General features: G+C 71.0%; 102 protein-coding genes, 2 pseudogenes and 2 riboswitches (2 of these 106 cut by a window edge). Of the genes and pseudogenes, 38 read left to right on the top strand and 66 right to left on the bottom strand.

Going from position 1 to position 115343, the window contains the following annotated elements:
* From ACF07B_RS04810 to ACF07B_RS04790, 5 genes are all read left to right on the top strand, one after another.
* Window positions 1–1178, top strand: partial view of a DUF2252 domain-containing protein gene (locus ACF07B_RS04810; protein WP_328453457.1) — the 3' portion only. It extends 151 nt beyond the left edge of the window; 1178 of the gene's 1329 nt are visible here — the last part of the coding sequence; its start codon lies beyond the left edge, outside the window; the stop codon is at window positions 1176–1178.
* Window positions 1179–1297: 119 nt separating this feature from the next.
* On the top strand, window positions 1298–1984 hold the full coding sequence (locus ACF07B_RS04805) for a hypothetical protein (RefSeq protein WP_392177732.1): 687 nt from the start codon (window positions 1298–1300) through the stop codon (window positions 1982–1984).
* A 121-nt stretch (window positions 1985–2105) separates the two neighbouring features.
* Complete coding sequence (locus ACF07B_RS04800) at window positions 2106–2927, top strand: thioredoxin domain-containing protein (RefSeq protein WP_392177965.1); 822 nt, start codon at window positions 2106–2108, stop codon at window positions 2925–2927.
* A 536-nt stretch (window positions 2928–3463) separates the two neighbouring features.
* The gene (locus ACF07B_RS04795; protein ID WP_392177731.1) at window positions 3464–3895 is read left to right on the top strand and encodes a hypothetical protein; all 432 of its coding nucleotides are present in this window, start codon (window positions 3464–3466) and stop codon (window positions 3893–3895) included.
* 125 nt (window positions 3896–4020) lie between these two features.
* The gene (locus ACF07B_RS04790; protein WP_392177730.1) at window positions 4021–5688 is read left to right on the top strand and encodes an alkaline phosphatase D family protein; all 1668 of its coding nucleotides are present in this window, start codon (window positions 4021–4023) and stop codon (window positions 5686–5688) included.
* A 10-nt stretch (window positions 5689–5698) separates the two neighbouring features.
* Here the strand turns inward: ACF07B_RS04790 and ACF07B_RS04785 are convergent, their stop codons facing one another.
* Window positions 5699–6268 (bottom strand): dienelactone hydrolase family protein, encoded by a 570-nt coding sequence (locus tag ACF07B_RS04785; protein ID WP_392177729.1) that lies wholly within the window; start codon window positions 6266–6268, stop codon window positions 5699–5701.
* A gap of 128 nt (window positions 6269–6396) precedes the next feature.
* Between ACF07B_RS04785 and ACF07B_RS04780 the strand changes: the two genes are divergently transcribed.
* Window positions 6397–7539: a mechanosensitive ion channel family protein gene (locus ACF07B_RS04780; RefSeq protein WP_369485227.1), complete on the top strand. Its 1143-nt coding sequence runs from the start codon at window positions 6397–6399 to the stop codon at window positions 7537–7539.
* A gap of 73 nt (window positions 7540–7612) precedes the next feature.
* On the opposite strand, the gene ACF07B_RS04775 is transcribed toward ACF07B_RS04780, so the two are convergent.
* The 5 genes from ACF07B_RS04775 to ACF07B_RS04755 form a co-directional block, all read right to left on the bottom strand.
* Window positions 7613–9199, bottom strand: a complete 1587-nt coding sequence (locus tag ACF07B_RS04775; protein WP_369485226.1) for a Na+/H+ antiporter — start codon at window positions 9197–9199, stop codon at window positions 7613–7615.
* An 80-nt stretch (window positions 9200–9279) separates the two neighbouring features.
* Entirely contained in the window at window positions 9280–9750 is a 471-nt protein-coding gene (locus ACF07B_RS04770) for a GNAT family N-acetyltransferase (protein WP_369485232.1), read from the bottom strand.
* Between the two features lie 38 nt (window positions 9751–9788).
* On the bottom strand, window positions 9789–10733 hold the full coding sequence (locus ACF07B_RS04765; RefSeq protein WP_362401868.1) for an RluA family pseudouridine synthase: 945 nt from the start codon (window positions 10731–10733) through the stop codon (window positions 9789–9791).
* 67 nt (window positions 10734–10800) lie between these two features.
* Window positions 10801–11424 carry a signal peptidase II gene (gene lspA / locus ACF07B_RS04760; RefSeq protein WP_392177728.1) on the bottom strand — a complete coding sequence of 208 codons (624 nt, stop codon included), beginning with the start codon at window positions 11422–11424 and terminating at the stop codon, window positions 10801–10803.
* Window positions 11425–11548: 124 nt separating this feature from the next.
* Window positions 11549–12031, bottom strand: coding sequence for a TraR/DksA family transcriptional regulator (locus ACF07B_RS04755; RefSeq protein WP_392177727.1), 483 nt, complete (start codon window positions 12029–12031; stop codon window positions 11549–11551).
* Window positions 12032–12035: 4 nt separating this feature from the next.
* On the opposite strand from ACF07B_RS04755, the gene ACF07B_RS04750 reads away from it, so the two are divergent.
* Window positions 12036–12572, top strand: coding sequence for a hypothetical protein (locus ACF07B_RS04750; protein WP_392177726.1), 537 nt, complete (start codon window positions 12036–12038; stop codon window positions 12570–12572).
* 422 nt (window positions 12573–12994) lie between these two features.
* Window positions 12995–16138 carry an isoleucine--tRNA ligase gene (ileS, locus tag ACF07B_RS04745; RefSeq protein ID WP_392177725.1) on the top strand — a complete coding sequence of 1048 codons (3144 nt, stop codon included), beginning with the start codon at window positions 12995–12997 and terminating at the stop codon, window positions 16136–16138.
* Window positions 16139–16533: 395 nt separating this feature from the next.
* Here the strand turns inward: ileS and ACF07B_RS04740 are convergent, their stop codons facing one another.
* The 16 genes from ACF07B_RS04740 to rsmH form a co-directional block, all read right to left on the bottom strand.
* Window positions 16534–17838 carry a DivIVA domain-containing protein gene (locus ACF07B_RS04740; protein WP_369485220.1) on the bottom strand — a complete coding sequence of 435 codons (1305 nt, stop codon included), beginning with the start codon at window positions 17836–17838 and terminating at the stop codon, window positions 16534–16536.
* Window positions 17839–17893: 55 nt separating this feature from the next.
* Complete coding sequence (locus ACF07B_RS04735) at window positions 17894–18181, bottom strand: YggT family protein (protein ID WP_326788310.1); 288 nt, start codon at window positions 18179–18181, stop codon at window positions 17894–17896.
* A 52-nt stretch (window positions 18182–18233) separates the two neighbouring features.
* Window positions 18234–18875 carry a cell division protein SepF gene (locus tag ACF07B_RS04730; RefSeq protein ID WP_392177724.1) on the bottom strand — a complete coding sequence of 214 codons (642 nt, stop codon included), beginning with the start codon at window positions 18873–18875 and terminating at the stop codon, window positions 18234–18236.
* A 129-nt stretch (window positions 18876–19004) separates the two neighbouring features.
* On the bottom strand, window positions 19005–19724 hold the full coding sequence (locus ACF07B_RS04725) for a YggS family pyridoxal phosphate-dependent enzyme (protein WP_369485216.1): 720 nt from the start codon (window positions 19722–19724) through the stop codon (window positions 19005–19007).
* Between the two features lie 6 nt (window positions 19725–19730).
* Window positions 19731–20468: a peptidoglycan editing factor PgeF gene (gene pgeF / locus ACF07B_RS04720; protein WP_392177723.1), complete on the bottom strand. Its 738-nt coding sequence runs from the start codon at window positions 20466–20468 to the stop codon at window positions 19731–19733.
* Complete coding sequence (gene ftsZ, locus ACF07B_RS04715; protein WP_362401890.1) at window positions 20465–21658, bottom strand: cell division protein FtsZ; 1194 nt, start codon at window positions 21656–21658, stop codon at window positions 20465–20467. Before ftsZ ends, pgeF begins: the two co-directional genes overlap by 4 nt.
* Before the next feature lie 275 nt (window positions 21659–21933).
* Complete coding sequence (locus ACF07B_RS04710; protein ID WP_392177722.1) at window positions 21934–22719, bottom strand: cell division protein FtsQ/DivIB; 786 nt, start codon at window positions 22717–22719, stop codon at window positions 21934–21936.
* Window positions 22720–22744: 25 nt separating this feature from the next.
* The gene (gene murG / locus ACF07B_RS04705) at window positions 22745–23836 is read right to left on the bottom strand and encodes an undecaprenyldiphospho-muramoylpentapeptide beta-N-acetylglucosaminyltransferase (RefSeq protein ID WP_392177721.1); all 1092 of its coding nucleotides are present in this window, start codon (window positions 23834–23836) and stop codon (window positions 22745–22747) included.
* A 6-nt stretch (window positions 23837–23842) separates the two neighbouring features.
* A complete protein-coding gene (ftsW, locus tag ACF07B_RS04700; RefSeq protein WP_369485210.1) occupies window positions 23843–25201 on the bottom strand; it encodes a putative lipid II flippase FtsW in 1359 nt (452 codons plus the stop codon).
* Between the two features lie 68 nt (window positions 25202–25269).
* Complete coding sequence (gene murD / locus ACF07B_RS04695) at window positions 25270–26697, bottom strand: UDP-N-acetylmuramoyl-L-alanine--D-glutamate ligase (protein WP_392177720.1); 1428 nt, start codon at window positions 26695–26697, stop codon at window positions 25270–25272.
* Complete coding sequence (mraY, locus tag ACF07B_RS04690) at window positions 26679–27749, bottom strand: phospho-N-acetylmuramoyl-pentapeptide-transferase (protein WP_362402037.1); 1071 nt, start codon at window positions 27747–27749, stop codon at window positions 26679–26681. Before mraY ends, murD begins: the two co-directional genes overlap by 19 nt.
* A complete protein-coding gene (murF, locus tag ACF07B_RS04685) occupies window positions 27749–29155 on the bottom strand; it encodes a UDP-N-acetylmuramoyl-tripeptide--D-alanyl-D-alanine ligase (RefSeq protein ID WP_369485206.1) in 1407 nt (468 codons plus the stop codon). Before murF ends, mraY begins: the two co-directional genes overlap by 1 nt.
* Before the next feature lie 4 nt (window positions 29156–29159).
* Window positions 29160–30827 carry a UDP-N-acetylmuramoyl-L-alanyl-D-glutamate--2,6-diaminopimelate ligase gene (locus ACF07B_RS04680; RefSeq protein ID WP_392177719.1) on the bottom strand — a complete coding sequence of 556 codons (1668 nt, stop codon included), beginning with the start codon at window positions 30825–30827 and terminating at the stop codon, window positions 29160–29162.
* Window positions 30828–30884: 57 nt separating this feature from the next.
* Window positions 30885–32837 (bottom strand): peptidoglycan D,D-transpeptidase FtsI family protein, encoded by a 1953-nt coding sequence (locus tag ACF07B_RS04675; protein ID WP_392177718.1) that lies wholly within the window; start codon window positions 32835–32837, stop codon window positions 30885–30887.
* A 5-nt stretch (window positions 32838–32842) separates the two neighbouring features.
* Window positions 32843–33355, bottom strand: a complete 513-nt coding sequence (locus tag ACF07B_RS04670; protein WP_369483883.1) for a septum formation initiator family protein — start codon at window positions 33353–33355, stop codon at window positions 32843–32845.
* A 215-nt stretch (window positions 33356–33570) separates the two neighbouring features.
* Window positions 33571–34578: a 16S rRNA (cytosine(1402)-N(4))-methyltransferase RsmH gene (gene rsmH, locus ACF07B_RS04665; RefSeq protein WP_362401917.1), complete on the bottom strand. Its 1008-nt coding sequence runs from the start codon at window positions 34576–34578 to the stop codon at window positions 33571–33573.
* Between the two features lie 426 nt (window positions 34579–35004).
* Between rsmH and ACF07B_RS04660 the strand changes: the two genes are divergently transcribed.
* From ACF07B_RS04660 to ACF07B_RS04645, 4 genes are all read left to right on the top strand, one after another.
* Window positions 35005–35553, top strand: a complete 549-nt coding sequence (locus ACF07B_RS04660) for a beta-class carbonic anhydrase (RefSeq protein ID WP_369483882.1) — start codon at window positions 35005–35007, stop codon at window positions 35551–35553.
* A gap of 262 nt (window positions 35554–35815) precedes the next feature.
* Window positions 35816–36850: a MoxR family ATPase gene (locus ACF07B_RS04655; RefSeq protein WP_362401922.1), complete on the top strand. Its 1035-nt coding sequence runs from the start codon at window positions 35816–35818 to the stop codon at window positions 36848–36850.
* Window positions 36850–38211 carry a DUF58 domain-containing protein gene (locus tag ACF07B_RS04650; protein ID WP_392177717.1) on the top strand — a complete coding sequence of 454 codons (1362 nt, stop codon included), beginning with the start codon at window positions 36850–36852 and terminating at the stop codon, window positions 38209–38211. The genes ACF07B_RS04655 and ACF07B_RS04650 overlap by 1 nt, the downstream gene beginning before the upstream one ends.
* A complete protein-coding gene (locus ACF07B_RS04645) occupies window positions 38208–40598 on the top strand; it encodes a DUF3488 and DUF4129 domain-containing transglutaminase family protein (protein ID WP_392177716.1) in 2391 nt (796 codons plus the stop codon). Before ACF07B_RS04650 ends, ACF07B_RS04645 begins: the two co-directional genes overlap by 4 nt.
* A gap of 452 nt (window positions 40599–41050) precedes the next feature.
* Here ACF07B_RS04645 and ACF07B_RS04640 read toward each other — a convergent pair whose 3' ends face one another.
* The 3 genes and pseudogenes from ACF07B_RS04640 to ACF07B_RS04630 form a co-directional block, all read right to left on the bottom strand.
* Window positions 41051–41449, bottom strand: coding sequence for a DUF3040 domain-containing protein (locus ACF07B_RS04640; protein WP_392177715.1), 399 nt, complete (start codon window positions 41447–41449; stop codon window positions 41051–41053).
* A 272-nt stretch (window positions 41450–41721) separates the two neighbouring features.
* Complete coding sequence (locus ACF07B_RS04635; RefSeq protein ID WP_392177714.1) at window positions 41722–42492, bottom strand: class I SAM-dependent methyltransferase; 771 nt, start codon at window positions 42490–42492, stop codon at window positions 41722–41724.
* A gap of 326 nt (window positions 42493–42818) precedes the next feature.
* Window positions 42819–43382, bottom strand: a pseudogene (locus tag ACF07B_RS04630) (SAV_6107 family HEPN domain-containing protein); the annotation flags it as partial.
* A 175-nt stretch (window positions 43383–43557) separates the two neighbouring features.
* Between ACF07B_RS04630 and ACF07B_RS04625 the strand changes: the two are divergent.
* From ACF07B_RS04625 to ACF07B_RS04605, 5 genes are all read left to right on the top strand, one after another.
* Entirely contained in the window at window positions 43558–44529 is a 972-nt protein-coding gene (locus ACF07B_RS04625) for an ATP-binding cassette domain-containing protein (protein WP_392177713.1), read from the top strand.
* Window positions 44516–46600, top strand: a complete 2085-nt coding sequence (locus ACF07B_RS04620; protein WP_392177712.1) for a YhgE/Pip family protein — start codon at window positions 44516–44518, stop codon at window positions 46598–46600. Before ACF07B_RS04625 ends, ACF07B_RS04620 begins: the two co-directional genes overlap by 14 nt.
* 35 nt (window positions 46601–46635) lie before the next feature.
* The gene (locus tag ACF07B_RS04615; RefSeq protein ID WP_369483874.1) at window positions 46636–47265 is read left to right on the top strand and encodes a TetR/AcrR family transcriptional regulator; all 630 of its coding nucleotides are present in this window, start codon (window positions 46636–46638) and stop codon (window positions 47263–47265) included.
* A gap of 403 nt (window positions 47266–47668) precedes the next feature.
* Window positions 47669–48307 (top strand): DUF4126 domain-containing protein, encoded by a 639-nt coding sequence (locus tag ACF07B_RS04610; protein ID WP_392177711.1) that lies wholly within the window; start codon window positions 47669–47671, stop codon window positions 48305–48307.
* A 35-nt stretch (window positions 48308–48342) separates the two neighbouring features.
* Entirely contained in the window at window positions 48343–49866 is a 1524-nt protein-coding gene (locus ACF07B_RS04605) for a phytoene desaturase family protein (protein WP_392177710.1), read from the top strand.
* A gap of 49 nt (window positions 49867–49915) precedes the next feature.
* On the opposite strand, the gene ACF07B_RS04600 is transcribed toward ACF07B_RS04605, so the two are convergent.
* The 6 genes from ACF07B_RS04600 to ACF07B_RS04575 form a co-directional block, all read right to left on the bottom strand.
* Window positions 49916–50929 carry a hypothetical protein gene (locus ACF07B_RS04600; protein WP_392177709.1) on the bottom strand — a complete coding sequence of 338 codons (1014 nt, stop codon included), beginning with the start codon at window positions 50927–50929 and terminating at the stop codon, window positions 49916–49918.
* A 56-nt stretch (window positions 50930–50985) separates the two neighbouring features.
* The gene (metF, locus tag ACF07B_RS04595; protein ID WP_369483870.1) at window positions 50986–51909 is read right to left on the bottom strand and encodes a methylenetetrahydrofolate reductase [NAD(P)H]; all 924 of its coding nucleotides are present in this window, start codon (window positions 51907–51909) and stop codon (window positions 50986–50988) included.
* A 138-nt stretch (window positions 51910–52047) separates the two neighbouring features.
* A complete protein-coding gene (thiE, locus tag ACF07B_RS04590; RefSeq protein ID WP_392177708.1) occupies window positions 52048–52707 on the bottom strand; it encodes a thiamine phosphate synthase in 660 nt (219 codons plus the stop codon).
* Between the two features lie 93 nt (window positions 52708–52800).
* Window positions 52801–53172 (bottom strand): Rv2175c family DNA-binding protein, encoded by a 372-nt coding sequence (locus ACF07B_RS04585; protein WP_329299189.1) that lies wholly within the window; start codon window positions 53170–53172, stop codon window positions 52801–52803.
* 64 nt (window positions 53173–53236) lie between these two features.
* Window positions 53237–54475: an NAD(P)/FAD-dependent oxidoreductase gene (locus tag ACF07B_RS04580; RefSeq protein ID WP_392177707.1), complete on the bottom strand. Its 1239-nt coding sequence runs from the start codon at window positions 54473–54475 to the stop codon at window positions 53237–53239.
* A gap of 32 nt (window positions 54476–54507) precedes the next feature.
* Window positions 54508–54885 carry a hypothetical protein gene (locus ACF07B_RS04575; protein WP_392177706.1) on the bottom strand — a complete coding sequence of 126 codons (378 nt, stop codon included), beginning with the start codon at window positions 54883–54885 and terminating at the stop codon, window positions 54508–54510.
* A 52-nt stretch (window positions 54886–54937) separates the two neighbouring features.
* Window positions 54938–55050: riboswitch (TPP riboswitch) on the top strand.
* Here ACF07B_RS04575 and thiO point away from each other — a divergent pair.
* The 6 genes from thiO (at window position 55048) to ACF07B_RS04545 (ending at window position 61105) form a co-directional block, all read left to right on the top strand.
* The gene (gene thiO / locus ACF07B_RS04570) at window positions 55048–56214 is read left to right on the top strand and encodes a glycine oxidase ThiO (RefSeq protein ID WP_362401965.1); all 1167 of its coding nucleotides are present in this window, start codon (window positions 55048–55050) and stop codon (window positions 56212–56214) included. (Overlaps the previous riboswitch by 3 nt.)
* A complete protein-coding gene (gene thiS, locus ACF07B_RS04565; RefSeq protein WP_369483866.1) occupies window positions 56211–56411 on the top strand; it encodes a sulfur carrier protein ThiS in 201 nt (66 codons plus the stop codon). Before thiO ends, thiS begins: the two co-directional genes overlap by 4 nt.
* A 3-nt stretch (window positions 56412–56414) precedes the next feature.
* Window positions 56415–57209: a thiazole synthase gene (locus tag ACF07B_RS04560; RefSeq protein ID WP_369483865.1), complete on the top strand. Its 795-nt coding sequence runs from the start codon at window positions 56415–56417 to the stop codon at window positions 57207–57209.
* A gap of 291 nt (window positions 57210–57500) precedes the next feature.
* Window positions 57501–59441 (top strand): Stk1 family PASTA domain-containing Ser/Thr kinase, encoded by a 1941-nt coding sequence (gene pknB / locus ACF07B_RS04555; protein WP_392177705.1) that lies wholly within the window; start codon window positions 57501–57503, stop codon window positions 59439–59441.
* Window positions 59442–59606: 165 nt separating this feature from the next.
* Window positions 59607–60476 (top strand): deoxyribonuclease IV, encoded by an 870-nt coding sequence (locus ACF07B_RS04550; protein ID WP_392177704.1) that lies wholly within the window; start codon window positions 59607–59609, stop codon window positions 60474–60476.
* Window positions 60477–60583: 107 nt separating this feature from the next.
* Window positions 60584–61105 carry a DUF4396 domain-containing protein gene (locus ACF07B_RS04545; RefSeq protein ID WP_392177964.1) on the top strand — a complete coding sequence of 174 codons (522 nt, stop codon included), beginning with the start codon at window positions 60584–60586 and terminating at the stop codon, window positions 61103–61105.
* 52 nt (window positions 61106–61157) lie between these two features.
* Here ACF07B_RS04545 and ACF07B_RS04540 read toward each other — a convergent pair whose 3' ends face one another.
* Window positions 61158–61790 (bottom strand): sulfite oxidase-like oxidoreductase, encoded by a 633-nt coding sequence (locus ACF07B_RS04540; protein WP_362401980.1) that lies wholly within the window; start codon window positions 61788–61790, stop codon window positions 61158–61160.
* Window positions 61791–61944: 154 nt separating this feature from the next.
* Between ACF07B_RS04540 and bfr the strand changes: the two genes are divergently transcribed.
* A complete protein-coding gene (bfr, locus tag ACF07B_RS04535; protein ID WP_351867538.1) occupies window positions 61945–62424 on the top strand; it encodes a bacterioferritin in 480 nt (159 codons plus the stop codon).
* A 30-nt stretch (window positions 62425–62454) separates the two neighbouring features.
* On the opposite strand, the gene ACF07B_RS04530 is transcribed toward bfr, so the two are convergent.
* The 3 genes from ACF07B_RS04530 to ACF07B_RS04520 form a co-directional block, all read right to left on the bottom strand.
* Window positions 62455–62742, bottom strand: coding sequence for a bacterioferritin-associated ferredoxin (locus ACF07B_RS04530; protein ID WP_392177963.1), 288 nt, complete (start codon window positions 62740–62742; stop codon window positions 62455–62457).
* Between the two features lie 159 nt (window positions 62743–62901).
* Window positions 62902–64254: a class II 3-deoxy-7-phosphoheptulonate synthase gene (locus ACF07B_RS04525; RefSeq protein WP_392177703.1), complete on the bottom strand. Its 1353-nt coding sequence runs from the start codon at window positions 64252–64254 to the stop codon at window positions 62902–62904.
* A gap of 136 nt (window positions 64255–64390) precedes the next feature.
* Entirely contained in the window at window positions 64391–65608 is a 1218-nt protein-coding gene (locus tag ACF07B_RS04520) for a glycoside hydrolase domain-containing protein (protein ID WP_392177702.1), read from the bottom strand.
* Here ACF07B_RS04520 and ACF07B_RS04515 point away from each other — a divergent pair.
* Both ACF07B_RS04515 and ACF07B_RS04510 read left to right on the top strand, forming a co-directional pair.
* Complete coding sequence (locus ACF07B_RS04515; protein ID WP_392177701.1) at window positions 65607–65789, top strand: trp operon leader peptide; 183 nt, start codon at window positions 65607–65609, stop codon at window positions 65787–65789. The two genes, ACF07B_RS04520 and ACF07B_RS04515, sit on opposite strands and share 2 nt — an antisense overlap.
* A 110-nt stretch (window positions 65790–65899) precedes the next feature.
* Window positions 65900–67801, top strand: a complete 1902-nt coding sequence (locus ACF07B_RS04510; RefSeq protein WP_392177700.1) for an anthranilate synthase family protein — start codon at window positions 65900–65902, stop codon at window positions 67799–67801.
* Here ACF07B_RS04510 and ACF07B_RS04505 read toward each other — a convergent pair.
* The 5 genes and pseudogenes from ACF07B_RS04505 to ACF07B_RS04485 all read right to left on the bottom strand — a co-directional run.
* A complete protein-coding gene (locus ACF07B_RS04505; RefSeq protein ID WP_369483858.1) occupies window positions 67753–68748 on the bottom strand; it encodes a 2-hydroxyacid dehydrogenase in 996 nt (331 codons plus the stop codon). The two genes, ACF07B_RS04510 and ACF07B_RS04505, sit on opposite strands and share 49 nt — an antisense overlap.
* 79 nt (window positions 68749–68827) lie before the next feature.
* Window positions 68828–69856: a 6-phosphofructokinase gene (locus ACF07B_RS04500; RefSeq protein ID WP_369483857.1), complete on the bottom strand. Its 1029-nt coding sequence runs from the start codon at window positions 69854–69856 to the stop codon at window positions 68828–68830.
* A 141-nt stretch (window positions 69857–69997) separates the two neighbouring features.
* On the bottom strand, window positions 69998–70645 hold the full coding sequence (locus ACF07B_RS04495) for a response regulator (RefSeq protein ID WP_392177962.1): 648 nt from the start codon (window positions 70643–70645) through the stop codon (window positions 69998–70000).
* 73 nt (window positions 70646–70718) lie between these two features.
* Window positions 70719–71942 (bottom strand): MacS family sensor histidine kinase, encoded by a 1224-nt coding sequence (macS, locus tag ACF07B_RS04490; RefSeq protein ID WP_392177699.1) that lies wholly within the window; start codon window positions 71940–71942, stop codon window positions 70719–70721.
* Between the two features lie 234 nt (window positions 71943–72176).
* Window positions 72177–72962, bottom strand: a pseudogene (locus ACF07B_RS04485) (lysophospholipid acyltransferase family protein); the annotation flags it as partial.
* 160 nt (window positions 72963–73122) lie between these two features.
* Between ACF07B_RS04485 and ACF07B_RS04480 the strand changes: the two are divergent.
* Both ACF07B_RS04480 and ACF07B_RS04475 read left to right on the top strand, forming a co-directional pair.
* Window positions 73123–73932 carry an alpha/beta hydrolase gene (locus tag ACF07B_RS04480; protein ID WP_392177698.1) on the top strand — a complete coding sequence of 270 codons (810 nt, stop codon included), beginning with the start codon at window positions 73123–73125 and terminating at the stop codon, window positions 73930–73932.
* 169 nt (window positions 73933–74101) lie between these two features.
* Window positions 74102–74719, top strand: a complete 618-nt coding sequence (locus ACF07B_RS04475) for a hypothetical protein (RefSeq protein ID WP_392177961.1) — start codon at window positions 74102–74104, stop codon at window positions 74717–74719.
* A gap of 69 nt (window positions 74720–74788) precedes the next feature.
* On the opposite strand, the gene ACF07B_RS04470 is transcribed toward ACF07B_RS04475, so the two are convergent.
* The 6 genes from ACF07B_RS04470 to ACF07B_RS04445 form a co-directional block, all read right to left on the bottom strand.
* Window positions 74789–75553, bottom strand: a complete 765-nt coding sequence (locus ACF07B_RS04470; protein WP_369483853.1) for an endonuclease/exonuclease/phosphatase family protein — start codon at window positions 75551–75553, stop codon at window positions 74789–74791.
* Between the two features lie 216 nt (window positions 75554–75769).
* Window positions 75770–76723 (bottom strand): ROK family glucokinase, encoded by a 954-nt coding sequence (locus tag ACF07B_RS04465; RefSeq protein WP_037623263.1) that lies wholly within the window; start codon window positions 76721–76723, stop codon window positions 75770–75772.
* Between the two features lie 54 nt (window positions 76724–76777).
* Window positions 76778–77263, bottom strand: a complete 486-nt coding sequence (locus tag ACF07B_RS04460; protein ID WP_369483852.1) for a DUF5304 domain-containing protein — start codon at window positions 77261–77263, stop codon at window positions 76778–76780.
* A gap of 110 nt (window positions 77264–77373) precedes the next feature.
* Complete coding sequence (locus ACF07B_RS04455) at window positions 77374–78543, bottom strand: ArsA-related P-loop ATPase (RefSeq protein ID WP_362402015.1); 1170 nt, start codon at window positions 78541–78543, stop codon at window positions 77374–77376.
* 383 nt (window positions 78544–78926) lie between these two features.
* Window positions 78927–79367 carry an SRPBCC family protein gene (locus tag ACF07B_RS04450; RefSeq protein ID WP_362402018.1) on the bottom strand — a complete coding sequence of 147 codons (441 nt, stop codon included), beginning with the start codon at window positions 79365–79367 and terminating at the stop codon, window positions 78927–78929.
* Between the two features lie 123 nt (window positions 79368–79490).
* Window positions 79491–80246: a metallophosphoesterase gene (locus tag ACF07B_RS04445; protein ID WP_392177960.1), complete on the bottom strand. Its 756-nt coding sequence runs from the start codon at window positions 80244–80246 to the stop codon at window positions 79491–79493.
* A gap of 338 nt (window positions 80247–80584) precedes the next feature.
* Here ACF07B_RS04445 and ACF07B_RS04440 point away from each other — a divergent pair, with 338 nt between their 5' ends.
* Entirely contained in the window at window positions 80585–82381 is a 1797-nt protein-coding gene (locus ACF07B_RS04440) for an AMP-dependent synthetase/ligase (RefSeq protein ID WP_392177697.1), read from the top strand.
* A gap of 479 nt (window positions 82382–82860) precedes the next feature.
* On the opposite strand, the gene ACF07B_RS04435 is transcribed toward ACF07B_RS04440, so the two are convergent.
* Window positions 82861–84003, bottom strand: a complete 1143-nt coding sequence (locus ACF07B_RS04435; RefSeq protein ID WP_392177696.1) for a glycosyltransferase family 4 protein — start codon at window positions 84001–84003, stop codon at window positions 82861–82863.
* Window positions 84004–84146: 143 nt separating this feature from the next.
* Between ACF07B_RS04435 and ACF07B_RS04430 the strand changes: the two genes are divergently transcribed.
* Entirely contained in the window at window positions 84147–85388 is a 1242-nt protein-coding gene (locus tag ACF07B_RS04430; protein WP_392177695.1) for a glycosyltransferase 87 family protein, read from the top strand.
* Here ACF07B_RS04430 and ACF07B_RS04425 read toward each other — a convergent pair.
* Window positions 85349–86668 (bottom strand): MATE family efflux transporter, encoded by a 1320-nt coding sequence (locus ACF07B_RS04425; RefSeq protein ID WP_392177694.1) that lies wholly within the window; start codon window positions 86666–86668, stop codon window positions 85349–85351. The genes ACF07B_RS04430 and ACF07B_RS04425 overlap by 40 nt on opposite strands.
* A 135-nt stretch (window positions 86669–86803) precedes the next feature.
* Here ACF07B_RS04425 and ACF07B_RS04420 point away from each other — a divergent pair, with 135 nt between their 5' ends.
* Window positions 86804–87328 (top strand): PadR family transcriptional regulator, encoded by a 525-nt coding sequence (locus ACF07B_RS04420; RefSeq protein WP_384235795.1) that lies wholly within the window; start codon window positions 86804–86806, stop codon window positions 87326–87328.
* Between the two features lie 13 nt (window positions 87329–87341).
* Here ACF07B_RS04420 and ACF07B_RS04415 read toward each other — a convergent pair whose 3' ends face one another.
* The 5 genes from ACF07B_RS04415 to ACF07B_RS04395 all read right to left on the bottom strand — a co-directional run bounded on the left by ACF07B_RS04415 (window position 87342) and on the right by ACF07B_RS04395 (window position 93079).
* Entirely contained in the window at window positions 87342–88538 is a 1197-nt protein-coding gene (locus ACF07B_RS04415) for a hypothetical protein (RefSeq protein ID WP_369486631.1), read from the bottom strand.
* A 76-nt stretch (window positions 88539–88614) separates the two neighbouring features.
* Window positions 88615–89637 (bottom strand): NlpC/P60 family protein, encoded by a 1023-nt coding sequence (locus ACF07B_RS04410; RefSeq protein WP_392177693.1) that lies wholly within the window; start codon window positions 89635–89637, stop codon window positions 88615–88617.
* Window positions 89638–89876: 239 nt separating this feature from the next.
* Window positions 89877–90911 (bottom strand): NlpC/P60 family protein, encoded by a 1035-nt coding sequence (locus ACF07B_RS04405; RefSeq protein ID WP_392177692.1) that lies wholly within the window; start codon window positions 90909–90911, stop codon window positions 89877–89879.
* A gap of 543 nt (window positions 90912–91454) precedes the next feature.
* Window positions 91455–92804 carry an NYN domain-containing protein gene (locus ACF07B_RS04400; RefSeq protein WP_369484453.1) on the bottom strand — a complete coding sequence of 450 codons (1350 nt, stop codon included), beginning with the start codon at window positions 92802–92804 and terminating at the stop codon, window positions 91455–91457.
* Between the two features lie 35 nt (window positions 92805–92839).
* Complete coding sequence (locus tag ACF07B_RS04395; protein ID WP_261706939.1) at window positions 92840–93079, bottom strand: hypothetical protein; 240 nt, start codon at window positions 93077–93079, stop codon at window positions 92840–92842.
* 152 nt (window positions 93080–93231) lie between these two features.
* On the opposite strand from ACF07B_RS04395, the gene ACF07B_RS04390 reads away from it, so the two are divergent.
* Both ACF07B_RS04390 and ACF07B_RS04385 read left to right on the top strand, forming a co-directional pair.
* Window positions 93232–93987, top strand: a complete 756-nt coding sequence (locus ACF07B_RS04390; RefSeq protein WP_392177691.1) for a rhomboid family intramembrane serine protease — start codon at window positions 93232–93234, stop codon at window positions 93985–93987.
* A gap of 42 nt (window positions 93988–94029) precedes the next feature.
* Window positions 94030–94311, top strand: coding sequence for an Lrp/AsnC family transcriptional regulator (locus ACF07B_RS04385; RefSeq protein WP_037624013.1), 282 nt, complete (start codon window positions 94030–94032; stop codon window positions 94309–94311).
* 39 nt (window positions 94312–94350) lie between these two features.
* Here ACF07B_RS04385 and ACF07B_RS04380 read toward each other — a convergent pair whose 3' ends face one another.
* The 6 genes from ACF07B_RS04380 to ACF07B_RS04355 all read right to left on the bottom strand — a co-directional run bounded on the left by ACF07B_RS04380 (window position 94351) and on the right by ACF07B_RS04355 (window position 101552).
* A complete protein-coding gene (locus tag ACF07B_RS04380; RefSeq protein ID WP_392177690.1) occupies window positions 94351–95712 on the bottom strand; it encodes an aminotransferase class V-fold PLP-dependent enzyme in 1362 nt (453 codons plus the stop codon).
* A gap of 186 nt (window positions 95713–95898) precedes the next feature.
* A riboswitch (SAM riboswitch) is annotated at window positions 95899–96015 on the bottom strand.
* 85 nt (window positions 96016–96100) lie between these two features.
* Window positions 96101–97165 (bottom strand): anthranilate phosphoribosyltransferase, encoded by a 1065-nt coding sequence (gene trpD / locus ACF07B_RS04375; RefSeq protein WP_392177689.1) that lies wholly within the window; start codon window positions 97163–97165, stop codon window positions 96101–96103.
* 182 nt (window positions 97166–97347) lie between these two features.
* A complete protein-coding gene (locus ACF07B_RS04370; RefSeq protein WP_362404352.1) occupies window positions 97348–98988 on the bottom strand; it encodes a cytochrome bc complex cytochrome b subunit in 1641 nt (546 codons plus the stop codon).
* Window positions 98985–100061: a Rieske 2Fe-2S domain-containing protein gene (locus ACF07B_RS04365; RefSeq protein WP_369484457.1), complete on the bottom strand. Its 1077-nt coding sequence runs from the start codon at window positions 100059–100061 to the stop codon at window positions 98985–98987. The genes ACF07B_RS04370 and ACF07B_RS04365 overlap by 4 nt, the downstream gene beginning before the upstream one ends.
* Window positions 100058–100867, bottom strand: coding sequence for a c-type cytochrome (locus ACF07B_RS04360; RefSeq protein WP_392177688.1), 810 nt, complete (start codon window positions 100865–100867; stop codon window positions 100058–100060). Before ACF07B_RS04360 ends, ACF07B_RS04365 begins: the two co-directional genes overlap by 4 nt.
* A 64-nt stretch (window positions 100868–100931) precedes the next feature.
* On the bottom strand, window positions 100932–101552 hold the full coding sequence (locus ACF07B_RS04355; protein ID WP_328453310.1) for a heme-copper oxidase subunit III: 621 nt from the start codon (window positions 101550–101552) through the stop codon (window positions 100932–100934).
* Between the two features lie 202 nt (window positions 101553–101754).
* On the opposite strand from ACF07B_RS04355, the gene ACF07B_RS04350 reads away from it, so the two are divergent.
* Window positions 101755–102156, top strand: coding sequence for a hypothetical protein (locus ACF07B_RS04350; RefSeq protein ID WP_339128936.1), 402 nt, complete (start codon window positions 101755–101757; stop codon window positions 102154–102156).
* Window positions 102157–102216: 60 nt separating this feature from the next.
* Here the strand turns inward: ACF07B_RS04350 and ACF07B_RS04345 are convergent, their stop codons facing one another.
* The 4 genes from ACF07B_RS04345 to coxB all read right to left on the bottom strand — a co-directional run bounded on the left by ACF07B_RS04345 (window position 102217) and on the right by coxB (window position 106706).
* A complete protein-coding gene (locus ACF07B_RS04345; protein ID WP_392177687.1) occupies window positions 102217–103488 on the bottom strand; it encodes an Ig-like domain-containing protein in 1272 nt (423 codons plus the stop codon).
* 130 nt (window positions 103489–103618) lie between these two features.
* Window positions 103619–104017, bottom strand: a complete 399-nt coding sequence (locus tag ACF07B_RS04340) for a cytochrome c oxidase subunit 4 (protein WP_362404366.1) — start codon at window positions 104015–104017, stop codon at window positions 103619–103621.
* The gene (gene ctaD / locus ACF07B_RS04335; RefSeq protein ID WP_362404368.1) at window positions 104014–105744 is read right to left on the bottom strand and encodes a cytochrome c oxidase subunit I; all 1731 of its coding nucleotides are present in this window, start codon (window positions 105742–105744) and stop codon (window positions 104014–104016) included. The genes ACF07B_RS04340 and ctaD overlap by 4 nt, the downstream gene beginning before the upstream one ends.
* On the bottom strand, window positions 105741–106706 hold the full coding sequence (coxB, locus tag ACF07B_RS04330) for a cytochrome c oxidase subunit II (protein ID WP_369484461.1): 966 nt from the start codon (window positions 106704–106706) through the stop codon (window positions 105741–105743). The genes ctaD and coxB overlap by 4 nt, the downstream gene beginning before the upstream one ends.
* Before the next feature lie 297 nt (window positions 106707–107003).
* Here coxB and ACF07B_RS04325 point away from each other — a divergent pair, with 297 nt between their 5' ends.
* Window positions 107004–108386, top strand: coding sequence for a cysteine desulfurase/sulfurtransferase TusA family protein (locus tag ACF07B_RS04325; RefSeq protein WP_392177686.1), 1383 nt, complete (start codon window positions 107004–107006; stop codon window positions 108384–108386).
* Window positions 108387–108510: 124 nt separating this feature from the next.
* On the opposite strand, the gene ACF07B_RS04320 is transcribed toward ACF07B_RS04325, so the two are convergent.
* Window positions 108511–109485: a carbohydrate kinase family protein gene (locus tag ACF07B_RS04320; protein ID WP_369484463.1), complete on the bottom strand. Its 975-nt coding sequence runs from the start codon at window positions 109483–109485 to the stop codon at window positions 108511–108513.
* A gap of 133 nt (window positions 109486–109618) precedes the next feature.
* Between ACF07B_RS04320 and ACF07B_RS04315 the strand changes: the two genes are divergently transcribed.
* Both ACF07B_RS04315 and ACF07B_RS04310 read left to right on the top strand, forming a co-directional pair.
* Window positions 109619–109840, top strand: a complete 222-nt coding sequence (locus ACF07B_RS04315; protein WP_392177685.1) for a hypothetical protein — start codon at window positions 109619–109621, stop codon at window positions 109838–109840.
* A gap of 209 nt (window positions 109841–110049) precedes the next feature.
* Window positions 110050–112401, top strand: a complete 2352-nt coding sequence (locus tag ACF07B_RS04310) for a hypothetical protein (RefSeq protein WP_392177684.1) — start codon at window positions 110050–110052, stop codon at window positions 112399–112401.
* An 86-nt stretch (window positions 112402–112487) separates the two neighbouring features.
* Here ACF07B_RS04310 and ACF07B_RS04305 read toward each other — a convergent pair whose 3' ends face one another.
* Entirely contained in the window at window positions 112488–112844 is a 357-nt protein-coding gene (locus tag ACF07B_RS04305; protein ID WP_010987443.1) for an iron-sulfur cluster assembly accessory protein, read from the bottom strand.
* A 336-nt stretch (window positions 112845–113180) separates the two neighbouring features.
* Between ACF07B_RS04305 and nadA the strand changes: the two genes are divergently transcribed.
* Window positions 113181–114365: a quinolinate synthase NadA gene (gene nadA / locus ACF07B_RS04300; RefSeq protein ID WP_326788236.1), complete on the top strand. Its 1185-nt coding sequence runs from the start codon at window positions 113181–113183 to the stop codon at window positions 114363–114365.
* Between the two features lie 173 nt (window positions 114366–114538).
* Here the strand turns inward: nadA and ACF07B_RS04295 are convergent, their stop codons facing one another.
* Window positions 114539–115343, bottom strand: the end of a protein-coding gene (locus ACF07B_RS04295; RefSeq protein ID WP_384237178.1) for an efflux RND transporter permease subunit. The gene runs 2333 nt beyond the window's last position; 805 of the gene's 3138 nt are visible here — the last part of the coding sequence; its start codon lies beyond the right edge, outside the window; the stop codon is at window positions 114539–114541.

Below are 115343 nucleotides of genomic sequence, written 5' to 3'. Positions count from 1 at the left end.
GCACCGCGGCGCTCTTCTACCACGACCTCGACCAGGACCGGCGCGGCGGCCCGTACCTGGACGAGCGCACCTCGCGCGTGTGGATCCACGGCGACCTGCACGCCGAGAACTTCGGCACGTACATGGACGCCCAGGGCCGTCTGATCTTCAACGTGAACGACTTCGACGAGGCCTATGTGGGCCCCTTCACCTGGGACCTCAAGCGCTTCGCCGCCTCCGTGGCCCTCATCGGCTACGCGAAGGCGCTCAGCGACGAGCAGATCACCGAGCTGGTGCGGGTGTACGCGGCCGCCTACCGCGAGCGCATCCACGCCCTGGCCACCGGCGCCAAGAGCGACGAGGTGCCGCCCTTCACGCTGGACACCGCCGAGGGCCCGCTCCTGGACGCGCTGCGCGACGCCCGCTCGCTGACCCGCTTCGGGCTCCTGGACTCGATGACCGAGATCCGCGACTTCGAGCGCCGCTTCGCGCCCGGCGGCGGCTCCATCGAGCTGGACGCCGCCACCCGCTACAAGGTCCTCGCGGCCTTCGACGGCTATCTGGAGACGCTCCCCGAGTCCTCGCTGACCCGCCCGGACTCGTACCGCGTGAAGGACGTCGTGGGCCGCCGCGGCATCGGCATCGGCTCGGCCGGCCTGCCCTCGTACAACATCCTTCTGGAGGGCAACAGCGACGCCCTGGAGAACGATGTGGTGATCTACATCAAGCAGGCCCAGACCCCGGCCGTCTCCCGGCACGTCACGGACTCCGCGATCCGTGGCTACTTCCAGCACGAGGGCCACCGCACGGTGATCTCGCAGCGCGCCCTGCAGGCGCACGCCGACCCGTGGCTCGGCTGGACCGAGCTGGACGGCGCGGGCCAGCTCGTCGCCGAGGTCTCGCCGTACGCGGTGGACCTGGACTGGGGCGACATCGACGACCCCGAGGAGATCGCCGCGGTGGTCGCGGACCTCGGCCGCTCCACCGCCACGATGCACGCGGCGGCGGACGACGAGAGCGGCCACTCGGAGCTGGTGCCGTTCTCCACGGAACGGGCCATCGACGCGGCCATCGCGGCCGACGAGGACGGCTTCGCCGACCTCCTGGTGGACTTCGCGCACAGCTACGGCACCCGCGCGCGCGGTGACCACCAGATCTTCGTGGACCTGTTCCGCAACGGACGGATCCCGGGCCTGTAGAGCGCACGGCCGGCCGCGGGGCCGCACGCCCCGCGACCGGCCGCCCCACAACGCTCCCGTAACGCACAGGAACCCTTTAGGGGACGCTTACGGGAGCGCGTGGGAGACTCACCTCCGCTATGGACATATCCGGGACCCAGCTCAGAGCCGCGCGCGCGGCCGTGTTCACGGCTGTCGTCGTGACGCTCTCCGCCGCGTCGCACGTGCTGCTGTCCCAGATGCCGCTGCCGCTGACCACCGTGGCCGCGATCAGCGCCGCCGTCTTCGCCCTCTCCTTCGCGCTCGCGGGCCGTGAGCGGGGCTTCGGCCGCATCGCCGCCCTGCTCGTCCCGCTGGAACTGGCCGCCGACACCGTGTTCACGACGGGCCAGCACGTCTGTTACGGCCGAGCGGGCGGCCCGGTCGCGGGCCCGCTGCGCTCGGTCGGCCTCGACGTGCTGTGCGGCGGCGGCAGCGTGGGGGCCCCGCTGTCCCGGGTGACCGGCGGCGCGCCCGATCGTGCCGCCGCCCTGCTCGCGCACGCCGACCCGGCCGCCGCCTGGCTGCTGCTCGGCGCGCACGTCACCGTCGGCCTGCTCGCGGCCGCGTGGCTGCGCCGGGGCGAGCGCGCCCTGGACCAGCTGCTGCGCGCGGTGGCCGCCTCGACCTTCCGGCCGCTGCTGCTCGCGGTCGCCGCGGTGACCGTACGACGCGCTCCGGCCCGTCCGCTGCCGCGCACCGCGCCCCGGCCGGCCGCCGCCCGCACCCGTCTGTTCGTGCACTCCCTGGGACGCCGCGGACCGCCCCGCCCGGCCGCTTTCGCCTGAGCCGGCCGGCACGGGCGAGCGCGCGGGAACGGACGTTCCCCGAAACAGCCCTGAGCATCAGCAGTCCCCCTTACGTATTCCGCGTACCACGTTGTGCGCGTCCCCGATGGAGAACACCACCATGAGCAAGCGGAACAGCCAGGCCTCGAAGACGGCGGCGCGCGAGAAGCTGCGCCTGGAGCGCGAGCGTCAGGCCAGGCGCGACAAGATCAAGCGCCAGGCGATCGTCGCCGGTTCCCTCGTCGCGGTCCTCGCGATAGCGGGCGGCATCGGCTACGCGGTCGTGCAGAACAACAAGCCCAGCTACTGGGAGAGCCTGAAGGACGCCAAGAACGTCGTGGCGCCCGCCAACACCACGGGCACCAAGGGCACCACCGTCGTCATCGGCAAGGACACCGCCAAGAAGACCCTCAAGCTCTACGAGGACCCGCGCTGCCCGATCTGCGCCTCCTTTGAGCAGACTGTTGGCTCGACGGTCAAGAAGGACCTCGACGACGGCAAGTTCAATATCCAGTACGTAGGCGCCACATTCATCGATAACAACAGCAACGGCGTGGGCTCCAAGAATGCACTGAGCGCTCTCGGTGCCGCATTGAACGTGAGCCAGGACGCCTTCCTCGAGTACAAGACCGCTCTGTACTCGGCGAAGTGGCATCCCGACGAGACGACGGACAAGTTCAAGGACGACTCCTACCTCATCAAGGTCGCCGACACCGTCCCCGTACTGAAGAACAACACCAAGTTCCAGGATGCGGTCAAAAAGGGCACGTACGACGCCTGGGCTATGGCCATGTCGAAGACCTTCGACGACAACAAGGACAGCGTCACCGGCACACCGAGCTTGATCATGGACGGAAAGGCCGTTACGGGCAGCGACGGAAAGAATGCCCCCATGACGGTGGCCGAATTCAACACAGCCATACAAAAAGCCATCACTTCATAGTTATCCGATCTCGCGAATCGTTACGACAAACGGTTCCGTAATCTCACACAGAGCGCCCCGGGCCAACCCAGGCCCGGGGCGCTCGTCCTTTCCCATCAGAGCCAGAGAATCCGCGGATCCAAAGCTGCCGCCGAAGCCGCCCATCAAACCGAGAGCAGACCACGCCCGGGGAGTCCAACAATCCGATTTCAGCCAGATCGTGCGGGCATGGAGGACGACACGACCCGTCATCACTCCGCCGCTCCGCCGCTCTGCTGCTACGCAGTACAGGACCCGATATCGGCCGACACCAAGGAGCAAGACGCTCCCCTCCCCTCGTAGCGGAATTAGTTATTCCCGAAAGGCGAACGGGGCAAATTGTACCTAATGCGACAGAAGGCGCTGGGGCCTTAAACAGCCATAACAGCCACCCCGGCTGGGCAATCCTTGCATCCACTCGATCATCAACCGTAAGATCCATTGCGCCTATCGATACAGAAAGGCGACACAAGCAAAGCGTACGTACCTAAAGACCACAAAACGGGGGGAATGAACCGATGAAGAAATTGGGCAAAAATATACAGCGGGCACTGACAGGAGCCAGCGTTGCGGCCGCCGCTTTCGCACTCAGCGTCACGCCGGCCTTCGCGGGATCTAACCTTCACCTTCAGGCGTACAGCGAAGAATGCACCCTGGGGACTAGCTGCATCGTCATCGAACACGCCGACGGGTATTTCTACTACAACGGTGACAGCTGGAAGGTCTGCGACAATTATCCAGATGGCGACCGCGCCGTATTGCATCTCTTCTGGTCCGACTCCTCGGGAAGCTGGACCAGAACCATTCAAGACACAAACGGATCCGGTAACTCATGCGCCACAGGATCGAAGAACATTGACGAAGGCACGACGGTCTACGTCAGCGTCTGGCACCAGAACGGCGCAGGCGGGACAGCGAAGGACGTCAGGAACGGGACCGGCAAGGCGTAACCGCTGGCACGTCGGCGCCTGGAGTACGTACTGACGCCGAAATCTAAAGCAACGTGCTGCCACAGGGCGGAGAATCTTCAGGATTCTCCGCCCTGTGGCGCTACTAGTCGGTAACCTCATCGCCCGTGACCAGTCGACAGAGATCATCCGACTTCGCGGGAGACATCAACTCCCGCGCCCCGCGCCGCCGTACGGTCGTCAAGGCCGCGGCCGCCACCGCCGTCCTCGCCGCCCCGCTCGCGGCCGCCCTGCCCGCCCGCGCCACCGAGGCGCCCGCGTTCCTGCACGGAGTCGCCTCCGGCGACCCGCTGCCCGACGGCATCCTGCTGTGGACCCGGGTGACGCCCGGCTCCCAGGCGATACCGGGCTCCGGGCTCGGCCCGGACACCGAGGTGAGCTGGACCGTCGCCAAGGACAAGGCCTTCACCACGATCGTCGCCAAGGGTTCCACCATCGCGACGGCCGCCTCCGACCACACCGTCAAGGCGGACATCCGCGGCCTCCAGCCGGCCACCGACTACTGGTTCCGCTTCTCCGCCGGCGGCACGGAATCGCCCGTCGCCCGCACCCGCACCACCCCGGCCGCCGACGCCTCCGTGGCCGGTCTGCGCTTCGGCGTGGTCTCCTGCGCCAACTGGGAGGCCGGCTACTTCTCGGCGTACCGCCATCTCGCGGCCCGGAACGACCTGGACGCCTGGCTGCACCTCGGCGACTACATCTACGAGTACAAGTCGGGCGAGTACGGGACCCGCGGCACCGTCGTACGGCCGCACGCCCCCGCGAACGAGATCCTCACCCTCGCCGACTACCGCACCCGGCACGGCCGTTACAAGACCGACCCCGACCTCCAGGCCCTGCACCACAAGGCACCGGTCGTCGCGATCTGGGACGACCACGAGTTCGCCGACAACTCCTGGTCGGGCGGCGCGGTCAACCACACCGAGGGCGCCGAGGGCGCCTGGTCGGACCGTCAGACAGCGGCCAAGCAGGCCTACTTCGAGTGGATGCCGGTCCGCCCGGCCATCGCCGGCACCACCTACCGCAGGCTGCGCTTCGGCAAGCTCGCCGACCTCGCGCTGCTCGACCTGCGCTCCTTCCGGTCACAGCAGGCGTCCACCGCCAGCGGCTCGGTCGACGACCCGGACCGTACGATCACCGGCCGCGCCCAGCTCGACTGGCTGAAGTCCGGGCTCAAGTCCTCGGACACCACCTGGCGTCTGGTCGGCAACTCGGTGATGATCTCGCCGTTCGCGGTGGGCTCCCTCTCCGCCGACCTGCTGAAGCCGCTCGCCAAGCTGCTCGGACTCCCGCAGGAGGGCATAGCCCTCAACACCGACCAGTGGGACGGCTACACCGACGACCGCCGCGAACTGCTCGCGCACCTGCGCTCCAACGCCATCCGCAACACGGTCTTCCTGACCGGTGACATCCACATGGCCTGGGCCAACGACGTGCCGGTGGACGCCGGTACGTACCCGCTGTCCCCGTCCGCCGCCACGGAGTTCGTGGTCACCTCGATGACCTCCGACAACCTCGACGACATCGTCAAGGTGCCCGAGGGCGTCGTCTCGGCCGTCGCCTCCCCGGTCATCCGCGCGGCCAACCGCCATGTCCACTGGGTCGACACCGACCGGCACGGCTACGGCGTCCTGGACATCACGGCCGACCGCGCGCAGATGGACTACTACGTGCTCTCCGACCGTACGAACCCGAACGCGACCTCGTCCTGGGCCCGTTCGTACCGGACGCGCAGCGGCACGCAGACGGTGGAGCGGACGTACGACCCGGTGTAGTCCCCCCGGGCTACAGCGAATCGAGGAAGCCGAGCGCCACCTTCCAGGTGGCCTCGGCCGCCTCGGCGTCGAAGTCGGGCAGGCCGGGATCGGTGTAGAGGTGCCCCGCGCCGGCGTACCGGTAGATCTCCACGTCCGCCCCGGTTCTCCGCATCTGGAGATACCAGGCGCTCAGCCAGTCGTCCGTCTCGAACTGGTCGGGCTCGGCGACATGCAGCTGGACCGGCAGTTCGTCCACGGACGCGCTCTCGGCGATGTCCGAGGTGCCGTGCAGCAGGAGCAGCCCGCGGGCCTTCTCATCGCCGAGGGCGAGGGTCTGCGCCACGGAGGCGCCGAGGGAGAAGCCCGCGTAGACCAGGCCGCGATCCGAGTAGGGCGCGGCGGCCAGGACAGCGCGCTTGAGCAGTTCGTCCTTGCCGACCGTGTCGCTGAAGGCCATGCCCTCCTCGGCGGTCTCGAAGGTCCGCCCCTCGAAGAGGTCGGGGGTCCACACCTCGTGTCCCGCGGCCCGCAGCCGGTCCGCGGCCGCGCGCACCGCCGGCCGCGGTCCGTAGGTCGAGTGAAAGAGCATGATGTTCATGGACTCCATGGTGCCAGCCGGTACCGGCGGCATCCGTCCGGCCCGTACCCGGCGGCGGCCCCTGGGATACCCCGTTCCGCCCCGAGAACACATGTTCATGACGCCGGTGGCCGGTTAGCTTCTCAGGCATGGAGAACGTACTGCGTCCGGTGATCGTCGTCGGTGGCTCGGTCGTGCTCACCCTGCTCATCGGATGGTCCGTGGACCGTCTGTTGCGCCGGGCTGACGACCGGCACAGCGAGACCTCCCTGTGGGGTCTGCTCCGCCGCGGCCGTGTCCCCTTCCAGCTGGTCCTGTTCGCGGCCCTGCTCAGAGGCTCCTACGGCCAGGTGAGGCTTCTGGTCGAGCACCGGATCGGCATAGGACGGACGCTCACCCTGATCCTCATCGGCGCCGCCGCCTGGCTGGTGGTGAGCATCGCCACGGCGGTCGTCGAGACCTCGTACAGCCGCTACGCGAACGCGCACCGCGATCCGGCCCGGATCCGCCGGGTCCGCACCCAGGTCACGCTGATCCAGCGGGTGGTCACCGCGGTCGTCGGCGTCGTGGCGGCCGCCGCGATGCTGCTCACCTTCCCCGCGATGCGGGCGGCCGGTGCCTCGCTGCTGGCCTCGGCCGGAATCCTCGGCATCGTCGCCGGTGTCGCCGCCCAGTCCACGCTCGCGAACCTCTTCGCCGGTCTCCAGATCGCCTTCGGCGACATGGTACGGCTCGGCGACACCGTGGTCGTCGACGGCGAGTGGGGCACGGTCGAGGAGATCACCCTGACGTTCCTGACGGTACGGACGTGGGACGAGCGCCGGATCACCATGCCGGTCTCGTACTTCACCTCCAAGCCGTTCGAGAACTGGTCGCGCGGCACCCCCCAGATGACCGGCATCGTCTTCCTGCACCTCGACCACTCCGCCCCGGTGGAGGCGATGCGCGGGAAGCTGCGCGACATCCTGCGCGAGTGCCCGGCCTGGGACGGCCGCGACTACGGCCTCGCCGTCACCGACTCGACGCCCAACACCATGCAGGTGCGCGCCCTGGTCACCGCGAAGGACGCGGACGACATCTGGACGGTACGGGTCACGGTCCGCGAGCAGATGATCCGCTGGCTGGCCGAGCAGCACCCCTACGCGCTCCCCCGCGTCAACACCGCCGAGGCGATGCTGCTCCCCGGGCAGAGCCCGCGCACGGGCCGCGCGGAGCCGGACGCGGTGGCGGCCCGCCCGAACCACGCCCGCCACGCCCACGAACCCCCTCGAACCGGTCCCGGCCGCGGCTGAGCCCGGGCAGCCCGTCCTCCGGCGCCGGGTGACCGCACCCGGCGCCGGTGACGCCGGTAAAGGCGCCGAGGCGTCAGCGGAGGCTGCGGACGTCGAGGTGTCTCAGGACGCGGTCCACGATCTCCGGGTCGGCCCCGGGTTCGCTCCGCGCGGACAGCACCTCGTGCCGGGCCGCGCTCATCATCTCCCCCTGGATCCGCCGCATCCGCTTCATCCGCCGGACCCGCTGGAGATGCGCCTCGCGCCGCTCCTCGTCCCCCATGTCGGGACTGATCCGGACACCGATCTCGAAGGCCCGGCGCAGCAGCTGCTCGGAGACCTCCTCCGGCAGCTCCTCCACCTCCTCGATCTCCCGGAGCCTTCGCTTCGCGGCCTTGGCGGCCCGTACCGCGAGCTCCTTCTCGAAGGCCTTCTCGACGTCCTCGTCGGCCCGCACCCCGAGTCTTCTGACCAGCCACGGCAGGGTGAGCCCCTGGAGCACCAGGGTCGCCATGATCACCCCGAAGGCGATGAACACGATCTCGTCCCGGTCGGGAAACGGCGACCCGTCGTCCATCTCCAGCGGAATCGCGAGCGCCAGGGCCACGGAGGCGACCCCGCGCATCCCCGCCCACCACATGACCACGGTCTCCCGCCATGAGGTCGGGATCTCCTCGTCGTAGTCCCGTTTGGCGTGCAGCCGCTTGGTCAGCCAGGTCGCGGGCAGCAGCCAGGCCAGGCGGACGAGCACGACCACCACCACGATCGTGGCGGCCCAGCCGAGCATCTCGCCCCAGCGTCCCGACGCCGTACGGATCGCGTTGTGGAGTTCGAGGCCGATGAGCCCGAAGGCGACGCCGGTGACGAGGGTGTCCACCACGTCCCAGACGGTCGACCCGGCGAGCCGGGTCATGACGTCGTCGGCGTCGGTGGCGTACTCCGCGAGGAACAGGGCGGTGGTGAGCACGGCGAGCACCCCCGAGCCGTGCAGTTCCTCGGCCAGCACGTAGGCGGCGTACGGCACCAGCAGGGTCAGCCCGACCTGGAGGGAGGCGTCGCCGACCAGCGTCATCAGCCTGTTCGCGGCCCACCCGAGGGCCACCCCGATGACGAGCGCGACGACGGCGGAGAGCACGAGGTCGAGCCCGGCCCGCCAGGGCGAGAAGGATCCGCTGACGGCGGCGGCGATCGCGACGTGGTAGAGCACGATCGCCGTCACGTCGTTGAAGAGCCCCTCCCCCTCCAGGATCGACACGAGGCGGCGCGGCAGCCCGAGCTGTCCCGCGACGGCGGTCGCCGCGACGGGGTCGGGCGGTGCCACGAGGGCGCCCAGCGCGAAGGCGGCGGCGAGCGGCAGGCCCGGCACGATGGAACTCGCGACGGCCGCGACCGCCAGCGTGGTGACGAACACCAGGGCCACGGCGAGCAGGAAGATCGGGCGCCTGTTCGCGGCGAACTGTCTCCACGAGGTGCGGCGCACCGCGGCGTACAGCAACGGCGGCAGCAGCGCGGGAAGGATCAGATCCGGCGGGATGTCCACGTTCGGGACGAAGTCCAGCACGGCCAGCACTATGCCGAGCAGAGTCATCAGGACCGGCGCGGGGAGCCCGAACCGCTCTCCGACCGGGACGCTGACCACGGCCCCGAGCAGCAGCACGAACAGCAGGGCCAACTGATCCACGGTCAGCGCTCCGGCGGGGTCTAGACGATCACGGGCGAACCAGACCTCAAGCGTGCCACGCCGCTACGGCGATCCCCGGCTCACAGCGCCTTGCGCATCGCGCGGTGCGGCATTCCCGCGTCCGCGAACTCCGGACCGTAGGCCACGTATCCGAGCCGTTCGTAGAACCCCAGCGCGTGGGTCTGCGCGTGCAGGTCCACTGCGGCGAGGCCACGCGCGCGGGCCGCGGCCTCGATGGCCCCGACGAGCGCGGCGCCGATGCCGAGCCCGCGCGCCTCGCGTGTCACGGCGAGCCGCCCGAGCGAGCCGACGGCCGGATCCCCGCCGACCTTCGCCGCGGCCGCCTCGCCCTCCAGCAGCCGTCCGGTGCCGAGGGCCACGCCGTCCTCGCGGACCGCGAGCACGTGCAGGGCGCCGGGGTCGTACGCGTCGTACTCGATGTCCTGGGGGACGCCCTGTTCCCCGACGAAGACGTCCTTGCGCACCGCGAAGCAGGCCTCGCGGTCGGTGGCGTGCTCGGCGACCCGCACCTCGAAGGCGACGCCCCGCACCGCGGAGGGGAGGCCGGCCGCCCCGTCAGGACCGCCGCTCACGCGTTGCTCTCCTCACGGACCTTGTCCAGCGCCCGCTGGAGGTCTTCGGGGTAGCCGGTCTCGAACTCCACCCACCGGCCGTCCGCGGGGTGCTCGAAGCCGAGCCGCACCGCGTGCAGCCACTGGCGGGTGAGGCCGAGGCGCTTGGCGAGCGTGGGGTCCGCGCCGTAGGTCAGGTCGCCGACGCAGGGGTGGCGGTGGGCGGACATGTGGACGCGGATCTGATGGGTGCGCCCGGTCTCCAGCTTGATGTCGAGCAGGGAGGCCGCACGGAACGCCTCGACCAGGTCGTAGTGCGTGACCGAGGGCTTGCCCTCGGCGGTGACGGCCCACTTGTAGTCGTGGTTCGGGTGGCGTCCGATGGGCGCGTCGATGGTGCCGCTGGTCGGGTCCGGGTGGCCCTGCACGAGCGCGTGGTAGCGCTTGTCGACCGTGCGCTCCTTGAACTGGCGCTTGAGCGAGGTGTACGCGTACTCCGACTTGGCGACCGTCATCAGGCCCGAGGTGCCCACGTCCAGGCGGTGGACGATGCCCTGGCGCTCGGCTGCGCCGGAGGTCGAGATGCGGTAGCCGGCGGCCGCGAGACCGCCGATGACGGTCGGGCCCGACCAGCCGGGGCTGGGGTGCGCGGCCACGCCGACGGGCTTGACGATCACGAGCACGTCGTCGTCGTCGTGGACGATCTCCATGCCCTCGACGGGTTCGGCGACGATCTGCACGGGCGCGGGGGCTCCGGGCATCTCGACCTCGAGCCAGGCGCCGCCGTGCACCCGCTCGGACTTGCCGACCACCGAGCCGTCGACCGTGACCTTCCCCGCCGCGGCGAGCTCTGCGGCTTTGGTACGGGAGAAGCCCAGCATGCGGGAGATGGCGGCGTCGACGCGCTCGCCCTCCAGGCCGTCGGGCACGGGCAGGGTGCGGATCTCGGGAACGGTGCTCACCCGTCGAGTATGCCGGACGGCTCGGACACCGCCGGACCACCGCCCGAACGCCAGTGCCCGGCCGGTCTCAGTCCTTGTGGACGGTGCCGTCCGGGTCCAGGCCCCGGAAGGACAGCAGCACGATCAGGATGCCGCCGCAGACGATCGCCGAGTCGGCGAGGTTGAAGACGGCGAAGTGCTTGGGCGCGATGAAGTCCACGACGGCGCCCTCGAAGACGCCGGGCGAGCGGAAGACGCGGTCGGTCAGGTTGCCGAGCGCACCGCCCAGCAGCAGCCCGAGCGCGATGGCCCACGGCACGCTGTAGAGCTTGCGGGCGAGCCGCGCGATGACGACGATCACCGCCGCCGCGATCACCGTGAAGATGATCGTGAAGGCCTGGCCGAAGCCGAAGGCGGCGCCCGCGTTGCGGATCGCCTCGAACTTCAGCCAGTCCCCGAGGATGTCGATCGAGTCGTGGTGCTCCAGCTTCGCCACCACGATCATCTTGCTGACGAGATCGAGGGCGTACGCGAGGACGGCCACCGTGAAGAGCACGGCGATCCTGCGCTTGCCCCTGGGCCGCTCGGCCGGGGCCGGCGCGTCGGCGCCGGACCGGTCGCCGGACGCCGCGTTCCCGCCGGACTGCTCAGGTTCGGCCCCCGCCGCCCCCGGAATGTCCGGCGTACCGATGATGCGCTCCGCCTCTGCCACGTGAGTGAGTCCCTCGACCTAGGTTCCTGACTGAGGACGAGGGTACGGCACCCGCTCGCGGGCCCAGGCGCTCAGGAGCACTCCCGTCCGCGCGACGGTCGTGCTCCGGCGCGGCGCCCGGGGTTCAGTGCCTGCGTTCCTGCTTCTGCTTGCACTCGACGCACAGGGTGGCGCGCGGAAACGCCTGCATACGGGCCTTTCCGATGGGGTTGCCGCAGTTCTCGCAGAGGCCGTAGGTGCCCGCGTCGAGGCGGTCCAGGGCGTGCTCGGTCTGCTCCAGCGTTTCGCGCGCGTTCGAGTTGAGCGCCATCTCGTGCTCGCGTGTGATGTTTTTCGTACCGGTGTCCGCCTGGTCGTCGCCCGCGCCGTCGCCGGAGTCCCGCATCAGGCCCGCGAGGGCCTCCTCGGACGACGAGATCTCCGTACGCAGCCGCAGCGCCTCCGACTGGAGTTCCGCGCGGGCCGCCCCGACCTCCTCCGGTGTCCAGGGGGCCTCTCCCGGCCGCACCGCGAGCTCTCCGGGCTCCACCGCGGCGAGCCTCGCCTTCGGTACCGCGGTGGCCTTCTTCGCGGCCGTGGCCGCGCCACGGGTCTTCTTCGCAACCACCGTCGTGGCTCCCGTCGTCTTCGCGGCCTCGGCCGCACCCTGGGCCGCCGAAGCGGCCGTCTTCCTGGCCGTACCGGTGCTCTTCCTCGACGTGCCCGTGCTCTTCCTCGCGGCGGAGGCCGCCGATTTCCCGGACGCGGAGCTTCCCGCCGTCGCCGCCTTCCTCGCCGTGCTCTTCCTGCCGGCGGTCTTCTTGGCCGCGGCCTTCGTCGCGGCCGTCTTCGCGGCCGGTGCCTCCGTCCCCGAGGCCGTCCCCACCGGTTTCGCCCCGGATGCCGCGGGGGCCGCCTGCGCGTTCTTCTTCCCGCCCGTCTCCTTGGCCGCCGCATTCGTGGATCTGCCCGACGCCGACTGCTGTACGGCGGTCTTCTTCGCCACCATGGCCGCGGCCCCTTCACATATTGTGATCTTGCTCGCGAATCGTGCTGGGACGATAAATCGACTTCCGGCCCGCGGCAACGGGGCCTCCCCACGATTCGCCCGCCACGCGAGCCCCGCGCGGCGAGTCTGCCTGCGTTGTGCCCAGCTCCCCGCCGGGTAATCCGCCGGGACCGGCGTCCCGGGATCCGGACGCGCGCGCCTCGCCATTCGGGTCACCCCGCGGGCCGCGGCGGCGCACCGGAAAACCGGTCGGCCGCCGTCCCCGGGGCGCCGTACACTGGGCGCAGCGAGAAGCGTGGATGGGGACGAGTAGCGGCGTACGCGGCCAGGAGCGACCCGGGGACGGTGGAAGCCCGGGGGCGAGCGCGACGTGAAGATCACCCCGGAGCCGCCGGCAGAACGCCCCCGAGGGGCCAGTAGACCCGGCATCGCGACCCCAATGAGGGGGCTCACCGACACGAACGGCGCGTCGGAGGGCCAAGGAGGGTGGTACCGCGGGAGCGCGCCGCACACGGCGTCCGTAGCAACACGGCTCTCGTCCCTCCGACGGAAGGCAGAAAGTCCGTTGGAGGAAGCTCGCCGATGACAGCGCCGACGTACCGCCAGGTACCCGCCCAGGTCGACCTGCCCGCCCTCGAGCACGCCGTGCTCGACTTCTGGCGTGAGCAGAAGATCTTCGCCAAGAGCCTCGAGCAGTCCGAGGGCCGGCCGGAGTGGGTGTTCTACGAAGGTCCGCCCACCGCCAACGGCATGCCGGGCGCCCACCACATCGAAGCGCGCGTCTTCAAGGACGTCTTCCCGCGCTTCCGCACCATGCGCGGCTATCACGTGGCCCGCAAGGCCGGCTGGGACTGCCACGGCCTGCCGGTCGAGCTGGCGGTCGAGAAGGAGCTCGGCTTCACCGGCAAGCAGGACATCGAGGCGTTCGGCATCGCCGAGTTCAACGACCGGTGCCGCGAGTCCGTGACCCGTCACACCGACGCGTTCACCGAGCTGACGAACCGCATGGGCTACTGGGTCGACCTGGACGACGCCTACCGGACCATGGACCCCGAGTACATCGAGTCCGTGTGGTGGTCGCTCAAGGAGATCTTCAACAAGGGCCTGCTGGTCCAGGACTACCGCGTGGCGCCCTGGTGCCCGCGCGACGAGACGGGCCTGTCGGACCACGAGCTGGCCCAGGGCTACGAGACGATCGTCGACCCCTCCGTGTACGTCCGTTTCCCGCTCACCTCCGGTCCGCTGGCCGGCCGCGCCGCGCTCCTGGTGTGGACGACCACCCCGTGGACGCTGGTCTCCAACACCGCGGTCGCCGCCCACCCGGGTGTCACCTATGTCGTCGTGACGAACGGCGAGGAGCAGCTCGTCGTCGCGCAGCCGCTCGTGGAGAAGGCGCTCGGCGAGGGCTGGGAGCCCACGGGCGAGTCCTTCACGGGTGCCGAGATGGAGCGCTGGACGTATCAACGTCCGTTCGAGCTCGTCGAGTTCCCCGAGCCCGCCCACTTCGTGGTCAACGCCGAGTACGTGACGACCGAGGACGGTACGGGTCTGGTCCACCAGTCCCCCGCCTTCGGCGAGGACGACCTCAAGGTCTGCCGCTCGTACGGCCTCCCGGTCGTGAACCCGGTCCGTACCGACGGCACCTTCCAGGAGGACGTCCCGCTCGTGGGCGGGGTCTTCTTCAAGAAGGCGGACGAAAAGCTCACCGAGGACCTCCAGAGCCGCGGCCTGCTCTTCAAGCACGTGCCGTACGAGCACAGCTACCCGCACTGCTGGCGCTGCCACACCGCGCTCCTGTACTACGCGCAGCCCTCCTGGTACATCCGCACCACGGCCGTCAAGGACCGTCTCCTGGAGGAGAACGAGGGGACCAACTGGTTCCCGGAGTCCGTCAAGCACGGCCGCTTCGGCGACTGGCTGAACAACAACATCGACTGGGCGCTCTCGCGCAGCCGTTACTGGGGCACCCCGCTGCCGCTGTGGACCTGCGAGGAGGGCCACCTCACCTGTGTCGGCTCGCGCGCGGAACTGTCCGAGCTGACGGGCACCGACCAGTCGGAACTCGACCCGCACCGCCCGTACATCGACGCGGTGACCTTCCCGTGCCCGCAGGACGGCTGCGGTCTGACGGCGACCCGCGTCCCCGAGGTCATCGACGCCTGGTACGACTCCGGTTCGATGCCGTTCGCGCAGTGGGGCTACCCGTACAAGAACAAGGAGATCTTCGAGAGCCGCTACCCGGCGCAGTTCATCTCCGAGGCCATCGACCAGACGCGCGGCTGGTTCTACACGCTGATGGCGGTCGGCACCCTGGTGTTCGACAAGTCCTCGTACGAGAACGTCGTGTGCCTGGGCCACATCCTCGCCGAGGACGGCCGCAAGATGTCCAAGCACCTGGGCAACATCCTCCAGCCGATCCCGCTGATGGACCAGCACGGCGCCGACGCGGTGCGCTGGTTCATGGCGGCCGGCGGCTCCCCGTGGTCGGCCCGGCGCGTGGGCCACGGCACGATCCAGGAGGTCGTCCGCAAGACGCTCCTCACCTACTGGAACACCGTCGCCTTCCAGGCGCTGTACGCCCGCACCAGCGACTGGGCGCCCAGCGCGGCCGATCCGGCCCCGGCGGACCGTCCGGTGCTGGACCGCTGGCTGCTCTCCGAACTCCACGCGCTCACCGACCAGGTGACGCAGGCTCTGGAGGCGTACGACACCCAGCGGGCCGGAAAGCTCCTGTCGGCCTTCGTCGACGACCTCTCCAACTGGTACGTGCGCCGCTCCCGCCGCCGCTTCTGGCAGGGCGACAAGGCCGCGCTGCGCACGCTGCACGAGGTCGTGGAGACCGTCACGCGGCTGATGGCCCCGCTGACCCCGTTCATCACCGAGCGGGTCTGGCAGGACCTGGTCGTCCCGGTCTCCCCGGACGCCCCGGAGTCCGTGCACCTGTCGAGCTGGCCGGAGGCGGACCTGTCCGCCATCGACCCCGAGCTGTCGCGCCAGATGGTGCTCGTGCGCCGTCTCGTCGAGCTCGGCCGGGCCACGCGCGCGGAGTCGGGCGTCAAGACCCGTCAGCCGCTGTCCCGCGCGCTGATCGCGGCGACCGGCTTCGGTGCCCTCGACCCCGAGCTGCACGCGCAGATCACCGAGGAACTGAATGTGAGTTCGCTCGCCTCACTCTCCGAGGTCGGCGGATCACTGGTCGACACCACCGCGAAGGCGAACTTCCGCGCGCTGGGCAAGCGCTTCGGCAAGGGCGTCCAGGATGTGGCGAAGGCCATCGCCCAGACCGACGCCGCGGCCCTGTCCCTCGCCCTGCGCGAGGGCACGGCGTCGGTCGAGGTCGGTGGCGAGACCGTGACCCTGGCCCCGGACGAGGTCATCATCACAGAGACCCCCCGCGAGGGCTGGTCGGTGGCCTCCGACTCCGGCGCGACGGTCGCGCTCGACCTGGAGATCACCGAGGAGCTGCGGCAGGCGGGCCTCGCCCGTGACGCGATCCGGCTGATCCAGGAGGCCCGCAAGAACAGCGGCCTCGACGTCGCCGACCGCATCGCGCTCCGCTGGACCTCCACGGACCCGGCGGTCGTCGCGGCGCTCGGCGAGCACGCCGGTCTCATCGCCGACGAGGTCCTCGCCACGGACTTCGCGCAGGGGGAGAGCGACGACACCTACGGGGCGCCGTTCACCGACGAGGGCCTGTCCCTGGTGTTCCGTCTCCGCAAGGCGTGACGAGTACGCCACACCCGTCACCGAAGGCCCGGGCCGCCAGGAAAACCTGGCGCCCCGGGCCTTCGGCGTGACAGCCGGCCCTCCCGCGCCCCGACCCCGGGCTCCGTCGTCACGGCCGGCCTTCTCACGCCCCGCCCCCGGGGCCTTCGGCGCCACGGCCGCTCCCCCGTCCCGGCCCCGGGCCCTCGGCGTGACGCGCCGGCGGGCCGGGGTGCGTACGCGGCCCGTACGGGGCCGTCCGGAAGTCGTGGGCCCCCGGGTGGGTCAGCGCACCCGGACCGGCGGCTCCTGGACCCGTACAAGCCCTCGGCGGGCACGCAAAAGGGCGGGGCCCCCGGATCTCTCCGGGGGCCCCGCCCTGAATGCTGCCGACGCCTAAAGCGTTCCGGCGGCCGTCAGTTGTCGTCCTCGTCGATGAGGAACCCGCGCATCGGCGAGGGCGCCTGCTGCATCGGCGACGGGCCCTGGGGCCGCACCGGAGCCATCGGCTGGGTCATCGCGGGCGACATCTGCTGCTGCCCGCCGTAGGACGGTCCGCCCTGCGACGGCCCGCCCATGCCCGGGTTGCCTCCGTAGGACGGCGCACCGGCACCCGCGGGAGCCATCGACGGCGCGGAGGCCGCCGGCAGGGACGCGGTGGCCGGGGTGCGCGGCGGAGCGAGCGAGTCGTCCGCCTGCGTCTCCAGCTGGCGCAGCTGCGACTCCAGGTAGGACTTCAGACGCGTACGGTACTCGCGCTCGAAGCCGCGCAGGTCCTCGACCTTGCGCTCCAGCGTGGCGCGGGCGGACTCCAGGGAGCCCATCGCGACGCGGTGCTTCTCCTGCGCGTCCCGCTCCAGGGCGTCGGCCTTGGCACGGGCGTCGCGCTCCAGACCCTCGGCGCGGCTACGGGCCTCACCGACGATCTTGTTGGCCTCGGAACGCGCCTCGGCGATCGCCTGGTCGGCGGTCTGCTGAGCCAGCGAGAGGACACGCGCGGCGCTGTCGCCACCGGGGCCCTGCTGCTGCATCTGCTGACCGGGGCCGCCCATGGGGCCACCCATCGGACCGCCCATGGGACCGCCCATCGGGCCACCCATCTGCTGCATCTGGCCGGGACCGCCCATCGGGCCGCCCATCTGCTGCATCTGGCCGGGACCCTGGCCCATGGGGCCACCCATCTGCTGCATCTGGCCGGGACCCTGGCCCATCGGACCCTGACCCATCGGGCCCTGCCCCATGGGGCCCTGGCCCATCGGACCCTGACCCATGGGGCCGCCCTGGCCCATCGGGCCCTGACCCATGGGGCCCTGGCCCATCGGACCCTGACCCTGCGGGCCGCCCTGGCCACTGGGGCCCGCGGGCAGCGCGGGAGCACCGCTCGGCAGCTGAGGCGGACCGCCCATAGGTCCACCCATGCCCTGCGGCGGACCTGATATTCCGGCGGGCACAGGAGCGCCGGGCCCTCGCATACCCTGCGGCGGGCCCTGCTGGTCCTGCTGCTCGGGCGGCTTGCGCATACCCTGCTGCTGCTGGTTCTGCGCGGCCGCGCGCGTGGCGGCGGCCAGCTTGGCGCGCAGGTCCTCGTTCTCGCGGAGCAGGCGAGTCAGTTCGGCTTCGACCTCGTCGAGGAAGGCATCGACCTCGTCCTCGTCATAGCCTTCTCGGAGGCGGACGGTCGTGAACTGTTTGTTCCGCACGTCCTCGGGGGTCAACGGCATCTCTTCACCTCAACGTAGTCGTCGGCATTCGGCAAGACCGTATCGTTCACATCGCTCACATCACGCTCTGCGCAAGTCTGATCAAGATGAAAACGATGATCATCAGTACGAAGAAGGACAGGTCAAGCGCCACGCCCCCGAGACGCAGCGGCGGAATGAACCGCCGCAGAAGCTTGAGCGGTGGATCGGTGACAGTGTAGGTGGCCTCCAGAACGACCACCATCGGCTTGCCGGGTTGCCATGAGCGGGCGAACTGGAAGACGTAGTCCATGACCAACCGGAAAATCAGCACGATGAGGAAGCACATCAGCGCGATGTAGAAGACCTGCCCGACCACGCTCATGATCCGTGCTTCCCTCTCCCCTGTTTTCCCTACGGTGTTCCGGTCCTGCGTCTCAGCTCTGGTTGAAGAACCCGCCCTCTGCGATGCGGGCCTTGTCCTCCGCCGTGACATCGACGTTAGCAGGCGACAACAGGAACACCTTCTGCGTCACCCGCTCGATGCTGCCGTGGAGACCGAACACCAAACCGGCGGCGAAGTCGACAAGTCGCTTCGCGTCGGTGTCGTCCATCTCCGTCAGGTTCATGATCACCGGAGTGCCTTCGCGGAAGTGTTCCCCGATGGTACGGGCCTCGTTGTAGGTCCGGGGGTGCAGCGTGGTGATCCGGTACGGCTCTCGTTCCGACACGACCTTGGGCATGATCACCGGGGCGTTCTTCTCCAGGCTCTGACGTTCTTGTGTGATGGACGCCACGGGGGCGATGCGCGCCGGACGCCCGGACTCCGCGGCGAACGAGGCGGAATGCGGCACCGGGTCACGAGGCGCCGAGGGCTGTACCACTCGTACCGGTTCGTCCCTTTGGGACGCGTGCACCTGATGTGACTGGTGCGGCGGTTCATGCCGTCGCCGGTCCCGCTCGGGCTCCGGGTCGAGCTCGGGCTCGAAGTCGTCGTCGGGGTCGAATCCTCTGCCGTCGTACCCATCGTCCTCCACGAGGCCGAGGTAGACCGCCATCTTGCGCATCGCGCCGGCCATGCTCTGAGTCCTCCGCTCTGTGGTGGATCGGCTGACGAATTGCCAAGTGCCCGCGATCCACGAGGTCGTTATGCCCGCATTTGGCGGTAATGACCATATTTTCTGCTGTGGTCCGACTTCTTGGCGACGTTACCGGAGGCCGGGTCGGACTCCGAGTACCGCAGTACCGACGCGTACATGTGTCGCTCCGGCTGCCACAGCCTGTTCGAGATCCGAGCTCATCCCTGCCGAGACCATGTTCGCAGCCGGATGGGTCCGGCGCAGGGCAGTCGACAAATCCATCAGCCGCCCGAACGCCTCTTGTTGGCGTCCCGCGTACGCGCCGGTGAGCGGAGCGACGGTCATCAGCCCGTCGAACCGGAGCCCCGGGGAGCGCGCGACGAGGTCGGCCAACTCCTCGACCCCGCCGACACCCACGCCTCCCCGCTCGCCCCGGCCGCTCTCCTGCGCGTCCAGCGCGACCTGGACGAGACATCCCACTTCGCGTTCCGCCGACACCGCTTCCTTCGAGAGAGCCGTGACCAGCCGGGAACGGTCGACGGACTGCACGAAATCCGCGTAACCGACCACAGAACGCACCTTGTTGGTCTGCAATTGACCGACAAAATGCCACAACAGGGGCAGATCCGAGCACTCCGCCTTCTTGGGCGCAGCATCCTGATCCCGGTTCTCCGCCACGTGCCGGACACCCAGTTCCGACAAGATCCGCACATCACTGGCGGGATAGGTCTTGGTGACCACGATCAGGGTCACCTCTTCACGCTTGCGCCCGGCGGCCGTGCACGCCGCCGCGATGCGCTCTTCCACTTTCGCCAGGTTCGCGGCGAGTTGCGCCTTACGGTCCGTCATGCCCTATCAGTCCAGCCAGACATAACCCGCGAGCCGCCCGGTGGTGCGGTCCCGTCGGTACGAGAAGTGGTCCTTCGATTCGAGCGTGCACACCGGTGACTGCTCGCGGTCACGCACTCCGAGCCGTTCGAGCTGAGCGTGCACCCCGGCGGTCACGTCGACCGCGGGAGTCCCCCACCCGGTCTCGGAGTACGCCGCCGGTTCCACGGCGGCGACCTCGGCGCGCATCGCGTCCGGCACCTCGTAGCACCGTCCGCAGACGGCGGGGCCGGTGCGGGCGACGATCCTGGCCGGATCGGCGCCGAGTTCCACCATGGCCCGTACGGCCGCGGGAACCACCCCGGCGACCATGCCGGGCCGTCCCGCGTGCGCGGCGGCCGCCACGCCGGCGACGGGGTCGGCCAGCAGGACGGGCGTGCAGTCGGCGGTGAGGACGGCGAGCGCGAGCCCTCGCCGCGCCGTGACGATCGCGTCGACGGCGGGGATCTCCGAGGTGCCCCAGGGCTCCTCGACGACCGCCACGTCCGGCCCGTGCACCTGGTTCATCCAGACGACCCGGGCCGGGTCGAGCCCGAGCGCCTTGGCGGCCCGTTCCCGGTTGGCGCGTACGGCGTCGGGGTCGTCGCCGACCGCCCCGCCGAGGTTGAGCTCCTCGAACGGAACGGCGCTCACCCCGCCCCACCTGTCGGTGAAGGCGAAGCGGGCGCCGCTCACGGTGCTCGCAGTGGAGCGCTGTCCTATCACTTCAGGAAGTCCGGCACGTCCAGTTCCTCGGCCGCGCTGTCCGAGTAGGAGCGGGACGGCGGGACCGGCGGGGACACCGGCAGCTCGCTGACCGGCTCCGGGGCCGGCTCCGGGGCGGGCTCCTTGGGCGTGACGCTGCCGAGCGACCCGAAGGACGGGCGGCTCTCGGCGGGACGCGACGGGACGGGGTCGTCGCGCCGGGTCGCGGCCGAGCCGAGGACGTTCTCCCGCTTGGCCGGCGGCTGTCCGCCGTCGAAGCCGGCGGCGATGACGGTGACCCGCACCTCGTCGCCGAGGGCGTCGTCGATGACCGCGCCGAAGATGATGTTGGCCTCGGGGTGCGCCGCCTCGCTGACCAGCTGGGCCGCTTCGTTGATCTCGAACAGGCCGAGGTCGGAGCCGCCGGAGATGGACAGCAGGACGCCGCGGGCGCCGTCGATGGACGCTTCGAGCAGCGGCGAGGAGATGGCCATCTCGGCCGCCGCCACCGCGCGGTCGTCGCCGCGGGCCGAGCCGATGCCCATGAGCGCCGAACCGGCCTCGGACATCACGGACTTCACGTCGGCGAAGTCGAGGTTGATCAGGCCGGGCGTGGTGATGAGGTCGGTGATGCCCTGGACGCCGGAGAGCAGGACCTGGTCCGCCGACTTGAAGGCGTCGAGGACCGAGACCTGGCGGTCCGAGATGGACAGCAGCCGGTCGTTCGGGATGACGATGAGGGTGTCGACCTCTTCGCGGAGTTCCGCGATGCCGTCCTCCGCCTGGTTGGCGCGGCGCCGGCCCTCGAAGGTGAACGGGCGGGTGACCACACCGATGGTGAGGGCGCCCAGCGAGCGGGCGATGCTGGCCACGACGGGCGCGCCGCCGGTACCGGTGCCGCCGCCCTCCCCGGCCGTCACGAAGACCATGTCGGCCCCCTTGAGGACCTCCTCGATCTCCTCACGGTGATCCTCGGCGGCCTTGCGGCCGACTGCCGGGTTGGCTCCGGCCCCCAGGCCGCGGGTGAGTTCCCGGCCGACGTCGAGCTTGACGTCGGCGTCGCTCATCAACAGCGCCTGCGCGTCGGTGTTGATGGCGATGAACTCGACGCCCTTGAGACCGACCTCGATCATCCGGTTGATGGCATTGACACCACCGCCGCCGACACCGATGACTTTGATGACTGCGAGGTAGTTCTGCGGTGCTGCCACGTCGAAGGCCTCTCGCCTCGAGTTACGTGTCGTCGCCTCGCACGGTCGCGATCCGACGACTGATGCCGAATGGGACGGTCCGAACGCCGACCCGAACCCTAACGCTGAAGTTTAGGGTTACCAGTGTGTCTGTTCCTTGGACTCTTCCGAACAGGACACTAAGTCGACAAGTGGCGCGCGTTCAACGAACACGCCGAACCTCCCGTTTTTCTTTTCACCCTATGTGATCAGGCTCGACACTGCCCAACCAGGGTGCTGGCCTGCGCCGATGCGAGTCAACTGCCCGATGATGCGGGGGCGGTGGGGGCACTTACGTCGAAGTGCCGGGCCCCGGAATCGGCTTTCATGAGAGCAAGGAGCGTCCTGGCCTTCGCCGGGCCCTTCTCCGCGCTGCCCCACTCGACGGTCCGGCCGCCCCTCAACTCCAGCGAGACGGCGTCGTAGGAACGGACCTTGACGGTACGGGTGTCACGGGCGACTTCGTCCGGGATGTCCCCGGCGATCCGCACCGCCTCGCGCACGAGCCGGTCGACGGGGAAGCGGAGGGGCGCGGCACGGTTCGAGACCGCCAGTTCCAGGACGGGCACGCCCTTCGGGGCGTCGGAAACCGTCGCGAACCGGACGCCCTCGGCGTCCACTTCGACGAATTTCGCGCCTTTTCTGACGATCAGGACCGGAGTCCGTTCGGTCACGCGCAGATCGATTCCGTGCGGCCAGGACCGGACGACCTCGACGGAGTCGATCCGGGGCAATTCCCTGAGCAGCCGCGCCTCGATCGCGTCCGTGTCGACGGAGACCAGCGGGGATCCGACCGGCACCCCGGCCGCCTCCCGCACCTGCGCGGCTGTCAGTACCCGCGTCCCGGAGACGGCCACGCGCTCCGTGCGCAGCCAGGCGGACCCGTAGAGGATCCACACCGCGGCGGCTCCGGCCAACACCACGGCGAGCAAAAGGATGATGAGCCTACGAAGGCGGCGGAGCCGCCCGGTCAGGGGCGGCCGGGGCGGGCCGGACTCCAGCTTCTGCCGTTCACCGCGCTCGGCGGTAGTCGGTCCGGCCACGCTCCCTGCCTTCCCTCATGCGGTCCTAGTGATGGCGTGAGGCGATCGCCTCGTACACCATGCCGACGAGCAGGTCGTCGGCGTCGCGCCGGCCGAACTCGCTGGCGGCGACGGACATCTCGTACAGCCGGTGCGGGTCGGCGAGCACGGGCAGCACGTTCTGCTGCACCCACTGCGGGGTCAGTTCCGCGTCGTCCACCAGCAGTCCGCCGCCGGCCTTGACCAGCGGCTGGGCGTTCAGCCGCTGTTCGCCGTTGCCGATGGGCAGCGGGACGTAGGCGGCGGGCAGTCCGACGGCGGAGAGTTCGGCGACGGTCATCGCGCCCGCGCGGCAGAGCATCATGTCGGCCGCGGCGTACGCGAGATCCATCCGGTCCACGTACGGTACCGGGATGTACGGGGGCATCCCCGGCATCTGGTGCACCTGCGGCAGTTCGTTCTTCGGGCCGACCGCGTGCAGGATCTGGATTCCGGCCTGCTGGAGGTACGGAGCCGCCTGCTGGACCACCTCGTTGAGGCGGCGGGCGCCCTGCGAGCCGCCCGACACGAGCAGCGTCGGCAGGTTGGGGTCGAGCCCGAACGCGGCGCGCGCCTCGGGCCGTACGGCGGCACGGTCGAGGGTGGCGATGGAGCGGCGCAGCGGGATACCGATGTAACGGGCCCCGCGGAGCTTGCTGTCGGGCGTGGAGACGGCCACCTGGGCCGCGTACCGCGATCCGATCTTGTTGGCGAGGCCGGGGCGGGCGTTGGCCTCGTGGACGATGATCGGCACGCCGAGGCGCTTGGCCGCCAGGTAGCCGGGCAGGGCCACATAGCCGCCGAAGCCGACGACCGCGTCCGCCTTGGTCCGCTCCATGATCTGCTCGACGGCCTTGATCGTGCCGCGCAGCCGTCCCGGGACGGTGATCAGTTCGGGGGTGGGCTTGCGCGGCAGCGGTACGGCCGGGATCAGCGCCAGTTCGTAGCCGCGCTCGGGTACGAGCCGGGTCTCGAGTCCGCGTTCCGTGCCCAGGGCCGTGATTCCCACGGTCGGGTCCTGCCTGCGCAGGGCATCCGCGAGGGCGAGCGCGGGCTCGATGTGGCCGGCGGTCCCCCCGCCGGCGAGTACGACATGCACCGAAATTCACCGCTCTCCGGACGAACGCGCCGCAGAGGCACGCCGTCGCATCGTGTTCCATCTCCGGGGCCCCGCGGCCCTTGCGGACTCTCTCACCGCACCCCGCTTTCTGCCAAAGCGGGGTTGCCGCATCGCGAGAGCCGCCCGCGCAGCGGGGTCCTCACGCGCGAAGGCGATCAGCAACCCGATGGCGAACATGGTCGGCAGCAGGGCGGAACCCCCGTAGGAGAACAGCGGGAGCGGGACACCGGCGATCGGCAGCAGACCGAGCACCGCACCGATGTTGATCACGGCCTGGGCCGTGATCCAGGTGGTCACGCCTCCCGCGGCATACCTCACGAAGGGGTCCTCCGTGCGTCCGGCCACGCGGATACCCGCATAGCCTAGAGCCGCGAACAGGGCGAGCACCGACAGCGTCCCCGCGAGGCCCAGTTCCTCCCCGGTGATGGCGAAGATGAAGTCGGTGTGCGCTTCGGGCAGTTGGCCCCATTTCTCCACACTGGCGCCGAGGCCGGAGCCGAAGAGCCCGCCGGAGGCGAGGGCGTAGATGCCGTGCACGGCCTGCCAGCAGGTGTCGTGCGGCCCCGGTTCGGTCGCACCGATGCAGGCCAGCCTGGACATGCGGTTGGGGCTCGTCTTGATGAGGAGGAAGCCGATCGCCAGGGCGACGGACAGTACGCCCACGAACAGCCGGGTGGGCGCCCCGGCCAGCCACAGCAGCCCGAACAGGATGGCCGTGAGGATGATCGCCGTGCCCATGTCGCCGCCCAGCATGATCAGGCCGAGCAGCATGAAGGCGGCGGGCACGAGCGGCACCAGCATGTGCTTCCACTGGGTCAGCAGCCGCTTGTCCTGTTTGCGGGCGAGCAGATCGGCTCCCCAGAGCACGAGCGCCAGCTTGCCGAACTCGCTGGGCTGGATCTGGAACGAGCCGCCCAGCGAGATCCAGTTCTGGTTGCCGTTGACCGAGAGCCCTATCCCGGGCACCTGCACCAGAGCCATCATGAAGACGGCGCCCGCCAGGATCGGGTAGGCCAGCGCCCGGTGCAGTTTCACCGGCATCCGGGAGGCGGCGAACAGCAGCACGCCGCCGATCAGGGCGGCCAGGGCCTGCTTGCGGAAGAAGTACGACCCGGGCAGCGAGAGCTGGAGCGCCGTGATCTGCGAGGCCGAGTAGACCATCACGAGCCCCAGCACGGTGATCAGCAGGCTGCCGCCCAGGATCAGGTAGTACGCGGTCAGCGGCCGGTCCCAGGCCTTGCGCGCACGCAGGTAGAGACGGCGTACGGGGTTGTCCCGCGGCACCCCGGCGGCGGGACGGCCGGCCCGCCGCGCGGGAGGGCGTCCGGTGCGGCTAGTCGGCATCGGAGTCTTTGGTCCACAGCGACGTCACGCGTCCGTCCCTCCCTGGTTCGCCCGGCCAGGCAACCGGGTCAGGCGCCGAGTTCGCGGACCGCCTCCGCGAACGCGTCACCGCGCTTGTTGTAGTTGGCGAACATGTCCATCGACGCACAGGCCGGGGCCAGCAGCACCGTGTCCCCGGGCTCGGCGAGCCTCCTGGCCTCCTGGACAGCCGCGAGCATCGCCCCAGTGTCGGTCCGGTCGAGGTCGACGACCGGTACCTCGGGGGCGTGTCGCGCCAGGGCTTCACGGATCAGCGCGCGGTCCGCGCCGATCAGGACGACGCCGCGCAGCCGCTTCGCCGACCGGGCGACGAGCTCGTCGAAGGCCGCGCCCTTGGCGAGCCCCCCGGCGATCCACACGATCGACTCGTAGGCCGCCAAGGAGGCTTCCGCGGCATGCGTGTTGGTGGCCTTGGAGTCGTCGACGTAGGCGACCCGGTCCACATCGGCCACGTGCGCGATGCGGTGCGCGTCCGGGGTGAAGTCCCGCAGTCCGTCCCGTACGGCCCGGGGAGGCACCCCGAAGGCACGCGCGAGGGCCGCCGCGGCAAGGGCGTTGGCGATGTTGTGCGGGGCGGGCGGAGTGACGTCGGAGACCTCCGCCAGCTCCTGGGCGTTCTTGTGCCGGTTCTCGACGAAGGCGCGGTCGACCAGGATGCCGTCCACGACGCCGAGTTGGGAGGGCCCCGGGGCGCCGAGGGTGAAGCCGACGGCGCGGCAGCCCTCCTCGACGTCCGCGGCGCGCACCAGGTCCTCGGTGGCCTTGTCGGCCACGTTGTAGACGCACGCGACACGATTGCCCTCGTAGATACGGCCCTTGTCGGCGGCGTACGCCTCCATGGAGCCGTGCCAGTCGAGATGGTCGGGCGCGAGGTTCAGCACGGCCCCGGAGTGGGCGCGCAGCGAGGGCGCCCAGTGGAGCTGGTAGCTGGAGAGTTCGACCGCGAGGACGTCGTACCGCTCCTCGCCGAGGACGGCGTCGAGGAGGGAGACGCCGATGTTCCCGACCGCCGCCGTGCGCAGGCCCGCCGCCTTCAGGATGGAGGCGAGCATCTGGACGGTGGTGGTCTTGCCGTTGGTGCCGGTGACCGCGAGCCAGGGGGCCGGCTCCCTGCCGTCCAGCCCCCGCAGCCGCCAGGCGAGTTCGACGTCGCCCCAGACGGGGACGCCCGCCTCGGCGGCCGCGGTGAACAGCGGCTTGTCCGGCTGCCAGCCGGGCGCGGTCACGATGAGTTCGGTGCCCTCGGGCAGGGTCGCGCCGTCACCGAGGCGCACGGTGACGCCGAGCGCCTCCAGGTCCGCGGCCTGCGCGCGGGCCCGTTCGTCGTCGCCGTCGTTGACGACCGTGACGAGCGCCCCGAGGCCGTGCAGGACCTTGGCCGCCGGGATTCCCGATACGCCGAGGCCGGCGACGGTGACGTGCTTCCCCTGCCAGTTGGTCACTTCTTGGCTGCCCATCCCGCGTAGAAGAGGCCGAGTCCGACGATCACGCAGATGCCCTGGATGATCCAGAACCGGACCACCACCAGGACTTCGGACCAGCCCTTGAGTTCGAAGTGGTGCTGAAGCGGGGCCATGCGGAAGACACGCTTCCCGGTCAGCTTGAAGGAGCCGACCTGGATGACCACCGACATGGTGATGAGGACGAACAGGCCGCCCATGATGGCCACCAGCAGCTCGGTGCGGGAGAGGATGGCCAGGCCGGTGAGGACACCGCCGAGGGCGAGCGAACCCGTGTCACCCATGAAGATCTTGGCCGGCGACGTGTTCCACCACAGGAAGCCCAGGCAGGCACCCATCAGGGCGGAGGCCACCACGGCCAGGTCGAGCGGATCGCGCACCTCGTAGCAGGCACCCGGGTTGGTCAGGGTCGTCGCGTTGGCGCACGACTCCTGGAACTGCCAGACCCCGATGAACGTGTAAGCGCCGAAGACGAGGACGGAGGCGCCGGTGGCCAGACCGTCCAGACCGTCGGTCAGGTTCACGCCGTTCGACATCGCGAGGATCATGAACAGCGCCCAGATCACGAACAGCACCGGGCCGATCTTCCAGCCGAAGTCGGTGATGAACGACAGCTTGGTGGAAGCCGGGGTGTTGCCTCGGTTGTCGGGGAACATCAGGGCCAGCACCGCGAAGGAGATGCCGACGATCAGCTGTCCTGCCATCTTCGCCTTGGCCCGCAGACCGAGCGAACGACGCTTGACGATCTTGATGTAGTCGTCCAGGAAGCCGACCATGCCCATGCCGAACATCAGGCCGAGGACCAGCAGACCCGAGTAGGTCGGCGCGTAACCGGTGATGAGCTTGCTCAGGAAGTAGGCGGCGATCGTCGCCAGGATGAAGGCGATACCACCCATGGTCGGCGTACCGCGCTTGCTGGCGTGCTCGCGCGGGCCGTCGTCGCGGATGTACTGGCCGTAGCCCTTCTTGGCCAGCAGCTTGATCAGCAGCGGAGTGCCGGCCAGGGTCAGGAAAAGACCGAGGACTCCCGCGAACAGGATCTGCTTCATCATCGGGCGGAAACCTCACCCTCGGTACCGTCGGCGAGCAGCGCGAGCGCCACCCGTTCCAGCCCGACGGACCTGGACGCCTTCACGAGCACGACGTCCCCTGGGCGCAGCTCGCTGCGCAACAGGTCGACAGCCGCCTGTGCGTCGGACACGTGCACCGACTCCTCACCCCACGAACCCTCGTTATATGCGCCCAGTTGCAGCCAGGACGCTTCCCTGCCCCCGACCGCGACGAGCTTGCCGACATTGAGCCGGACGGCAAGCCGTCCGACCGCGTCGTGCTCGGCGAGCGCCTCGTCCCCGAGCTCGGCCATCTGACCGAGCACCGCCCACGTACGACGTCCCCTGCCCATTGCCGCGAGCGCGCGCAGGGCGGCCCGCATGGACTCGGGGTTCGCGTTGTAGGCGTCGTTGACGACCGTCACGCCGTCCGGGCGCTCGGTGACCTCCATCCGCCAGCGGGAGAGGGAGCCCGCCTCGGAGAGCGCGCGGGCGATCTCGTCTGCGGACAGGCCCAGCTCATGGGCGACGGCGGCCGCGGCGAGCGCGTTCGACACGTGGTGCTCACCGTACAGGCGCATGGTCACATCACTGCACCCGGAGGGTGTGCGAAGACTGAAGGAAGGCTGTCCGCTCTCCGTGAGCCGGACGTTCTCGGCCCGTACGTCCGCTTCGCCGGACTCTCCGAAGAGGATCACGCGCGCCTTCGTGCGCGACGCCATGGCGCGGACGAGGGGATCGTCGGCGTTCAGGATCGCGGCGCCGTCCTCGGGAAGGCTCTCGACGAGCTCGCCCTTTGCTTGCGCGATCTGTTCGCGGCCGCCGAACTCGCCGATGTGGGCGGTGCCGACGTTGAGGACGAGACCGATCCTCGGCGGGGTGAGCTCCGTCAGATAGCGGATGTGGCCGACGCCGCGGGCGCCCATCTCCAGCACGAGGAACTTCGTCTCCTCGGTGGCGCTGAGCGCGGTGAGCGGCAGTCCGATCTCGTTGTTGAGGGAACCGGGGGTGAAGACGGTCGGCGCCTTGCTCCGCAGCACCTGGGCGATCAGGTCCTTGGTGCTGGTCTTGCCCGCGGAGCCGGTGAGGGCCACGAGGGTCGCGCCGAGCCGTTCGACGACATGGCGGGCGAGGGCGCCGAGAGCCGTCTGCACGTCGTCGACGACGATGGCGGGCACGCCGACCGGGCGGGACGCCAGGACAGCCGCCGCGCCGGCCGCGATCACCGCCTCGGCGAAGTCGTGCCCGTCCACGCGTTCGCCGGCGAAGGCGACGAAGAGGCTGCCGGACTCCACTTCACGGGAGTCTCTGACGACCGGTCCGGTGACCTGTAGCTCCGGATCCGGTATGTCGTACGTCTGCCCGCCGACGACTGCTGCGATCTCGGCGAGAGAGAGGGCGATCACAAGTTCATCCCTGGGTCTGCTGGATAGCTTCGCGAAGCACCTGGCGGTCGTCGAAGGGACGCACCACCCCGGCGATGTCCTGGCCCTGCTCGTGGCCCTTGCCCGCGACCAGCACGGTGTCTCCCGGCTTTGCGCGCGCGACGACCGCGGCGATGGCGGCGGCCCGGTCCTCGAAGACCTGGACCTCGCCCCGCTCGTGGGCCGGTACCTCGGCGGCTCCCGCGAGCATGGTGGCGAGGATCGCGAGCGGGTCCTCGGAACGGGGGTTGTCGGAGGTGAGGACGGCGGTGTCGGCGAGCCGGGCCACGGCCGCGCCCATCGGCATCCGCTTGGTTCTGTCACGGTCGCCGCCGCAGCCGAGCACCACGTGCAGTCTGCCCTCGGTCACCTTGCGCAGGGCGCGCAGGACGGATTCGACGGCGTCCGTCTTGTGGGCGTAGTCCACGACGGCGAGATAGGGCTGGCCCTCGTCCACGCGCTCCAGCCGGCCCGGGACCCCCGGGACGGCGGCGATGCCGTCGGCCGCGGTCTGCGGGTCGATCCCGGCGGCCGCGAGGGCGACGATCGCGGCGAGGGCGTTCGCCACGTTGAAGGGGCCGGCGAGCGGCGAGCGGGCGGTGACCCGCTCGCCCTTGGGGCCGACCGCGGTGAACGTCGAGTCCATCGGGCCGACCTCGACCTCCTCGGCGCGCCAGTCGGCGTCCGGGTGGCCCTCGGCGGAGAAGGTGACGACGGGGACGGTGGCCTCCCCGGCGAGCCTGCGGCCGTACTCGTCATCGAGGTTCACGACGCCGAGCCGGCTGCGCCTGGCGGTGAACAGCTGGGCCTTGGCCTGGAAGTAGTCCTCCATGCCCGTGTGGAACTCCATGTGTTCCGGGCTGAGGTTGTTGAAGACGGCGACGTCGAAGACGCAGCCGTCGACGCGGCCGAGGACCAGCGCGTGGCTGGAGACCTCCATCGCCACGGAGTCGACCCCGCGCTCGCGCATGACGGCGAACAGGGCCTGGAGGTCGGTGGCTTCGGGTGTGGTGCGCTCGGACTTGATGCGCTCGTCGCCGATGCGCATCTCGACCGTGCCGATCAGGCCGGTGGAGCGGACCGATTTCAGGCCGCCCTCGACGAGGTAGGCCGTCGTGGTCTTGCCGGAGGTGCCCGTGATGCCGATCTGCAGGAGATCGCGCCCCGGGTGGCCGTAGATGGTGGCCGCCAGCTCTCCCATCGATCCGCGCGGGTTCTCCACGACGAGGACCGGCAGACCGGTGGCCGCGGCGCGGTCGGCGCCGGTCGGGTCGGTGAGCACGGCGACGGCTCCGAGGCCGGCCGCCTGGGTCACGAAGTCGGCTCCGTGCAGACGCGCGCCGGGCAGGGCGGCGTACACGTCGCCGGGCCGCACCGCCCGGGAGTCATGGGTGATGCCCGTGACCCCGGTGTCGCTCGCCGGCCTCTCGGCGCCCAGCTGATCGGCCAGCTCCGCGATGGGGGTGGCGGAGACGTGAACCGGACGCGGCGGCCCCGGATATGTCACAGGGACGCCCTTCTGGGTGGTTTGGGACTGATCAGCTTGTGGCACGGCGGTGAGCGTACCGGGCTCACCCCCGCCGGTGCGAAGCGAGGGCGCGGACGGGGTGCGCGGGGAGGGCTGGTTCCCGGGGTCCGGGGTGATCGTTGTCACGAGTGGTTCCTGGTCCGTTGTGCGTGGGGGCTGATCACGGCGTGCGGTCGGAGGCGGTCACGGCTTGAACTCCACGGGCAGATGGGCGGCGGGCGCGCCGGTGGGCGGGACCTGAAGGGTCTTCAGGGCGAACTCCATCACCTGCTTGAACACGGGTCCGCAGATCTGGCCGCCGTAGTAGCTGCCCTTCGTGGCGTTCTGGATCGCGCAGTAGACGGTGACGCGGGGCTTGTCCGCGGGGGCGAACCCGGCGAAGGAGGAGGTGTAGCCGTGGTACTTCCCGGTGGCCGGATCCACGCGGTTGGCCGTACCCGTCTTGCCCGCGACCCGGTACCCGGGGATGCGCGCCTTGATGCCGGTGCCCTGCTTGTCGTCCACCACGGACTCCAGCATCTGGGCGAGTGTCTTCGCCGTCTTCTCGCTCACGACCCGGTTCTTCCTCGGCTCGGCGGCGGGGGTGAAGCGGCCGTCGGGCCCCTTCGTTCCGCGCACGAGGGTCGGCTCGACGCGGACTCCGCCGTTGGCGATCGTCGAGTAGACGGAGGCCGCCTGCATCGCGTTGATCGACACGCCCTGGCCGAAAGGGATCGTGTACTGCTGCGAGGTCGACCACTTGTCGGCGGGGGCGAGGATGCCCGCCGTCTCGCCCGGGAAACGGAGCCCGGTGGGGCTGCCGATGCCGAACTTGCGCAGATACGAGTAGAGGACCTGGTTGGCCTGTTTCTGGGTCTTCCCGAGCTGGCCGGTCGCCAGGATGGTGCCGATGTTGCTGGACATGGCGAGCACGCCGTTGAGCGTGAGGTTCCAGGTCTTGTGGTCGACGTCGTCCTGGAAGAGCCGGTCGCCGCGGTGCAGCCGGTTGGGCACGACCACATGGGTCCCGGGGGTCGCCGCGTTCTCCTGGAGGACGGCGGCCATCGACATCAGCTTGGCGGTGGAGCCGGGCTCGTACGCGTCCTGGAGGGCCGCGTTGCCCATGGCCGCCGCGTTGGCCTGGGTGAGGTCGTTGGGGTCGAAGCCGGGCGCGTTGGCCATCGCGAGGATCTGGCCGGTCCTCGTGTCCTGCACTATCACGTAGCCGCGGTCCGCCCTGGACTTCTTCACCTGCTCGGAGATGGCGTCCTGCGCGGCCCACTGGATGTCCCGGTCGATGGTGAGCTCCACGTCGGAACCGGCCACCGCCGGTGTCTCGGTGGAACCCACGGTCGGCACCTGACGGCCTCCGGACTGGGCGTAGCGGATCTTGCCGTCCTTGCCGGTGAGTTCCTTGTTCAGCTGCTGCTCGACACCGCCGCCGCCCTTGCCGTCGGCGTTGACCCAGCCCAGTATCCCGGCGGCGAGGTCGCCGTTCGGGTACACGCGCTTGCTGGCCGGTACCGCGAGGACGCCGGCGAGGACGTTGACCGTGCTCCGGTCGGTCTCGGCCTTGGCTCCCAGCGTGCTCTTCAGATCCTTGATCTGCTGCCAGACCTGGGGGGTGCGGCGGTGCGCGAGGAGCGTGTAGCGGGTGTTCCTCGTCCGCAGTTTCCTGGCGACGGTGTCCACGTCCTGGCCGATGATCGGACCGAGGAGGGCGGCTGCCTGTTCGGGGGCGTCCCCCACCTTCGTGGCCTCGCGCGTGAACATCGTCGGGTCCGCGGTGATGTCGTACGCGTCCACGCTCGTCGCCAGTTCGACGCCGTCCCGGTCGGTGATCCCGCCGCGCTCGGCGGCCAGGGTGCGCCCGACGTAGCGGTTCTGTTCGGCCTTGGCGGCGTAGGTGCCCGCGTCCACGGCCTGCACCTGAAGCAGCCGTACGACGAACGCGATCATCACCAGCGTCAGGGCGAGGCTGACCATGCGCAGCCGGGGGCGCGGGCTGCCGAGCCGGATGAGACGTGGGCCGTCGGAGCGGTTCGCGGCCGGGCGGCGTACCGGGCCGGCGCCCGGCCCGGGACGGTTCCGGCCGGCGGGGCGCGCGGGCCTGGCGGGGCCGGGCACCCGGCGGCGCGGCGGTTCCCTGTCGGACACTTCCGTCACCTGCCAGGGGTCGTGGAGGGCTGTGTGGACGCTCCCGCGGAGCGCTGCCGCGCGCCGGTCGCCGGGCCCGTGGCCCGGCTCGGGGTGCGGGCCGGGGCGGGGGCGAGAACCTCGGGCGGGGGGACCATCGGGGCGCGCGCGGCGGAGCCGGCGGCTCCGGGAACGCCCTTGACCTTGCCGTCGGGGCCGAGGAAGGCGGGATCACCGCCGGGGACCATGCCGAGTTCGCGGGCGCGGCGCTGGAGGGCGTCGGGGGCCGAGTAGGCGTCCACGTCCCGCTGGAGTGCCTGCTCCTCGTCGGTCAGGCTCTTGGTCTCCTTCTGGAGGTCGTCGAGGCGGAACGCGCCTTCGCTGAGCGCCGAGTTCAGCACGAGGAGCCCGATGAGGCCGCCGCCGAGGAGCAGGACGACCAGGAGGACGAAGGGGGTGCGGGCGGCCTGCCCGGCCCCGGTCGGAAGGAGCCGGGCGAGCCGGGCGGCCCGCCCCCTGAGTTCGGGTCTGCCGCTCACGCGCCCTCCCTGTGGCTCCGGTGCGCCGCCTTCACGGCCGCTCCATGGGTCCGGTTCCCCTACTCACGAAACCGCCGTGCGTCCGGTTCCCGGACCCGGGGAACCGGCGCCGGTCCGGATGCCCCGTCCCCGCCGTCCGGTGGGTCCGGGAAACGGGCCCACGGCGTGGCACGAGCCCGGGTGTCCGCCTCACGGCCCCTCCTTGTCCCCGCGCCTCACTCGGCGGACTCCTCGCGGATGCGCTCCGCTCCCCGCAGCCGGGCGGGGGCGGCCCGCCGGTTCTCGGCGACCTCTTCCTCGGTGGGAAGTTCGGCACCGCGGGTCAGGAGCTTGAGCCGGGGCTGGTAGCGCTCGGGGACGACCGGCAGTCCGGGCGGCGCGGTGTTGGCGGCGCCGGCCGCGAACACCTGCTTGACCAGGCGGTCCTCCAGCGAGTGGTACGACAGCACGGCGATGCGGCCGCCGACGGCGAGGGACTTCACGGCCGCGGGAATCGCCCTCTCCAGGACGCTCAGTTCGCCGTTGACCTCGATGCGCAGCGCCTGGAAGGTGCGCTTGGCGGGATTGCCGCCGGTGCGCTTGGCCGCCTGGGGCAGCGCGTCACGGATCAGCTCGACGAGCCGCGCGCTGTTGGTGAAGGGCTCCTTCTCGCGTTCGCGCGCGACCGCGGAGACGATCCGCTTGGCCTGCTTCTCCTCGCCGTACGCCCGCAGGATCCGCACCAGTTCGCCCGGCGGGTAGGTGTTGAGCACCTCGGCGGCGCTCATGCCGGTCGTCTGGTCCATGCGCATGTCGAGCGGGGCGTCCTGCGCGTACGCGAACCCCCGGTCGGCCTCGTCGAGTTGCATGGACGAGACACCGAGGTCGAACAGCACGCCCTGGACGCGCGGGATGTCCAGGCGGTCGAGCACGTCGGGCAGTTCGTCGTAGACGGCGTGCACCAGGGCGGCCCGGTCACCGTAGGGGGCGAGCCGCTCTCCGGAGAGGCGCAGCGCCTCCTTGTCACGGTCCAGGGCGACGAGCCGCACTCCGGGGAAGCGGGTGAGCAGTGCCTCGCTGTGACCGCCGAGCCCGAGCGTGCAGTCGACGACCACGGCTCCCGGCTCGGCGAGGGCCGGGGCCAGCATGTCCAGGCACCGCCGGAGCATGACCGGGACGTGTCGGCTCTGTCCCTCCGGTCGCCCGCTGTCACCCTCGTCGGGAAGCGCTTCGCGCCCTTTCATTCCGGGCCCTCTCAGGTCCGGCGCCGCCGTACGCACCGCCGGGTCCCCACCCGCTCGGGAAGGGGAGGCCTGCCGGCGCCGGATGAATGGCGTCAGCCGACCGGGAGCAGGAGGAGGCCGAGCCGTACGTACGCGCCGCGCACGCGGGGAAACTCCGGAAAGTCGCCGGGTCTCCTGGGGAAAACTGTCCAACGGGGAGAGCCTCGCCTCCCGCTTCGCGTCACTTTAGTCCACGGTGTCGCGCGGTCAACCAACTGGCATGCGCGTCGCGGACGGCGCTCGGACCGAAGCCGCGGATCAGGAAGAATCACCCGAACGGGCAGGCCGTCACCGCCCGTGTGGATTACCTCACAACAAGCCGCGATGACATTCTTTGTCCCCTCTCACAACAGGCCCGGCCCATGCGTGACCAGTAACGTCACAGGTATGTCGACTTCCGCATCCGTTCCCGCCGAACCCGAAGACGTCATAGACGGGGAGCCCTCGGTCACCGACCGACTCGTCGACGCCAACGGGAAATACGCCGCCGCCTTCTCCGACCCGGGAATGGACGCCCGCCCCGTGCTGCGCGTCGCCGTGGTCGCGTGTATGGACGCCCGCCTCGACCTGCACGCCGCGCTCGGCCTGCAACTGGGCGACTGCCACACCATCCGCAACGCGGGCGGCGTGGTCACCGACGACGTGATCCGCTCCCTCACCATCAGTCAGCGCGCCCTCGGCACCCGCAGCGTCGCCCTCATCCACCACACCGGCTGCGGCCTGGAGTCCCTCACGGAGGAGTTCCGGCACGACCTGGAGATGGAGGTCGGCCAGCGCCCCGCGTGGGCGGTCGAGGCCTTCCGGGACGTCGAGCAGGACGTACGGCAGTCGATGCAGCGCGTCCGCACGTCCCCTTTTCTCGTGCACACCGACGACGTACGCGGCTTCGTCTTCGACGTCACGACGGGTCTGCTGCGGGAGATCGACCCCTCCTGACGGGTCCCGCAGGAGCCCCCGGTCGCCGGTCCTCCGCAGCTCGTGGGACCCTCTCTGCACCAAAACCCCGGCCGTCCGGTGCCCAAAGAGCCGTAAGAACTGACATATCGCGGCCACTTGTCCACAGGCGGATGACACGAACCGGTAACGGCAACAAGAATGCGGGTGTGGCGTCACGCGGAACCTTTCGCGCGTGGTGCCCGTGTTTCGGGGTGGGCCGGTCCGCACAGGGCGTCGGCCCGAACGGGCCTAGGAGGGCCGGGTGACGACCTATGACGATCGAGCGAGCCTCACGGATCTGACCGCCACTGCGGAGCGTGTCCGCAGTTCGGTGGAAGGAGTGATCGAAGGCAAGCCTGAGGTCGTACGGCTTTCGCTGACCGTGCTGCTCGCCGAGGGCCATCTTCTGATCGAGGATGTCCCCGGCGTCGGCAAGACCATGCTCGCCAAGGCACTGGCGCGTTCCATCGACTGTTCGGTACGGCGCATCCAGTTCACGCCCGACCTGCTGCCCTCGGACATCACGGGTGTGTCGATCTGGGACCAGCAGCGCCGGGACTTCGAGTTCAAGCCGGGCGCGATCTTCGCGCAGATCGTGATCGGCGACGAGATCAACCGCGCCTCGCCCAAGACGCAGTCCGCGCTCCTGGAGTCGATGGAGGAGCGCCAGGTCACCATCGACGGGCAGACCTACGAGCTGCCCAGCCCGTTCATGGTGGTGGCCACCCAGAACCCGGTCGAGATGGAGGGCACCTATCCTCTGCCGGAGGCCCAGCGCGACCGCTTCATGGCCCGTGTCTCCATCGGCTACCCCAGCGCGGAAGCCGAACTGCAGATGCTGGACATCCACGGCGGCGCGAGCCCGCTGGACGACCTCCAGCCGGTCGCCCACGCGCACGACATCGTGAAGCTGATCGACGCGGTCCGCACCGTCCATGTCGCCGACCCGGTGCGCCGCTACGCGGTGGACCTCGTGGCGGCCACGCGCACCCACCCCGACCTGAGACTCGGCGCCTCACCGCGTGCCACGCTGCATCTGCTGCGCGCGGCGAAGGCGTCCGCCGCTCTCAGCGGCCGGGAGTTCGCGCTGCCGGACGACGTGCAGGCGCTCGCCGTCGCGGTCCTGGCCCACCGCCTGCTGCCCACGGCCCAGGCGCAGTTGAACCGCCGCTCGTCCGAACAGGTCGTGCAGGAGATCCTCCAGCGCACCCCGGTGCCCGCCGCTCCCCAGCAGTCCGGTCTCTCGATGGGCCGGGGCGCGCCCACCTACGGACAGCAACCGCCCCGGAGGCTGTGATGACGCAGGCGAGCACGGGGCCCACCGCCGAGGACATGGGCGGGCTGCGCACCACGCTCGCCGGCCTCACCACACGCGGCCGCTCGTTCCTGGCCGCCGGAGTGGCCGCCGCGATCTGCGCGTTCGTCCTGGGGCAGAGCGATCTGCTCCGGGTCGGCCTGCTCCTCGCACTGCTGCCCCTGTTCTGCGCGGCCGTGCTGTACCGCACCCGCTACCGGGTCGCGGGCAGTCGCAGGCTCTCTCCCGCGCGCGTGCCCGCGGGCTCCGAGGCCCGCGTGCATCTGCGGATGGACAACATCTCGCGGCTGCCCACCGGGCTGCTGATGCTCCAGGACAAGGTGCCGTACGTCCTCGGTCCGCGGCCCCGCTTCGTGCTGGACCGGGTGGAGGCGGGCGGTCGCCGCGAGGTGTCCTACCGCGTGCGCTCGGACCTGCGCGGCCGCTATCCGCTGGGCCCGCTGCAACTGCGGCTGACCGACGCGTTCGGCATGTGCGAGCTGACCCGCTCCTTCTCGGCGTACGACACCCTGACCGTCATACCCCGCGTGGAGGCGCTCCCGCCCGTGCGGCTGACCGGTGAGGCGAAGGGGTACGGCGAAGGGCGGCAGCGCTCGCTCGCCCTGGCCGGCGAGGACGACATCATTCCGCGCGGGTACCGCTACGGCGACGACCTGCGCCGTGTGCACTGGCGGCTGACCGCCCGCTACGGCGAGCTGATGGTCCGCCGCGAGGAACAGCCCCAGCGCTCCCGCTGCACCGTGCTGCTGGACACCCGGGGCATCGCCTTCCAGGGCGCGGGACCCGACTCGGCCTTCGAATGGGCGGTCTCGGGAACGGCGTCCACGCTGCTGCACATGCTCGAACGGGGCTTCTCGGTACGCCTTCTGACGGACACCGGCAGTTCGGTGCCCGGCGAGGGCTCCGACGGGTTCGCGGGCACGAGCCAGGAGTCGGCGGACGCGGCGGGCACGATGATGGACACCCTCGCCGTCGTCGACCACTCGGACGGCACGGGCCTGTCCCGGGCGTACGAGGTGCTGCGCGGCGGCAACGAGGGACTGCTGATCGCCTTCCTCGGCGATCTCGACGAGGAGCAGGCGACCGTGCTCGGCAAGATGCGCCAGCGCAGCGGCGGGGCCGTCGCGTTTCTGCTGGACAGTGACTCCTGGGTGCGGGATCCGGCCGCGGTTGCCGGCCCGTCGGACGAGGGCACGGACCCGCTGCGCATGCTGCGCGAGGCGGGCTGGACCGCCGTGAAGGTGCCGCGGGGGGCGTCGCTCGCCGGCCTGTGGCGCGAGGCGGACCATCAGCGCACGCATGTGGCGTCGACGGGGACTACCGCGGGGGATGGTGGCGTATGAGCGGGCGGGCCCGGCTGGCGCTGTGGGCGGCGGCGGCCACACTGATGACGTCCTGCGCGATGCTGCCACTGGTGAGCCCGGCGACGTGGATCTTCCAGGCGGCGTTCCTGCTGACCGTGCAGACCGGTGTCGGGGCGCTGACCCGGCGGGTCCCGCTGGCCCGGCCACTGACCGTGGCGACGCAGGCGCTGGTGACGCTGATGCTGCTGACGCTGGTCTTCGCCCGGCAGGAGGCCCTCGCCGGGATCGTCCCCGGGCCCGAGGCCTTCCAGCACTTCTCGGCACTGCTGCGGGCGGGCGCCGACGACATCGGCAGGTACTCGATCCCGGCTCCGCTGTCGGACGGGATCCGGCTGATGGTGGTCGGCGGCGTCCTGGTGATCGGGCTCGTGGTGGACACCCTCGCGGTGACCTACCGCAGCGCCGCGCCCGCCGGCCTTCCGCTGCTCGCCCTGTACTCGGTCGCCGCGGGCCTCTCCAACGGTGGCGCCGCCGGGCTGTGGTTCCTGCTCGCGGCGGCCGGCTATCTGATGCTGCTGCTGTCCGAGGGCCGGGACCGGCTCTCGCAGTGGGGCCGCGTCTTCGGCGGAGCGGCCCGGACACCCGGCCCCGAGTCCGCGAGCGGTGTCGTCGCGCGCGTCCGCTTCGGGCGGCGGATCGGGGCGGTCGCGGTGCTCGCCGCCCTGTTCGTGCCGTTCGCGCTGCCCGGGATCGACGGCGGCCTGCTGGACGGCGCCGGCCGGGGCATCGGCAACGGCACCGGGGGCGGCGGCACCATCGCCGCGGTCAACCCGCTGGTCTCGCTCCGCGACAGCCTGAACGTGGACGAGGACCGCACGGTCATGACGTACCGCACGGACACCGCGGACACACAGAACCTCTATCTGCGGATCGTCTCGCTGGACGACTTCGACGGCACGGCGTGGAAGCCGGCGCAGCGCCACATCGTGGACGTGCCGAAGACGTTCCCGGCGCCGATCGGTCTGGACGGCCAGGTCAAGCGGGCGACGATCCGGACCCGGATCGCGGCGGCCGACTGGTACGCGCAGGACTGGCTGCCGATGCCGTATCCGGTCAGCACGGTGGACATCAGCGGCAACTGGCGTTACGAACCCGTGGGGCGCACCCTCGTCGGCGACCACGGACAGAACACCCGTGGCGTGCGGTACGAGGTCACGAGCCTGATGGTGGAGCCGACGGCGCAGCAACTGGCGAACGCCCCGGAGGCCTCGCCCGCGATGCGGCGCGAGTACACCAAGGTTCCGAGGTCGCTGCCCGCGGTGGTGTCGAAGACGGCCCGCAAGGTCACCGCGGGCTCGGCCAACCACTACGAGCAGGCGGTCAAGCTCCAGGACTACTTCGCGGTCAGCGGCGACTTCCGGTACAACACCCAGGTGCAGGCCGGCAGCGGCTCCGCCGCGATCGCGAACTTCCTGAAGGAGAAGGAGGGTTTCTGCGTCCACTTCTCCTTCGCGATGGCCTCGATGGCGCGCACCCTCGGGATTCCGGCCCGCGTGGCGGTCGGCTTCACGGCGGGGACCCCGCAGGCGGACGGTTCGATGGCGGTGGGGCTGCGGGACGCGCACGCCTGGCCCGAGCTGTACTTCGAGGGCGTGGGCTGGACCCGTTTCGAGCCGACCCCGAGCCGGGGTTCGGTGCCGTCGTACACCCAGACGAACACGCCGGGCGAGATCGAGTCCGCGGCCCCGAAGCCGACGTTCTCGACGTCCGCGGCGCCCTCGGCCGAGGCGTCGGCGAGCGAGAGCTGCTCGTCCCGGCTGCGGAAGCTGGCGGCCTGCCCGGACCAGTCCGCCGCGGCGGCGCTCGGTCCCGAGGAGGACGACTGGCCCTGGACGATGATCCTCGTCGTGACGCTGGCCGGCCTCCTGATCCCGGGCCTGCTGCTGTCGCCCATGCTGTGGCGGACGCGGGTACGGGCGGTCCGGCTCGGCGGCCACGGCCGCACCGAGGCGGACGTGGCGGCGTACACGCTGGGGGCCTGGTCGGAGGTGACCGATACCGCGTGGGACTACGGGATCGGGCCGACGGAGTCGCAGACACCGAGGAAGGCCGCCGAGCGGATCGTCAGGCTCGGGGAACTGGACCCGGAGACCGAGGCGGCGGTGCACCGGCTGGCCGCGGCCGTGGAGCAGGTTCTCTACGCTCCGCGCCCCCGGCCGGTGGCGGGCCTCGCGAACGACGCGCGCCGCGTCGGGGAGTCCTTCAGGACGTCCGCGAGCCGTCCCGCGCGCCTGCGTGCGCTCTTCCTCCCCCGTTCGGCCGTCCGGGTGATCTGGATGGCCTCGGCCTCCTGGACGGCTCTGGGAACCCGGCTGTCCGCCCGTCGGCAGGCACTGCTCCACCGCCCGTCGCGCCAGAACGGCTGAGGCGGACCGGGCCCGTGCCCCTCTCCAGGCCGGAGCGTTTCCCGGCCTGGCGGGGGCGGCCCTGCCGGGGCGGTCCCGGCGGTTCCGGCAGGGCCGAGGGCGGCCCTGAGTCTCGGTCAGACCTGACCGAGGCCCGGTCCGAGGAGCCGGGCCCCACGACAGCCGGTCCGGCGGACACCAAGGGGCGAAGACCCGACCCTCCGGGGCGGCGCTTCGGGCCGGCCCGGCGGGCTCGCGCCCAGGGGCAGGCCCTTCAAGGGCAGGCGCTTCGAGGCAGGCCCTTCGAGGGTGGTTCTTCGAGGGTGGTGCTTCGAGCGGCCGAAGCCCGGAAGGGCCGGGGCTTCGAGGGGCCGGTCCTTCCGGGCTTCTGCCGTACATACGCGTGAAGGGGCGTCCACCCGGATGCGGGTGGACGCCCCTCACGCGTATGTCTGCGGCGCGAAGCCGGAGGCTCAGTTGCCGCCCTGTTCGTCGCGACGACGCTGCCAGCGCTGTTCGATGCGGTCCATCATGGAGCGGTGTTGCCGGGCCTGCCGACGAGCGGCGGGCGAGCCCGGCACGGTCGGCTGCTCACCGGGCTTGGGAGCCTTGCGCCAACCGGTGACGGCGAGCACCGCACAGCCCAGCATGACGAGGAAGCCCACCACGCTCAGCCAGATCTGAACCGCGACCATTCCAGCCATGAGGAGCGCGATACCAACCAGGAAGCCGACGACCGCCTGGTAGACCCGTCGCCGGGTGTACGTACGCAGCCCGCTTCCCTCAAGCGCTGTCGCGAACTTGGGATCTTCGGCGTACAGCGCTCGCTCCATCTGCTCGAGCATTCGCTGCTCGTGCTCCGAGAGCGGCACGGAGTCCTCCTCATCGTGCAGTCGCCGGGGCGACCGGGGGTCCCCTTCAGGATAGGCAGGGAATCGGCCCCGTGAAACCCGCCCTCTACGCCAATTCGCCGACCGGAACCCTTCACGGCGTCCCGATGCGCTGAGGCGTGCATTCCCCAGCGAACGGCCCGTCATGCCGGACGGTCTCCCCCGATCATACGGCGCCGAGCACTCGATCGGGTGGTCTGTGGCGTACTCCATGTGCCGCCAAGCCCCTGATCAGCGCCGCACCACGGGGGCGCTCAGTCCTCCGTGGCCCCCCGAGCCTCACCGAGCACATGGAGCTGTGTGGCCACGGAGTGGAAGGCGGTGAGCTCGGCCGCCGCGGCCTCCAGTTTCAGCAGGGCCTCCAGGGCACCCGGCTCGGTGTCCACCAGGACCCCCGGCACCAGGTCCGCGAAGACCCGTACGCCGTGCACGGCGGCGACGTGCAGGCCGGCGCCCGCGACCAGGGAGGTGAGCTGCTCGGCGGTGAACCGGTGCGGAACGGGATCACTCTCGCCCCAGCGTCCGTCCGGGTCGTCGAGCGCGTGCCGGGCCTCCTTGAAGTGCCCGGCGAGGGCGCGGGCCAGCACCGCGCCGCCCAAGCCCGCGGCCAGGAGGCTGAGCACGCCCTCGGGGCGCAGCGCGTCCACGACGTTGCGGACGCCCTCGGCCGGGTCGTCCACGTATTCCAGGACGCCGTGGCACAGCACGGCGTCGTAGCGGCCCCGTTCGACCACGTCGAAGAGGCCGTGGGCGTCGCCCTGGACACCCTGCACACGGTCGGCGACGTCGGCCTCGGCGGCACGCCGCTCCAGCGCGAACAGCGCGTTCGGGCTGGGGTCGACGACGGTGACACGGTGGCCGAGGCGGGCCACGGGCACGGCGAAGTTGCCACTGCCGCCGCCCGTGTCGAGTACGTCGAGCGACTCCCGCCCCGCGGCCTTGACCTGACGGTCCAGGGCGTCCTTGAGGACCTCCCAGACCACGGCGGTACGGAGAGAAGCGCGGGGGCGCATCGGGTCCGACACGGCAGTTGACTCCTCGGCGCGGCACCGCCTGTTGAACGGCGGAGCGATCTTCGGGCCTCCCGGCGGGGAGGCAGCAGGCGCCTCCACCCTATTGCCTCCGCCACCGTGACCGGCCCTCCGTCTCACGCGCGCCGGATCACGCGAGGCGCGCGCACCCGATCGCCTCGCGGCCGCCCGGGATTCCCTGCCCGTCAACCCGCGTCCGGAACCCCCCTGTCCGCGCCGTCCACCCGGTCCCGGCTCTGACCCCGGCCCTGGTCCGGGCTCTGGTCCCGGCTCCAGTCCGGACTCTGGTCCCGGCTCCAGTCCGGACTCTGGTCCCGGCTCCAGTCCGGACTCTGGTCCCGGCTCCAGTCCGGGCTCTGGTCCCGGTCTCCGTCCTGGCGCGGCTGGGGCAGCACGGGCTGCAACGCCAGCATCCGCTCGACCAGACGCAGGAACATGGCGACGTCGCGTATCAGGTCGTCGGCGTCGCGGGTCGTGGCCGCTCCCTGGATGCCGGCCTCCGCGCGGGCACGGCGGGTGGCCCCGGAGGCGAACAGCGCGCTCCACTCGGTCAGTTCGGGAGCGATCTCCGGGAGGACCTCCCAGGCGCTGCGGATCCGTGCTCTGCGCCGCGACGCGGGTTCCGGGCGGGCGCGCGCGGCGAGGACGGCGGCGGCGGTGCGCAGCGCGGCCAAGTGGGCCGTCGCGTAACGCTCGTTGGACGTCTCCAGTGCCGTCGCCTCGTCAAGTCCGGCACGGGCCTGGGAGAGCAGGTCGAGGGCGGCGGGCGGGGCCGTGGCCCGGCGGAGCACGGGGTGCACGTCGCCCGCCGGTCCGGTGGTCAGTGAGGGGGCAGGGCCGGGGGCGCGGCGCCGACGGGCGGCGGCTGCGGAAGAGCTGGCCATGACGAACCTCCTGTCGTCGTGTGACGGCACTGTGGCCGTATGTGCCCATCGTGCGGTATGCCACTGACAATCCGTTCTGACCTGCGCTTTTGCTTCGATCGCAAGTTCGGGTTAGTTTTTGCACTGACCAGTCAGTTCAAAAGTAGTTCGATGTGTTCCAGAGGATGGGGGAGCTGTGGACGGTCCGCACGGACTGCGCGTCACGGCCGAGGACTTCGGACTCCAAGGACCCCGCGGGTGGGCTTTCCGCGGGGTCCGTCTCGACGCGGAGCCCGGATCGCTCATCGCGATCGAGGGGCCGTCGGGATCCGGCCGCACCTGCCTGCTGCTCGCCCTCACGGGCCGGATGAAGGCCACCGAGGGGACGGCGGCCGTGGGTTCGGCACGGCTGCCGAGGCAACTGGCGGCGGTGCGCCGGACGAGCGCGCTCGCGCACGTTCCCGGCGTCACGGACCTCGACCCCGCGCTGACCGTCGGGGAGCACCTGCGCGAACGGGCCCTGCTCCAGCGGCGGTTCGGGGGTTCGCTGCGCGCCCTGCTGCGGCCTCGCGGGGAGCGGGCCGGAGAGACCGAGTCGCGGATCGGCGCCGCACTGGCCGCGGCCGGGTTCGACCCGGACACGCTGCCCAAGGGGCCGAGGACCGCCGTCCGCGATCTGGAACGGGTCGAGGCACTGCGGCTGTCCCTCGCGCTGGCCCTGATCAGCCGCCCACGGCTGCTCGGCGTCGACGACACCGACCTCAAGCTCTCGGACGCCGAACGGTCCGAGGTCTGGGCCCTGTTGACGTCCCTCACCGAGTCCGGAACGACGGTCGTGGCGGTGTGCAGCGAGGCTCCCGAGGGCGCCGTCGTCGTGTCCACCACACCGGCCGCCACGGCGAGGACCGCCGACGGAGAGGCCCCCGGCACCATCACGCCCGCCGAAGACGACGCCGACGCCGCCGGCACGGCCACCGCCACGGCCACAAGCACAGACGCGGACGCCGACGTGCAAGCCGACGCTGACGCAGACATCGACGCAAACAAAGACACCGCCACCGCCACCACCGCCGCCGACAGCGACAGCGACAGCGACAGCGACAGCGACAGCGACAGCGACAGCGACAGCGGGAACCCCGACAGGAAGACGGCCGATGCGCTCGCCTGAACTGGCCCTTCTCGAACTCCGCCGCTTCGGCCGGGGCAAGCTCCCGCGCGCCGCCCTGGTCGCGCTCCTGTTGCTGCCCCTGCTCTACGGCGCCCTGTACCTGTGGTCGTTCTGGGACCCGTACGGCCGTCTCGACCGCATCCCCGTGGCGCTGGTGAACGCCGACGAGGGAGCGACGGCCGACGGCCGCAGGGTCGCCGTCGGGGACACCATCACCGAGGGGCTGCGCGACAGCGGCACCTTCGAGTGGCACGAGGTGAGCCCGGCCGAGGCCCGCCGGGGCGTGGAGGACGGCACGTACTACCTGTCGCTGACCATGCCGGGCGACTTCAGCAGGAGGATCGCGTCCAGCTCCGGGACCTCCCCCGAGACGAGCGCGCTCCAGGTGCGGACCAACGACGCGAACAACTACATCGTCGGGCAGATCTCCCGCACCGTGTTCAGCGAGGTACGGACGGCCGCCTCAACGAAGGCCTCGCGTTCGTTCCTCGACAAGATCTTCATCTCGTTCTCGGACATCCACGGGAAGACCGTGCAGGCCGCCGACGGCGCCGACCGGCTCAACAGCGGCATCGGCAAGGCGAAGAAGGGCTCCAAGGATCTCGCCGACGGCCTGAAGGAGGCCAAGAAGGGCAGCGGGAAGCTCTCCGGGGGCCTCAGGAAACTCACCACGGGAGCGGGCGACCTGGAGGACGGTTCGCGGCAGGTCGCGGACGGCACCCGGGCGCTGGCCGACAAGGTCGACGGGGTCGCGGACAAGGTGGGCCCCTTCCTGGAGGACAACGAAAAGTCCATCGGCGACACGGCCCGGCTGGTCGCCGACTCCGCCGCGGGCATCCGCCACAACCTCGACACCCTGGTGAAGACCGCTCCGGCCGCGGCCAAGGGCGCGCGCACCGCTTCCGACGCGCTGAACGCCGTCCACCGCTCCCGGTGCGAGACCCTGCCGGTCCCCGACCCGGCGTGTCCCGAGCTGACGAAGGCCACGGAGGCCGCCGCGGACGTCCTCAAGGTCGCCGACGACGTGAACGCCCTGATCGGCGACCAGGACGGCGACCTCGTCGAACTGGACAAGAACCTGGCGACGCTGGAGAAGCAGGCGCGCGCCCTCGCCGCTCGCTCGCCGCATCTCGCCGAGGACCTCGACGACGCCGTCTCCAAGATCGACAAGCTGAACGAGGGGGCCGCCGCGGTCGCCAGGGGCTCGAAGCGGCTGCACTCCGGTCTCGGCACCGCCAGGACCGGCGCGGCGACCCTCGACAAGGGCGTCGGCCGGCTGAAGTCCGGTGCGGGCGACCTCGACGGCGGCCTGTACAAGCTCGTCGGCGGGTCCGGGAAGCTGGCGGGCGGCCTGCACGACGGCGCCGAGCGGATCCCCGACTACGACAAGCCCGACCGCGACCTGCGGACCGAGGTCATGGCCGACCCGGTGCGCATGGCCTCCAGGGACCTGCACAAGGCGCCCAACTACGGCACCGGTTTCGCCCCCTACTTCATCCCGCTGTCCCTGTGGGTCGGCGCGATGGTGGCGTACATGCTGATCCAGCCGCTGAACCGGCGCGCGCTCGCGGCGGGCGCCTCGGCGTGGCGCATCGCGCTGGCGGGCTGGCTGCCGGTCGTCGTCGTCGGCATCCTTCAGACGGCCGCCCTGATGGCGGTGCTGCACTGGGCGATCGGGCTCCAGATGGTCCGTGCTGCGGGAACGGTCGGCTTCCTGTTCCTGGTGACGGCCTGCTTCGCGGCGATCGTGCAGTGGCTGAACGCCCGTTTCGGAGCCGCGGGCCGGATCCTCGTCCTGGCCTTCCTGATGCTCCAGCTGACCTCGGCGGGCGGCACGTACCCCGTCCAGACCAGTCCGGGCTTCTTCAACGCGATCCACCCCTTCCTGCCGATGAGTTACGTCGTCGAGGCCCTCCGCAGGCTCATCACCGGCGGCGGCCTGGAGCCGGTAGGGACCGCCTGCGCCGTCCTGACGGCCTTCACGGTGGGCGCGCTGGCGCTCACCGCCCTGACGGCCCGCCGCAGGCAGGTGTGGACCCTCGACCGGCTGCATCCGGAGCTGAGCCTGTGACCACGCGCGCGGGTGCTCCTGTGACAATCGGAGCCATGGAAAGCAGCAGCACCACGGCGGCCGGTGGCAGCCGCCGCGAGGCGACCCGGCAGAAGCTCTACGAGGCGGCCGTCACCCTGATCGCCGAACAGGGCTTCTCCGCGACCACGGTGGACGAGATCGCCGAGCGGGCCGGGGTCGCGAAGGGCACGGTCTACTACAACTTCGCGAGCAAATCGGTCCTCTTCGAAGAGCTGCTGCGCCACGGCGTCGGGCTCCTCACCGCCTCGCTGCGGGAGGCGGCGGAGAAGACCGACCGGGACGGCGGCAGCAAGGTCGACGCACTGGACGCGATGATCCGGGCCGGGCTCGTCTTCATCAACCGCTATCCGGCGTTCACCCAGCTCTACGTGGCGGAGCTCTGGCGTACCAACCGGGCCTGGCAGTCCACCCTCATGGTGGTGCGGCAGCAGGCGGTGGCGGTCGTCGAGGACGTCCTGCGCGACGCGGTGGCGGGCGGGGAACTCAGCGACGAGATCGACATTCCGCTGACCGCGGCGGCCCTGGTCGGGATGGTCCTGGTGGCCGCCCTGGACTGGCAGGCCTTCCAGCCGGAGCGCTCCCTGGACGACGTCCACGCGGCACTGTCCCGGCTGCTCCAGGGGCGGGTGAGCGGCCACCGCTGAGACCCCGCGCACGGCCGGCTCCCCGCCGGCCGTGCCGCTTCGTCCCGTACGCGCGAAAGCGCCGGTACGGTCGGCCGCTTCCCCCGCGGGCCGTTCGTACCGGCGCTTTCGTCGTGCTCCCCCGTGCCCCCGTCGGGCCCCCGTTCGGTCGTCCCCCCGGGTTCCCCCGTGTCTCACTCCCGCCGAGCGGGTCGGCGGAAGGAGCGGCCAAGGGCGCGGGGTCCGTTCCGCCGCCCCGTGTCGGCGGTGCCGGAGCCGCGCCCCTTTCCGTGTCTCCACTCTGTCGTTCGCGCAGGTCGGACCCATCCGTGCGCCTACTCATCTCACCCGGTGAGTACGGATACTCAGACCTACGTGCTCAAGCCCAGGACGCCCCCGTCTCCCCCTGGTTACGATCCCCTCCGTGTCCGTACTCCCCCTGGTCTTCACCAGCGGCTGGGCCAGCGGCGTCAACGCGTACGCGGTCGTGCTGCTCCTCGGCCTGTTCGGCGCCACCGGGCTGAGCGACGACGTCCCGGAGGCCCTGCAACGCCCTGAGATCCTGATCACAGTCGGCGTTCTCTTCCTCTGCGAGGCGGTCGCCGACAAGATCCCGTACGTCGACTCGGTGTGGGACTCCGTGCACACCGTGATCCGGCCGGCGGCGGGCGCCTGGGTCGGGGCGCTGCTCGCCGGGCAGAGCGGTTCGGTCTCGGATCTGACGGCGGCCCTGCTCGGCGGTTCGACGGCGCTGGCGAGCCACACGGTCAAGGCCGGGACCCGGATGGCGATCAACACCTCGCCGGAGCCCTTCAGCAACATCGCCGTGAGCACCGTCGAGGATCTCGGGGTCGCGGGCGTCGTCACGCTGGCGGTCTTTCATCCCTGGGCCGCGGCGGTCGTGGCCGGCGTCCTGCTCTTCACCGGGCTCGCGGTGCTCTGCTTCGTCCTCTCGCGCATCAGACGGTTCCTGCGCCGCCGGGCGCAGCGCCGGGAGGAGCGGCGGACGGCGGCGGTGGCGGGGCAGCCGCCCGACGGGGCGCAGCGCGCGGAAGGCGACTGACGGGACTGTCGGCGGGGCCGGATAAAGTCGCCGCCATGGGACGGATTGCGGTGATCGGCGCCGGGATGGGCGCGATGGCGGCCGCCGCCCGGCTGGCCGTCGCGGGCCACCGGGTGGTGGTGTACGAGCGGACGGGGACGTACGGCGGTGCGGTGCGCCGCTTCGAGCGGGACGGCTTCGTCTTCGACACGGGCCCGGGCCTGCTGCCGGTACCCGCGGTCCATCGCGACCTGTTCGTCAAGACCGGGAAGCGGCCCCTGGAGGAGTGCGTCGAGCTGGTGCAGGTCGACCCGTCGGCCGCCCATGTCTTCGCCGACGGCACCCGGGTGTCCCTGCCGAACGCCTCGCGCGCGGGTGTGCTCGCCGCGCTGGACGAAGCGCTCGGCGACGGCGCGGGCGAGCGGTGGGGCGAGTTCCTGGTGCGGGCCCGGGAGGCCTGGGACCGCTCGCGCCGGCCGCTCCTGGAAGAGCCGCTGTGGCCGAACTGGACGGTGCTGGCCGAGCGCGAGCCCTACCCCTCGGTGCCGCACAGGAAGCTGCTGCGCACCCGCCGGGCCGGGACCCTCGCCGAGGTCGCCGCCTGGGAGCTGCGCGACCCGCGTCTGAGGGCCCTCCTGGAGAGCCACGCCCTGGTGTACGGGCTGGATCCGCGCGCGGCCCCGGCGAGCGCCGCCGTGCTGCCGTACATGGACCACGCCTTCGGCACCTGGTACGTGCGCGGTGGCATCCGGGAGCTGGCGCGCGCCGTGTACGAGCGGTGTCTGGAGCGCGGGGTCGAGTTCCGTTTCGGGACCCCCGTCGAGCGGATCGTCGAGAAGGACGGCCGGGTCGTCGGTGTGGAGCTCTCCCGGCACGGCTCCGCCGCCTCCGGATCCGGGGGAGACATGTTCGAGGGGGCCGACTTCGTGGTGGCGGGCGTGGCGCCGGGTGCCCTGGACGGTCTCGTCGACGGGGCGGCGCTCCGCGGCGGTGACGAGGTGCCGCCGCGGCCCGGCATGACCAGCAGACTGACGCTGCTGCTCGCGCTGCGCGGCGGACGGCCCGCCGGGACGGCGCACCGGACGGTGGTCCACTCGGCCGACCGCGACGGTGAGCTGGACCGGCTCTTCGGGGAGCGTCCGGGCGTCCCCGCGGCGCCGACCGTCGTGGTGGCACGTCCTGACGACCCGGCGCTCGTCCCGGACACGGGGCACGAGGCCGTCACGCTGACCGTCACGGTCCCGTCCGGCGCCCAGGTGTCCGGGGAGGATGTGGAGCGGGTTCTCGACGCCGCCGAGCGGGCCCTGCCCGGTCTGCGCGCCCGGCTCCTGTGGCACGAGGTCCGCACCCCGGCCGACATCGCGGAGGCGACCGGTGCGGAGGGCGGCGCGGTTCCGGCCCCGGCGCTCGCCGCGGCGGACGGCCGGCTGCTGCACCCGTCGAACACCACGCGGATACCGGGGCTCTTCGCTGCCGGAGGCTGGGCACACCCCGGCGGCGGTCTGCCGCACGCCGGCATGTCGGGGGCTCTGGTGGCCGGACTGATCGTGGAGGGGCCGGAGTTCCAGGGCTCGCAGTGAGCCTGCCGGCGGGCGGCGGTGCGGGAGGCCCTCGCCGCGGGCCTGCCGGTCAGTAGCGGTACTGCTCGTCGTACCCGGCGCTGCCGTTGCCCTGGTACGGGTACTGCTGCTGCTCAGGCGGGACTTCGCCGCCGTACTCGTCGGTGCGCTGCTGCGGCACCCAGACGCCCCCGGCCGGGGTCTCGCCACCGTACGTGCCGGTGGCGTACTGGTCCTGGGTGTAGTTCTGCTGCTGCGCGTACTGCTGCTGGTCGCCGCCGTTGTTGTAGGCGGTCTGGTCGTACGTGGCGCCCGTGTAGGTCTGCTGACCGGTGTACGGGTCCGTGTAGGTGGCGTACTGCTGCTGGCCGGTGCCGTAGCCGTACTGCTGTTGCTGCTGCTGGTCGTAGCCCGTGTAGCCGTCGTACGCGTAGGCCTGCTGGTTCTGGCCCGTGTCGTAGACCTGCTGGTTCTGGCCCGTCGCGTAGGCCTGCTGATCCTGGGACGGGGACGCGCCGGCGTAGGACTGGTCATTGGCGGCGGCGTAGGCGCCGGAGTCGTAGACACCGTAGGAGCCGGTGTCCTCGGGCAGCGGCTGCGGCTCGTACACCGAGGCCGGCTCGGCGGCAGCGGGCTCGGCCTGCTCCGGGGGCGCGAACCGGTCGGACGGGGCGGGCGTGAAGACGTCGTCCTCGTCGGCGAACTGGTCCTCGCGCCGGTAGGCGGCCACCTCGACCTCTTCGGGGCCGGAGTTCTCCTCCGCCGGGTCCGCCTCCTCCGGCTCGCCACGGCGGCGCTTGCTGAGCTTGCCGGGCTTGTCCTCCACGGCGGGGCCCTTGATGGCCCAGCCCTGCGCGAAGCCCTGGCGGAACGACAGCGTCACATAGGTCTGGCCGACCGTGAAGGCGGCCGCGCCGAGACCGATGACCACGACCGAGTGCATCAGTACGCCGAGGACCACACCGAGGAAGCCGACGAAGGCGAGCAGCCGGAAGCGCAGCCGCGCCTTGTACTGCAGCAGCACTTCGCCGAGCAGCCACAGCGCGACAATGCCGAATGCCAGATAGAGGACCGTCAAGCCCATGTACGCCCCTCTCCCAGTGGCCGCTACGCAGTGTGTCGTACGTGGGTGCGACCGGTCTAGGCCTGCTGCGGGTGATGCAGGCCCAGATTCTCGTAGATTTCCAGCGTCGCCGTGGAGTTGTTGAGCGTGATGAAGTGCAGCCCGGGGACTCCCTCGGTCAGCAGCCTCGCGCAGAACTCCGTCGCGAACTCGATCCCCATGGAGCGTACAGCCGCCGGATCGTCTTTGACTGTGAGGATCCGCTCTTTCAGGGCGTCCGGGAACGAAGCATTCGAGAGTTTGGGCAGACGTTCCAACATCTTCACACTTGTCACGGGCATGACTTCGGGGATGACCGGTGTCGCGCAACCCGCCGCGTCCACACGGTCACGCAGACGGAGGTAGGACTCGGGCTGGAAGAACATCTGCGTGATGGCGTAGTCGGCGCCGGCGCGGCACTTGTCGACGAAGTGGGAGACGTCCAGATCCCACTCCGTGGACCGGGGGTGCATCTCGGGGAAGGCCGCGACCCCGACGCAGAAGTCGCCGGATTCCTTGATGAGGCGCACCAGTTCGGCCGCGTAGGTCAGCCCCTTGGGGTGGGGCACCCAGTCGCCCATGGGGTCGCCGGGCGGGTCGCCGCGCACGGCGAGCATGTTGCGGATGCCCGCGTCCGCGTACTGCCCGATGATGTTGCGCAGTTCCGCGATGGAGTGATTGACCGCGGTGAGGTGCGCGACCGGGGTGAGGGTCGTGTCGAGGACGATCTGCTCGGTCTCCTTGACCGTGCCGGCCCGCGTGGAGCCGCCGGCCCCGTAGGTCACGGAGACGAAGTCGGGAGCCACGGCCTCGACCCGCCGCAGGGCGTTCCACAGGTTCCGCTCGCCCTTCGGAGTCTTCGGCGCCGAGAACTCGAAGGAATAGGTCTGTTTGCCGGTCGCGAGCATGTCGCGCACGGTGCGTGCGTGATCAGTCCTGGTGGAAGCAGATCCAAGGGCCATACTCGCAGGTTAGCCAGAGGGCGTCGGTCACCCAACCGAACCGCTGACTTTTGTCCGATCTGTCGATTTCTTGTCCACCCCTCGGACAGGGGCCTCGCCGGGACTCCCCGGGACCCTCCCCGCGGACGGCCGACGGGTCTACGCCGTGCGCAGCCGCTTCGCGAATTCCGCCGCCGCCCCGCCCGGGTCGTCCGCCTCGGTGATCGCCCGTACGACGACGACGCGGCGGGCGCCCGCTTCGAGCACCTCGTCCAGCCGGCCGAGGTCGATGCCGCCGATCGCGAACCAGGGGCGGTCCGTGCCGAGGGCCGCCGTGCCGCGGACCAGGTCGAGGCCGGGGGCGTGGCGGCCGGGCTTCGTGGGGGTGGGCCAGCAGGGGCCGGTGCAGAAGTAGTCCACGCCCTCCTGGACGGCGGCGGCGCCGGCCTCGGAGGCGGAGTGCGTGGAACGGCCGATGAGCACCTCGTCGCCGAGGATCGCGCGGGCCGCGGGAACCGGGAGGTCTCCCTGGCCCAGGTGCAGGACGTCGGCTCGGGCGGCGTGGGCCACGTCCGCACGGTCGTTGACCGCGAGAAGTCTGCCGTGCCGGGCGCAGGCGTCCGCGAAGACCTGGAGGTGCTCCAGCTCCTCCCCCGCCTCCATGCCCTTGTCGCGCAGCTGCACGATGTCGACGCCGCCCGCCAGGACCGCGTCGAGGAACTCGGCGAGGTCGCCCTGACGCCTGCGGGCGTCGGTGCACAGGTAGACGCGGGCGTCGGCGAGGCGGCTCCGCACGGTCGGGCCGGCGTTCTCGGGCATGTGTGGTTCCCCCCGTTTGTTCGGTGCGCGGGGAGCGCGGCGGCCGGGATGCTCCCGGCGTCGCGCTCCCCGTGCCGGACGGTCGCGTTCAGGTCAGACGGCGAGCGCCTGGGCGCGGCGCTTCACCTCCGTGCCGCGATTCTCGCTCAGAGCCTGCGCGGGGGTGCCGGGCAGGCTCGGGTCGGGGGTGAAGAGCCATTCGAGGGCCTCTTCGTCGGAGAAGCCGTCGTCCCTCAGGAGCGTCAGGGTGCCGGCCAGGCCCTTGACGACCTTCTGTTCGTCCACGTCGATGAAATCGGCGGGGACGTGCAGCGCACGGTTCTCACCACGGCGTACGGCGATCAGCTGGCCGTCCTTGACCAGCTGCCGGACGCGCGTCACCTCGACGCCGAACTGTTCGGCGATGTCGGGGAGGGTGAGCCAGGCGGGGACGAGAGCATCGATCTTTGCGTCAATCTCGGTCACGGGACAAGCGTGCCATCCCGCACCGACAGTCGGAAGCCGAGGGCGTCCGACCTGGGGTGACGGATCAGGTCGCGGCGGCCTTCAGCGGCCTCGACGCGTCCGCGAGCAGCTCCGGATCCATGGTGGCGCCCGCCTCGATCAGCTTGCGGCCCTGGGCGAGGTCCCTCGGGCGGCCCACCGCCAGGAGGGCGACGAGCCGTGTCTCGCGCAGCCAGCACACCGACCAGGAGGCGCCCGAGGGGGCGCCGCGCCAGACCAGGGTGTCGGCGGACGTGTGGTGGCCGGCGTACTGCACGAAACGGCCGAACTGCTCGGACCAGAAGTACGGCACGGGGTCGTAGGCGGCGGGCGTCTCGCCGACGATGTTCAGGGCGACCGTGCGCGGGCCCTGGAGGGCGTTGTCCCAGTGGTGGACGAGGAGGCGTTCCTCGTAGCGTCCGGACGGGAAGGAGGCGCAGTCGCCGACCGCGTAGACGTCCGGCAGGGAGGTGCGCAGGTGGTCGTCGGCGACGATCTCGCGGTGGGCGCCGAGTTCGATGCCGGAGCCGGCGATCCAGGCCGTGGCGGGCCGTGCGCCGATCCCGACCACGACGGCGTCCGCGGGCACCCGGGAGCCGTCGTCCAGGACGACCGCGCCGGGCTCGACGCGCTCCACGCGCGCGCGGGTCCGCAGCGAGGCCCCGCTGTCCGCGTACCAGGCGGCCATCGGCGCGGCCACCTCGGCCGGCAGCGCCTCGGCGAGCGGCCGGTCGGCGGCCTCGACGACCGTGACCGCGCAGCCGGCCTCACGCGCGGCCGTGGCGAACTCGGCGCCGATCCAGCCCGCTCCGACCACCACGATGTCGTGCTGCCGGGCGAGAACCGGGCGCAGCCGGTCGGCGTCGTCCAGGGTGCGCAGCAGATGCACGCCGGGCACGCCTTCGGCGCCGGGGAGCCGGATCGGTTCGGCGCCGGTGGCGACGACCAGGACGTCGTACGGGACGGGCCCCGCGTCCGTGTCCAGTTCGTGGTCGCCGGGGCGCACGCCGAGCGCCTCGCTGCCCAGTCTGAGGTCGATGTCCAGGGCCTCGAAGTCGACGTCGAAGGCGGAGCCCTCGGCCTTGCCGAGCAGGACGGCCTTGGACAGCGGCGGCCGGTCGTACGGCTGATGCGGCTCCGCGCCGATCAGCGTGACGGTGCCGGTGAAGCCCTGTTCGCGCAGGGCGACCGCGGTCTGCACCCCGGCCATGCCCGCGCCCGCCACGACGACCCGTCGTGCCGCGGGCCTCTGCGACGGTGCCTGTGCCTGCGTCTGATCGCTCACCTGATCACCATAGACACCTGACCATTCGTCAGTCAGTGGACGGGCTCGGTGACCTGGTCCACACGACAGGTCCCGCGCGGTTCCTCCACCACGCTCGTCCCGGTGCCCGGCCGGGACTCCCACGTCCAGGTCTCCTCCAGCCGCAGGCGCCCGTCGGGCAGTTCCACGACGAGGGACACGCAGTGGCCGGACGCGGTGGTCCCGTCGCGTCCGAGCTGTACGTACCGGAAGTCGAGGCGGTCGCCCTCGCGGGTGCCGACGAGGTGTCCGCGGACGACGTCGCCGCCCGTGTAGTCGGCCCACACCACGCCGTCCTCCTCGTGGTAGGTGAACCGGGTGCGGGTACCCACCTGGCCCGGCGCCTGGTCGGCGACGGGGGCGAGCAAGAGGCCGTCGAGCGGTCGCGCCATGGGCGGAGGCTCCCTTACTGAGACGGTCGGGGGCGGGCTAGGGTGGCCAACGTAAAGCACTCGCGGGAGCCCGGACGCACCGGGCTGAGAGGGAGGCTGGACGGCCTCCGACCGTACGAACCTGATCCGGGTCATGCCGGCGAAGGGAGGGGCTGGACGCCCATGCCGTCTGCACGTTCGTCGGACGTCCTCGTCGTCGGGGGCGGAATCATCGGTCTGGTGACGGCCTGGCGGGCCGCGCGGCGCGGGTTCACGACCGCCCTCGTGGACCCCGAGCCGGGCGGCGGGGCCGCGCAGGTCGCGGCCGGGATGCTGGCCGCCGTGACCGAGCTGCACTTCGGCGAGGAGACCCTGCTGGGCCTCAACCTCGCCTCGGCGCGCCGCTATCCGGACTTCGCCGCCGAGCTCACCGAGGCCACCGGCCAGGACCTCGGCTACCGGCGGAGCGGCACGCTGGCCGTCGCGCTGGACGCCGACGACCGTGCCCATCTGCGCGAACTGCACGCGCTGCAGGTCCGGTCGGGGCTGGAGTCGGAGTGGCTGAGCGGCCGTGAGTGCCGCAGGCTGGAGCCCATGCTCGCGCCCGGCGTGCGCGGGGGTCTGCGGGTGGACGGCGACCACCAGATCGACCCGCGGCGCCTCGCGGCAGCCCTGGTCACGGCGTGCGAGCGGGCCGGGGTGGTCATGCACCGGACCTGGGCGGAGCGTCTGAGCGTCGTACGGGAGCGGGCCGCCGGGGTCCTCACCGCGGACGGCACCGGACTCGGCGCGGGTCAGGTGGTGCTCGCCGGGGGCAGCCTCAGCGGGCGCCTGGCGGGCGTCCCCGACGACGTCGTACCGCCGGTGCGCCCGGTCAAGGGGCAGGTGCTGCGGCTGACCGTGCCGGGGCGGTACGCGCCCTTCCTCCATCGCACCGTGCGGGCCGTGGTGCGCGGCAGCCACGTCTACCTGGTGCCGCGCGAGAACGGCGAGCTCGTGGTGGGCGCGACCAGCGAGGAGCTGGGCTGGGACACCACGGTGACGGCGGGCGGCGTGTACGAACTGCTGCGCGACGCCCACGAGCTGGTCCCCGGGATCACCGAGCTGCCGCTCACCGAGACCCGCGCGGGGCTGCGCCCCTGCTCGCCCGACAACGCGCCGCTGCTCGGTCCGAGCGCGCTGGACGGGCTGCTGCTGGCCACCGGACACCACCGCAACGGTGTGCTCCTGACGCCGGTGACCGGTGACGTGCTGGCCCACGCCCTTGCCACCGGTGAACTCCCCGCCGAAGCCCGCCCGTTCACCCCCCTGCGCTTCGGCGCCACGGCCCGCACGGAGCTGCACGTATGAACATCGTCGTCAACGGGGAGCGGCGGCGGATCGCCGAGGGAACCGCTCTCGACACGCTCGTCGCGACCCTCACGCCGTCGTCGTCCGGGGTGGCCGCGGCCCTCAACGAAACCGTCGTCCCGCGCGCGCAGTGGCCGTCCACCTCGCTCGCCGAGGGCGACCGCGTCGAAGTCCTCACCGCCGTCCAAGGAGGCTGACCCATGGCAGACGACCCCTTCGTCCTCGGCGGTACGACCTACGCGTCCCGGCTGATCATGGGGACGGGCGGCGCGCCCAGCCTCGACGTGCTGGAGCGTTCCCTGGTGGCGTCCGGCACGGAGCTGACGACGGTCGCGATGCGGCGCGTGGACGCCTCGGTGCACGGCTCGGTCCTGTCGGTGCTCGGCCGGCTGAACATCCGTGTCCTGCCGAACACGGCGGGCTGCTACACCGCGGGCGAGGCCGTGCTGACCGCCCGTCTGGCGCGCGAGGCGCTGGGGACCGATCTGGTCAAGCTGGAGGTCATCGCCGACGAGCGGACTCTGCTGCCCGATCCGATCGAGCTGCTCGACGCGGCGGAGACGCTGGTCGACGACGGCTTCACCGTGCTGCCTTACACGAACGACGACCCGGTGCTGGCGCGGAAGCTGGAGGACGTCGGCTGTGCGGCGATCATGCCGCTCGGCTCGCCCATCGGGTCCGGGCTCGGGATCCGCAACCCGCACAACTTCGAGCTGATCGTCGAGCACGCGCGCGTGCCGGTGATCCTGGACGCGGGAGCGGGCACGGCGTCGGACGCCGCGCTCGCGATGGAGCTGGGGTGCGCGGGGGTGATGCTGGCCTCGGCGGTGACCCGGGCCCAGGAGCCGGTCCTGATGGCGGAGGCCATGCGGCACGCGGTGGAGGCGGGGCGTCTGGCGCGGCGGGCCGGGCGCATCCCCCGGCGGCACTTCGCCACGGCGTCCTCTCCGGTGGAGGGCAGGGCGGCACTGGACCCCGAGCGCCCGGCGTTCTGACCGAGGCCCCCGCGCCGCCGGATGCGCTCGTCGGATGCGCGGCGGCTCGCGCGCCGGTTCCTGCCTCGGTCTCGGTGTCGGATTCGGCGTCGGATTCCTCGGCGGTTTTTGGCCGGTCCGGCGTGCGGGTTGTCGCGTTGTGGCCTTGCGGTGACAGACAGGGCCTGATCGGACATCTGCCCTACGAACAGATATTCGGGCGGGCGGTGTGCGTCACAGCTCGGCTGCAGTCGAGCCCCTGTATCGGCCGAACGGGACCTCGTGACAGTGGCGGCTCGTAGACTCACCTGCGTGGATACGACCCTTCAGGACCCGCTTGTCGGACACGTGCTCGACGGCCGCTATCGCGTCGACGCACGGATCGCGGTCGGCGGGATGGCCACGGTCTACAGGGCCTTGGACACCCGTCTGGACCGCGTGCTCGCGCTCAAGGTGATGCACCCGACGCTGGCCGCGGACGTCTCGTTCGTCGAGCGCTTCATCCGCGAGGCCAAGTCGGTGGCACGGCTGGCGCACCCCAATGTGGTGCAGGTCTTCGACCAGGGGGCGGACGGGTCGTACGTCTATCTGGCCATGGAGTACATCGCCGGGTGCACCCTGCGCGACGTGCTGCGCGAGCGCGGCGCGCTCCAGCCCCGGGCCGCGCTGGACATCCTGGAGCCGGTGCTCGCCGCCCTCGGCGCGGCCCACCGCGCCGGGTTCGTGCACCGCGACATGAAGCCGGAGAACGTCCTGATAGGGGACGACGGCCGGGTCAAGGTCGCGGACTTCGGTCTCGTCCGCGCCGTGGACACGGTGACCAGTACGACGGGCGCCGTCCTCGGCACCGTGTCGTACCTCGCCCCCGAGCAGATCGAGCACGGCACCTCCGACACCCGGGTCGACGTCTACGCCTGCGGGGTCGTCCTCTACGAAATGCTCACCGGCGCCAAGCCGCACACCGCCGACTCCGCCGCTCAGGTGCTCTACCAGCACCTCCACGAGGACGTGCCGCCTCCGTCGGCCGCCGTGCCGGGCATGGCGTACCCGCTAGACGAGCTGGTCACCGCGGCCACGGCCCGCAATCCCGAGGTCCGCCCGGCCGACGCGGTGACCCTGCTCGGCCAGGTCCTCGAAGCCCGGGCCGGTCTCACCGCCGAGCAGCTCGACGCCGTGCCGCCGGGCGCGCTGTCCGTGGGCCACGACAACGCCGACGACCGTACGAGCGTGATCCCGCGCTCGCTGTCCGTCCCCCGCCTGCTGCCCGTGAACGAGGACGACAACGCCCTCGACCGGACCAGCCGGTTCGAGCAGAGCAGCCCCTTCACCACCGCGCCGGTCGGGCCGCCGCAGGTTCCGGGGACGCGGCCGCGGCGCGGGATGATGCTGGTCGTCGCCGCGATCGTGCTGGTGCTCGGCCTCGGCGCGGGTGTCTGGTACATCAACTCGGGCCAGTTCACCAAGGTCCCGCCCGTCCTGGCGAAGACGGAGCAGCAGGCCAGGACCCAGCTCCAGGGCGCCGGACTGGACGTCAAGCAGGTCAAGCACGCCTACAGCGACACCGTGAAGCGCGGCACGGTCATCAGCACCGACCCCGGCGTCGGCGAGCGGATCCGCGACAACGACTCCGTGACCCTGACCGTCTCCGACGGCCCCCGGACGGTCCAGGTGCCGGACCTCAAGGGTCTCGCCCTGTTCAAGGCGAGAGAGGTGCTCAAGGGCGACGGGCTCGCCCCGGGCATGGTCACGCGCGCCTTCAGCGAGGACGTGACCAAGGGCTTCGTGATCGGCACGGATCCGGCACCGGGCACGGAACGGCACTCGGGCTCGGCGATCGCGATCGTCGTGAGCAAGGGCGCCCCGGTGGAGCTGCCCGACGTGACCGGCTCGTCCGTCGAGGACGCCACCGCGCAGCTGGAGGGCGCGGGCCTGAAGGTGAAGATCGCCGCGGAGCGGGTCAACTCGGAGTTCGACAAGGGCCAGGTCGCCCAGCAGACACCGCGCGCGGGCCGTGAGGCCGCCACGGGGGACACGGTGACGCTGACCCTCTCCAAGGGCCCCGAGATGGTGGAGGTCCCGGACGTCGTCGGCGACAGCGTGGACGACGCGACGGAGACGCTGAAGAACGCCGGATTCGAGGTCGACAAGGACCGCGGGCTGCTCGGGCTCTTCGGCGACACGGTCAAGAAGCAGTCGGTGGACGGCGGCGACACGGCACCCAAGGGCGCGACGATCACGATCCAGATCCGCTGAGCCGAACCGCCGCCGGGGAACCCCGGCGGCGCACGGCCTCCGCCCGGGCAGCCGCTCGGAGGCCGCTCCTCCGCGAAGTCCGCGAAGTCCGCGAACCGGTCCGCTCACTGGTACCCCACGGGTCCGCCCGCGGGGTACCCGCGGGCGCGTGACACCCTGACGGGTGTGACCAGCAAGCAGCTCCGCAACCCCGTCGGCGGCCACGTGCCCGTGGCCGGCGGCCTCAACTCCGTCGGCCTGGCCTACGCCCGTGACCTCGCGGCCGAGGCCGTCCAGGTCTTCGTCGCCAACCCGCGCGGCTGGGCGACGCCCACCGGGAACCCGAAGCAGGACGAGGACTTCCGCGCCGCGTGCGCCGCGGGGTCGATCCCCGCGTACGTCCACGCCCCGTACCTGATCAACTTCGGTTCGCACACCGAGGCGACGGTCGAGAGGTCGGTGGAGTCGCTGCGGCACTCGCTGCGGCGCGGACGGGAGATCGGCGCCCTGGGGGTGGTCGTGCACACCGGGAGCGCCACCGGCGGCCGGGAACGGTCCGTCGCGCTGAAGCAGGTGCGCGACCGTCTGCTGCCGCTGCTGGACGAGCTGACCCATGACGACGACCCGTTCCTGCTGCTGGAGTCGACGGCCGGGCAGGGCGCCTCGCTGTGCTCGCGCACCTGGGACTTCGGCCCCTACTTCGAGGCCCTGGACGCGCACCCCAAGCTGGGTGTCTGTCTCGACACCTGCCACATCTTCGCGGCGGGCCACGATCTGACCGGGCCGAGCGGTATGCACCAGACCCTCGATCTGCTGGTCGACACCGTCGGTGAGGGGCGCCTGAAGCTGATCCACGCCAACGACTCCAAGGATGTGGTCGGCGCGCACAAGGACCGCCACGAGAACATCGGCTCCGGCCACATAGGCGAGGACCCGTTCCGCGCCCTGATGACCCATCCCGCCACGGAGGGCGTCCCGCTGATCATCGAGACCCCCGGCGGGAAGGAAGGGCACGCGGCCGACGTGGAGCGGCTGAAAAAGCTCCGCGACGGATAGTCCGCCCGCCGGTCCCACGACGCGTCCCGCCATCGCGCGGGAATACCCCAGGGGGGTATACGGTTGCTTCTGTGCGAAGGAGCCGTGACACGACATTGGGGGATCTCATGCAGCACGAGGGACACACGGACAGGCCCGCACACACGGACACGCACGAAGACCCGCACCACGCCCACCGCCACGCGCCGGCCGCGGCCACCTGGTCCATGGCCGCCCTGGCCACCCTCCACTGCCTCACCGGCTGCGCCATCGGCGAGGTGCTGGGCATGGTCGTGGGCACGGCGTTCGGGTGGGGAAACCTGCCGACGACGGTCCTGGCGATCGCGCTGGCCTTCTTCTTCGGCTACGCGCTCACCCTGCGCGGAGTGCTGAGGGCGGGTGTCGGTTTCCGCACCGCCGTCCGGGTGGCGCTGGCCGCCGACACGCTGTCCATCGCGGTGATGGAGCTGATCGACAACGGCGTCATCGTGCTGTGGCCGGACGCGATGGACGCGCAGCTGGGCGACCTGCTGTTCTGGGGGTCGCTGCTGATCTCGCTCGTGGCGGCCTTCGTGGTGACGACGCCGGTCAACAAGTGGACGATCGGCCGGGGCAAAGGGCACGCCGTGGTGCACCGGTACCACCACTGACCCGCCGGGACACCGGCACCGGGGACGCGCGCCGGCACTCGGGCCCAGGGGCTCAGAGCTCGGGGCCGTCCCCGGGTTCCTCCTGGTAGGAGTAACGCTGCTCGCGCCAGGGGTCACCGACGTTGTGGTAGCCCCGCTCCTCCCAGAAGCCGCGGCGGTCGGCGGTCATGTACTCGACGCCGCGCACCCACTTGGGCCCCTTCCACGCGTACAGATGCGGGACGACCAGGCGCAGCGGGAAACCGTGCTCCGCCGTCAGCAGCTCGCCGTCCTTGTGGGTGGCGAAGATGGTGCGCTCGGAGGCGAAGTCCGCGAGACGGAGGTTCGAGCTGAACCCGTACTCGGCCCAGACCATCACATGGGTGACGGCGGGCGCGGGCGGGGCTATCTCCAGGATCGTACGGGCGGGGACACCCCCCCATTCGGCCCCCAGCATGCTGAACTTCGTGACGCAGTGCAGATCGGCCACGACGGAGGCGTACGGGAGGGCGGTGAACTCGTCGTGGGTCCAGCACTGCTTCCCGCCGTCGGCGGTGGCTCCGAAGACCCTGAATTCCCAGCGCTCGGGGCGGAACTTGGGGACGGGACCGTAGTGCGTGACCGGCCAGCCGCGCTGAAGTCGCTGTCCTGGCGGAAGCTCCGACTGTGCCGTTTCTCCAGATTCGCGCTCCACCGGCTGACCCATGACTCCATCCTGACAGACCCGGAACGGTGCCCATGACCAGCGCGGGCGAGATCCGGGCAACTCGGAGTAAGCATGCACTTACTGGACGCTCCCGGACACCGGTGCAAGGATGCGGCGCAATCTGCCCAGTACCCGCTTGGAAGGAGCCTCTGCGATGCAGGGCGACCCCGAGGTCATCGAATTCCTCAACGAGCAGCTGACCGGTGAGCTGACCGCGATCAACCAGTACTTCCTGCACGCGAAGATGCAGGAGAACTTCGGCTGGACCAAGCTCGCGAAGTACACACGGCACGAGTCGTTCGACGAGATGAAGCACGCGGAGGTACTCACCGACCGCATTCTCTTCCTGGACGGACTGCCGAACTACCAGCGGCTCTTCCATGTCCGGGTGGGGCAGACCGTCACCGAGATGTTCCAGGCCGACCGGCAGGTGGAGGTCGAGGCGATCGACCGCCTCAAGCGCGGGATCGAGGTGATGCGCGCGAAGGGCGACATCACGTCCGCGAACATCTTCGAGTCGATCCTCGAGGACGAGGAACACCACATCGACTACCTGGACACGCAGCTGGAGCTGGTCGAGAAGCTCGGCGAGGCGCTCTACCTCGCGCAGCTCATCGAGCAGCCGGAGAGCTAGGCGCGGCCTCAGGGCCGGGCGGCTTCAGGGCTAGGCGGCCTCGCGCTCCGCGGTCCCGTACTCGGCGGCCTCACGCCGATCGGCCGCGGCCTCCGCGAGGACCTCGGAGAGCACGGGCATCCCCCGTTCGGCCAGCTCACGGCGGGGACACGAGCCCCGGCCCAGCAGCGCCTGGATCCGGCGAACGCACGAACCGCAGTCCGTGCCCGCCTTGGAGGCCGAGGCTATCTGCCGAGGAGTGCACGCGCCGTCCGCCGCGTGCTTCTTCACCTGCTGTTCGGTGATCCCGAAGCAACTGCAGACGTACACCCGGTTCACCTCCCGCCGGAATCGTTGGGTCACGCCGTCCCGATGATCGGTGAGGCTAACCTAACCTTACCCGTCACATAGGAACCACAAAAGTGGTGTGGGGCGCGGATCGTATGTGATCCGCGCCCCACCACAGTGCCCGTAACAGGCGTGACGCCTGTTGATCTCCTACTGGTCGCGGTACATCTCGGCGACGAGGAAGGCCAGGTCAAGCGACTGGCTGCGGTTCAGACGGGGATCACAGGCCGTCTCGTAGCGCTGGTGCAGATCGTCGACGAAGATCTCGTCGCCGCCGCCCACGCACTCGGTGACGTCGTCACCGGTGAGCTCGACATGGATGCCGCCCGGGTGGGTCCCGAGACCCTTGTGGACCTCGAAGAAGCCCTTGACCTCGTCGAGCACGTCGTCGAAGCGGCGGGTCTTGTGGCCCGAGGCCGCCTCGAAGGTGTTGCCGTGCATCGGGTCGGTCACCCAGGCCACGGTCGCGCCGGAGGCGGTGACCTTCTCGACCAGCTCGGGCAGCTTGTCGCGGACCTTGTCCGCGCCCATCCGCACGATGAAGGTGAGACGGCCCGGCTCACGGTCCGGGTCGAGACGCTCGATGTACTGGAGCGCCTCCTCGGCCGTCGTCGTCGGACCCAGCTTGATCCCGATCGGGTTGCGGATCTTCGACGCGAACTCGATGTGCGCGCCGTCGAGCTGACGGGTGCGCTCACCGATCCACACCATGTGGCCCGAGACGTCGTACAGGTGGCCCGTACGCGAGTCGACGCGGGTCAGCGCCGACTCGTAGTCGAGGAGCAGCGCCTCGTGGGAGGCGTAGAACTCGACGGTCTTGAACTCCTCCGGGTCGGTGCCGCAGGCCCGCATGAAGTTCATCGCGTTGTCGATCTCACGCGCGAGCTGCTCGTAGCGCTGGCCGGACGGGGACGACTTCACGAAGTCCTGGTTCCAGGCGTGCACCTGGCGCAGGTCGGCGTAACCGCCGGTGGCGAAGGCGCGCACCAGGTTGAGCGTGGAGGCGGACGCGTTGTACATCCGCTTCAGGCGCTCGGGGTCCGGGATACGGGACTTCTCGTCGAAGTCGAAGCCGTTGACCGAGTCGCCCCGGTAGGTCGGCAGGGTCACGCCGTCGCGGGTCTCGGTGCCCTTGGAACGGGGCTTGGAGTACTGGCCGGCGATCCGGCCGACCTTCACCACCGGCACCGAGGCGGCGTACGTGAGGACGGCGCCCATCTGGAGCAGCGTCTTGAGCTTGTTGCGGATGTGGTCGGCCGACACGGCGTCGAAGGCCTCGGCGCAGTCGCCGCCCTGGAGAAGGAACGCCTCTCCCTTGGCGACGGACGCCATCCGGGCGCGCAGCTGGTCGCACTCGCCCGCGAAGACGAGCGGCGGATACGACTCGAGGTCCGCGATCACATCGCGCAGAGCCTCGGCATCGGGGTACTCGGGCTGCTGCGCCGCGGGCAGGTTTCGCCAGGTGTTGCCAGCGCTCGCGCTGGGCTTAGCGTTCACGGTCACCCGGACAACATTACGGGGTCGTGTCGGGCGTCCCATCCACATGCCCATCAAGTGAGACGAACCGCGCTCGATCGGTGACCCCCCGGGCGGCCGTGCGGCGGTCGCGGCGCCCGCCCGGGGAGGAGACGGCCGGTGCCTAGTCCACGTCGAGCCGGTCACGGTCGATGGAGATCCGCACACCGCCGTGGGTCTCGGTCGTGTCGCCCACGTACTGGTGGACGCGCTGGTGCTTGTTCCACAGGGTCGAGGGGATCGAGGAGTCCGAGGTGCTCGACACCCGGTTCCAGCGGGCGAAGTGGATGACGTCGGGCAGGGTGACGCGGCTCTTGTTGGCGATCAGGTCGGACACCAGGGACGAGGTGTTGCCGTACGCGCCGGAGCGGTAGCCGAGTGCGTGCAGGCGCACGGTGTAGGCCTGGACGTAGGCGAGCACCTGCTCGGTGACCTTGCCTCCGGGTTCGTAGTGCTCCAGGTCGTCGTAGATCACGGACCCCTTGCCGAAGCCCAGCGCGGCCGCCTGCTTGACGGCGTCGTCGGCGGCCGCGGTGCCCTGCGCCACCGGGCTGGTGATCGCCGAGCAGCCGCCCCCGCAGCTGCCGCCGTCGGAGGAGGGCTGCCGGCCGACGTACAGCGGGAAGAACCGCCAGCCGCGCGTGTACTGCGTCCGCACCCAGTCGGCGGTCAGGTGCTGCTGGGCGCAGGCGCGGTTGAGACCGCCGATGTAGACACCGATGGCGCCGTACGGGGAGTCGTCGCGCCAGGCGTCCATCGCCGACTGGCTCGGGGCGGTGCAGGCGTCGAAGCCCTCGCCGCGGAAGGAGGTCGCGTCCTTCGGCAGCGGGGCCACCGCGCGCTCCTGCCCGGCCTCCTCGCGCCGTGCGGTGGCGACGGGCAGTCCGGCGCTGCGCAGGACGTCCTGGATGCGCGCGCGGTCGTATCCGTAGGCCGCGGTGATGGCGATGCGGTCGGCGGTGGCCCGGTAGGTGCGGGCCGTCGGGTTCTCGGTGACGGCCTTGGGGGCCACGGGAGCGGGCTGGACCAGCAGCGCCTCGGTACGGCCGCTGGCCCTGGCCGGGCAGTTCTGGTCGCTGCCCGGACTGCCCAGGTAGACGGCGTGCCGGTCGAAGCGGACACAGGTGTCGGGATGTTTCTTCAGGTCCACGATCTGCCAGGAGTCGGGAACGGTGAAGATGTATCCGCGGTAGGCGACCTGGGTCAGGTCCTCGGCGTCGCCCGTGCGCGGGGCGGAGCTCGCGGGGACGAGCGGAACGGCGGCGAGGGCGGCTGCCGCGAGGAGCACGGTCAGGGCGCGGACGCGCTTTCGGCGGGGCTGGGACGAACGGACTGCGTGCATGGTTCTCGTTTCTCGGTGCGTTCGGTCTGTCTGGCCATCCATGGCCGGTGACCGGACACTCGGAACGCCCCGCGGGACCCTTTCACGCTGTTGCCGCCCCTCACCGTCGGGTAAGGTGCGGCGCATGTTCGCGCATTCGAACCAGAACTGGTGGTGGACCGCTCATCCGGCGGCCCACTGACTGCGCGTAGACACGACTTCGCGAAGGCCGCCCGAGGGGCGGCCTTCGGTGTTTGCGGACCCGGGCCGTTCCTCTCCGAGATGCACGATTTCGAGAGAAGGACCGCACCGATGAATCTGCTCGACCTGCTGGACGACCCCCGTCCCTTCGCCCTGCTGCGCCGCCGCACTCCCGGCCGCGACCACGACGTGGTCGAGTTGCTGCTGGGGCCGGTGCGCGAGGTGGAGCGCCTCGCCGACATCCCCGACGAGGCGCTCGCGCTGATCCCGTTCCGGCAGATCAGGGAGCGCGGCTTCGACGTCCGCGACGACGGCACCCCGCTCGCGGTGCTCACCCCCGAGGAACGCCACGAACTGCCGCTCGCGCGGGCGCTGGCCGAGCTCCCGGCCCATGACGTGCGGGTCGAGGGCGGCGGCTTCGACGTCGGTGACGAGGCGTACTCCGAGATCGTCGGGCGGGTGCTGCGCGAGGAGATCGGGCGCGGCGAGGGCGCCAACTTCGTGATCCGGCGGACGTACGAGGGGCGGATCCCGGGGTTCGGACGGGCCGACGCGCTGGCGCTGTTCCGCCGGCTCCTGGTCGGCGAGCGGGGCGCGTACTGGACGTTCGTCGTGCACACCGGGGAGCGGACGCTGGTCGGGGCGAGCCCGGAGGTGCATGTGCGGATGTCCGCCGGGACGGTCGTGATGAACCCGATCAGCGGGACGTACCGCTACCCGGCCGGGGGGCCGACGCCCGAGGACCTGCTCGCGTTCCTCGCCGACGGCAAGGAGATCGAGGAGCTCTCGATGGTCGTCGACGAGGAGCTCAAGATGATGTGCACGGTCGGGGACATGGGCGGGGTGGTGATCGGGCCGCGGCTCAAGGAGATGGCCCATCTCGCGCACACCGAGTACGAGTTGCGGGGCCGCTCCTCCCTGGACGTGCGGGACGTGCTGCGGGAGACCATGTTCGCGGCGACCGTCACCGGCTCGCCCGTGCAGAACGCCTGCCGGGTCATCGAACGTCACGAGGTCGGCGGGCGCGGCTACTACGCGGGGGCGCTGGCGCTGGTCGGGCGGCAGCGGGAGGCCGGGCCGGACGGCGGGCCCGGGGCGCAGACCCTCGACTCCCCGATCCTCATCCGCACGGCCGACATCGACGCGGACGGCCGGCTGCGGGTGCCGGTCGGCGCCACCCTCGTACGGGGATCGGATCCGGCGGGCGAGGTCGCCGAGACGCACGCCAAGGCGGCGGGTGTGCTGGCGGCGCTGGGGGTGCGGCCCGGCGGGCCGCGTCCGGAGAGGGCCCGGCCGAACCTGGGCGACGATCCGCGGGTGCGGGCGTCGCTGGACGGGCGGCGGGCCTTCCTGGCGCCGTTCTGGCTGCGGATGCAGGAGCGGTCCCGGGACCTCACGGGGCACGCCCTGGTCGTGGACGCCGAGGACACCTTCACCGCGATGCTCGCGCACGTCCTGCGCTCGTCCGGGCTCGATGTGACGGTACGGCGGTACGACGAACCGGGGCTGCGCGAGGCGGTCCTCGCGCACGAGGGCCCGGTGGTCCTCGGCCCGGGTCCCGGTGACCCCTGCGACGCGGCGGACCCCAAGATGCGCTTCCTGCGCGGTCTGACCGCCGAGGTGCTGCGTGAGCACCGGCACGGGGTCCTCGGTGTCTGCCTCGGCCACGAGCTGATCGCGGCCGAGCTGGGGCTGGAGATCGTCCGCAAGGACGTGCCCTACCAGGGCGCGCAGACCCGTATCGACCTCTTCGGGCGGCCCGAGACCGTCGGCTTCTACAACAGCTTCGTGGCGCACTGCGACGACGAGACGCTGGCGGAGCTGTCGGCGCACGGCGTCGACGTCAGCCGGGCCGCGAACGGCGAGGTGCACGCGCTGCGCGGTCCCGGCTTCGCGGGCGTGCAGTTCCACCCGGAGTCGGTGCTGACGCTCGACGGCGCGTCTGTCGTACGGGAGCTGACGGGTCAGCTGCGCGGCACGAGCACGTTCTCCGAGCGGCGGCCCTCGGTGTAGTCGAAGACGTTCCGGGCGGTGGCGTCGACGATCTGGCCGACCGCGTCACGGGTGTAGTAGGCCTGGTGCGAGGTGACCAGGACGTTCGGGAAGGTGACCAGGCGGGCCAGGGTGTCGTCCTCGACGGTTTCGAGGGACTTGTCGAGGAAGAACAGTCCGGCCTCCGCCTCGTACACGTCGAGGCCGACGCCCGTGAAGCGGCCCTCGCGCAACTGGGCGACGAGGGCCTGGCTGTCGATCAGGCCGCCCCGGCTGGAGTTCACCAGGATCGCGTCGTCCTTCATGAGGCGCAGGGCGTCGGCGTCGATGAGGTGCTGGGTCGCCGGCATCAGCGGGACGTGCAGGCTGACGAGGTCGGACTCGGCGAGCAGGCGCTCCTTGGAGACGTACGTCATGCCGAGCGCGACGCACGCGGGGTTCTCGGCGATGTCCCAGCCGAGCAGGTTCATGCCGAAACCGTGGGCGATCCGGGCGAAGGCCTCGCCGATCTTCCCGGTACCGACGACTCCCGCGGTGCGGCCGTGCAGGTCACGGCCCATCAGCCCTTCGAGACGGAAGTCGAAGTCGCGGGTGCGGTTGGACGCGCGCACGATACGCCGGTTGACGGCCAGGCCGAGGGTCCAGGCGAACTCGGCGACCGAGTAGGGCGAGTAGGACGAGACCCGGGCGACCGTCATCCCGAGGCGCTCGGCGACGTCGAGGTCGATGTTGTTGAACCCGGTGGAGCGCTGGGCGACGAACTGTGTGCCGCCGGCCGCCAGGGTCTGCAGAACGCGGTGCCCCAGGGCGCAGTTGACGCTGGTGGACACGGCCTCGTAGCCGGTGGCGATGGGGGCGGTGTCCTCGCTGAGGAAGACGTCGAGGCAGCGGACCTCGTGGCGTCCCTCGAAGGCCTTCTCGATCAGGGGCTTCTCGTCGGACTGGACGCCGAACGCCAGAATCTCCACCGGTCTCTCCCGTGCTGGGGTACGGGCCGAATATACGGCCCGTACCCCGTCACCGCTCAGGCACGAGCGGGGCGCCGCCTCAGCCGAAGAACACCCCGACCTCCTCGTACAGGCCGGGGTCGACCGTCTTCAGCCTGGCGGTGGCCTCCGCGATCGGGACCCGGACGATGTCGGTGCCGCGCAGTGCCACCATCTTGCCGAAGTCGCCGTCGCGGACCGCCTCGATGGCGTGCAGCCCGAAGCGGGTGGCGAGCCAGCGGTCGAAGGCGCTGGGCGTCCCGCCGCGCTGGACATGCCCGAGGACCGTGGTGCGGGCCTCCTTGCCGGTACGACGCTCGATCTCCTTGGACAGCCACTCGCCGACACCGGAGAGCCGGACGTGCCCGAAGGAGTCCAGGCTGCCGTCCTTGAGGACCATGTCGCCGTCCTTGGGCATGGCGCCCTCGGCGACGACGACGATCGGCGCGTACGAGGCCTTGAAGCGCGAGGTCACCCAGGCGCAGACCTGGTCCACGTCGAAGCGCTGCTCGGGGATGAGGATGACGTTCGCGCCGCCGGCCAGACCCGAGTGGAGGGCGATCCAGCCCGCGTGGCGGCCCATCACCTCGCAGACGAGGACGCGCATGTGCGATTCGGCGGTGGTGTGCAGGCGGTCGATGGCCTCGGTCGCGATGTTGACCGCCGTGTCGAAGCCGAAGGTGTAGTCGGTGGCGGAGAGGTCGTTGTCGATGGTCTTCGGTACGCCGACGACGTTGATGCCGTACTCGTCGCCGAGCCGCGCGGCGACACCCAGGGTGTCCTCGCCGCCGATCGCGATGAGCGCCTCGACCTCCTGCTTGACGAGGTTCTCCTTGATCCGGCGGATGCCGTTCTCCTGCTTGAGGGGGTTGGTGCGCGAGGATCCGAGGATGGTTCCGCCGCGCGGCAGGATCCCGCGCACGGCGGGGATGTCGAGACGCACGGTGTCGCCTTCGAGCGGCCCCCGCCACCCGTCCCGGTAGCCGACGAAGTCGTAGCCGTACTCCTGCACGCCCTTGCGGACGATGCCCCGGATGACGGCGTTGAGCCCGGGGCAGTCGCCGCCTCCGGTCAGTACTCCGACCCGCATGGAAAGTCCCTTCGCCACGGTTGGCTGTCGGACTCACGCTAATAGTGATCCAGGTCACTTCGGCATGGTGCGGAAGGGCTGTTCCGATGAATTGTCGGCCAGTTGATCAATAGATCACCCGAAAGACGGCATCTGTGGCGGTCACGCCTCGTCCAGCCCGCGCTCAATGGCGTAGCGGACCAGCTCGACCCGGTTGTGCAACTGGAGCTTGCCCAGGGTGTTCTGCACATGGTTCTGGACCGTGCGGTGGGAGATGACCAGCCGCTCGGCGATCTGCTTGTAGCTCAGGCCCTTGGCGACCAGGCGCAGCACCTCGGTCTCACGGTCGGTCAGCTGCGGGGCCCGCGGTTCGTCGGCGCCCGTGGCCGTGACGGGTTCCGAGGCCAGCCGGCGGTACTCGCCGAGGACCAGTCCCGCGAGGCCAGGGGTGAACACCGGGTCTCCGGCGGCCGTCCGGCGCACCGCCTCGGTCAGCTCCTCCGCGGACGCCGACTTCAGGAGGTAGCCGGTCGCGCCGGACTTCACCGCCTCCAGCACGTCGGCGTGCTCGCCGCTGGCCGACAGGACCAGGACGCGCGGGGAGGGATCGGCGCCGACCAGCTCCTTGCAGACCTGGACGCCGGGCTTGGCGGGCAGGTTCAGATCGAGGACGAGCACGTCGGGTGCCACCGCCAGGGCGCGGCGCACGGCCTGTTCGCCGTCGCCGGCGGTCGCGACCACGTCGAACCCGGCGGCCGCCAGGTCACGGGCCACGGCGTCGCGCCACATGGGGTGGTCGTCCACCACCATGACCCTGATGCGGTTCTCCTCCGCCCGCGGCTGCGCCGCAGTCCCGCCCGTCATCGTCCTACCGTCGCCTTCGTCATCGTGTCTTCGCCTTCCCCCGCGCTTCCTTCGGTACCTTCAGCTCGACCTCGGTGCCCTGTCCCGGGACGGAGATCAGCTCCGCCTTCCCGCCCAGCTCGCGCAGCCTGCCGCGGATCGACAGCGCCACTCCGAGCCGCCCCTCGCCCTCGGCCTGGGCCAGGCGCCCCTCCGGGATGCCCGGGCCCTCGTCGCGCACCGTCACGATCACGACGTCCGGTTCGTCCTCGACCAGGATCCAGGCGCGGGCGTCCTCGCCCACGTGCCGACGGACATTGTCCAGGGCGGCGCCCACGGCCGCGGCCACCTCCCGCGCGGCGGGCGGGCCGAGCGGCACCGGCGCGCCGGGCTCGGAGAGCGTCACGCGCGCGGTGGCGTACGGGGCGAGCAGGGCGCGCAGGTCGAGCGGAGCCTCGGGGTCCGTGTCGTCGGGTTCGTCGACGGCGCGGACCAGCGCGCCGAGCGCGGCGTCCTCCGACACCCGGGAGACGGGCACCATGCCGCCCGACACCAGCGTGCGCAGCGCGGCCTCCTGCTCGCCGGCCATCCGGCCGAGCTCCGCGGCCTCGCCGCCGAGCGCGCTGCCGCGCCGCTGCACCATGGCGAGGACCTGGAGCACACCGTCGTGGATGTCCCGGGCGAGGCGCTCGCGTTCGCGGGTGGCCGCCTCGATCTCCAGGGCGCGGGCGAGGGTGCGCTCGGAGGCGCGGGCCACCTCGACGACGTAGCCGATGGCGATGGAGGCGACCCAGACGAGGATCACGTTGTGCACGGTGTCCCGGGCCGGGGCACCTCGCTCGACGAGGTTGGCCACGGCGACGAGCGTGGAGGCGAACGCCGCCCACCGCCAGCCGCCCTTGATCGCGAAGGCCAGGACGGCGCCCGCCGTCCATATCGACGGCAGGGTCGGGCCGCCCGCGTCGATGCGCGCGGCGGAGTCGGCGACACGGGTGAGCAGGATGCCGGCCAGCGCGACGGTGAGATCGGCGACGAGGAACCGCTTGGTGCAGTTGGCCGCGCCGGCGACTCTGGGCAGCGTGGCCAGCGTCCAAACGAGCAGGAAGGCGAAGAACGCGACGGCCACCCACGGGCGGGCGAACTTGTCGTACGCGGTCGCGAAGAGCCCGATCGCGTACAGCACGGTCAGCACCCGGTAGCCGGTCAGCGCACGCCACAGCGGCTGCTCGACCGACATCCTCATGACTCTCTCGCGCCTGGCCATGTCCCCCACCCCCGACTGCCGACGTCCCTACGGACGCTCCTGGGAGCCGGACCGTTGCCTGTCGGCCGGTTCGGCTTCCCCCTCGCCCCCCGCACCGGCCGACGGACCGGCCGGTTCCCCGCCTTGTTCCCCGGCCCGATCCTCGGCCTGTGCCCCGGGCTGTGCCTCGGCCTGCTTCTCGGGCTGCGCCTCGGCCTGTGCTTCGGCCTGCTTCACGGTCTGCGCTTCCGCCTGCGCGCCGACCTGCGCCTCGTCTTCCGCCTGCTTCTCGGCCAGTTCCCTGGCCGCCTGCTTCTCGGCCTGGGCCAGTGCCGCCCGGGCCGCCTTCTCGGCGTCCTTCTCGGCCTTCGCCGCGTCCGCGATCTGCCGCTTGGCGGCCGTCGCGTACATGTCGACGTACTCCTGGCCCGACAGCTTCATGATTTCGTACATGACCTCGTCGGTCACCGCGCGGAGCACGAACCGGTCGTGCTCCATGCCGCTGTAGCGGCTGAAGTCCAGCGGCTTGCCGATGCGGATGCCCGGACGCATCAGCTTGGGCATGAGCTTGCCCGGAGGCTGGATCTTCTCGGTGTCGATCATCGCCACCGGGATGACGGGCGCGCCGGTGGCGAGGGCCACCCGCGCGAGACCGCCGGGCTTGCCGCGGTAGAGGCGGCCGTCGGGCGAACGCGTGCCCTCCGGGTAGATGCCGAACAGCTCACCGCGCTCGATGACGTCTATGCCGCTCTTGATGGCCGCCTCGCCCGCGCCGCGCCCGCCCGAGCGGTCCACCGGGAGCTGGCCGACACCCTTGAAGAAGGCGGCCGTCATCCGCCCCTTGATGCCCGGGGTCGTGAAGTACTCGGCCTTCGCGATGAAGGTCACCTTGCGTTCGAGGACCGCCGGCAGGAAGAACGAGTCCGAGAACGACAGATGATTGCTCGCCAGAATGGCCGGGCCCTCGGCGGGGATGTTCTCGAGGCCTTCCACCCAGGGTCTGAAGGCGAGCTTCAGCGGCCCTCCGATGGAAAACTTCATAGCGCCGTAGATCACCCGCGTGCCTCCTGTGTCGTGGATCAGACCTTAACCCGGAGCACCGTCAAAGGACCCGACGACCCTGGTCGGTGTCAGTACGGTCGCGTACGGTGAAGCACACCCGGAGTCGTTTTCCGCCCCAACTCATGAACAGGAGACCGAGGTGCCGGTCCTTCCTGGAGCCGAGCCGTTCCGCCACGAAGGCGGAGAGGTCGGCGTCCTTCTCTGCCACGGTTTCACCGGGTCCCCGCAGTCGCTGCGCCCCTGGGCGGAGTACCTCGCGGACCGCGGTCTGACCGTCGCGCTGCCCCTGCTTCCGGGACACGGCACCCGCTGGGAGGACATGCAGGTCACCGGCTGGCAGGACTGGTACGCGGAGGTCGACCGCGAACTGCGCGCGCTGCGCGAGCGGTGCTCGCGGGTCTTCGTCTTCGGTCTGTCGATGGGCGGCGCGCTGGCCCTGCGGCTCGCGGCACGGCACGGCGACGACATCGACGGCATCGTGGTCGTCAACCCGCTGAACAAGGTGCACGGTGCCGCCGCCCGTCTCCTGCCGGTCCTGCGGCACCTGGTTCCCTCGACGAAGGGCATCGCGAGCGACATCGCGAAGGAGGGTTCCGAGGAGATCGGCTACGGCCGGGTGCCGCTGCACGCCGCGCATTCGATGCGCCTGCTGTGCGGGGTCGTGGACGCTGAGCTGCCCCAGGTCACCCAGCCGCTCCTGCTGCTGCACAGCCTCCAGGACCATGTGGTCTCCCCCGCCGACTCGGCCCGCGTCCTCGGCCGGGTGTCCTCCACGGACGTGACGGAGATCGTGCTGGAACAGAGCTACCACGTCGCGACGTTGGACCACGACGCGGACCGGATCTTCGAGGAGAGCCACTCCTTCGTCACCCGGCTCGCGCCCGGTGCCGGCAAGGAGGCCGACGCCGGTCGGGTGGGCTCACAGGAAGGGACGGCAGCCGGTGGCTGAGCACGACGCGGACCGCGGCGATCCGGAGGAGAAGGGCGTACCCGTCGGAGAGCCGCTCGACGGGGCTCGCGGCGAGGGCCTCGGTGACGCGCTCACCGAGTCCGCCGGGGACCGGCCCGAGGAGTCGCCCGGTGACGCCCGCGGGGAGTCCTCCGGCGACGAGCAGAGCGTGCCCTTCGACGAGGAAGCCGCCTGGAAGTCGATCGTCGCGGGATACGGCGAGGAGCCGCCGGACCCGCCCGGCTCACGGCCGTTCCGGTCGATCGAGGACCTGGCGCTCCCCGAGCCCGGGCCCGACACCGACTCCGGGACCGGTGGCGGCAACGCCGCAGGCACCGGGGACGGCCGGGGCGACGACACCCCGGCTCCGGGAGCCGGGGCCGAGCCGGAGGCCGCCGCCGGCGACCTGCCCTCCCCCAGCGACCTGCCCTCCGTCGTCAAGCCGCTCGGCAGCTCGGTCGCCTTCGCGCCCGGTGTCGGCGGCCCGCGGGACCACCGCGCGCCCGAAGCGTCCGAGGACGACTTCGACGAGGACGACGAGGGTCACTTCGTCCCGCCCGAGCCGCCTCCGCTGCCCGCCGCGGACGTGACCGCCAAGTTCGCCTGGCTCGGCGTGCTCGGCGGCCCCGCCCTGCTGCTGCTGGCCGTCCTGTTCGGCTGGGACATGACCTGGTGGCTCACCACCCTCGGCATCGGCGGTTTCCTCGGGGGCTTCGCGACCCTGGTGACGCGCATGAAGGACGACGACGAGGACCACGACGACCCGGGGCGCGGCGCGGTCGTCTGAGCACGGCTCCGCCCGGGTGCGGCGGGAGGTTCCGGTCCGTCCCCAGGACGAGGGCGGTCCGGGCCGCCCTCAGGACGCGGGCACTCTGAGGGCGGCCAGTACGGGCAGATGGTCCGTGGCCGCCCTCAGGTCGTCCTCGCTCACGCCGGGCAGGCCGAGCGGGACCCCGCAGCCGAGGACCTCGATGCCGGGCGTGGCGAAGACGGCGTCGATGCGCCGGTCGGGGCCCGCGAACGTCCAGGTGTGCTCCCCGCCCCAGGGACGGGTCGCCCAGCCGTCCTGGAGCGCGCCCGCCAGACGGCGGAACGCCGGTCCCGCCGGGCGTTCGTTGAGGTCGCCGCCCGCGACGGCGTGCGGGGTGCCGAGGCCGGCGAGACGGTCGAGGAGCAGGCCGCTCTGGTCGTAGCGCTCGTCCCTCTGGAGCGACAGATGGCAGCTCAGCACGCCGAGCCGGGCTCCGCCGAACCGTACGACCGCCGTGGCGAAGCCCCGCCGGTGCAGGCCCGGGGTGAGCGGGAGCAGGACGTCCTCGGTGCGCTCCACGGTGGCCCGCAGGGTGCACAGCAGCGCGGGGCCGGAGGCGGTGGCGCCTCCGGACAGGGTGACGAGTCCGGAGGCGGCGGCGAGACGCGCGAGCTTCTTGCGCCAGCGGAAGAAGCGGGGCGCCTCCTGGACCAGCACGAGGTCGGGTGCGCAGGCGCTGATCACCCGGGCGAGCGCGGTGGTGTCGTCGCGCATCGAGCGGATGTTGTAGCTGAGCACGCGGATGACGGCCGAACCGTCGGATTCGGTGCGGGACGCGGGCAGCGGACTGGCGGAGGAGCTGGTCGGCATGGCGATCAAGATACGCGCCGGGAGCCCGCCGGAAGGGCCGAAGAACCACATGGCTCGCCCGCGGGGGGCGCCGAGCCGGTGCAGCGGTGCTCCTGACCCGCCGCGGAACCCCTCGATCGGGTGAGACGGGCGCCGGGACGGACGATCCGGCGGACACGGCGGCGCCCGCCGTCCTGTGCGGGTGCGGCGGGCGCTGCCGTGCGGGAGGTGCGGGACCTACATGATCGGGTCGGGCTCCCGGGCCAGGTCCGCCGCTCCGACGAGACCCGCCTTGTTGCCCAGCTGGGCGGCGATCACATCGGCGACCGGGCGCCAGTTGCCGCCGACCAGCCAGCGCTTGTACGACTTACGGATCGGGTCGAGAACCAGCTCACCCTCGTCCGAGAGGCCGCCTCCGACGATGAAGGCGGACGGGTCGAAGAGCGAGGCGAGGTCGGCCAGACCCGCGCCGGCCCAGCGGGCCAGCTCACGGTAGGAGTCGACCGCGACGTGGTCGCCCTGCCGGGCGGCCATGGAGATGTGCTTGCCCTCGATGCCGTCGGGGGTGCCGTCACCGAGGCCCAGGAGGACCTCCGCCGCCTCCGGGGTCGCGTTGGCGCGCTGCTTGGCGTAGCGGACGAGGGCGCGCCCGGAGGCGTACTGCTCCCAGCAGCCCTGCGAGCCGCAGCCGCACAGCAGTCCGTCCGGCACCATCCGGATGTGGCCGAACTCGGCGGCCACGCCGAAGTGGCCGCGGCGCAGCTTGTTGCCGATGATGATGCCGCCGCCGAGGCCCGTGCCCAGGGTGATGCAGATGACGTTGCGGTGGCCCTTGCCCGCCCCGAACTTGTACTCGCCCCAGGCCGCCGCGTTGGCGTCGTTCTCCACGACGACCGGGAGGCCCACACGCCGCTCGACCTCTGCCTTGAGCGGTTCGTTGCGCCAGTCGATGTTCGGCGCGAAGTAGACCGTCGAGCGCTGGCGGTTCACATATCCGGCGGCACCGATGCCGACACCCACGATGTCGTGACCGGCGCGCGCGCCCTCCACGGCCGAGGCGATGGCGTCCACGATGGCCTGCGGCGTGGTGGGGGTCGGCACCTTGTGCGTCGAGAGGATATTGCCTTCCTCGTCGACCACACCGGCCGCGATCTTCGTGCCGCCGATATCGACGCCGATGGTGAGTCCCATGAATCCCTCAGTTTCGGTCGAGCCCCGCTACGGCCAACCGTACCCGAGGGGCGATTAGTCCAGGTCGATGTGTTCGCCCGGACCGGACTCGTCGTCGCGCGAATCCGTGCCCCGAGCGGTCCAGCGGCGCTCCTGGTTCTCGACGGCCGAGCGGTAGGCGGCGAGCAGTTCCGAGCCCGCGGCCGCCAGGTGGTCGAAGACCTCGGGGTTGCGCTCCAGCACCGGTTCCACGGCGGCCTTGGCCTGCTGCACGACCTGGCTGACCATCTGCTGGGCGGTGCCGGAGGCGACCGCGCCGAACAGCGGCGACTGGAGCCCGGAGAGCTTGTCGGCGACGGCGTCGACGAGTTTGCGCAGTTCCTCGGCGGCCGAGCCGGGCGGCGGGCCGTGCTGGGCGCGACGGCGGGCCTGCTCGGCGGCGAGGTCCTCCGCGCAGGCCTTCGCCCAGGCGTCGGCGTCCGTGGCGTGCGCGTCCTCGACGCGCACCTCGTCGGCCGTCTCCTCCTGAGCGGCGTCGGACGGGGGGCGCTCTTCGCTCATGGCGGGACTCCTGCCTACGTTTTCCTTGCTCTCGACGTTACCCGAACGGGGGTACCTCGTTCACCGTGCCGGGCACCCCGGATCGGGCACGGCCGATTCTCGGCGGTACGTCACTTCTCGCGTGGCCACAGCCCGGGATCCGGCGTGAAACGGACGCGCAGCTCGCCCTCGCGCAGCGCGGCTCCGGCCACCGTGCAGCGGCGCAGCGCCGACGGGAGCGGGACGATCCTGCGGAACTGGCCGACGGTGACGACGAGTTCGTCGCCGCGCCGGATGAGGTCGAGTTCGTCGCGTATCGCGCCGGGCAGCGGGATGTGCCACACGAGAACGCCGTCGTCGGCGAGCCGGTCGGTGACGGGCCACTCGACAGGGGTGGGCGCGGTGTTGACGCCGGGCACGGGAAGCGCGGCGAGGTCGTCGGTGCCGCGCGGGTCGTGGCCGCGGTGCGGGACCTCGTGGACCGTGTACGTCTCCCGCCACTCGTCCAGGGCCTTGCGCTGCTGGGCCGCGAGGGCTCCCAGCCAGGCGTCGTTGGTGGCACCGGGCAGCACCCGGTTGGCGACGAGTCCGTCGACGGGCAGTCCGCGCAGGGCGAGCGCGGTGGCGGTGGTGCGGACGGCGTCGGCGCCGGCGGGTCCCGGCTCGGCGACCAGTCGTACGGTCGTGGCGCGGTCCTCGACCACGCCCTGCACGGCGGCCAGCTCGATGTCCCAGCGCCCCGCGGTCTCGTACAGCCACTCGGCGGGCATGGGCACGCCCGCGAGCCGTCCGAGGACCGGGCGCAGGGCCCGGGCCGCCTGGCGCTCCGGCGGGAGCAGGCGGCGCAGGTAGCGGCGGAGCTCCTCGGGCAGGGCGAGGAGGGAGAGGGCCTGGGGGGCCGGGGGCAGGTCCACGACGAGCAGGCCGTACGCCTCCGACAGCGCGGCGTCGCGCAGGGCGCGCAGCAGGGCGAGTTCCTCGGCGCCGGGGAGCGGGGTGACTTCCTCCGCGTCCAGGCGTGAGGCGCCGAGGAGGTCGAGGGCGGTGGTGGCGCGCCGCTGGAAGGCGGTGAGGTCGTCGCGGAAGCGGGCGGCGGCGTCGGGGCGCCAGGCTGTGAGGCCGGGGGCGGCTTCCACGGGGTCGGGGCCGGTGGGGACGCCGAGGACGGCGCCGAGGGTGTCGGTGCGGTCGGCGGTGAGCACCAGGGTGCGGGTGCCTTGCCTCGCCGCCTTCAGCGCGGTGGCCGCGGCGACGGTGGTACGGCCTGTGCCGCCTTGGCCGGTGATCAGGATGGTGCGCATGGGGGTGAACGCTACCGGTGTGGTGGCCTCGGCGGTTTCCGGGTCCGGCAGGTGGGTGGGTCGGGGCCGTGCCGGTGCATCAGCCCGTCGCCGTTGGATGAGGCGTGGCCGTCGGTGGCGACGGGCATCGATGTACCGGCACGGCCCCTCCGGCGCGCTCCCGGCCGCGGGTGCGCGATCCAGACGGTCACAGCCCCGGCCGGGAGAATCCAGCCCCTCCGGCGTTTGAGGAGCGGGGTCCGGGGTGGAGCCCCAGGGGTGGAGCCCCAGGGGTGGGAGGGGCAGGGGTGGGACGGGCAGGGGTGGGGCGGAGGGGGCGAAGGAAGGTCGCGGGGGGCGAGGGTGCGGCCCGGGCGGGACGTGAAGGCGTGTCCCCAGGGGGACTAGACCGTTTCCTCGACGCGCTTCTTCAGGCCGGCCAGAGCGCGGTCGATGATGACCTTCTCGGCCTTGCGCTTGATCATGCCGAGCATCGGGATCTTGACGTCGACGGTCAGCCGGTAGGTGACCTCGGTGGCGCCCTTGCCCGCGGCCTTGAGGATGTACGAGCCGTCGAGCGAGCGGAGCATCTGGGACTTCACCAGGGTCCAGGAGACCTCGTTCTCCCCGGTCCAGGTGTAACCGAGGGTCTGGTCGTCCTTGATGGCGCCGGCGTCCATGACGAGCCGGACCTGTTCGGCGCGGCCGAGCTCGTCCGACTTGAGGACCTCCGCCTCCTTCACCTCACCCGTCCAGTCCGGGTACCGGGCGAAGTCGGCGATCACCGCCATGACGTCAGCCGGTACCGCCTCGATCGTGATGCTCGAACTGGTGTGTTCCGCCATCGCGGTGGCTCCTCCAGATGCGGTCCGGTGAGGGAGGTCGGTGCGCACGTGTGTGCAGCGTGAAGGCTACCGCGCACGACCGCGGGCGCCTCACCCCGCCCGGCCCTCGGAACCGTCGCGGCGTCACCACTCCAGCACCCAGGGGCGGCCCGACCCCGCGAAGTGCCCCACATTGACGCATTCCGTCGCCCCCACACGCATCCGGCGGACGAGGGGCTGGTGGACGTGGCCGAACAGCGCGTAGCGGGGGCGCGTGCGCCGGATCGCGTCCAGCAGCGCGCGGGAGCCGCGCTCGAAGCGGCGCGCCACGGTGTCGTACACGAGTTCCGGCACCTCCGGCGGAATGTGCGTGCACAGCACGTCGACCTCGCCGACCGCCTCGATCTTGGCCGCGTACTCCTCGTCGCTGATCTCGTACGGCGTCCGCATCGGTGTCCGCAGTCCCCCTCCGACGAAACCGAAGACGCGGCCGCCGATCTCGACCCGCTCGCCGTCGAGGACGGTGGTGCCCGGACCGGCGTACTCCGACCACAGGGTCGGCATATCGACATTGCCGTAGGTCGCGTACGTCGGTTCCGGGAACGCGGCGAACATCTCGGCGTACTGCTTGCGCACCGCCTTCTCGATCGCCGCGGCCCGGTCGGTGCCGATGCCGGCCCACAGCCGGGCACCGAACGCGCGCGCCTCCTCGAAGCGGCGGGCGGTGCGCAGCTCGACGATGCGGTCGGCGTTCTCCACGCCGAAGAGGTCCGGGAAGATGCCACGCGCGTGGTCGGCGTAGTCGAGGAAGAGGACCAGGTCACCGAGGCAGATCAGAGCGTCGGCGCCCTCGCCGGCCCGTGCCAGGTCGCGGGCGTTGCCGTGCACGTCACTGACCACGTGAATACGCGTCCTGGGACGGACGACCGGTGTGGATGCCATGACGATCAAGCGTAGGCCGGTGCGGCAAACGTGAACAGGGGCGGCCGGACCTGCGATTACTGGCATGCGCGGAAGGGCGTGGACTACTGTGCGCGCAGGAACGCCACCACGTGTGACGCATGGAACATCTCGCGGGGACCCCCTGTCGAAGACCCCATACCGGCGGGTAACGTCCGGGCAGTCCAGTCGTACTCGGGATTTCAACAAATGATCTCTTGAGTACTTGCCCGAGCCTTGGACCGCACCGTCGCATCACACAGAGTCGTGGCGTCGGCGCCCTATGAGGAGCAGCAGTCTTGCGCGAGTTCAGCCTTCCGGCTTTGTACGAGGTCCCTGCGGACGGAAATCTCACCGACATCGTCCGCAGAAACGCCGCGCAGCATCCCGACGTAGCCGTGATCGCCCGCAAGGTGGGCGGCACCTGGACGGACGTCAGCGCCACCACCTTCCTCGCCGAGGTGCTGACCGCGGCCAAGGGTCTGATCGCCTCGGGCGTGCGGCCCGGTGACCGGGTCGGCCTGATGTCCCGTACCCGCTACGAGTGGACGCTGCTCGACTTCGCGATCTGGAGCGCCGGCGCCATCACCGTGCCGGTGTACGAGACCAGCTCCGCCGAGCAGGTGCAGTGGATCCTCGGCGACTCCGGTGCCACCGCCTGCATCGTGGAACTGCCCGCGCACGCGGCCACCGTCGAGTCCGTACGGGACCGGCTGCCCGCCCTCGAACACGTCTGGCAGATCGAGGCCGGCGGCGTCGAGGAGCTGGGGCGCCTGGGCGCGGACGTCAGTGACGCCACCGTCGAGGAGCGCAGCTCGTCCGCCAAGGCGGACGACCCGGCGACCATCGTCTACACCTCCGGGACCACGGGCCGCCCCAAGGGCTGTGTCCTGACCCACCGCGCCTTCTTCGCGGAGTGCGGCAACATCGTGGAGCGGCTGCGCCCGCTGTTCCGCACCGGCGAGTGCTCGGTCCTGCTGTTCCTCCCGCTCGCGCACGTCTTCGGGCGGCTCGTGCAGGTCGCGCCGATGATGGCGCCGATCAAGCTGGGCTGCGTCCCGGACATCAAGAACCTCACCGACGAGCTCGCCTCGTTCCGGCCGACGCTGATCCTCGGTGTGCCGCGCGTCTTCGAGAAGGTCTACAACTCGGCGCGCGCCAAGGCCCAGGCGGACGGCAAGGGCAAGATCTTCGACAAGGCCGCGGACACGGCGATCGCGTACAGCCGCGCGCTGGACACCCCCTCGGGGCCGTCCCTCGGTCTGAAGATCAAGTACAAGACGTTCGACAAGCTCGTCTACAGCAAACTGCGCGCGGTGCTCGGCGGTCGCGGCGAGTACGCGATCTCGGGCGGTGCCCCGCTGGGCGAGCGGCTCGGCCACTTCTTCCGCGGTATCGGCTTCACGGTCCTGGAGGGCTACGGCCTCACCGAGTCGTGTGCGGCCACGGCCTTCAACCCTTGGGACCGTACGAAGATCGGCACGGTCGGCCAGCCGCTGCCCGGCTCCGTGATCCGTATCGCCGACGACGGCGAGGTGCTGCTGCACGGCGAGCACCTGTTCCAGGGGTACTGGAACAACGAGGCCGCCACGGCCGAGGCTCTCGCCGACGGCTGGTTCCACACCGGTGACATCGGCACCCTCGATGAGGACGGCTACCTCCGCATCACCGGCCGCAAGAAGGAGATCATCGTCACGGCGGGCGGCAAGAACGTCGCTCCGGCCGTGATAGAGGACCGTATCCGTGCCCACGCGCTGGTCGCGGAGTGCATGGTCGTCGGTGACGGGCGGCCCTTCGTCGGCGCGCTGGTCACGGTCGACGAGGAGTTCCTGGCCCGCTGGGCCACGGAGCACGGGAAGCCGGCCGGCTCCACCGCCGTCTCGCTGCGCGAGGACGCGGACCTGGTCGCCGCCATCCAGGACGCGATCGACGACGGCAACGCCGCGGTGTCCAAGGCCGAGTCGGTCCGCAAGTTCCGTATCCTCGCCCACCAGTTCACCGAGGAGTCGGGGCACCTGACGCCGTCCTTGAAGCTGAAGCGGAACGTGGTGGCGAAGGACTACGCGAACGAGATCGAGGCACTTTATCGGGGCTGATGCCCCAGCGACCGGGTACTGCCCCGGCCGGGAACCACGGCTCGGCCCCCTCCACTGGAGGGGGCCGAGCCGTTTTCCGTGCCGGTGCAGGTGTTCCGGGGGCCGCCGGGAGCCGCCGAGGGCCGCCGTAGGCGGTGCGGGTCGTTCCCGGGCGGGACGTGCGTCGTGGTTGCTCGCGCAGTTCCTCGCGCCCCTGAGCGCCCTGGCGGGCGCCTGCCAGGGCGCTCAGGGGCGCGGGGAACTGCGCGCCCGGGCGAAGACGGCCCGCGGGCGCCGGCGGCCGGCAAGCGGCAGCCCCGCGGGCGAAGCCGGAGGTGCCGGCCGCAGGCGCGGGAACCCGGCGGCGCTGCGGGCGAAGCCGGAGGGGCGAGCCGCAGACGCCGGCGGGCGGCAACTGGCGGCCGTGGGCGGAGCCGGAGGGGCGGACCGCGGGCGCCGGCGGGGCGGCGAGTGGGGCCCCGTGGGTGCACCTGGTACGGCTAGAGCAGCTCTCGCAGGCGTTCCGCGAGGAGGTCCCAGCGCCAGTTCTCCTCGACCCAGGCCCGGCCGCGTTCGCCCATGCGGCGGCGGAGTTCGGGGTCGCCGAGCAGGGTGACGACGCGGTCGGCCGTCTCCTCGGCGGAGCCGCCGCGGACGACCCAGCCCGTCTCGCCGTCGAGCACGGCGTCGGGCGCGCCCCCCGAGTCGCCGGCCACCACCGGAAGGCCCGTCGCCGACGCCTCCAGGTAGACGATGCCGAGCCCCTCGACGTCGAGTCCGCCCCTGCGCGTCCGGCACGGCATCGCGAACACGTCCCCGGCCCCGTAGTGGGCGGGCAGTTCCGACCAGGGCACCGCCCCGGTGAACCGGACCGAGCCCGCGACCCCGGTCTCGTGCGCGAGCCTGCGCAGCTCCTTCTCGTACGGGCCGCCCCCGACGATCAGCAGCACCGCGTCCGGCTCCTTGGCCAGGATCCGCGGCATCGCGAGGATGAGGGTGTCCTGGCCCTTGCGCGGGACCAGACGGGAGACGCAGACGACGACCGGCCGGTCGGTGAGGCCGAGGCGGGCCCGGACCTCGTCGCCGCCCGAGCCGGGGTGGAAGGTCCGCTCGTCGACTCCGGGCGGCAGCCGCACCATGCGCGCGGCCGCCTCGGGGGTCAGCGCGGAGGCGATCCGCGAGCGGGTGTACTCCCCGAGGTAGGTGATCGTGTCGGTGGACTCGCCGATCCGGCGCAGCAGCGTGCGGGCGGCCGGGAGCTGGGCCCAGCCGGCCTCGTGGCCGTGCGTGGTCGCCACGAGGCGGGTCGCGCCCGCTCGGCGCAGGGCCGGCGCCATCAGGCCGAGCGGTGCCGCCGCCCCGAACCACACCGACGTACAGCCGTGTTCACGCAGCAGGCCGACCGCCCGCCGGGTGGCGCCCGGCGTCGGAAGCAGCATGGTCGTACGGTCCCGTACGACGGTGAAGGGCTGCTCGGCGTCGAACGCGGCGGTCGCCTCGGCGCCCTCGTGGCCGCGCTTCCAGGTCGAGGCGTAGACGACGATCCGCCCGGGGTCCAGGCGCAGCGCCATGTTGTGCAGGAAGGCCTGGATGCCACCGGGGCGGGGCGGGAAATCGTTCGTCACGATCAGGGTCTTGTGCATCGTGTTCGACACTATCGAATCTATACTCACAGCTCCGCACGGCCGCGCTTGACGGCTCGTACACAGACCGGCACGTCACCCTGGGGCCGCGAACAGCGCGGCGGCGGGACATACGGACTCCGGACGATGAGAGCCAGGTGGGCATGACGGCGGCACGGAGGACGAGGTTCCCGCTCGGTGTGGCCGTTCTGCTGGGAACCTGGGGTCTGACCAGGCTGGCGCTGCTGCTCTTCGTGGCCAAGGTGTACGTCTTCCCCGGTCCGGATGTCACCAGCGACGTCTCCGTGATCTACCACGGCTGGTACGACGTCCTGCGGCACGGCAGTTTCCCGCTGCACGACGTCACCTGGCAGTATCCGCCGGCCGCCTCCCTCGCGATCCTCTCCCCCGGCCTGCTGCCCTTCCTCGACTACCCGCACGCCTTCTTCGTGCTGGCCTTCGTCGCCGACCTGGTGGCCTTCGGACTGCTCCTGTACGCGGGCGCGCGCCCCGGCAGGACGCTGCGCGGGGCCTGGGTGTGGATGATCGGGGTCCCGCTGCTCGGTCCGACCGTGTACGCGCGCTACGACGTGATGGTGACGGCCGTGGCGGTGGCCGCGCTGCTCGCCGGTGCCCGCCACCCCCGCGTGATGGGGTTCCTCACGGGCTTCGGCGCGATGGTGAAGGTGTGGCCCGTCCTGCTGCTGCTCGGCGCCGTGCGACGGCGGTCCTGGGCCTGGGCGGCGGGGACGGCGACCGGGATCGCGGCGGTGTTCTTCGCGACGATGCCGGGCGCGTTCGCCTTCCTGACCTTCCAGCGCGACCGCGGCACCGAGGTGGAGTCGCTCGGCTCCCTCGTCTTCCACGTGGCCAGGCACCACGGCTGGAACGGGCGGGTGCTGCTCAACTACGGCTCGGTGGAGTTCGTCGGCCCCTACGTCGACATGGTGAGCACGGCGGCCCTGTTCCTGACCGGGGCCGCGTTCGGCTGGCTGCTGCTGTGGCGGCTGTGCGCCAAGCGGTTCCTGTCGCACACGCTCGCCGACGCGGCGTTCGTCGCGGTCCTGATGTTCACCGCCACCAGCCGGGTCATCAGCCCGCAGTACCTGGTGTGGCTGGTCGGGATCGCCGCGGTCTGCCTGTGCTTTCGCGCGAGCCGGATGCCGGTGCCCGCCTGCCTGGTGCTGGTCGCGTGCTTCGTGACGGTGCTGGAGTTCCCGACCTGGTTCGCGGACGTCGTCGACAGCACGGACCTCGGCATCACCCTCCTGGTCCTGCGCAACGGCCTGCTGGTGACCGCCGCGGTCCTGGCCGCCCGGGAGCTGTGGCGCGGAACGGTCTCCCGGCCGGCGCCCGGCCTCCCCGCTCAGGCCACCCGCACCAAGGAGACGCTGGCGTCCTCCTGACGCGCGCTCCGCCGGGCCCACAGCCACAGGGCCGAGCACTGCACCGTCATGGACAGCGCGAGGGCCAGGCAGACGCCCCGCAGCCCCAGTCCGGACAGGGCGAGGGCGAGGGGCAGCTGGACCGCCGTGCCGGTCAGCGTCACCCGCAGCAGCACCGGCGCTCCCCCGCTGCCCTCGAAGACCCCGCCGAGGGCGATGAAACAGGCCATGAGCAGCAGGTAGGGGCCGACGCAGCGCAGGAACAGCACGCCGTCGTGGGCGACCTCGGGGCCCGCGCCGAAGGCCCGCATGATCCAGGGAGCCAGGGCTGCGAGCAGTCCCGCGGCGAGCAGGCCGACGGTCCCCGAGACGAGGACGGCCTGCCGTCCGATGGCGGCGCGCTCGTCACGGCCCGCGCCCCGGCTGTGCGCGGTGTGGATCGAGGCGGCCTGGCGGACCGAGTAGAACGCCATGGTGGCGACGTACATGACCTTGTAGGCGATCGCGTAGGCGGCCACCGCCGTCGTCCCGAGCCGGGCCACGATCGCGACCAGGACCAGGGCGCCGCCCTGGCGCACGGTGAAGTCGGCGGACATGGGCAGCCCGGTGGTGAGGCACCGGCGCAGGGCCGCGCCGGTGCCCTCGGCGGGCGTCGCACGGGCCGCCTTCGACAGCAGGGGGTCGCGGCGCAGGGCGCGCAGGCCCGCGACGAGGGCCACCGAGCGGCACAGCACGGTCGAGAGGGCGGCGCCCCGGACGCCGTACGCGTGGACGAGGAACGGGTCGAGGCCGAGGATCAGGCCGTTGGCCAGCAGGGCGAGGCGCATCGGGGTGCGGGTGTCACCGGCGCCCTTGAGGATGCCGTCGACGAGGTTCTGCGCGAAGAAGACGGCGATGCCGGGCAGGGAGATCGCGAAGAACTCGACGGCGAGGGTCAGCGCGCGTCCGTCGCCGCCGAGGACCAGCCGGGCCAGTGGCTCGCGCAGCAGGAAGCCGCCCAGGGCGATCACGGGTGTGACGGCGGCGCACAGCGCCCAGCCACCGCGGACGGCGGCCCGGACCGCTCCCGGGTCGCCGGCGCCCCGGGCGTGCGCGACCAGGACGGTGGTGCCGGAGGCGAAGACCAGGGCGACGCCGAGCAGCACGTTCTCGGTGTTCGTCGCGACGGCGACGGCGGCCACGGCGTCACCGCCGAGCCGGGAGACCCAGACGGTGTTGATGATTCCGGCGGCGACGGAGGCGAGCAGCGAGAGGTAGACGGGGTGGGCGAGCGCTATGAGCTGCCGGCGATGGGCGTTCACAAGTGACTCCCTCTTATCGAGCTACCTCGTTTCGAGGTAGCTCGATAAGAGGTACCATGGCCGGGTGAACCCTTCAACCACCCGGACGCGCCGGCCCAGCGGGGCGTCGGCGTCCACGAAGGAAGGGCCGGCCTGATGCTGGAGCTGTCGATCCTGGGCTTCCTGTACGAGGAGCCACTGCACGGCTATGAGCTGAAGGAGCGCATCAAGGCCCTCAGCGGCCACGTCCGGCCGGTCAGTGACGGCGCCCTCTATCCGGCGATCACCCGCCTGGTCGGCGGGGGCCTGCTCGACCAGCACACCGAGCCCGGCAGCGGCGCGGCCCCGCGGCGCATCCTGTCGCTCACCGACCAGGGGCGCGCGGATCTCCTGGAGCGGCTGCGGCACCCCAAGCAGGCCGAGATCACCGACCAGGTCCGCTTCAACACCCTGCTGGCCTTCCTGCGCCACCTGGGCGACCCCCGCGAGCAGGCCGCGGTGCTGCGCCGCCGCCAGGAGTTCCTCCAGGCCCCGACGAGCTTCTTCTACGAGGGCGGCCGGCCGGTGCGCGCGGAGGAGGCCGAGGACCTGTTCCGGCAGGGCATGCTGCGGGTGGCGCGGGCGACCGGCGAGGCGGAGCGGACCTGGCTCGCGGAGGCCATTCACCGGCTGGAGGGGTGAACGGCTCCACGCGTCAGCCGAGTTGACCCCTGAGGTACTGCCGCCACAGCTCGGCGAACCGCTCCGGCGTCGTGTGCAGCACGTCCCGCAGCGCGTTCTCGACCGCCCCCTCGCGCTTCCCGTGGTCGCCCACCGCGCGGTAGAAGTCGTTCAGCCGGACCTCGCCCCAGTGGTCCGCGATCAGCCGGCAGGCCATCCAGCCGCCCTCGTACGCCCGCGCCAGCCCGCCCGCGTCCCCGGTGAACCCGAAGTCCTCGTCGTCGGGCAGCGCCGCCGGGACGCGCCCCTCGGCCACCGCGCGCTGGAGTTCCGGCGCGACCTGCCCGGGTGCCCGCCCGCTGCCGCGGTAGCCGGCCCAGTCCGCGTAGCCCTCGGACAGCCACAGCGGGGTGGCGGCCGTGGTGTGGGCGCGGGTGGCCACGTGCGTGGCCTCGTGGGTGAGCACGACCTGCTTGCCGAGGCCGCCGAGAACGCCGTACGCGTCCGGGTTGACGATGATCCGGTCCGCGGGCGCCTTCGCCGAAGGTCCCGCCTCCCCGGTGGTGACCGCGGCGATCCCCCGGTACCCGGACGCCGGAGCCCCGAGCAGCCCCGCCATCCCCTCCAGCGACTTCGGTACGAGGACCACGACGTGCCGCGACCAGTCCGCGCCCCAGGCGTCCGACACGGCCGGCACGGCACGGTCCGCGAGAGACGCGAAGGCCCGCAGCCGCTCGCCGGACTGCCCGACCCCCAGGACGAGGCTGTGCTCACCCCGTACGGCCGTCACGGCCCCCTCGTCCCACAACTGGTCGCCGCCCTTGCCGGCCGGTCTGTCGGAGGTGACGCGCCAGGTTCCGCCGGCGCGGGTCAGCGCGAGGGCGCGGTCCACCTTGACCGGTGCGGTGTCGTAGCCCGCGATGCGGTAGCGCAGTTCGGCGCGGGCGGTGGCACTGTCGCCGGAGCGGCTCAGCCCGGCCAGCCGGTAGGACCAGCCCGCCAGGGGTACCTCACGCAGGTTCGCCAGACCGGTTCCGGCGCCGGCCGCCGCTCCGGTGGCCCGGAACGCCGCGTCATCCCGGTCCAGGACCGCGGCCGCCCGCCGGTCGAGGACCCGCCGCACGTCGGCCGTCGCGGTGTCCGGCGCCGCCCGGCCGCCGCAGCCGACGAGCCCGGCGAGCAGCAGCACCACGGAGAGCCCCGCTCGCGACGCGCACCTTCGACCAGCCATTCTCCCGATCGTACGGTGCCCGCGCGCGCCCGCCGGAACGCCCGCCCCGCCCGTCTCCCGCCCCCTCCGCGCCCCGTCAGACCCGGGTGACGGACGAGATCGGCATCATCCCGACCGGGTCGTAGCGCACCGGGGCGCCCGGATAGGGCGCGTGGATCACCTGGCCGTTGCCCACGTACATCCCGACATGGCCGGCGTCCGACCGGTAGGTGACCAGGTCACCGGGCCGCGCCTGGGAGAGCGGGATCTGCCGTCCGGCGAACCGCTGGGCCTGCGAGGTACGCGGCAGGCCGACCCCGGCGTGCGCGTAGGACCACTGCATGAGGCCCGAACAGTCGAAGCCGCCGGGTCCGTTGGCGCCCCACACGTAGGGGCGGCCGAGCGCCGAGCGGGCCGCGGCGACGGCGACGGCAGCGCGGGACGAGGCGGCGACCGAGCCGCCGAGGCCGGGCACGTCGGCACGGGCCGAGCGCGACGCCCGGTCGTAGGCGGCGCGGTCGGCGTACGGCAGCGAGTTGAGCAGTTGCCGGGCCTTGGCCAGTTTGCCCTCGATGACCCGCTTGTTCCGGGCGACGGCCGTGCGGCTGCGCTCCAGTTCGGCGAGCTTGCCGTCGGCCTCCTCGTGTTCCTGAGCGAGGTCGCGCAAGGCGATCTGGAGCTCCCTGAGTTCGCCGGCCTGGCGGGTGCTCATCCGGTCGAGCGCGGAGGCCTTGTCGAGGTAGTCGTCCGGGTCGGCGGCGAAGAGCAGCGCGAGGGAGGGGTCGAGGCCGCCCGAGCGGTACTGCGCCCCGGCGAGCGAACCCAGCGCGTCCCGCATGGTGTTGACACGGTCCTGCTGCCGGGCGATCTCGTCCTGCGCCGTGCCGATCTGCTCACGCAGCGCGTCGCCGCGCTCGTCGGCCTTGTTGTACGCCTCGGTGGCCTTCTCCGCCTGGGCGTAGAGACGGTCCACCTCGGCCCGGGTGTCACCCCGCGGCGCCGCCGAGGCGGGCAGGGTGCCGAGCGCGGCGGCCGCCGCGGACATCACGCAGGCGGCGACACCGAAGGCGCCGGCGCCCCGGTCGAGGCCGGTCGGTGCAAGGCGGCGATGGAACCCCACGAGTGGCCGCACTCCCTTCCGCTGACGGTCCCCTCCGCCGGGGGAACGCGGCAGACAGTAACCGTGCGACCACGCGGCGGCCAAAGGGCTCGGCGGGCACACACAGTGACGCCCCGCCGGAGACGCAGGTCACCGACGGGGCGTGGGGTCAGCGCGAGTTGTCGCAATTCGCCCGTTTGGGCGGCGCGACAGGAGGGCGCTCCGGGCGGCGGGAGTCACATCCCGTCCGCCCGTCCGGATCAGATCCGGACGCCGAACTGGAAGGGCATGTTGCCGATCGCCTCGTAGCGGACGACGGCGCCGGTGTGCGGGGCGTGCAGCACCTGGCCGTTGCCCGCGTAGAGGCCGACGTGGTGCTGGTCGCCGTAGAAGATGACCAGGTCGCCGACCTGGAGGGCACTCTGCGAGTAGATGCGGGTGCCCGCGTTGGCCTGGGCCTCCGAGGTGCGGGGTATGGTCACGCCGGCCTGGGCGTACGCCCAGGAGGTGAGGCCCGAGCAGTCGAACGAGCTGGGGCCGGAGGCGCCGTAGACGTACGGCGAGCCGATGACGCTCTTGGCGGCGGCGAACGCGGCGCCGGCACGGCCCGAGGCGGCCGGGGTGTCGCCGAGGTCGACCCGCTCGCTGGCGCGGGTGGCCCGCTCCTGCTCCTGGGAGGCCAGTGCCGCCTTCTCCTGCGCCGTCAGCGAGTTCAGGAGCTTCTGCGCGGAGCCCAGCTTGCCCTGGACTTCCTTCTTCTTCTTGGCGAGCTCGGTCCGGGTGTCGGCGAGGTCCTTGAGCTTCGCGGACGCCTCGGCACGCTGCTGGGCGAGCGAACGCTGCTTCTCCTGGACCTTCTTGAGCGACTCGACCTGCTGGGCGCTCAGCTGGTCCATGGCCGAGGCCTTGTCCAGGAAGTCGTCCGGGTCGGAGGAGAGGAAGAGCGCCACGGAGGGGTCGATACCACCGGTGCGGTACTGGGCGCTGGCCATCGAACCAAGGCCCTCGCGCAGCTCGTTGAGCTCTTCCTGGCCACGGGCGACGTTGTCCTGGAGAGCGCTGATCTGCTTCTGCAGCTTCTGCTGCTTCTCCTTGGCGCCGTCGAGCTTCTCCGTGGCCTGCTCAGCCTCTTCGTAGAGCTTGTCGACCTTGGTCTTGACCTCGTCCTTGTTGGGCTTCTCGGACGGCGCCGCGTTGGCGGCATTCGCGCTGAGGGCAACGGCGGCAGCGGCGGCGGTGGTGAGCACGGTCACACGGGTGCGGCTCGGCTGCTTGGGTCGACGGTGGGACGCCACGAAGGCGAGCTCCTTCTTCCTCCAGCCGCCTGCCGAAAACGCCGACGGGCGGTGCCCCTCCACCGTCACTCCTCATGAGTGATCACCCTAGTTGGAGGTTCAGGCCATGACCCTAGTGACCTCCTTGTGATCAGTTCAAATCCAAACCTGAAAATTCTTTGTCACGGAGTGCATTCTTTGCCATCAACTCACCAGCAGTGATGTCCGCTTGACACTACGTCGCGTCAACACCAGTCGAATTCGGGCATCAGGCCCAGACGTTACGCATGGTGCGTACGCGGCTCATACGACTTAGGGCACGGATCGCCGCGCGGGCGAAACCCGTGCCGCGGGGAGCGGAACGAGACTCCGGAGCAGAGGAGAAGAGCGCACGGAAGGTGACGAACAGGAGGAAGCGCACGAAGAGATCCATGCCGGAGGAACGACCTGAAACGGGCGCACGGGGAACGCGAGCGAACCGCAAGGGAGTCGCACGGGGGCCGCGAGGGAGTCGCACGGGGATCGCGAGGTACGACGTGGGACAGGAACGCCCGCGGGAGTCGTTCAGCCGCGAGAGAAGCGCTTGAGGAGCACCACGGACGCCACCGGCCGCGCGCCCGCCTTGGCGATCCCGTCGGCGACCTCGCGGTCCGTCGAGGCGACGATGACCGGCCGGCCGGGCGGCTCGGCCCGTACGAGCTGACGGATCAGCTCGTCGGCCGTGACACCGGGCTTGGAGAACAGCACCCGCACCCCGCGCGGAGGCGCGAGCAGCACCGGCGCGGCCAGTTCGGCCCCGTCGAAGACACAGGTGACCTCGGCGCCGGTCTGCGCGGCCAGTTGCGAGAGCTGTCCGAGCAGCCGCAGCCGCTGCTTCTCCAGCGGCATCTGGGGATAGCCGGTCTTGGTGACGTTGTAGCCGTCGACGACCAGGTGCGCCTGCGGCAGCGCGAGCAACTGGTCCAGGATCGCGGGGTCGTTCTCGGACAGCGCGCGGGCGGCGATGTCCTTCGGGGTCATCCGTCCCGGCTCGACCGCCTCGACCGTCTCCGCGGGCCGCACCGAGAGGGGAGGCAACGCCAGTTCCCTGCGCAGCCCCTGGGCCGCCTCCAGCACGGTGTCCAGCAGCAGCCGCACCCGCATGTCCTCGACGCTGCGCCCCTCGCGGGCCGCCTTGCGGGTGGCCTCCAGGGCCGCCTCGGCCTCCGCGAGACGCGCCTTGAGCCGCCGCGTCTCGCTCTCGGCCGCGGACACCTGTGTCTGGCTCTCCGCCCTCGCCCCGTCCGTCTCGGCCTGGAGCTTGCGCAGGGCCGCCTCACCGCGCTTGACGTCGCTGAGGGCCCCGCGCAGCTTGCGGTGAAGCGATTCCGCTTCCTTGCGGGCCGCGTCCAGTTCCGCGCGCAGCCGTTCGGTCTCGGCACGCGTCTGCCCGCGGGCCTCGGCGAGTTCCGCGCGCAGCCGGTCCAGCTCGGCGCGGCTCTCCTCACCGGCGCGCTCGGCGTCCGCCCGCAGGGCCTCCTCGCCCGCGGCGGTCACCAGCTTCACCCAGCCCGCAGGACGCACGACATAGGCCGCGGCCGCCACGTCCAGCGGATCCGCGGCCGGGGGCGGCGCGCCCGAGTCGAGAGCGCCGACGACGTCCGGCTGGGTCTCTCTGAGCTTCTCGGCGATGCGCTGTCTGAACAGCGGGTCCGTCTCCAGCGCCGAGGCCATCGCGTTGCCGGCGAACTTGGCACGGCGGCTCGGTGTGAACCGGGCGTACTGCCTCAGCTGCGCGGGCAGTTCGGACACCGTCAGCCCGCCGAAGCCGTCCGAGACGATCTGGACGACGCGTCGGCGCACGCCGTCGGGCAGCGGACGGTCGAGCACCTCGGCGGTGCCGTCGTCCGGCTCCCCACCTGTGGTCTCCACCATCCGTTCACCCCAATATCCGTGCGGGGCCCGCTCCCTCAGGAGCCGGCGCCCGGCCTGTCCACCAGTTCGACCTGATCCACCGCGTTGCACCAACGGCACCGCACCGACTCGATGGTCTCACTGACCACCTCGCGCTCCTCGACCTTGGGCTCACCGGCCAGGTCCAGGTGCACATACTCGACGACCTTCGACGAGCGGGTCACGTCGAAACGCGTGAGATTGCCGCAGAGGGCACAGCGCCAGCGGGTCTTGGCGTCGGGCAGGGGAACTGTCATAGGGCAGCCGCTTTCCTTCTCGTGTCCGTCCGGCGCCGGTTTCCCGGTGCTATGGCTCGTAACCCTACGGCCTGGCGGGTACTCGACGCTCGGCCGTCCACGGCGGCGAGGCGGTCTGTGCGCATCGGTGCGGTTACGTCATGCTCTGCACCATGATCGGCAATTGGAGTGCGACGGTCGGCAGGGCGCTGCGGGGGCGGTCGACGCCGGTGACGTACGGACTGATCGTCCTGTGCTGTCTGATCTTCGTGATCGGTCCCGCCTCGGGCCTGGATCCCGCGTACGGCACCGGGGACGAGCTGCTGGTCGCGCAGCGTGCCTATTTCCGCCGCTGGGGCGTGGTGCCGGCCGCTCTGTTCGACGGGTCTCCCGGCGAGGTGCTCACCCCCGCGACCGCCCTGTTCATCCACGGAAGCTGGCTCCATCTCCTGGGCAACATGCTCTTCTTCTACGTCTTCGGGCTCATGGCCGAGGAACGCATGGGCCATCTGGAGTTCGCCCTCTTCTACCTGGGCTGCGGGTATCTGGCCCTGCTCGGCTACGCCGCCGCCAACGCGACCTCGCAGCAGTCCCTGGTCGGGGCCTCCGGGGCGATCTCCGCGGTGCTCGGCGCGTTCCTGTACCTGTTCCCCAGGGCCCGGGTGACCAGTCTCTTCCCGTTCCTGTTCTTCCTGCCGCTGCGGTTCCCCGCCTGGGTGGTGCTGCCGTTCTGGTTCACCCTCCAGTGGCTGGCGGCGGGCCGCAGCCCCTCGGGCCCCGGGGTCGCCTACCTGGCGCACCTGGTGGGCTTCTCCCTCGGTTTCCTCTACGCGTGGGCGCGGTTCCGGCGCCGTGCGGAGCCGGTGCCCGTCCGGGGGGTGCTGCCGGGGCCCCCGGTGGAGCGGCCGGGCCAGGTGGACCGCGAGTAGGGTGAGATCCCCAGCAGCGGCCCCCTAGGGAGAGAACCAGCCGTGATCACCGCGATCGTCCTCATCAAGACCAGCGTGGACCGGATCCCCGAGATCGCCGAGTCGATCGCGTCCCTGGAGAGCGTCAGCGAGGTCTTCTCCGTCACGGGTACCTACGACCTGATCGCCATGGTCCGGGTCCAGGCCCACGACGACCTGGCGGACGTCATCCCCGGCAAGATCAGCAAGATCCCGGGCGTCGAGGCGACGGACACGCACGTGGCGTTCCGTACGTACTCCCAGCACGACCTGGAGGCGGCGTTCGCGATCGGTCTCGACTCCTGACCGACGCGCCACCGCCTCCGGGCGGACGGGCCGCGGGCGTCAGACCGCCGGGACGCAGCGGCCGTCCTCGGTGCGGTACTGCCAGCGCGCGCCGTCCCTGACGAGCTCGCGCACCGCGCGCACGAAACGCTCGACGTGCTCGTCGGGGGTACCGGCGCCGAAGCTGACGCGGATGGCGTTGAGGGACTTCTCGCCCGGCGCCGCCTCGGGGGCGCCGCACTCCCCCTGGGTCTGAGGGTCGCTGCCGAGCAGCGTGCGGACGAGCGGGTGGGCGCAGAAGAGGCCGTCGCGGACACCGATGCCGTACTCGGCGGAGAGCGCGGCGGCGAAGTGCGAGCTGTTCCAGCCCTCGACGACGAAGGAGATGACGCCGACCCGCGGGGCGTCGTCGCCGAAGAGGGAGAGGACCCGGACCTCGGGGACCTCGGCGAGGCCCTCGCGGACGGTACGGATCAGGTGCCGCTCCCGGGCGAGAAGGCTGTCGAAGCCCTCCTCGGTGAGCGCCTTGCAGGCCGAGGCGATCGCGTAGGCCCCGATGACGTTCGGCGAGCCGGCCTCGTGCCGGGCGGCGCTGTCGTGCCACTCCACGTCCACGCCGCCGTCCACGCGCCGGGTGACCTTGCGGCTGGCCCCGCCGCCCGCGAGGTACGGGTCGGCCTCGCGCAGCCAGTCGGAGCGGCCCGCGAGGACACCGGAGCCGAACGGCGCGTACAGCTTGTGCCCGGAGAACGCGACCCAGTCGACGTCGAGGTCCTGGACCGACACCGGGTGGTGCGGGGCGAGCTGCGCGGCGTCGAGGACGATGCGCGCGCCGTGGGCGTGCGCGGCGGCGGCCAGTTCCCGCACCGGCCACAGCTCCCCGGTGACGTTCGAGGCGCCGGTGACGCAGACCAGGGCCGGTCCGTAAGGGTCGCGGGCGGCGAGGGCGTGCTCCAGGGTGGCGACGGCCTCGTCCGGGGTCCGCGGGGCGTTCAGGTAGGTCACCCGGGCGTCGCGCCAGGGCAGCAGCGAGGCGTGGTGCTCGGTCTCGAAGACGAAGACCTGGCAGTCGGCCGGGAGCGCGGCGGCGAGCAGGTTGAGCGAGTCGGTGGTGGAGCGGGTGAAGACCACCTGGTCACCGGCGCGGCAGCCGAGGAACTCCTCGACGGTCCTGCGGGCGTTCTCGAAGAGGTCGGTGGAGAGCTGCGAGAGGTAGCCGGCACCCCGGTGGACGCTGCCGTAGTAGGGCGCGTACGCGGCCACGTCGTCCCACACCCGCTGGAGGGCGGGCGCGCTGGCGGCGTAGTCGAGGGCCGCGTAGGTCACCTCGCCGCCGGTGACGAGCGGGACGGTGACATCCCGGCCCAGAACGGCCAGGGGGGCACAAACGGTCTGGTCGGCGGCAGCGGTGGAGACAGACATGGCGAGCTCCTGTGAGAGGCAGGCGGGATCACCGCGCGAGCCGGCCGCCCGGAGGCAGGGCTCGGCGCAGGAGAAGGTGAAAGGGGTGTGGAGGCGGGGCTCTACGCCCTAGCGCATTCGCTTGCTCACAGAAGGCTCCCTCGAACGACCAGGACCCCTGGTTGCGTCCGCCCGATGGGCGGGAGGGGTCCGCGCTTGCCGTAGGCCTCGCTGCCTACGACCTGGTCTTCACCCGGGGCACCCCGCCACGGACGGAGGGTTGCCGGACAGCCGGCCGGGGCCTGATGGCTGTCACTCATGACCTGATACAGCATCTTGCCAGAGGATCTTCCCCGCGCAAGACGTCGTCCGGATTCTGGACCACGTCCCGCGCGGGGTCTCACGCCGGTCAGGCGTTGCTGGCGGCCACCCAGCGCTCCAGGGTGCGCTTCGCGGCGCCGGAGTCGATCGACTCGGCCGCCTTCGCCATGCCGTCGCGGAGCTGGTCCGCGAGCGGCGCGCCGGTCGGCGACAGGGCCACCAGGGCCGCCGCCGAGTTCAGCAGGACCGCGTCCCGTACGGGCCCCCGCTCGCCGTCCAGGACGCGCCGGGCGACCTCCGCGTTGTACGAGGCGTCGGCGCCGCGCAGAGCCTCCACCGGGACGATGTCGAGCCCGACGTCGCGGGGGTCGAAGCGTTCCTCGGTGACCTTGCCGTCGCGGACCACCCAGACGTGGGAACCCGCCGTGGTGGTCAGTTCGTCGAGGCCGTCGTCACCGCGGAAGACGAGCGAGGAGTTGCCGCGCTCGGCGAACACGCCCGCCACGATGGGCGCCATCCGGAGATCGGCGACGCCGACCGCCTGGGCCTTCACCCGCGCCGGGTTGGTCAGCGGCCCGAGCACGTTGAACGTTGTCCGGATGCCCAACTGGCCGCGGGCCGCCGCCACATGACGCAGCGCCGGGTGGAACTTGACCGCGAAGCAGAAGGTGATCCCGGCCTCCTCCGCCACCTCGGCCACCCTCTTCACCGGCAGGTGGAGATTGACGCCGAGCTTCTCCAGGACGTCGGAGGAACCGGACGCGGAGGACGCGGCCCGGTTGCCGTGCTTGACGACCTTGGCGCCGGCGCCGGCCACCACGATCGAGGACATCGTGGAGATGTTGACGGTCTTCGCGCCGTCGCCGCCCGTTCCGACGATGTCGACGGTGTGTCCGGGCACCTCGATCACATTGGCGTGCTCGTACATCGCCCGGACGAGTCCGGCGATCTCCTGGACGGTCTCGCCCTTGGCCCGCAGGGCCACCACGAACCCGGCGATCTGCGCGTCGGTCGCCTCGCCGCGCATGATGCGGTCCATCGCCCAGGCCGTGTCGTCCGCGCTCTGGTCGCGGCCTTCGAGCAGGCCGTTCAGTACCGCGGGCCAGGAACGGCCCGCCGCGGTGTCGCCTCCAGCGGGGTTCACAGCGCTCATGGTCGCTCCTGGTTCGTAGGTCACGCGGTCGTGGGTGACACGGCGTGGGGTGAGGCGGTCGTGGGTGACGCGGGGTGGATCGCCCGCGGCACCGGGTGAGTCCACCCTATCCAGCCCGGGGGACGGCAAAGAGCCCCGTCCGTGTCATGGACGGGGCTCCTGCCGTGGCGAACAGCCGGGGATCAGTGGTGGCCGTGGCCGCTCGTGATCTCCTTGTACTCCTCGACGGTGGGCTTGGGGATCTGGCCTTCCTCCCCGTAGAAGCCCTCGCTCATCTTGGCGCGCAGCTTCTGCGCGCCCGAGACCTTGCGCTCGACACCGTTCTCGTCGACCGTCGGGCCGATCTCGGCCGGCTTGTACTGCTCGTGCGCCGTGAGCGTGTGCAGCGCGTCCTGGCTGAGCGGCTCGTGGACCTCGATGAACTCACCGTGCGGCAGGCGCTTGATGATGCCCGACTCGCGGCCGTGCAGCACCTTGTCCCGGTCCCGGCGCTGGAGGCCGAGGCAGATCCGCTTGGTGGCCATGAAGGTGAGCACCGGCACGACGAAGAACGCGATACGCACGAACCAGGTGATCGAGTTGATCGCCAGGTGGAAGTGCGTGGCCCAGATGTCGTTGCCGCCGCCGACGAGCAGGACGAAGTACCAGCTGATCCAGGCGGCACCGAACGCGGTCCGGGTCGGGACGTTGCGCGGGCGGTCCAGGATGTGGTGCTCGCGCTTGTCGCCGGTGACCCAGGACTCGATGAACGGGTAGACCGCGATCGCGACCAGGACCAGCGGGAAGATCACCAGCGGGATGAACACGCCCAGGACGAGCGTGTGACCCCAGAGGTTGATCTCCCAGCCCGGCATGACACGGATCAGGCCTTCGGAGAAGCCCATGTACCAGTCGGGCTGGGCGCCGGTGGACACCTGGTCCGGACGGTACGGACCCATGGCCCAGATCGGGTTGATCGAGGCGATCGCCGCGATGGCCGCGATGACACCGAAGACCAGGAAGAAGAAGCCTCCGGCCTTGGCCATGTAGACCGGCAGCAGCGGCATGCCGACGACGTTGTTGTTCGTCTTGCCGGGGCCCGCGAACTGCGTGTGCTTGTGGTAGAAGACCAGGATCAGGTGGCCCACCACGAGGCCGAGCATGATGCCCGGCAGCAGCAGCACGTGCACCGAGTAGAAGCGGGCCACGAAGTCGCCGCCCGGGAACTCGCCGCCGAACAGGAAGAACGACAGGTACGTGCCCACGATCGGCACGGACAGGACCGCGCCCTCCATGAAGCGGACACCGGTTCCGGAGAGCAGGTCGTCCGGGAGCGAGTAACCGGTGAATCCGGTGAACATGCCGAGGACGAACAGCAGGAATCCGAAGACCCAGTTGACCTCACGGGGCTTGCGGAACGCACCCGTGAAGAACACGCGCATCATGTGCACGAACATGCCGGCGAGGAAGATCAGCGCGGCCCAGTGGTGGATCTGACGGATCAGCAGGCCACCGCGCACATCGAAGGAGATGTGCATGGTCGAGTTGAACGCCTCGGACATCAGCTGGCCCTGCAGCGGGACGTAGCTGCCGTGGTACTCCACCTCGTTCATCGACGGGTGGAAGAACAGGGTCAGGTACACACCCGTGAGGATGATGATGATGAAGCTGTAGAGGCAGATCTCACCCAGCATGAACGACCAGTGGTCGGGGAAGATCTTGCGCATGTTGGACTTGGCCAGGGAGTAGATCCCGAGGCGGCCGTCGGCCCAGTCGGCGACCCGCTCACCGGCGGGTGCCTTCTCGCGCGAGGAGCGCGAGTCGGAGGTGGTGGTAGTGCTCATCCGCGCTCCCAGAATGCAGGACCGACGGGCTCCTGGAAGTCGCTGAGCGCCTCGAGGTAGCCCTCAGCGTTCACGCCGATCTGCAGCTGCGGCAGGGCGTGACCCGCCGGGCCGAAGATGACCCGGGCACCGTCGGAGAGGTCGAAGGTGGACTGGTGGCACGGGCACAGCGCGTGGTGCGTCTGCTGCTCGTACAGGGAGATCGGGCAGCCGACGTGGGTGCAGATCTTCGAGTACGCCACGATGCCCTGGTAGGACCACTCGAGTTCCTGCTTGTCCTTGATGTCCTCCGGCTGGAGCCGGATGATCATCAAGGCCGCCTTGGCGATCTCCTTCTGGAAGTCCTCGTCGTGCTCCTCCAGGCCCTCGGGCTTGGCGAAGGTGAGCGAACCGACGGCCAGGTCCGAAGGACGCAGCGGCTCGTTCGTGTTCATGTTGACGAGGAGCTTGCCCTTGGACCACAGCGTGTGGCGCAGCTTCGTGCCGGGCAGCGGGCCGAGGTCGCGCAGCAGCATGACGCCGGAGAGCGGGAACAGGGCCAGCGCGCCGAACATCGTGTTGCGGATCAGCTTGCGACGGCCGAGCGCGGACTCCTTGGCGCCTTCCTTGAAGTCGGCCAGGACCTTGGCCTTGACCGCGGGCTCCGCCTCGATCGGGTGACGCTCGTCGGCGATCTCCACGTCGGACATCAGGGTGCGGGCCCAGTGGACCGCGCCCGCGCCGATCGCGAACAGCGCCACGCCGAGCGACATGCCCAGCGCGAAGTTCAGCGCGCTGATGTGCCCGATCGGGAACACGTAGACCGACTTGTCGTTCGGGATCGCCACGTAGGAGGCGATGAAGCCGACGGTGGCCACCATCGACAGCACGAACAGCATGGCGACCAGACGCTCGGACCGCTTGGCGGCCCGCTCGTCGATGTCCTGGATGCGGTGCTCGTGGGGCGGCAGCCCCGGGTCCGCGAACGGGTTCTGCTCGTCCGCGACGGCTACCGGACCGTGACCGTGACCGGCGTGGTCGTCGGAGGCCCGCTCAGCGGGCACGTTCTCTTCTGGAATGTCTTGGCTACTCATGACTTCTTGGCCTTTGCGGTCCGAGCGGCGACCCAGACGGCGACGGCGACCAGGGTTCCGAGACCGAAGACCCAGCCGAACAGGCCCTCGCTGACCGGCCCGAGGCCGCCCAGTTCAAGACCGCCCGGGCTCTCGGTGTCGTCACCGTTGACCGCGTCGAGGTACGCGATGATGTCCTGCTTGTTCTTCTCCGTCAGCGTGGTGTCGGGGAAGGACGGCATGTTCTGCGGGCCCGTCTGCATGGCCTCGTAGATGTGCTTCGGGTCGACACCCTCCAGGCTCGGCGCGAACTTGCCGTGCGTCAGCGCGCCGCCCTTGCCGGTGAAGTTGTGGCACTGGGCGCAGTTGGTACGGAAGAGTTCACCGCCCTTGGCGATGTCCGCGCCCTCGGGGCTGACCTGGTTCTTGGTCGGGATCGCCGGACCGGCGCCGAGCGAGGCGATGTACGCCGCGAGCTGGTCGATCTCGGCCTGCGTGTAGATGACCTTCTTGCGCGGGATCTGAGCGCCCGGCTGCTGGGCCGGCATACGGCCGGTGCCGACCTGGAAGTCGACCGCCGCGGCGCCCACACCCACCAGGCTCGGCCCGTCGGAGCTGCCCTGACCGCCGGCGCCGTGGCAGCTTGCGCAGCCCACGGAGTACAGCTTCTGGCCCTCGGTGATCCCGAGGGACTGGGCGGTTTCGTCGGCCTGCGCCTTGCCCGCGGGTGCGAACGCGGCGTACAGCCCCCCGGTGGCCGCCAGCGCGAGGAGTAGGACGACGACCGCCGCCAGCGGATGGCGTCGTCGTGCGGAGAGCTTTTTCACGGATTACCCCGGTGTCAGGATCTTCTGCGTCGGTGCTTCTGGATGTTTCGGGCGGTGGGCCCGATTACTTGATCAGGTAGATCGTGGCGAAAAGGCCGATCCAGACGACATCGACGAAGTGCCAGTAGTAGGACACGACGATGGCGGCGGTCGCCTGCTCGTGAGTGAACCTCCGAGCCGCGTAGGTGCGACCGAGGACCAGCAGGAAGGCGATGAGTCCGCCCGTCACATGCAGTCCATGGAAGCCGGTGGTCAGGTAGAACACCGAGCCGTACGGGTCGGAGGAGAGCGAGAGCCCGTCCTTCTTGACCAGTTCGGTGTACTCGAAGACCTGACCGCCGATGAAGATCGCACCCATGATGAAGGTGACGATGAACCACATCCGGAGCTTCTTCACGTCCCCGCGCTCGGCGGCGAAGACGCCGAGCTGGCAGGTCAGGGAGGAGAGCACCAGGATCGTGGTGTTCGTCGCCGAGAACGGAAGGTTCAGGCTGGACGCCATTTCCTTCCAGTGATCCGGCCCGGTCACCGATCGCAGGGTGAAGTACATCGCGAAGAGGGCCGCGAAGAACATCAGCTCGGAACTCAGCCAGATGATGGTTCCGACGCTGGTGAGGTTCGGCCGATTGACCGACGGGTGCGCGTGCCCGGTTTCTACTGTCGTTGCTGTCGCCACGACCGACATTATGTCGGTCGCTTATCCCGCCCTCACGCCGGGGGGTGCCGTTCGGGGTGTTGACCGGGTGTGTCCAGCCCGGATGGACCATCGAAGCCGTGTCCGAACCGGTGCTGACGAGGTGTTCAAGGGAGTAGCATCCGCGCATCGGGCCGGGGACGATCAGCCCGATCGCACGATGTCCGTACGACGCTGACGTCTCGGAGGAAGAATGCAGCCGACCGCCACGGTGCTGGTCTACAGCGACGACTCCAACACCCGCGCGCAGGTGCGGCTCGCCACCGGGCGCAGGCCCGCCCCGGACGTTCCCCTCGTCGAGTTCATCGAGTGCGCGACGCCGGCCGCCGTCGTCAGGGAACTCGACAAGGGCGGCATCGACGTCTGTGTGCTGGACGGCGAGGCGGTTCCGATGGGCGGCATGGGGGTGTGCCGGCAGATCAAGGACGAGATCTTCAACTGCCCGCCCGCGCTGGTCCTCATCGGACGCCCGCAGGACGCCTGGCTGGCCACCTGGAGCCGTGCCGACGCCGCGGTAACCCTGCCGGTCGACCCGGTGGAGTTCGCCGCCTCACTGGCCTCCCTGCTGCGCCGCAGGAACCTTCTGAGCGCCTGAGGGACGCGCCCCCAGGGCCTGGCGGGCGGGAAGTGCCGGACAGGCCCTGAGGGCGCGGCCTCACACGCTCTCGGGGCGCAGCCTGGCGCGCTGGGCGGGACTCGGGGCGTCCGGGGACCCGGCCACCAGAGCGCTGCCGTCGCGCCAGTTCTTCCAGTCGAGGTTCCAGTCGCCGAAGCCGTTGCCGAACGCGTCCATGGTCGCGCCGTCGGAGTTGACGACCTTGACTATGTCGCCCTCGTTGAACGTGTTGAAGAACCACTCGGCGTTCTCGGTGCTCATGCCGGTGCAGCCGTGGCTGACGTTGGCGTACCCCTGGGAGCCGGTCGACCAGGGCGCGGCGTGGACGTACTCACCGCTCCAGGTGACCCGGGTCGCATAGCGCACCTCCAGGTCGTAGGAGTCCGAACTGCCCTCGGCGATGCCGATGCTGGTACCGCGCATCCGTACGAGGGACTCCTTGCCGAGCACGACCTTGACGCCGTTGCGCGTGTCGAAGCCGGGCTTGCCCGTGGTGACGGGGATCTCCTTGATGTCCTGGCCGTTGCGGTAGACCGTCATGGAGTGGGTGGCGGCGTCGGTCAGGGCGACCAGGCTGTCGCCTGTGGTGATCTTCACCGTCTTGGCGTCGCCGCCCCACAGGCGTTCGCCGATCCTGACGCCGGCGAGGTTGCTGTGGGCCGTCAGGGTGGCGTGGGCGGGCCAGTACTCCTTGGGGCGGTAGTGCAGCGTCTTGTCGTCCACCCAGTGCCAGGCGCCGTCCACCGCGGGGGTGGAGTCGACCCTGAGGGCGCGTTCGACGATCGTGCGGGCCGCCTTGTCCTTCACGGGGGCGCTGAGTTCGGCGGTTATCGGCTGGCCGACGCCGTACTTGCCGCCCTTGGGCCCGAAGGCGACGTTCAGCAGCTTCTTCGTCTTCGGCGTGCTGGTGTCGAAGCCGATGACCTTGCGGCCGGGGGCGCCGTCCTCGTCCTCGGTGCTCACACGCACCGTGTAGTGGGCGCCTGCTGCGAGTGGCGAGGTGCTGTGCCAGCGGCTGCCGTCGGCGGCCAGTTCGCCCGCGACATGGCGTCCTGACGCGTCCGTGGCGGTCACGTCGGTGATGCGCCCCGCGTCACTCTCGGAGGTGATTTCCAGGGGCTTGTCGGGGTTGACCTTGGTCTGCTTCTTGCTGTCCTCGGAGAGGCCCTTGAACGAGATCTGTCCCGCCGCGTCGTACGGCTTCGCCGAGAGCGGGTGGTCGTCGGAGCCGCAGGCGGCGGCGCCGGCGCCGAGGGCGATCACCAGCGCGGTGCAGCCGACGACCGTGCGGATTCGCGGTGAGTGATTCATGAGTCCACGCTATGAACGTCCGTCAAGCACGGCGCGCCGGGTGAGCCGAGCGAGGGACGGAAGTCACGGCAAACGAGGGAGCCCGGACCCTCCTGACGGAGTGTCCGGGCTCCCGTGCGTATCGCGGGTGCTACTGGGTGCGGTTCTCACCGTGGTAGTACTCGAAGACCCAGCCCCACAGGCCGAGCATGATCAGCGGCGCCGAGAAGTACAGCAGCCACCAGCCGAAGACGACGCCCAGGAAGGCGAGCGCGCCACCGGTGCCGAGCGCGAGCGGCTGCCAGCTGTGCGGGCTGAAGAAGCCCACTTCGCCGGCCTCGTCCGCGACGTCGGCCTCCTTGTCGTCCTGGGCCATCGCGTCGACCCGCCGGGCCGTGAAGGCCAGGTAGTAGCCGATCATGATGCTCAGGCCGAAGCCCATGAAGAGGGCCGTGGTGCCGGCCGGCTCCTTGGACCAGACGCCGTAGACGACCCCCATGATGAGGATGAACAGCGCCAGCCAGATGAACATCTTGCCTTGGACCTTCACTTGCCGGCCTCCTTTCCGCCAGGAAGGGCCGACGAACCGTGACCGGCGTTCTCGAGCTGGTCGAGAGCGGCGATCTCCGGGTGGTGCAGGTCGAAGGCCGGGGATTCACTGCGGATCCGCGGCAGCGTGAGGAAGTTGTGCCGCGGCGGCGGGCAGGAGGTCGCCCACTCCAGCGAACGGCCGTAGCCCCACGGGTCGTCGACCTCGACCTTCTTGCCGTATTTGGCCGTCTTCCACACGTTGTAGAGGAAGGGCAGGATCGACAGGCCGAGCAGGAACGAGCTGATCGTCGAGATCGTGTTCAGCGCGGTGAAGCCGTCGGCGGCGAGGTAGTCCGCGTAACGACGCGGCATGCCCTCGGCACCCAGCCAGTGCTGCACCAGGAACGTGCCGTGGAAGCCCACGAACAGCGTCCAGAAGGTGACCTTGCCGAGACGCTCGTCGAGCATCTTGCCGGTCATCTTCGGCCACCAGAAGTGGAAGCCGGAGAACATCGCGAACACCACGGTGCCGAACACCACGTAGTGGAAGTGCGCCACCACGAAGTAGGAGTCGGACACGTGGAAGTCCATCGGCGGCGAGGCCAGGATGACGCCGGTCAGACCACCGAAGGTGAAGGTGATGAGGAAGCCGACGGCCCAGAGCATCGGTGTCTCGAAGGACAGCGAGCCCTTCCACATCGTTCCGATCCAGTTGAAGAACTTCACGCCGGTCGGTACGGCGATGAGGAACGTCATGAAGGAGAAGAACGGGAGCAGTACGCCACCGGTGACGTACATGTGGTGCGCCCACACGGTCACGGAGAGACCGGCGATCGCGATGGTCGCGCCGATCAGGCCCATGTAGCCGAACATCGGCTTGCGCGAGAACACCGGGATGACTTCGGAGATGATGCCGAAGAACGGCAGGGCGATGATGTACACCTCTGGATGGCCGAAGAACCAGAAGAGGTGTTGCCAGAGCAAGGCTCCGCCGTTTGCCGCGTCGAACACATGCGCACCGAATTTTCGGTCCGCCTCCAGGGCGAACAGCGCCGCCGCGAGGACGGGGAAGGCCAGCAGCACCAGAACCGCGGTGAGCAGCACGTTCCACACGAAGATCGGCATACGGAACATCGTCATGCCGGGCGCGCGCATGCAGATGATCGTGGTGATGAAGTTGACCGCGCCGAGGATGGTGCCGAAGCCGGAGAAGGCCAGACCCATGATCCACATGTCGGCGCCGATGCCCGGCGAGCGGACCGCGTCCGACAGCGGGCTGTAGGCGAACCAGCCGAAGTCGGCCGCGCCCTGCGGGGTGAGGAAGCCGCCGACCGCGATCGTCGAGCCGAAGAGGTACAGCCAGTAGGCGAACATGTTCAGCCGCGGGAACGCCACGTCGGGCGCGCCGATCTGCAGCGGCATGATCCAGTTCGTGAAACCGGCGAACAGAGGCGTCGCGAACATCAGCAGCATGATCGTGCCGTGCATCGTGAACGCCTGGTTGAACTGCTCGTTCGACATGATCTGCAGTCCGGGACGCGCCAGCTCGGCACGCATGAGCAGCGCCATGACGCCGCCGACCAGGAAGAACGCGAACGACGTGACCAGATAGAGCGTGCCGATCGTCTTGTGGTCAGTGGTGGTGAGCCACTTGATCACAACGCTGCCGGGCTGCTTGCGCCGCACCGGCAGCTCGTTCTCGTACGAGTCTTCGGCGGCACCCTGGGGTTCGTTGAGGATGCTCACAGGTTGTTCGTCTCCCGGTTCTTCTCGTGGCCCGTCTGCTCAATGCCGGCCGGGACGTAACCGGTCTGTCCCTTCGCCACGAGCTCCTTGAGGTGGGCCTCGTAGCGCTCGGGGGAGACGACCTTCACGTTGAAGAGCATCCGGGAGTGGTCGACGCCGCACAGCTCGGCGCACTTGCCCAGGAAGGTGCCCTCACGGTTGGGCGTCACCTGGAAGGAGTTGGTGTGGCCCGGGATGACGTCCTGCTTCATGAGGAACGGCACCACCCAGAAGGAGTGGATGACGTCGCGCGAAGTGAGGACGAAGCGGACCGTCTTGCCCTTGGGGAGCCAGAGGGTCGGACCGGGGTTGCCCGTCTGCGGGTTCTTCGTGGCGGGCGTGCCGACGTCGTAGACACCGCCGGCGTTCGCCGGGAAGTCGTCCTTGAACCGGTCCGGAATCGCGGCCAGGTTCGGGTCCGTCTTGGCGTTCCCGGAGGAACCGGGGACGTCCTCGATGTAGTTGAAGCCCCAGCTCCACTGGAAGCCGACCACGTTGACCGTGACGTCGGGCTTCGGCTTGAGGCTGAGGAGCTTCGTCTCGTCACGTGCCGTGAAGTAGAACAGCACGGAGACGATGATGAGCGGGACCACCGTGTACAGCGCCTCGATGGGCATGTTGTACCGGGTCTGCGGAGGAACTTCGACCTTGGTCCGGCTGCGCCGGTGGAAGATGACGCTCCACAGGATCAGGCCCCAGACCAGCACGCCCGTGGCGAGCGCGGCCGCCCACGAGCCCTGCCAGAGGGAGAGGATCCGCGGAGCCTCCTCCGTGACCGGGGTGGGCATACCAAGGCGGGGGAAGTCTTCCCAGTTGTACGAGCAACCAGTGGCTGTCGCCAGGACCAGGCCCGCAGTCATTGCCTGCAGCAGCTTCCGCCGCATCGGGCGCCGCGGCGAGCGGTCGGAGCCGTTGGGACTCACGTAGCGCCTTCCCGAGAGTCTCGCCCGCGCTGTTGGCTGCGGCCTTCTCGCTGGTCGGTCGCCGCCCTGCGTCGGGCAGGGGTTTGGATGTTTATGCGGACCAAACCCTACTGGACGCTATTTGGGGTCGCGCGGGGAGGGTGCCCAACGCGCCGCCCGACTCCCCGAAGGAGTGCTGTTTCGCCTGCAAGGCCATGTCAGGACACCTGGAATGCCCCGGTCCGGATGGCTTCTGACGCCCCCTTGGGAGGGCCGCCGACGGGAGGAGGCGCCTGTCGGCGGGACTAGCGTGGGGGCGTGTCCTACTTCGACTCCGCGTCCGCGGCCCCGCTGCACCCCGTCGCCCGGCAGGCCCTTCAGGCCTCGTTCGACGAGGGGTGGGCCGACCCCGCCCGTCTCTACCGTGAGGGCAGGAGGGCCCGGCTGCTCCTCGACGCGGCACGCGAGGCGGCGGCCGAGGCGGTGGGCTGCCGCCCCGATGAGCTGGCCTTCACCACCTCCGGCACCCGCGCGGTGCACGCGGGGATCGAGGGTGCCCTGGCGGGCCGGCGGCGCGTCGGACACCACCTGATCGTGTCAGCCGTCGAACACTCGTCGGTACTCCATTCGGCGGACGCCCACGAGGCGGCGGGCGGTGCGGTGACCCGCGTTCAGGTCGAGCGCACCGGAAGGGTGTCCCCTTCTTCCTATGCCGGGGCACTGGGTCCGGGCACCGCGCTGGCCTGCCTCCAGTCCGCCAACCACGAGGTGGGCACGGAACAACCGGTGGCGGAGGTAGCACAGATGTGCCGGGAGTCGGGAGTGCCCCTGCTGGTGGACGCGGCGCAGTCGCTGGGCTGGGGGCGGGTGGAGGGCGACTGGTCCCTGTTGACCGCGAGTGCCCATAAATGGGGCGGCCCCTCGGGCGTCGGACTCCTCGTCGTCCGCAAAGGCGTGCGGTTCGCGCCCCAAGGGCCCGCGGACGAGAGGGAGTCGGGGCGGGCGGCCGGCTTCGAGAACATCCCGGCGATCGTCGCCGCCGCGGCTTCGCTGCGTGCCGTCCACGCGGAGGCGGCGGCCGAGGCGGTACGGCTGCGTGAACTGACGGAGCGGATCCGGGCGCGGGTGCCCGCGCTGGTGCCGGACGTCGAGGTGGTCGGCGACGCGGTCCGCCGGCTCCCGGGGATCGTCACCTTCTCCTGTCTCTATGTCGACGGAGAGACTCTGCTGCACGAGCTGGACCGCGCCGGCTTCTCGGTCTCCTCCGGCTCGTCCTGCACGAGCAGCACCCTGACCCCCAGCCATGTCCTGAAGGCCATGGGCGTCCTGAGCGAGGGCAATGTGCGGGTGTCGCTGCCGCCCGGCACCGAGGCGGAGGACGTGGACCGCTTCCTGTCGGTGCTCCCGGGCGTGGTCTCGGGCGTCCGCGAGAAGCTGGGGGCGCCGACGGCGGTGTCGAAGGTCCCCGCGTCCGTCGACGCGCTGGTGGTCGACGCGCTGGGCAGGCGCTGCCCGATCCCCGTCATCGAGCTGGCCAAGGTCATCGGGGACGTGCCGGTCGGCGGCACGGTCCGGGTCCTGTCCGACGACGAGGCGGCCCGCCTCGACATCCCCGCGTGGTGCGAGATGCGGGGCCAGGAGTACGTCGGGGAGGAGCCGGCGGATCACGGCTCGGCCTACGTCGTCCGCCGGCTGTCGTAGAACCGCTCCGCGAACGGGACTCCCGCCTCCGTACGACGGGAGCGGCCCGCCTCCCCCGGACAGGGCTCCGGGCCCGCTCCCGTCGTACGGAGGCGGGCCCGGACCCGGGTCTGCTGCGCGGGGTCTAGGACAGGTGCGCCCGGACCTCGGTGGCGGCGTCGTCGCCGTACGCCTTGGTGAAACGGTCCATGAAGTGGGCGCGGCTCAGCTGGTACTCCTGGGTGCCGACCGTCTCGATGACCAGGGTGGCGAGCATGCAGCCGACCTGGGCGGCGCGCTCCAGGTCGACGCCCCAGGCGAGACCGGAGAGGAAGCCGGCGCGGAACGCGTCACCGACGCCCGTCGGGTCCGCCTTGAGCTCCTCCTCGGGGCAGCCGACCTCGATCGGGTCGTGGCCGACGCGCTCGATGCGGACACCGCGCGAGCCGAGGGTGGTCACCCGGTGGCCGACCTTGGAGAGGATCTCCGCGTCGCTCCAGCCCGTCTTGGACTCGATGAGCCCCTTCTCGTACTCGTTCGAGAAGAGGAACGTCGCGCCGTCCAGCAGGACCCGGATCTCGTCGCCGTTCATGCGCGCGATCTGCTGCGAGAAGTCGGCGGCGAAGGGGATCGCGCGCGAGCGGCACTCCTCCGTGTGGCGGAGCATCCCCTCGGGGTCGTCCGCTCCGATCAGGACGAGGTCGAGACCGCCGACGCGGTCCGCGACGGCCTTGAGCTCGATGAGGCGGGCCTCGCTCATCGCTCCCGTGTAGAAGGAGCCGATCTGGTTGTGGTCGGCGTCCGTGGTGCACACGAAGCGCGCGGTGTGCAGCACCTCGGAGATGCGCACGGAGGCGGTGTCGACGCCGTGCCGGTCCAGCCAGGCGCGGTACTCGTCGAAGTCGGAGCCGGCCGCTCCGACCAGGATCGGACGGGTACCGAGCTGACCCATGCCGAACGCGATGTTCGCGCCGACCCCGCCGCGGCGGACATCGAGGTTGTCGACCAGGAAGGAGAGGGAGACCGTGTGCAGCTGGTCGGCGACCAGCTGGTCGGCGAAACGGCCGGGAAAGGTCATGAGGTGGTCGGTGGCGATGGAGCCGGTGACTGCGATACGCACGGCTAGGACACGCTCCTGCGAGGGGAGGGGATTGACAGTTAACGCTACCGGGTCCGCGCACGACCCCTGAAGGGCCAAAACTACCCGATAGTAGATCTTTCTTCGTGACGGCAACGGTGCATACGGTTCCGGTATGACGAACCTCAAGGTCCATGGCACCGCTCCGCTCGGCCCGGTCGGCGACCTGGAAGGCGATCTGGCCTCGCTGCGGGGCGACTGCGCCCGGATGGCCGGTCACTGGTCGGCCCCCGCACCCGTCCCTCCGGTCCATGTCTCCCCCTCCCTCATCCACGGGGTGACCGTTCCGCCCGCCTCGGCGCGGCTGCTGGACGCGATGTCCGACTACGGCGACTGACCGGCGGCGTCCGGGCGGCGCCGCCGAACGGGTGAGGGCCCGGGCGGCGCCGAACGGGTGAAGACGGGGTGCGCCCGCAGGGAACCGTGCGCTCCCCCGCTGCGTCCCATCGCTGTCCCCCGTAAAAGGGAGGCGCCGTACGACCCTGGAGTGCCCGTCATCGACAGGGCCGGGTCGTGGGACAGCAGTGGAGCCGAAGGAGCGATGCGGTGAGCACCGAGCGACCCGACAACGACGCGACCGACCCCGTCGGGGGTCACGCCGAGGGTCCCGTCGAGGGCGCGGCCGAGGACGCCGTCGCGGGTCCCCCGGAGGGCGCCGCCGAGGAAGCCGTCACGGAACCCGGGAAGCACCAGGCCGGGGGCCACACCCAGAACCGGACCGAGGCTCCCGCCGAGGACCGGGCCGAGGCTTCCGCCGATGACCGGGCCGAGGGTTCCGCCGAAGACGGGACCGAAGGCTCCGCCCAGGGCCGGGCCGAGGCTCCCGCCGAAGAACAGGCCGAAGACCAGGCCGAAGGCTTCGCCGAAGACCCGGCCGAGAACCGCACCGACGGTTCCGCCGAAGACGGGACCGAGGGTTCCGCCGAGGAGCAGGCCGAAGGCTTCGCCGAGGACCCGGCCGAGAACCGGGCCGAGGGTTCCGCCGAAGGCGGGACCGAAAACTCCGCCCAGGACCGGGCCGAGGCTCCCGCCGAAGAACAGGCCGAAGACCAGGCCGAAGGCTTCGCCGAAGACCCGGCCGAGAACCGGGCCGAGGGTTCCGCCGGAGACGGGACCGGGGGTTCCGCCCGGGACCGGGCCGAAGGGTCCGGCGAGGGCGTGGCCGGCGGGACGGCGGATGGCGCCGCCGGCGGGACCGCACCCGGGGCGCCCGGTTCCGTCGCGGGTTCCGGTGAGGAGACCGGCGAAGCTTCCGGCGGGCGTTCGGCCGAATCCCCCGCGGGTGCCGACGCGGCCGCCGCGCCGGGCTCCGAAGCGGGCGGCGCGGACGGGGACGGCGAGGACTCCCCTGCCGAGCACCCGGATGTCTCCGCTCCCGTCCCGGGTCCTGTCGCGGGCGACGGGGCCGGCAGGGTTCGTCGGCGGCACACCCCGGTGGTCGTCGCCTCGGTCGTGGCCGCCGTGCTGCTCGTCGGAGGCGGCGGCGCGTACGTCGCGGCGACGACATCCGGCGGCGGCCGTTCCGGCACCCCCGCGGCCGACGGCACTCCCCCGCGCCTGGCCCTCGACGGCTACGCCGCGGCGACCACCGGCGACGGCTCCACGGGCGGTACCGCCGGCATCGCGCCCGGCGAGCCGAACCCCTACGGCACGACCTACCGCGCGAGCGGCACACTTCCCGCGGGACCCGGCTCGGCGCACGTGCGGTGGGCCGAGGGCACGGTGACCCGGGCCGAGGTGGCCCGGCTCGCGAAGGCCCTGGGCCTGGCGGGCACACCCCGGCAGGCCGGGGACGCCTGGACGGTCGGCACCGCCACGGACGGCACCGAGCCCCAGCTGCGGGTGACCGCGGACGCCCCGGGCACCTGGACCTTCAGCTCCTCCCTGTCGGGGGGCGACAACTGCACCAAGGTCACGGTCTGCGAGTCCACGGGCTCCGGCTCCGAGACCGACTCCGCGCCGGGTCCGGTGAGCGAGGCGGCGGCCGAGAAGGCGGCCGCGCCCGTGCTGAAGGCGGTGGGCCAGGACGACGCGAAGCTCGACGCGAGCCAGCTCATGACCCAGGTGCGGGTCGTGAACGCCGACCCGGTCCTGGGAGGACTGCCCACGTACGGGTGGACGACCGGCCTGCAGATCGGTCCGGACGGTCATGTCGTCGGCGGCAGCGGCCAGTTGAAGACACCGGTGGAGGGAGACGCGTACCCGGTCATCGGTGCGAAGAAGGCACTGGACCTGATGAACGGGTCGGCGTCGGCGACGGGCGAGGGGCGTATGGGCATCGGCGGCTGCGCCAGCCCCGTACCGCTGAAGGACCGGGACGAGAAGCCGTGCGAGCACCCCTCCCCCGCGCCGCAGGCGGAGGCGGTGACCGTCGAGAAGGCCACCTTCGGACTGGCGGCGCAGCGAGCGGACGGGCGGCAGGTACTCGTGCCGTCCTGGCTGTTCGAGGTGCGGTCGCCGGGCGCGCAGGACACGTACACCGTGACGCATCCGGCGGTCGAGCCGGCGTTCCTGGCCTCACCGGAGTCGCCGGCGCCCCCGAGCGCGGATCCCACAGCGGTTCCGGGGCAGCCGTCCTCGCCGGCGGCGACCCGTGACGTCGGCGTCCAGGGCTACACGGCCGACGGCAGGGACCTGACGGTCAGCTTCACCGGCGGCGTGTGCGCCGACTACACGGCCTCGGCGAGCGAGAGTTCCGGCAAGGTCACCGTCACCGTGACGGAGAAGCCCTGGAAGAACACGGTCTGCATCATGATCGCCAAGATCTACGAGAAGACGGTGCGCCTGGACGAGCCGCTCGGCGGCCGCGAGGTCGTGGGGAGCGACGGCAAGGCGGTCCACCACGGACGCTTCGCCATTCCCGAGCCCTCCGGAGCGGCATCGGCCGGGCCCCGGTAGCGGCCGGCCGGTCCCGGACACGCGAAGGGCGGCGTCCCCCTCACAGGGGGCGCCGCCCTTCGTCCGTACCGGCTCGTGCTCGGGGACTAGCTGAAGGAGTCGCCGCAGGCGCAGGAGCCCGTCGCGTTCGGGTTGTCGATCGTGAAGCCCTGCTTCTCGATGGTGTCCACGAAGTCGATCGAGGCGCCGCCCAGGTACGGGGCGCTCATGCGGTCGGTGACGACCTTCACACCGTCGAAGTCCTTGACGACATCGCCGTCGAGCGAGCGCTCGTCGAAGAAGAGCTGGTACCGCAGGCCGGAGCAGCCGCCGGGCTGAACCGCGACGCGCAGCGCCAGGTCCTCGCGGCCTTCCTGGTCGAGCAGGGCCTTGACCTTGGCAGCGGCGGCGTCGGACAGGATGATGCCGTCGCTCACGGTGGTGGTCTCGTCCGATACGGACATCTGCTTCTCTCCCGGGTTGTACGGAGACTGCTTGCCGCTGGTTGCAACCGGCGGGGCCGCGGATTCATTCCGGGCCGAGCTCATGTCTTGTGCCTTCTCTCTTCATGCTCGCACATGCTCCCGCGCACGAACACCGGCCTGTGGACAACCCCACGGTCACCCGGGTGTCACCCGCCGGAGAGGCGATCGGGATTCACGTCACATGGACGTTATGGCCATCGTCAACGTGACGTGAAGCGGTTATGATAGATAGCGTCAAATAGACGAAAAGGCATCGAACCGCCGGACCGCTCCCCTTCGGGCCCGGCTACCCGCAGAACAGAAAGGGTGCGTGTCGTGACCACCGCCCAGCCCCAGGAGCTCGACGTCCAGCCGACGCCCCTCGCCCTGCTGCTGCTCGGCCGCCAGGCCGACCCGAAGAGCGAGCGGGGCGTGGAGTGCCCCGGCGACCTGCCCTCGCCGTCCGACCCGGACCTGGTCGAGCGTGCGCGGGCGGCCAAGGAGAAGCTCGGCGACAAGGTCTTCGTGCTCGGCCATCACTACCAGCGCGACGAGGTCATCCAGTTCGCCGACGTCACGGGCGACTCCTTCAAGCTGGCCCGCGACGCGGCGGCCCGTCCGGAGGCCGAGTACATCGTCTTCTGCGGTGTGCACTTCATGGCGGAGTCCGCCGACATCCTCACGGGCGACGCCCAGAAGGTCGTCCTGCCGGACCTCGCCGCGGGCTGCTCGATGGCCGACATGGCCACCGCCGAGCAGGTCGCCGAGTGCTGGGACGTCCTGACCGAGGCCGGCATCGCCGAGCAGGTCGTTCCCGTCTCGTACATGAACTCGTCCGCGGACATCAAGGCGTTCACCGGCAAGCACGGCGGCACGATCTGCACGTCGTCCAACGCCCAGCGCGCCCTGGAGTGGGCCTTCGAGCAGGGGTCGCAGGTGCTGTTCCTGCCCGACCAGCACCTCGGCCGCAACACCGCCGTCCGCGACATGGGCATGTCGCTGGACGACTGCGTGCTCTACAACCCGCACAAGCCGAACGGCGGGCTGACCGCGGAGGAGCTGCGCGGCGCCAAGATGATCCTGTGGCGCGGCCACTGCTCGGTGCACGGCCGCTTCAGCGTGGACTCGGTGAACGACGTGCGCGAGCGCATCCCGGGCGTCAACGTCCTCGTGCACCCCGAGTGCAAGAACGAGGTCGTCGCGGCGGCGGACTACGTCGGCTCCACCGAGTACATCATCAAGGCCCTGGAGGCCGCCCCGGCCGGCTCCAAGTGGGCGATCGGCACGGAACTGAACCTCGTACGGCGTCTCGCGAACCGGTTCGCGCCCGAGGGCAAGGAGATCGTCTTCCTCGACAAGACGGTCTGCTTCTGCTCGACGATGAACCGCATCGACCTGCCCCACCTGGTGTGGACCCTGGAGTCCCTCGCCGAGGGCAACCTCGTCAACCGCATCGAGGTCGACAAGGAGACCGAGGCGTTCGCGAAGCTGGCGCTGGAGCGGATGCTGGCGCTGCCGTAGACGTGCCGCGGAGCACCCATGGCGCGGTCACACACAAGGGGCGCCCCTCCTGGCCGAGGGGCGCCCCTTGCCGTCGAACCGACGGCGGCGACGGCGACGGCGACGGCCGGAAAACGGCGGGCCCCCGCCCCGGCGCGTGAACGCCGGGGCGGGGGCCGTTTCCTGGAACCGGATCAGACTCCGGCCGGCTCCGGGGACTTGTCCTCGTCGCCGACGGCACTCCTGTCGGTGCCGACGCCGGACTTCGCCTCCCGCTTCGCCGCCTTCTTCTTCGCCCGGCGCTCCTTGCGCAGTTCGATCATCGCGTAGAGCGTCGGGACGAGCAGCAGCGTCAGCAGCGTCGAGCTGATGAGTCCGCCGATCACGACCACCGCGAGCGGCTGCGCGATGAAGCCGCCCTCACCGGTCACGCCCAGCGCCATCGGCAGCAGCGCGAAGATCGTCGCCAGCGCCGTCATCAGGATCGGGCGGAGCCGGTGCCGGCCGCCCTCGATCACGGCCTCGACCACTCCGTAGCCCTGCGCCCGGTACTGGTTGACGAGGTCGATCAGCACGATCGCGTTCGTCACCACGATGCCGATGAGCATCAGCATGCCGATCATCGCGGGGACACCCATCGGGGTGCCCGTGACGACGAGCAGGCCGATCGCACCGGTCGCCGCGAACGGGATCGACACGAGCAGGATCAACGGCTGGACCAGCGAGCGGAACGTCGCCACCAGCAGCATGAAGACGATCGCGATCGCCGCGAGCATCGCCAGGCCGAGGTTCTTGAACGCGTCGCTCTGGTCCGAGGAGACACCGCCGATCGACGCCGTGGCGCCGGCGGGCAGCTTCAGCTTCGCGAGCTTCGCCGTGAGGTCGTTGCTGACCGCGCCGGTGTTGTCACCGGTCGGCCTGGCGGTGATCGTGGCGGCCCGCTGCCCGTCGATCCGGGTCATCGCGACCGGACCGTCGACCAGCTTCACGTCCGCGATG

Origin of the sequence: Streptomyces sp. NPDC015532 (genome assembly GCF_043078065.1) — a bacterium.
Taxonomy (GTDB): domain Bacteria; phylum Actinomycetota; class Actinomycetes; order Streptomycetales; family Streptomycetaceae; genus Streptomyces.
The sequence above is the reverse complement of the archived record's forward strand: the minus strand, read 5'-3'. Positions and strand labels throughout refer to the sequence as shown.

Coding starts and splice junctions, on each gene's coding strand:
- ACF07B_RS04800 (WP_392177965.1), top strand. CDS start 2,106: ATGAGCAAGCGGAACAGCCAGGCCTCGAAGACGGCGGCGCGCGAGAAG.
- ACF07B_RS04345 (WP_392177687.1), bottom strand. CDS start 103,488: ATGAATCACTCACCGCGAATCCGCACGGTCGTCGGCTGCACCGCGCTG.
- ACF07B_RS04600 (WP_392177709.1), bottom strand. CDS start 50,929: ATGGGCTTGACGGTCCTCTATCTGGCATTCGGCATTGTCGCGCTGTGG.
- ACF07B_RS04400 (WP_369484453.1), bottom strand. CDS start 92,804: ATGGTGGAGACCACAGGTGGGGAGCCGGACGACGGCACCGCCGAGGTG.
- murD (WP_392177720.1), bottom strand. CDS start 26,697: ATGGGCAGCCAAGAAGTGACCAACTGGCAGGGGAAGCACGTCACCGTC.
- ACF07B_RS04380 (WP_392177690.1), bottom strand. CDS start 95,712: ATGTCTGTCTCCACCGCTGCCGCCGACCAGACCGTTTGTGCCCCCCTG.
- ACF07B_RS04415 (WP_369486631.1), bottom strand. CDS start 88,538: ATGGCTGGTCGAAGGTGCGCGTCGCGAGCGGGGCTCTCCGTGGTGCTG.
- mraY (WP_362402037.1), bottom strand. CDS start 27,749: ATGAAGCAGATCCTGTTCGCGGGAGTCCTCGGTCTTTTCCTGACCCTG.
- ileS (WP_392177725.1), top strand. CDS start 12,995: ATGACAGCGCCGACGTACCGCCAGGTACCCGCCCAGGTCGACCTGCCC.
- ACF07B_RS04785 (WP_392177729.1), bottom strand. CDS start 6,268: ATGAACATCATGCTCTTTCACTCGACCTACGGACCGCGGCCGGCGGTG.
- ACF07B_RS04395 (WP_261706939.1), bottom strand. CDS start 93,079: ATGACAGTTCCCCTGCCCGACGCCAAGACCCGCTGGCGCTGTGCCCTC.
- macS (WP_392177699.1), bottom strand. CDS start 71,942: ATGGCCAGGCGCGAGAGAGTCATGAGGATGTCGGTCGAGCAGCCGCTG.
- ACF07B_RS04540 (WP_362401980.1), bottom strand. CDS start 61,790: ATGGGTCAGCCGGTGGAGCGCGAATCTGGAGAAACGGCACAGTCGGAG.
- ACF07B_RS04450 (WP_362402018.1), bottom strand. CDS start 79,367: ATGGCGGAACACACCAGTTCGAGCATCACGATCGAGGCGGTACCGGCT.
- ACF07B_RS04615 (WP_369483874.1), top strand. CDS start 46,636: ATGGAAAGCAGCAGCACCACGGCGGCCGGTGGCAGCCGCCGCGAGGCG.
- ACF07B_RS04660 (WP_369483882.1), top strand. CDS start 35,005: ATGTCGACTTCCGCATCCGTTCCCGCCGAACCCGAAGACGTCATAGAC.
- ACF07B_RS04365 (WP_369484457.1), bottom strand. CDS start 100,061: ATGAGTAGCCAAGACATTCCAGAAGAGAACGTGCCCGCTGAGCGGGCC.
- ACF07B_RS04470 (WP_369483853.1), bottom strand. CDS start 75,553: ATGCCGACCAGCTCCTCCGCCAGTCCGCTGCCCGCGTCCCGCACCGAA.
- ACF07B_RS04620 (WP_392177712.1), top strand. CDS start 44,516: ATGCGCTCGCCTGAACTGGCCCTTCTCGAACTCCGCCGCTTCGGCCGG.
- ACF07B_RS04545 (WP_392177964.1), top strand. CDS start 60,584: ATGCAGCACGAGGGACACACGGACAGGCCCGCACACACGGACACGCAC.
- ACF07B_RS04355 (WP_328453310.1), bottom strand. CDS start 101,552: ATGTCGGTCGTGGCGACAGCAACGACAGTAGAAACCGGGCACGCGCAC.
- ACF07B_RS04520 (WP_392177702.1), bottom strand. CDS start 65,608: ATGCACGCAGTCCGTTCGTCCCAGCCCCGCCGAAAGCGCGTCCGCGCC.
- ACF07B_RS04575 (WP_392177706.1), bottom strand. CDS start 54,885: ATGGCGCGACCGCTCGACGGCCTCTTGCTCGCCCCCGTCGCCGACCAG.
- ACF07B_RS04460 (WP_369483852.1), bottom strand. CDS start 77,263: ATGAGCGAAGAGCGCCCCCCGTCCGACGCCGCTCAGGAGGAGACGGCC.
- thiE (WP_392177708.1), bottom strand. CDS start 52,707: ATGCCCGAGAACGCCGGCCCGACCGTGCGGAGCCGCCTCGCCGACGCC.
- thiS (WP_369483866.1), top strand. CDS start 56,211: ATGAACATCGTCGTCAACGGGGAGCGGCGGCGGATCGCCGAGGGAACC.
- ACF07B_RS04350 (WP_339128936.1), top strand. CDS start 101,755: ATGCAGCCGACCGCCACGGTGCTGGTCTACAGCGACGACTCCAACACC.
- ACF07B_RS04370 (WP_362404352.1), bottom strand. CDS start 98,988: ATGAGCACTACCACCACCTCCGACTCGCGCTCCTCGCGCGAGAAGGCA.
- ACF07B_RS04740 (WP_369485220.1), bottom strand. CDS start 17,838: ATGCCGTTGACCCCCGAGGACGTGCGGAACAAACAGTTCACGACCGTC.
- ACF07B_RS04735 (WP_326788310.1), bottom strand. CDS start 18,181: ATGAGCGTGGTCGGGCAGGTCTTCTACATCGCGCTGATGTGCTTCCTC.
- ACF07B_RS04515 (WP_392177701.1), top strand. CDS start 65,607: ATGGTTCTCGTTTCTCGGTGCGTTCGGTCTGTCTGGCCATCCATGGCC.
- ACF07B_RS04430 (WP_392177695.1), top strand. CDS start 84,147: ATGACGGCGGCACGGAGGACGAGGTTCCCGCTCGGTGTGGCCGTTCTG.
- ACF07B_RS04315 (WP_392177685.1), top strand. CDS start 109,619: ATGACGAACCTCAAGGTCCATGGCACCGCTCCGCTCGGCCCGGTCGGC.
- bfr (WP_351867538.1), top strand. CDS start 61,945: ATGCAGGGCGACCCCGAGGTCATCGAATTCCTCAACGAGCAGCTGACC.
- ACF07B_RS04725 (WP_369485216.1), bottom strand. CDS start 19,724: ATGACGGACCGTAAGGCGCAACTCGCCGCGAACCTGGCGAAAGTGGAA.
- ACF07B_RS04435 (WP_392177696.1), bottom strand. CDS start 84,003: ATGCACAAGACCCTGATCGTGACGAACGATTTCCCGCCCCGCCCCGGT.
- ACF07B_RS04500 (WP_369483857.1), bottom strand. CDS start 69,856: ATGCGGGTCGGAGTACTGACCGGAGGCGGCGACTGCCCCGGGCTCAAC.
- ACF07B_RS04780 (WP_369485227.1), top strand. CDS start 6,397: ATGGAGAACGTACTGCGTCCGGTGATCGTCGTCGGTGGCTCGGTCGTG.
- rsmH (WP_362401917.1), bottom strand. CDS start 34,578: ATGAAAGGGCGCGAAGCGCTTCCCGACGAGGGTGACAGCGGGCGACCG.
- ftsW (WP_369485210.1), bottom strand. CDS start 25,201: ATGCCGACTAGCCGCACCGGACGCCCTCCCGCGCGGCGGGCCGGCCGT.
- ACF07B_RS04510 (WP_392177700.1), top strand. CDS start 65,900: ATGAATCTGCTCGACCTGCTGGACGACCCCCGTCCCTTCGCCCTGCTG.
- ACF07B_RS04390 (WP_392177691.1), top strand. CDS start 93,232: ATGATCGGCAATTGGAGTGCGACGGTCGGCAGGGCGCTGCGGGGGCGG.
- ACF07B_RS04495 (WP_392177962.1), bottom strand. CDS start 70,645: ATGGTGGTGGACGACCACCCCATGTGGCGCGACGCCGTGGCCCGTGAC.
- metF (WP_369483870.1), bottom strand. CDS start 51,909: ATGGCCCTTGGATCTGCTTCCACCAGGACTGATCACGCACGCACCGTG.
- ACF07B_RS04420 (WP_384235795.1), top strand. CDS start 86,804: ATGCTGGAGCTGTCGATCCTGGGCTTCCTGTACGAGGAGCCACTGCAC.
- ACF07B_RS04465 (WP_037623263.1), bottom strand. CDS start 76,723: ATGGGACTCACCATCGGCGTCGATATCGGCGGCACGAAGATCGCGGCC.
- ACF07B_RS04795 (WP_392177731.1), top strand. CDS start 3,464: ATGAAGAAATTGGGCAAAAATATACAGCGGGCACTGACAGGAGCCAGC.
- ACF07B_RS04560 (WP_369483865.1), top strand. CDS start 56,415: ATGGCAGACGACCCCTTCGTCCTCGGCGGTACGACCTACGCGTCCCGG.
- ACF07B_RS04730 (WP_392177724.1), bottom strand. CDS start 18,875: ATGGCCGGCGCGATGCGCAAGATGGCGGTCTACCTCGGCCTCGTGGAG.
- trpD (WP_392177689.1), bottom strand. CDS start 97,165: ATGAGCGCTGTGAACCCCGCTGGAGGCGACACCGCGGCGGGCCGTTCC.
- ACF07B_RS04645 (WP_392177716.1), top strand. CDS start 38,208: ATGAGCGGGCGGGCCCGGCTGGCGCTGTGGGCGGCGGCGGCCACACTG.
- ACF07B_RS04605 (WP_392177710.1), top strand. CDS start 48,343: ATGGGACGGATTGCGGTGATCGGCGCCGGGATGGGCGCGATGGCGGCC.
- ACF07B_RS04650 (WP_392177717.1), top strand. CDS start 36,850: ATGACGCAGGCGAGCACGGGGCCCACCGCCGAGGACATGGGCGGGCTG.
- ACF07B_RS04805 (WP_392177732.1), top strand. CDS start 1,298: ATGGACATATCCGGGACCCAGCTCAGAGCCGCGCGCGCGGCCGTGTTC.
- thiO (WP_362401965.1), top strand. CDS start 55,048: ATGCCGTCTGCACGTTCGTCGGACGTCCTCGTCGTCGGGGGCGGAATC.
- ACF07B_RS04305 (WP_010987443.1), bottom strand. CDS start 112,844: ATGTCCGTATCGGACGAGACCACCACCGTGAGCGACGGCATCATCCTG.
- ACF07B_RS04455 (WP_362402015.1), bottom strand. CDS start 78,543: ATGCGCACCATCCTGATCACCGGCCAAGGCGGCACAGGCCGTACCACC.